The 113798-nt window shown below is 62.4% G+C and carries 107 protein-coding genes and 4 pseudogenes (2 of these 111 running past the window's edge); 50 read left to right on the plus strand and 61 right to left on the minus strand.

The genetic code is table 11. The features are described from left to right. From ATY77_RS07540 to ATY77_RS07580, 9 genes and pseudogenes are all read right to left on the minus strand, one after another. On the minus strand, positions 1-1017 hold the 5' portion of the coding sequence (locus ATY77_RS07540; protein ID WP_088678086.1) for an ABC transporter substrate-binding protein. The gene continues 705 nt to the left of window position 1, outside the view; 1017 of the gene's 1722 nt are visible here — the first part of the coding sequence; the start codon lies at positions 1015-1017; its stop codon lies off the left edge, out of view. 79 nt (positions 1018-1096) lie between these two features. Beyond that, positions 1097-1378, minus strand: a complete 282-nt coding sequence (locus ATY77_RS07545; RefSeq protein ID WP_088678085.1) for a DUF2160 domain-containing protein — start codon at positions 1376-1378, stop codon at positions 1097-1099. 13 nt (positions 1379-1391) lie between these two features. Further along, entirely contained in the window at positions 1392-2213 is an 822-nt protein-coding gene (locus tag ATY77_RS07550) for a carbohydrate ABC transporter permease (RefSeq protein ID WP_010027958.1), read from the minus strand. A 14-nt stretch (positions 2214-2227) separates the two neighbouring features. After that, a complete protein-coding gene (locus tag ATY77_RS07555) occupies positions 2228-3091 on the minus strand; it encodes a sugar ABC transporter permease (RefSeq protein WP_088678084.1) in 864 nt (287 codons plus the stop codon). 3 nt (positions 3092-3094) lie between these two features. Beyond that, positions 3095-4165 carry an ABC transporter ATP-binding protein gene (locus ATY77_RS07560; RefSeq protein WP_088686788.1) on the minus strand — a complete coding sequence of 357 codons (1071 nt, stop codon included), beginning with the start codon at positions 4163-4165 and terminating at the stop codon, positions 3095-3097. A gap of 9 nt (positions 4166-4174) precedes the next feature. Further along, a complete protein-coding gene (locus ATY77_RS07565; RefSeq protein WP_088678082.1) occupies positions 4175-5272 on the minus strand; it encodes an ABC transporter ATP-binding protein in 1098 nt (365 codons plus the stop codon). Between the two features lie 42 nt (positions 5273-5314). Continuing rightward, positions 5315-6829 carry a glycerol-3-phosphate dehydrogenase gene (gene glpD, locus ATY77_RS07570; protein ID WP_088686789.1) on the minus strand — a complete coding sequence of 505 codons (1515 nt, stop codon included), beginning with the start codon at positions 6827-6829 and terminating at the stop codon, positions 5315-5317. A gap of 111 nt (positions 6830-6940) precedes the next feature. Further along, complete coding sequence (locus tag ATY77_RS07575; RefSeq protein WP_088686790.1) at positions 6941-7714, minus strand: DeoR/GlpR family DNA-binding transcription regulator; 774 nt, start codon at positions 7712-7714, stop codon at positions 6941-6943. A gap of 111 nt (positions 7715-7825) precedes the next feature. Beyond that, positions 7826-8437 (minus strand): annotated as a pseudogene (locus ATY77_RS07580) (DMT family transporter); the annotation flags it as partial. Between ATY77_RS07580 and ATY77_RS07585 the strand changes: the two are divergent. After that, positions 8436-9215 (plus strand): annotated as a pseudogene (locus ATY77_RS07585) (LysR substrate-binding domain-containing protein); the annotation flags it as partial. The pseudogenes ATY77_RS07580 and ATY77_RS07585 overlap by 2 nt on opposite strands. 14 nt (positions 9216-9229) lie before the next feature. Here ATY77_RS07585 and ATY77_RS07590 read toward each other — a convergent pair. Beyond that, positions 9230-9697, minus strand: coding sequence for a GNAT family N-acetyltransferase (locus ATY77_RS07590; protein WP_088686791.1), 468 nt, complete (start codon positions 9695-9697; stop codon positions 9230-9232). A gap of 87 nt (positions 9698-9784) precedes the next feature. Further along, complete coding sequence (locus tag ATY77_RS07595; RefSeq protein WP_088686792.1) at positions 9785-10306, minus strand: DUF992 domain-containing protein; 522 nt, start codon at positions 10304-10306, stop codon at positions 9785-9787. Between the two features lie 547 nt (positions 10307-10853). Between ATY77_RS07595 and ATY77_RS07600 the strand changes: the two genes are divergently transcribed. Beyond that, positions 10854-11099 (plus strand): hypothetical protein, encoded by a 246-nt coding sequence (locus ATY77_RS07600; RefSeq protein WP_088678075.1) that lies wholly within the window; start codon positions 10854-10856, stop codon positions 11097-11099. A gap of 17 nt (positions 11100-11116) precedes the next feature. Further along, positions 11117-11467: a hypothetical protein gene (locus tag ATY77_RS07605; protein WP_088686793.1), complete on the plus strand. Its 351-nt coding sequence runs from the start codon at positions 11117-11119 to the stop codon at positions 11465-11467. Positions 11468-11518: 51 nt separating this feature from the next. On the opposite strand, the gene ATY77_RS07610 is transcribed toward ATY77_RS07605, so the two are convergent. The 4 genes and pseudogenes from ATY77_RS07610 to ATY77_RS07620 all read right to left on the minus strand — a co-directional run bounded on the left by ATY77_RS07610 (position 11519) and on the right by ATY77_RS07620 (position 14155). Continuing rightward, positions 11519-11683 carry a DUF1328 domain-containing protein gene (locus tag ATY77_RS07610; protein WP_003571841.1) on the minus strand — a complete coding sequence of 55 codons (165 nt, stop codon included), beginning with the start codon at positions 11681-11683 and terminating at the stop codon, positions 11519-11521. Positions 11684-11783: 100 nt separating this feature from the next. Further along, positions 11784-12372, minus strand: a pseudogene (locus ATY77_RS07615) (hypothetical protein). Positions 12373-12430: 58 nt separating this feature from the next. Beyond that, positions 12431-12505 (minus strand): annotated as a pseudogene (locus ATY77_RS33425) (VOC family protein); the annotation flags it as partial. A 27-nt stretch (positions 12506-12532) separates the two neighbouring features. Further along, complete coding sequence (locus ATY77_RS07620) at positions 12533-14155, minus strand: ABC-F family ATP-binding cassette domain-containing protein (protein WP_088686795.1); 1623 nt, start codon at positions 14153-14155, stop codon at positions 12533-12535. A 139-nt stretch (positions 14156-14294) separates the two neighbouring features. Between ATY77_RS07620 and ATY77_RS07625 the strand changes: the two genes are divergently transcribed. Continuing rightward, the gene (locus ATY77_RS07625) at positions 14295-14624 is read left to right on the plus strand and encodes a DUF6665 family protein (protein ID WP_088686906.1); all 330 of its coding nucleotides are present in this window, start codon (positions 14295-14297) and stop codon (positions 14622-14624) included. Between the two features lie 32 nt (positions 14625-14656). Here the strand turns inward: ATY77_RS07625 and ATY77_RS07630 are convergent, their stop codons facing one another. From ATY77_RS07630 to ATY77_RS07660, 7 genes are all read right to left on the minus strand, one after another. Next, positions 14657-16111 carry a M20 family metallopeptidase gene (locus ATY77_RS07630; RefSeq protein WP_088686907.1) on the minus strand — a complete coding sequence of 485 codons (1455 nt, stop codon included), beginning with the start codon at positions 16109-16111 and terminating at the stop codon, positions 14657-14659. A 138-nt stretch (positions 16112-16249) separates the two neighbouring features. Then, entirely contained in the window at positions 16250-17794 is a 1545-nt protein-coding gene (locus ATY77_RS07635; protein WP_088686796.1) for an ABC transporter substrate-binding protein, read from the minus strand. A 30-nt stretch (positions 17795-17824) separates the two neighbouring features. Beyond that, positions 17825-18688 (minus strand): class A beta-lactamase-related serine hydrolase, encoded by an 864-nt coding sequence (locus ATY77_RS07640; RefSeq protein WP_245314306.1) that lies wholly within the window; start codon positions 18686-18688, stop codon positions 17825-17827. A 1-nt stretch (position 18689) separates the two neighbouring features. Then, on the minus strand, positions 18690-20318 hold the full coding sequence (locus tag ATY77_RS07645) for an ABC transporter ATP-binding protein (RefSeq protein WP_088686797.1): 1629 nt from the start codon (positions 20316-20318) through the stop codon (positions 18690-18692). Continuing rightward, positions 20315-21133 (minus strand): ABC transporter permease, encoded by an 819-nt coding sequence (locus tag ATY77_RS07650; protein ID WP_088686798.1) that lies wholly within the window; start codon positions 21131-21133, stop codon positions 20315-20317. Before ATY77_RS07650 ends, ATY77_RS07645 begins: the two co-directional genes overlap by 4 nt. Beyond that, on the minus strand, positions 21130-22074 hold the full coding sequence (locus ATY77_RS07655; protein ID WP_088678068.1) for an ABC transporter permease: 945 nt from the start codon (positions 22072-22074) through the stop codon (positions 21130-21132). Before ATY77_RS07655 ends, ATY77_RS07650 begins: the two co-directional genes overlap by 4 nt. Before the next feature lie 184 nt (positions 22075-22258). Beyond that, on the minus strand, positions 22259-23161 hold the full coding sequence (locus ATY77_RS07660) for a LysR family transcriptional regulator (RefSeq protein WP_088686799.1): 903 nt from the start codon (positions 23159-23161) through the stop codon (positions 22259-22261). A gap of 216 nt (positions 23162-23377) precedes the next feature. On the opposite strand from ATY77_RS07660, the gene ATY77_RS07665 reads away from it, so the two are divergent. Then, positions 23378-24244: an aldose 1-epimerase family protein gene (locus tag ATY77_RS07665; protein WP_088686800.1), complete on the plus strand. Its 867-nt coding sequence runs from the start codon at positions 23378-23380 to the stop codon at positions 24242-24244. 19 nt (positions 24245-24263) lie between these two features. On the opposite strand, the gene uxuA is transcribed toward ATY77_RS07665, so the two are convergent. Together uxuA and ATY77_RS07675 are read right to left on the minus strand one after the other, a co-directional pair. After that, entirely contained in the window at positions 24264-25451 is a 1188-nt protein-coding gene (uxuA, locus tag ATY77_RS07670) for a mannonate dehydratase (RefSeq protein WP_088686801.1), read from the minus strand. Positions 25452-25494: 43 nt separating this feature from the next. Continuing rightward, positions 25495-26217, minus strand: a complete 723-nt coding sequence (locus ATY77_RS07675; RefSeq protein ID WP_088686802.1) for a GntR family transcriptional regulator — start codon at positions 26215-26217, stop codon at positions 25495-25497. A gap of 155 nt (positions 26218-26372) precedes the next feature. Between ATY77_RS07675 and ATY77_RS07680 the strand changes: the two genes are divergently transcribed. The 3 genes from ATY77_RS07680 to ATY77_RS07690 all read left to right on the plus strand — a co-directional run bounded on the left by ATY77_RS07680 (position 26373) and on the right by ATY77_RS07690 (position 28664). Next, positions 26373-26774 carry a DUF2934 domain-containing protein gene (locus tag ATY77_RS07680; protein ID WP_088686803.1) on the plus strand — a complete coding sequence of 134 codons (402 nt, stop codon included), beginning with the start codon at positions 26373-26375 and terminating at the stop codon, positions 26772-26774. Positions 26775-26808: 34 nt separating this feature from the next. Further along, positions 26809-27060 (plus strand): hypothetical protein, encoded by a 252-nt coding sequence (locus tag ATY77_RS07685; protein WP_088686804.1) that lies wholly within the window; start codon positions 26809-26811, stop codon positions 27058-27060. Positions 27061-27389: 329 nt separating this feature from the next. Next, entirely contained in the window at positions 27390-28664 is a 1275-nt protein-coding gene (locus ATY77_RS07690; protein ID WP_088686805.1) for an O-antigen ligase family protein, read from the plus strand. Between the two features lie 28 nt (positions 28665-28692). Here ATY77_RS07690 and ATY77_RS07695 read toward each other — a convergent pair whose 3' ends face one another. Continuing rightward, on the minus strand, positions 28693-30687 hold the full coding sequence (locus ATY77_RS07695; protein WP_088686806.1) for a nucleoside-diphosphate sugar epimerase/dehydratase: 1995 nt from the start codon (positions 30685-30687) through the stop codon (positions 28693-28695). 121 nt (positions 30688-30808) lie between these two features. After that, the gene (locus ATY77_RS07700) at positions 30809-31375 is read right to left on the minus strand and encodes a sugar transferase (RefSeq protein WP_088686807.1); all 567 of its coding nucleotides are present in this window, start codon (positions 31373-31375) and stop codon (positions 30809-30811) included. A gap of 183 nt (positions 31376-31558) precedes the next feature. Between ATY77_RS07700 and ATY77_RS07705 the strand changes: the two genes are divergently transcribed. Continuing rightward, positions 31559-32062: a GNAT family N-acetyltransferase gene (locus ATY77_RS07705; protein WP_088686808.1), complete on the plus strand. Its 504-nt coding sequence runs from the start codon at positions 31559-31561 to the stop codon at positions 32060-32062. Between the two features lie 117 nt (positions 32063-32179). Here ATY77_RS07705 and repC read toward each other — a convergent pair whose 3' ends face one another. The 4 genes from repC to ATY77_RS07725 form a co-directional block, all read right to left on the minus strand. Continuing rightward, the gene (repC, locus tag ATY77_RS07710; protein WP_088686809.1) at positions 32180-33472 is read right to left on the minus strand and encodes a plasmid replication protein RepC; all 1293 of its coding nucleotides are present in this window, start codon (positions 33470-33472) and stop codon (positions 32180-32182) included. A gap of 149 nt (positions 33473-33621) precedes the next feature. Further along, complete coding sequence (repB, locus tag ATY77_RS07715) at positions 33622-34671, minus strand: plasmid partitioning protein RepB (protein ID WP_088686810.1); 1050 nt, start codon at positions 34669-34671, stop codon at positions 33622-33624. A gap of 42 nt (positions 34672-34713) precedes the next feature. Continuing rightward, entirely contained in the window at positions 34714-35928 is a 1215-nt protein-coding gene (gene repA, locus ATY77_RS07720) for a plasmid partitioning protein RepA (protein WP_088686811.1), read from the minus strand. A gap of 358 nt (positions 35929-36286) precedes the next feature. After that, positions 36287-36745, minus strand: a complete 459-nt coding sequence (locus ATY77_RS07725; protein WP_088686812.1) for a helix-turn-helix domain-containing protein — start codon at positions 36743-36745, stop codon at positions 36287-36289. A gap of 351 nt (positions 36746-37096) precedes the next feature. Here ATY77_RS07725 and ATY77_RS07730 point away from each other — a divergent pair, with 351 nt between their 5' ends. From ATY77_RS07730 to scpA, 6 genes are all read left to right on the plus strand, one after another. Beyond that, positions 37097-38299 (plus strand): MFS transporter, encoded by a 1203-nt coding sequence (locus ATY77_RS07730; RefSeq protein ID WP_088686813.1) that lies wholly within the window; start codon positions 37097-37099, stop codon positions 38297-38299. 219 nt (positions 38300-38518) lie between these two features. Next, positions 38519-39079, plus strand: a complete 561-nt coding sequence (msuE, locus tag ATY77_RS07735; RefSeq protein WP_088686814.1) for an FMN reductase — start codon at positions 38519-38521, stop codon at positions 39077-39079. 244 nt (positions 39080-39323) lie between these two features. Continuing rightward, positions 39324-40163: a MetQ/NlpA family lipoprotein gene (locus tag ATY77_RS07740; protein WP_088686815.1), complete on the plus strand. Its 840-nt coding sequence runs from the start codon at positions 39324-39326 to the stop codon at positions 40161-40163. Between the two features lie 89 nt (positions 40164-40252). After that, positions 40253-41341 carry a methionine ABC transporter ATP-binding protein gene (locus ATY77_RS07745; protein WP_088686816.1) on the plus strand — a complete coding sequence of 363 codons (1089 nt, stop codon included), beginning with the start codon at positions 40253-40255 and terminating at the stop codon, positions 41339-41341. Further along, complete coding sequence (locus tag ATY77_RS07750; protein ID WP_088686817.1) at positions 41322-41975, plus strand: methionine ABC transporter permease; 654 nt, start codon at positions 41322-41324, stop codon at positions 41973-41975. Before ATY77_RS07745 ends, ATY77_RS07750 begins: the two co-directional genes overlap by 20 nt. Positions 41976-42106: 131 nt before the next feature. Further along, positions 42107-44245 carry a methylmalonyl-CoA mutase gene (gene scpA, locus ATY77_RS07755; RefSeq protein ID WP_088686818.1) on the plus strand — a complete coding sequence of 713 codons (2139 nt, stop codon included), beginning with the start codon at positions 42107-42109 and terminating at the stop codon, positions 44243-44245. A 1-nt stretch (position 44246) separates the two neighbouring features. Here scpA and ATY77_RS07760 read toward each other — a convergent pair whose 3' ends face one another. Next, positions 44247-45407 carry a fumarylacetoacetate hydrolase family protein gene (locus tag ATY77_RS07760; RefSeq protein WP_088686819.1) on the minus strand — a complete coding sequence of 387 codons (1161 nt, stop codon included), beginning with the start codon at positions 45405-45407 and terminating at the stop codon, positions 44247-44249. Positions 45408-45763: 356 nt separating this feature from the next. On the opposite strand from ATY77_RS07760, the gene ATY77_RS07765 reads away from it, so the two are divergent. The 3 genes from ATY77_RS07765 to ATY77_RS07775 are packed head-to-tail and all read left to right on the plus strand — an operon-like array spanning position 45764 to position 48296. Beyond that, on the plus strand, positions 45764-46774 hold the full coding sequence (locus ATY77_RS07765) for a Gfo/Idh/MocA family oxidoreductase (RefSeq protein WP_088686820.1): 1011 nt from the start codon (positions 45764-45766) through the stop codon (positions 46772-46774). Between the two features lie 10 nt (positions 46775-46784). Beyond that, complete coding sequence (locus ATY77_RS07770) at positions 46785-47882, plus strand: Gfo/Idh/MocA family oxidoreductase (protein ID WP_088686821.1); 1098 nt, start codon at positions 46785-46787, stop codon at positions 47880-47882. A gap of 18 nt (positions 47883-47900) precedes the next feature. Beyond that, entirely contained in the window at positions 47901-48296 is a 396-nt protein-coding gene (locus ATY77_RS07775; protein ID WP_088686822.1) for a VOC family protein, read from the plus strand. 42 nt (positions 48297-48338) lie between these two features. Here the strand turns inward: ATY77_RS07775 and ATY77_RS07780 are convergent, their stop codons facing one another. Beyond that, complete coding sequence (locus tag ATY77_RS07780; RefSeq protein ID WP_088686823.1) at positions 48339-49259, minus strand: helix-turn-helix domain-containing protein; 921 nt, start codon at positions 49257-49259, stop codon at positions 48339-48341. 86 nt (positions 49260-49345) lie between these two features. On the opposite strand from ATY77_RS07780, the gene ATY77_RS07785 reads away from it, so the two are divergent. From ATY77_RS07785 to ATY77_RS07805, 5 genes are all read left to right on the plus strand, one after another. Next, on the plus strand, positions 49346-50620 hold the full coding sequence (locus tag ATY77_RS07785; RefSeq protein WP_088674759.1) for an extracellular solute-binding protein: 1275 nt from the start codon (positions 49346-49348) through the stop codon (positions 50618-50620). 85 nt (positions 50621-50705) lie between these two features. Then, the gene (locus ATY77_RS07790; RefSeq protein WP_088686824.1) at positions 50706-51566 is read left to right on the plus strand and encodes a sugar ABC transporter permease; all 861 of its coding nucleotides are present in this window, start codon (positions 50706-50708) and stop codon (positions 51564-51566) included. Continuing rightward, complete coding sequence (locus tag ATY77_RS07795) at positions 51563-52399, plus strand: carbohydrate ABC transporter permease (protein WP_088686825.1); 837 nt, start codon at positions 51563-51565, stop codon at positions 52397-52399. Before ATY77_RS07790 ends, ATY77_RS07795 begins: the two co-directional genes overlap by 4 nt. 13 nt (positions 52400-52412) lie before the next feature. Then, entirely contained in the window at positions 52413-53495 is a 1083-nt protein-coding gene (gene ugpC / locus ATY77_RS07800; RefSeq protein ID WP_088686826.1) for a sn-glycerol-3-phosphate ABC transporter ATP-binding protein UgpC, read from the plus strand. A gap of 34 nt (positions 53496-53529) precedes the next feature. Continuing rightward, a complete protein-coding gene (locus tag ATY77_RS07805; protein ID WP_088686827.1) occupies positions 53530-55533 on the plus strand; it encodes an aldo/keto reductase in 2004 nt (667 codons plus the stop codon). Between the two features lie 44 nt (positions 55534-55577). Here ATY77_RS07805 and cydX read toward each other — a convergent pair whose 3' ends face one another. The 7 genes from cydX to ATY77_RS07840 all read right to left on the minus strand — a co-directional run bounded on the left by cydX (position 55578) and on the right by ATY77_RS07840 (position 63423). Further along, positions 55578-55700, minus strand: a complete 123-nt coding sequence (cydX, locus tag ATY77_RS07810) for a cytochrome bd-I oxidase subunit CydX (protein ID WP_040143024.1) — start codon at positions 55698-55700, stop codon at positions 55578-55580. 13 nt (positions 55701-55713) lie between these two features. Then, positions 55714-56868 (minus strand): cytochrome d ubiquinol oxidase subunit II, encoded by a 1155-nt coding sequence (gene cydB, locus ATY77_RS07815; RefSeq protein ID WP_088686828.1) that lies wholly within the window; start codon positions 56866-56868, stop codon positions 55714-55716. A 6-nt stretch (positions 56869-56874) separates the two neighbouring features. After that, positions 56875-58455, minus strand: a complete 1581-nt coding sequence (locus ATY77_RS07820) for a cytochrome ubiquinol oxidase subunit I (RefSeq protein WP_088686829.1) — start codon at positions 58453-58455, stop codon at positions 56875-56877. Between the two features lie 77 nt (positions 58456-58532). Continuing rightward, on the minus strand, positions 58533-60224 hold the full coding sequence (locus ATY77_RS07825) for an ATP-binding cassette domain-containing protein (protein ID WP_088686830.1): 1692 nt from the start codon (positions 60222-60224) through the stop codon (positions 58533-58535). Further along, positions 60221-61951 (minus strand): thiol reductant ABC exporter subunit CydD, encoded by a 1731-nt coding sequence (gene cydD / locus ATY77_RS07830; protein ID WP_088686831.1) that lies wholly within the window; start codon positions 61949-61951, stop codon positions 60221-60223. Before cydD ends, ATY77_RS07825 begins: the two co-directional genes overlap by 4 nt. Positions 61952-61955: 4 nt before the next feature. Beyond that, positions 61956-62534: a GbsR/MarR family transcriptional regulator gene (locus ATY77_RS07835; protein ID WP_088686832.1), complete on the minus strand. Its 579-nt coding sequence runs from the start codon at positions 62532-62534 to the stop codon at positions 61956-61958. A 289-nt stretch (positions 62535-62823) separates the two neighbouring features. Then, on the minus strand, positions 62824-63423 hold the full coding sequence (locus ATY77_RS07840) for a HupE/UreJ family protein (RefSeq protein WP_088686833.1): 600 nt from the start codon (positions 63421-63423) through the stop codon (positions 62824-62826). 299 nt (positions 63424-63722) lie between these two features. Between ATY77_RS07840 and ATY77_RS07845 the strand changes: the two genes are divergently transcribed. Beyond that, positions 63723-64754: a hydroxyacid dehydrogenase gene (locus ATY77_RS07845; protein ID WP_088686834.1), complete on the plus strand. Its 1032-nt coding sequence runs from the start codon at positions 63723-63725 to the stop codon at positions 64752-64754. A gap of 51 nt (positions 64755-64805) precedes the next feature. Here ATY77_RS07845 and ATY77_RS07850 read toward each other — a convergent pair whose 3' ends face one another. The 4 genes from ATY77_RS07850 to ATY77_RS07865 form a co-directional block, all read right to left on the minus strand. Next, complete coding sequence (locus tag ATY77_RS07850; protein ID WP_088686835.1) at positions 64806-65807, minus strand: Tim44 domain-containing protein; 1002 nt, start codon at positions 65805-65807, stop codon at positions 64806-64808. A gap of 81 nt (positions 65808-65888) precedes the next feature. Then, positions 65889-66347, minus strand: a complete 459-nt coding sequence (locus tag ATY77_RS07855) for a YbaK/EbsC family protein (protein WP_088686836.1) — start codon at positions 66345-66347, stop codon at positions 65889-65891. 185 nt (positions 66348-66532) lie between these two features. Then, on the minus strand, positions 66533-67396 hold the full coding sequence (locus ATY77_RS07860; RefSeq protein ID WP_088686837.1) for a class I SAM-dependent methyltransferase: 864 nt from the start codon (positions 67394-67396) through the stop codon (positions 66533-66535). Positions 67397-67421: 25 nt separating this feature from the next. Further along, positions 67422-68078, minus strand: a complete 657-nt coding sequence (locus tag ATY77_RS07865; protein WP_088686909.1) for a TetR/AcrR family transcriptional regulator — start codon at positions 68076-68078, stop codon at positions 67422-67424. 204 nt (positions 68079-68282) lie between these two features. Here ATY77_RS07865 and ATY77_RS07870 point away from each other — a divergent pair, with 204 nt between their 5' ends. From ATY77_RS07870 to ATY77_RS07935, 14 genes are all read left to right on the plus strand, one after another. Further along, a complete protein-coding gene (locus ATY77_RS07870; RefSeq protein WP_088686838.1) occupies positions 68283-69176 on the plus strand; it encodes an NAD(P)/FAD-dependent oxidoreductase in 894 nt (297 codons plus the stop codon). A 330-nt stretch (positions 69177-69506) separates the two neighbouring features. Beyond that, a complete protein-coding gene (locus ATY77_RS07875; protein WP_088686839.1) occupies positions 69507-70508 on the plus strand; it encodes a LacI family DNA-binding transcriptional regulator in 1002 nt (333 codons plus the stop codon). 164 nt (positions 70509-70672) lie between these two features. Then, positions 70673-71707, plus strand: a complete 1035-nt coding sequence (locus tag ATY77_RS07880) for a sterol desaturase family protein (protein WP_088686840.1) — start codon at positions 70673-70675, stop codon at positions 71705-71707. Next, the gene (locus tag ATY77_RS07885; protein ID WP_088686841.1) at positions 71704-72015 is read left to right on the plus strand and encodes a MocE family 2Fe-2S type ferredoxin; all 312 of its coding nucleotides are present in this window, start codon (positions 71704-71706) and stop codon (positions 72013-72015) included. Before ATY77_RS07880 ends, ATY77_RS07885 begins: the two co-directional genes overlap by 4 nt. Positions 72016-72087: 72 nt before the next feature. After that, on the plus strand, positions 72088-73032 hold the full coding sequence (locus ATY77_RS07890; RefSeq protein ID WP_088686842.1) for a substrate-binding domain-containing protein: 945 nt from the start codon (positions 72088-72090) through the stop codon (positions 73030-73032). Positions 73033-73091: 59 nt separating this feature from the next. Continuing rightward, positions 73092-74297, plus strand: a complete 1206-nt coding sequence (locus ATY77_RS07895) for an FAD-dependent oxidoreductase (RefSeq protein ID WP_088686843.1) — start codon at positions 73092-73094, stop codon at positions 74295-74297. Then, positions 74297-75127 carry a xylose isomerase gene (locus ATY77_RS07900; protein WP_088686844.1) on the plus strand — a complete coding sequence of 277 codons (831 nt, stop codon included), beginning with the start codon at positions 74297-74299 and terminating at the stop codon, positions 75125-75127. The genes ATY77_RS07895 and ATY77_RS07900 overlap by 1 nt, the downstream gene beginning before the upstream one ends. Positions 75128-75396: 269 nt before the next feature. Next, entirely contained in the window at positions 75397-76743 is a 1347-nt protein-coding gene (locus ATY77_RS07905) for an extracellular solute-binding protein (RefSeq protein WP_088686845.1), read from the plus strand. A gap of 64 nt (positions 76744-76807) precedes the next feature. Continuing rightward, positions 76808-78109, plus strand: coding sequence for a sugar ABC transporter permease (locus ATY77_RS07910; RefSeq protein WP_088686846.1), 1302 nt, complete (start codon positions 76808-76810; stop codon positions 78107-78109). Between the two features lie 2 nt (positions 78110-78111). Further along, positions 78112-78954: a carbohydrate ABC transporter permease gene (locus ATY77_RS07915; RefSeq protein ID WP_088674784.1), complete on the plus strand. Its 843-nt coding sequence runs from the start codon at positions 78112-78114 to the stop codon at positions 78952-78954. Beyond that, positions 78954-80009, plus strand: a complete 1056-nt coding sequence (locus tag ATY77_RS07920; RefSeq protein ID WP_088686847.1) for an ABC transporter ATP-binding protein — start codon at positions 78954-78956, stop codon at positions 80007-80009. Before ATY77_RS07915 ends, ATY77_RS07920 begins: the two co-directional genes overlap by 1 nt. Next, complete coding sequence (locus ATY77_RS07925) at positions 80009-80788, plus strand: glycerophosphodiester phosphodiesterase (protein ID WP_088686848.1); 780 nt, start codon at positions 80009-80011, stop codon at positions 80786-80788. Before ATY77_RS07920 ends, ATY77_RS07925 begins: the two co-directional genes overlap by 1 nt. After that, positions 80772-81776 (plus strand): LacI family DNA-binding transcriptional regulator, encoded by a 1005-nt coding sequence (locus tag ATY77_RS07930; protein WP_088686849.1) that lies wholly within the window; start codon positions 80772-80774, stop codon positions 81774-81776. Before ATY77_RS07925 ends, ATY77_RS07930 begins: the two co-directional genes overlap by 17 nt. Next, positions 81776-82600: an inositol monophosphatase family protein gene (locus ATY77_RS07935; protein ID WP_088686850.1), complete on the plus strand. Its 825-nt coding sequence runs from the start codon at positions 81776-81778 to the stop codon at positions 82598-82600. The genes ATY77_RS07930 and ATY77_RS07935 overlap by 1 nt, the downstream gene beginning before the upstream one ends. Here ATY77_RS07935 and ATY77_RS07940 read toward each other — a convergent pair. From ATY77_RS07940 to ATY77_RS07985, 10 genes are all read right to left on the minus strand, one after another. Then, positions 82597-83460 carry a glycerophosphodiester phosphodiesterase family protein gene (locus tag ATY77_RS07940; protein WP_088686851.1) on the minus strand — a complete coding sequence of 288 codons (864 nt, stop codon included), beginning with the start codon at positions 83458-83460 and terminating at the stop codon, positions 82597-82599. The genes ATY77_RS07935 and ATY77_RS07940 overlap by 4 nt on opposite strands. A gap of 71 nt (positions 83461-83531) precedes the next feature. After that, positions 83532-84626 carry an aminotransferase class V-fold PLP-dependent enzyme gene (locus ATY77_RS07945; protein ID WP_088686852.1) on the minus strand — a complete coding sequence of 365 codons (1095 nt, stop codon included), beginning with the start codon at positions 84624-84626 and terminating at the stop codon, positions 83532-83534. An 11-nt stretch (positions 84627-84637) separates the two neighbouring features. Beyond that, entirely contained in the window at positions 84638-85420 is a 783-nt protein-coding gene (locus ATY77_RS07950) for a dipeptide/oligopeptide/nickel ABC transporter ATP-binding protein (RefSeq protein WP_088686853.1), read from the minus strand. After that, positions 85417-86205 (minus strand): ABC transporter ATP-binding protein, encoded by a 789-nt coding sequence (locus tag ATY77_RS07955; RefSeq protein ID WP_088686854.1) that lies wholly within the window; start codon positions 86203-86205, stop codon positions 85417-85419. The genes ATY77_RS07950 and ATY77_RS07955 overlap by 4 nt, the downstream gene beginning before the upstream one ends. Further along, complete coding sequence (locus ATY77_RS07960) at positions 86202-87035, minus strand: ABC transporter permease (RefSeq protein WP_088686855.1); 834 nt, start codon at positions 87033-87035, stop codon at positions 86202-86204. The genes ATY77_RS07955 and ATY77_RS07960 overlap by 4 nt, the downstream gene beginning before the upstream one ends. Beyond that, the gene (locus ATY77_RS07965; RefSeq protein ID WP_088686856.1) at positions 87032-88021 is read right to left on the minus strand and encodes an ABC transporter permease; all 990 of its coding nucleotides are present in this window, start codon (positions 88019-88021) and stop codon (positions 87032-87034) included. The genes ATY77_RS07960 and ATY77_RS07965 overlap by 4 nt, the downstream gene beginning before the upstream one ends. A 40-nt stretch (positions 88022-88061) precedes the next feature. Then, complete coding sequence (locus tag ATY77_RS07970; RefSeq protein ID WP_088686857.1) at positions 88062-89672, minus strand: ABC transporter substrate-binding protein; 1611 nt, start codon at positions 89670-89672, stop codon at positions 88062-88064. Positions 89673-89797: 125 nt separating this feature from the next. Then, entirely contained in the window at positions 89798-91195 is a 1398-nt protein-coding gene (locus ATY77_RS07975) for an LLM class flavin-dependent oxidoreductase (RefSeq protein ID WP_088686858.1), read from the minus strand. 18 nt (positions 91196-91213) lie between these two features. Further along, entirely contained in the window at positions 91214-92263 is a 1050-nt protein-coding gene (locus ATY77_RS07980) for an ABC transporter permease (RefSeq protein ID WP_088686859.1), read from the minus strand. Then, on the minus strand, positions 92260-93744 hold the full coding sequence (locus ATY77_RS07985; protein WP_088686910.1) for a sugar ABC transporter ATP-binding protein: 1485 nt from the start codon (positions 93742-93744) through the stop codon (positions 92260-92262). Before ATY77_RS07985 ends, ATY77_RS07980 begins: the two co-directional genes overlap by 4 nt. A gap of 231 nt (positions 93745-93975) precedes the next feature. Between ATY77_RS07985 and ATY77_RS07990 the strand changes: the two genes are divergently transcribed. Beyond that, positions 93976-95022, plus strand: a complete 1047-nt coding sequence (locus ATY77_RS07990; protein WP_088686860.1) for a substrate-binding domain-containing protein — start codon at positions 93976-93978, stop codon at positions 95020-95022. 78 nt (positions 95023-95100) lie between these two features. Next, a complete protein-coding gene (locus ATY77_RS07995) occupies positions 95101-96309 on the plus strand; it encodes an acyl-CoA dehydrogenase family protein (RefSeq protein ID WP_088686861.1) in 1209 nt (402 codons plus the stop codon). 204 nt (positions 96310-96513) lie between these two features. Here the strand turns inward: ATY77_RS07995 and ATY77_RS08000 are convergent, their stop codons facing one another. Next, positions 96514-97731 carry an SfnB family sulfur acquisition oxidoreductase gene (locus ATY77_RS08000; RefSeq protein WP_088686862.1) on the minus strand — a complete coding sequence of 406 codons (1218 nt, stop codon included), beginning with the start codon at positions 97729-97731 and terminating at the stop codon, positions 96514-96516. 270 nt (positions 97732-98001) lie between these two features. On the opposite strand from ATY77_RS08000, the gene ATY77_RS08005 reads away from it, so the two are divergent. After that, positions 98002-99330 carry an LLM class flavin-dependent oxidoreductase gene (locus tag ATY77_RS08005; RefSeq protein ID WP_088686863.1) on the plus strand — a complete coding sequence of 443 codons (1329 nt, stop codon included), beginning with the start codon at positions 98002-98004 and terminating at the stop codon, positions 99328-99330. A 27-nt stretch (positions 99331-99357) separates the two neighbouring features. On the opposite strand, the gene ATY77_RS08010 is transcribed toward ATY77_RS08005, so the two are convergent. The 3 genes from ATY77_RS08010 to ATY77_RS08020 all read right to left on the minus strand — a co-directional run bounded on the left by ATY77_RS08010 (position 99358) and on the right by ATY77_RS08020 (position 101185). Further along, positions 99358-99789 carry a type II toxin-antitoxin system VapC family toxin gene (locus tag ATY77_RS08010; RefSeq protein WP_088686864.1) on the minus strand — a complete coding sequence of 144 codons (432 nt, stop codon included), beginning with the start codon at positions 99787-99789 and terminating at the stop codon, positions 99358-99360. Beyond that, complete coding sequence (locus ATY77_RS08015) at positions 99789-100049, minus strand: type II toxin-antitoxin system Phd/YefM family antitoxin (RefSeq protein WP_088686865.1); 261 nt, start codon at positions 100047-100049, stop codon at positions 99789-99791. The genes ATY77_RS08010 and ATY77_RS08015 overlap by 1 nt, the downstream gene beginning before the upstream one ends. A gap of 92 nt (positions 100050-100141) precedes the next feature. Next, positions 100142-101185 carry a substrate-binding domain-containing protein gene (locus ATY77_RS08020; RefSeq protein WP_088686866.1) on the minus strand — a complete coding sequence of 348 codons (1044 nt, stop codon included), beginning with the start codon at positions 101183-101185 and terminating at the stop codon, positions 100142-100144. Positions 101186-101321: 136 nt separating this feature from the next. On the opposite strand from ATY77_RS08020, the gene ATY77_RS08025 reads away from it, so the two are divergent. The 8 genes from ATY77_RS08025 (at position 101322) to msrA (ending at position 109305) form a co-directional block, all read left to right on the plus strand. After that, entirely contained in the window at positions 101322-102356 is a 1035-nt protein-coding gene (locus ATY77_RS08025) for a Gfo/Idh/MocA family oxidoreductase (protein WP_088686867.1), read from the plus strand. Positions 102357-102367: 11 nt separating this feature from the next. Next, positions 102368-103270, plus strand: a complete 903-nt coding sequence (locus tag ATY77_RS08030) for a sugar phosphate isomerase/epimerase (protein ID WP_088674807.1) — start codon at positions 102368-102370, stop codon at positions 103268-103270. A gap of 61 nt (positions 103271-103331) precedes the next feature. Then, positions 103332-104564 carry a sugar ABC transporter substrate-binding protein gene (locus ATY77_RS08035; RefSeq protein WP_088686868.1) on the plus strand — a complete coding sequence of 411 codons (1233 nt, stop codon included), beginning with the start codon at positions 103332-103334 and terminating at the stop codon, positions 104562-104564. Positions 104565-104919: 355 nt separating this feature from the next. Next, complete coding sequence (locus tag ATY77_RS08040) at positions 104920-105822, plus strand: sugar ABC transporter permease (RefSeq protein ID WP_003595640.1); 903 nt, start codon at positions 104920-104922, stop codon at positions 105820-105822. Beyond that, positions 105819-106649: a carbohydrate ABC transporter permease gene (locus ATY77_RS08045; protein WP_088686869.1), complete on the plus strand. Its 831-nt coding sequence runs from the start codon at positions 105819-105821 to the stop codon at positions 106647-106649. Before ATY77_RS08040 ends, ATY77_RS08045 begins: the two co-directional genes overlap by 4 nt. Continuing rightward, positions 106646-107716, plus strand: a complete 1071-nt coding sequence (locus ATY77_RS08050; RefSeq protein ID WP_088674811.1) for an ABC transporter ATP-binding protein — start codon at positions 106646-106648, stop codon at positions 107714-107716. The genes ATY77_RS08045 and ATY77_RS08050 overlap by 4 nt, the downstream gene beginning before the upstream one ends. Before the next feature lie 110 nt (positions 107717-107826). Continuing rightward, entirely contained in the window at positions 107827-108660 is an 834-nt protein-coding gene (locus tag ATY77_RS08055) for an inositol monophosphatase family protein (protein ID WP_088686911.1), read from the plus strand. 135 nt (positions 108661-108795) lie between these two features. After that, positions 108796-109305, plus strand: coding sequence for a peptide-methionine (S)-S-oxide reductase MsrA (msrA, locus tag ATY77_RS08060; RefSeq protein ID WP_088686870.1), 510 nt, complete (start codon positions 108796-108798; stop codon positions 109303-109305). Between the two features lie 75 nt (positions 109306-109380). On the opposite strand, the gene ATY77_RS08065 is transcribed toward msrA, so the two are convergent. Continuing rightward, entirely contained in the window at positions 109381-110247 is an 867-nt protein-coding gene (locus ATY77_RS08065; protein ID WP_088686871.1) for an alpha/beta hydrolase, read from the minus strand. A 106-nt stretch (positions 110248-110353) separates the two neighbouring features. Here ATY77_RS08065 and ATY77_RS08070 point away from each other — a divergent pair, with 106 nt between their 5' ends. Then, complete coding sequence (locus ATY77_RS08070; RefSeq protein WP_088686872.1) at positions 110354-111133, plus strand: class I SAM-dependent methyltransferase; 780 nt, start codon at positions 110354-110356, stop codon at positions 111131-111133. A 25-nt stretch (positions 111134-111158) separates the two neighbouring features. On the opposite strand, the gene ATY77_RS08075 is transcribed toward ATY77_RS08070, so the two are convergent. The 3 genes in view from ATY77_RS08075 to ATY77_RS08085 are tightly spaced (at most 25 nt apart) and all read right to left on the minus strand, a layout consistent with a single transcriptional unit that may run on beyond the window. Continuing rightward, entirely contained in the window at positions 111159-112448 is a 1290-nt protein-coding gene (locus tag ATY77_RS08075; protein ID WP_088686873.1) for an amidohydrolase family protein, read from the minus strand. Between the two features lie 25 nt (positions 112449-112473). After that, positions 112474-113418 (minus strand): ABC transporter permease, encoded by a 945-nt coding sequence (locus tag ATY77_RS08080; protein ID WP_088686874.1) that lies wholly within the window; start codon positions 113416-113418, stop codon positions 112474-112476. Then, positions 113415-113798 carry the end of an ABC transporter permease gene (locus ATY77_RS08085; protein ID WP_088686875.1) on the minus strand. Its footprint extends 666 nt past the window's final position, so only the last 384 of its 1050 coding nucleotides appear in the window; its start codon lies off the right edge, out of view; it ends in the stop codon at positions 113415-113417. Before ATY77_RS08085 ends, ATY77_RS08080 begins: the two co-directional genes overlap by 4 nt.

Here is a 113798-nt window from a genome sequence, read left to right on the forward strand (position 1 = left end):
TTCACCCTGAGACGGGACCGGGCCGGATTCGGAGAAGGTCATGCCCTGGGCGGCTGCCGGTGCATAGGCCTTCATCCAGTCCAGATATTTCTGGATGGAGTAGACTGCTGCAGGGCCGTTGGTATCGCCGCCGCGCGCGACGCACGAACCGACAGGACGGGAGTTCTCGTCGACCTTGATACCCCATTCGTCGACGGGCTTGCCGTTCGGGATGCCCTTGTCGCCGTTGCCGGCCATCGACAGCCAGGCGTCGGTGAAGCGCCAGCCGAGCGACGGGTCCTTCTTGCCATAGTCCATATGGCCGTAGACCTTTTTGCCGTCGATCTCGCGGCCGGTGAAGAACTCGGCGATGTCCTCATAGGCCGACCAGTTGACCGGCACGCCGAGATCGTAGCCGTACTTCGCCTTGAAGTCCGCCTTGTTCTTCTCGTCGTTGAACCAGTCGTAGCGGAACCAGTAGAGGTTCGCGAACTGCTGGTCGGGCAGCTGGTAGAGCTTGCCGTCAGGCGCCGTGGTGAAGGACTTGCCGATGAAGTCGTCGATGTCGAGGCCGGGATTGGTGACATCCTTGCCTTCGTTGGCCATCCAGTCGGTCAGCGAGCGGGCCTGCTGATAGCGCCAATGGGTGCCGATCAGGTCCGAGTCGTTGATATAGGCGTCATAGATGTTTTCGCCCGACTGCATCTGCGTCTGCAGCTTTTCGACGACGTCGCCTTCGCCGATCAGATCGTGGGTGATCTTGATGCCGGTGATGGCGGTGAAGGCCGGGGCCAGCACCTTGGATTCATATTCGTGTGTCGCGATCGTTTCGGAAACGACCTTGATGTCCATGCCGGCGAAGGGTTTCGCTGCATCGACGAACCACTGCATTTCCTTTTCCTGGTCAGCGCGGGGAAGCGTCGAGAGATCGCCGACTTCCTTGTCGAGGAAGGTCTTCGCCTCGTCCATGCCGGCATAGGCCGATGCGGTCATTGCCAGCAGCAAGCCTGCTGTCGTCGTCAATAAGTGCCGTCGCATAATATCCTCCCAGGGTTTGCGATTGCAGTCACATACTCAGGCGGCCAAGGACCCCCGGCCATCTGTCTTCACTTTGCCGTCACACGTAGCGGAACACGCCAATGGCGTAGACCACGGAGATGGCAAGAGCCCACCACAGGTTGGGCCCAGCGAGCCCAAGCCATGCAAGATGAATGAAAGCGCTGCCCAGCAGCGAAACGAAGAGCCGGTCGCCGCGCGTCGTCTCGAAGCGCAGCACGCCCGTGCGCGGCGAACCGCCCGGCGAAAAATATTCCCAGACGCTCATGGCGACCAGAAGCGCCAGGATCGTCAGGAAGAACAGCGCCGTCGGCAGCGTCCAGGCCATCCAGGAAAAATTCATGACCGTCTCCTCCTCAAACGCGCCCGAGCGCGAAGCCCTTGGCGATGTAGTTGCGGACGAAATAGATGACGAGCGCGCCCGGAATGATGGTGAGCACGCCGGCCGCAGCCAGCACGCCCCAGTCCATGCCGGAGGCCGAAACCGTTCGCGTCATGATCGCCGAGATCGGCTTTGCCGCCGTCGTCGTCAGCGTGCGGGCAAGCAGCAGTTCGACCCAGGAAAACATGAAGCAGAAGAATGCCGCCACGCCGACACCGCTTGCGATCAGCGGAATGAAGATCCTGATGAAGAAACGCGGGAAGGAATAACCGTCGATATAGGCGGTCTCGTCGATCTCCTTCGGCACGCCGGACATGAAACCTTCGAGGATCCAGACGGCGAGCGGCACGTTGAACAGGCAGTGGGCAAGCGCCACGGCGATATGGGTGTCGATCAGGCCGAAGGCCGAATAGAGCTGGAAGAAGGGCAGCGCGAAGACCGCCGGCGGCGCCATGCGGTTGGTCAGCAGCCAGAAGAACAGATGCTTGTCGCCGAGGAAGCGGTAGCGCGAGAAGGCGTAAGCCGCCGGCAGCGCCGCAGCCACCGAAATCACCGTGTTCATCACCACGTAGATGATCGAGTTGATGTAGCCGTTATACCAGGACGGATCGGTGAAGATGACCGTGTAGTTGCGCAGCGTCGGGTTCGTCGGCCAGAGCGAGAAGGCGCCGGTGATCTCGGCGTTCTCCTTGAAGCTCATATTGACGAGCCAGTAGATCGGCAGGATCAGGAAGATGATGTAGATCGTCGGGACGAGCCAGGAGAGGCTGCCTGCAGGTTTGAATTTATTGGTCATGATTGCCCTCCCCCTTAGCTCGCGTCGCTGCTGGTCATCACGGTGTAGAACACCCAGGAGAGCAGCAGGATGATGAGGAAATAGATGATCGACATTGCCGCTGCCGGGCCGAGATCGAACTGGCCGACCGCCATCTTCACAAGGTCGATGGAGAGGAAGGTCGTCGAGTTGCCCGGGCCGCCGCCGGTGACGACGAAGGGCTCGGTATAGATCATGAAACTGTCCATGAAACGCAGCAGCACGGCGATCAGCAGCACCCGCTTCATCTTCGGCAGCTGGATATAGCGGAAGACGGACCAGCGCGAGGCACCGTCGATCTTGGCCGCCTGATAATAGGCATCGGGGATCGAGACGAGACCGGCATAGCAGAGCAGCACGACGAGGCTCGTCCAGTGCCAGACGTCCATGACGATAACGGTGACCCAGGCGTCGATCGGATCGCGGACATAGTTGTAGTCGAGGCCGATCGCTTCGAGGGTGTGGCCGAGCAGGCCGATATCAACGCGCCCGAAAACCTGCCAGATCGTGCCGACGACATTCCACGGGATGAGCAGCGGCAGCGCCATCAGCACCAGGCAGACGGGAACCCCCGGCCCTGATTTCGGCATGTTGAGTGCAATGAAGATCCCGAGCGGAATTTCCAACGCCAGGATGATGAAGGAGAACAGCAGGTTGCGCTGCAGCGCTTCCCAGAAGCGGTCGGAATGCAGCGTCTGGATGAACCAGTCGGTGCCGGCCCAGAAGAATTCGTTGTTACCGAACGTATCCTGGACCGAATAGTTGACGACGGTCATCAGCGGGATGACGGCCGAAAAGGCGACGAGCAGCAGCACCGGTAACACCAGAAACCAGGCTTTGTTGTTCCAAGTCTTCTGCATGGCTCAGGCCTCCCTGCCGACACGCCAGCTGTCGGCGTAGATGCTGATGGCGGACGGATCGAAGGTGACGCGGGCATCCGCGGGGATATCGGCATCTTCGGGCACAACGATCGCGAGCGGCTGGCCGGCGAAACGGGCCCGCACGATCTTCTGCCGGCCGATATCTTCGACCTTGCTGATCGTGACCGGCATACCCTCGCGTCCGAGACGGATGAATTCCGGGCGAATGCCGAGTTCGGTCTTGGAGCTGCCTGCGGTCTTCGGCGCGTAATCGAGCGTCAGCACCTCGTCCCCGACCTTGACGGCGCTGCCGTCAACCTGGGCCGGCATGACGTTCATACCGGGCGAACCGATGAAATAGCCGACGAAGGTGTGGCTCGGCCGCTCGAAGAGCTCGGCCGGCGTGCCGATTTGAACGATCTGGCCGTCATACATGACAACGACCTTCTCGGCGAAAGTCAGCGCCTCGGTCTGGTCGTGGGTGACATAGACCATGGTGAAACCGAACTGCTTGTGCAGCCGTTTCAGCTGCGAGCGCAGCACCCATTTCATGTGGGGATCGATGACGGTCAGCGGCTCGTCGAACAGGATGGCGTTGACGTCGTTGCGCACCAGCCCGCGGCCGAGCGAGATCTTCTGCTTCTGGTCGGCGGTCAGCCCCTGCGCCTTGCGTTTGGCCCAGCCGGCAAGGTCGATCATTTCGAGAATGTCGCGCACGCGCCGGTCGACATCGGCCTCGGCCACGCCGCGGTTGCGCAGGGGAAAGGCCAGATTGTCGTAAACGGTCATCGTGTCGTAGATGACGGGAAACTGGAAGACCTGGGCGATGTTGCGGCTTTGCGTCGAAAGGTTCGTCACATCCTTGCCGTCGAACAGGATGCGGCCATGCGAGGGCTGCAGCAGACCCGAGATGATGTTGAGCAGCGTGGTCTTGCCGCAGCCGGAAGGACCGAGCAGCGCATAGGCGCCGCCGTCGTTCCATTCGTGGTCGACTTCCTTCAGCGAATAATCCTTCTCCGTCTGCGGATTGGCTCCGTAGGCGTGGCGGATATGGTCGAGCGTAATGCGTGCCATTGTGCTCTCCTATGCCTTTGCCGCTGCAGCGGCAGCGTGGCCGACCGTGGCGATGGCGCGGCCATCGGAGCCGAAGGCCAAGAGGTGGCGTGTGTCGAGGAAGGCCTCGATCTCCATGTCGGGATCGATGTCGTGAATGCCGTGCGCCAGCATGACCCAGCGCACGCCGTCATATTCCAGGTGAACGAAGCTCTCCGAACCGGTGATCTCGGAAACCAGCGTGCGCGCCTGCAGGCGGGCGGCGTCACCGGTCTGCGGCTTGAAGCCGAGATGATGCGGGTGAAACGCCACAGTAACCGGCCCGTCCGGCACGGCGGCCAGATGCGGGGGAACCGGAAGTGCTGCTCCGCCCTGACGCGTGAAGACATTGCCCGCTTTGGTGACGTCGAGCGTGTTCAGCGGCGGATCGGCGAAGATGCCGGCGCTGTCGAGATCGACGGGGCGCCGGTAGACGTCGATCGTCGGCCCGAACTGGGTGACCCGACCTTGGTTCAAGGTTGCCGTATTGCCGCCGAGCAGCAGCGCCTCGGACGGTTCGGTGGTCGCATAGACGAAGATCGCACCGGACTGGGCGAAGATCTTCGGGAGTTCCTCACGCAGTTCCTCGCGCAGCTTGTAATCGAGGTTGGCGAGCGGCTCGTCCATCAGCACGAGGCTGGCATTCTTGACGAGCGCGCGCGCAAGTGCCGTGCGCTGCTGCTGGCCGCCGGAGAGATGGAGCGGCGTGCGGTCGAGATAGGGCGTGAGCTTCAGAAGCTCGGCCGCCTTGCGCACGTCGCGGTCGATCGTGGCGGCATCCTTGCCCGAGATGCGCATCGGCGAGGCGATGTTCTCATAGACGGTCAACGCCGGATAATTGATGAACTGCTGATAGACCATGGCGACGTTGCGCTTCTGCACCGGCATGCCGGTAACGTCGGCGCCGTCGAAATGGACGGAGCCGGCGGTCGGACGGTCGAGCCCCGCCATCAGCCGCATCAGCGACGTCTTGCCCGACAGCGTCGGCCCGAGCAGGACGTTCAGCGTGCCGCGCTCGAGGACCAGATCGGTCGGATAGATATGATAGTCCGCCCCCACCATCTTGGCGGCGTTTCGCAGTTCCAGCATTCCGATTCCCCTGCCTCCACGCAGCGGGGACCACACGCCACCTTATCCGGCCATCGCCGGTATGGCAGCCATGTACTCCTCCAGTGACTGAGCCTGCTCCTTCGAAAGGCGCAGACCATCCTTTGTTCTCCTCCACAGCACGTCTTCGGCGTGCCGGGCCCATTCATGTTCGACGAGATATCTGACTTCGGCTTCGTAAAGATCGCCGCCGAACAGCCGCCCGAGATCCTCGATGCCGCTGGCATCGCCGAGCAGCGTCTCGGCCCTGGTGCCATAGCGGCGCACCAGCCGGCGCGCATGCGGATCGGCAAGGAAGGGATAACGGCTTTTCAGCTTGGCGACCTCGGCCTCATAACCCTTGACGGCGAAATTGCCGCCGGGCAGATGGCTCTTTGCCGTCCAGGGAGCGCCCTTGACGCCGATCGCCGCACCGATCTTTTCCAGCGCATGTTCGGAAAGCCGGCGATAGGTGGTGAGCTTGCCGCCGAAGACGTTGAGCAGCGGCGCGGCGGCGCCTTCGCCCTCGAGCTTCAGCACGTAGTCGCGCGTCGCCTCCTGCGCCTTCGAGGCGCCGTCGTCATAAAGCGGCCGCACCGCCGAATAGGTCCAGACGATATCCTCCGGCTTGACCGGCTCCTTGAAATATTCCGATGCCGCATTGCAGAGGTAGACGGTCTCCTCCTCGGAGATCCGGACATCCTTGGGATCGGCGGTGTAATCGCGGTCGGTCGTGCCGATCAGGGTGAAGTCGCCCTCATAGGGAATGGCGAAGATGATGCGGTTGTCGGGATTCTGGAAGAAATAGGCGCGCGGGTCGTCGAACTTCTTCTTGACGACGATATGGCTGCCCTGGACGAGGCGAACGTGGTGAGCCTCGTTCTGACCGAAAGCGGAGCGGATGACGTGATCGACCCAGGGGCCGGCGGCATTGACCAGCATGCGGGCCTGATGGCTGCCGTTGCGGCCGGTGACGGTATCGGTCGTCTCGATATGCCACAGGCCGTTCTCGCGCCTTGCCGAGACCACTTTGGTGCGGGGCATGATCGCGGCACCCTTGTCGGCTGCGTCGCGGGCGTTCAGCACGACCATGCGGGCATCGTCGACCCAGCCGTCGGAATATTCGAATGCTCTCGTAAACAGCGCCTTCAGCGGCTTGCCCGCGGGATCCTTGCGCATGTCCAGCACATCAGTCGCCGGCAGCAGCTTGCGGCCGCCGAGGTGGTCGTAGAGGAAGAGGCCGAGCCGGATCAGCCAGGCCGGGCGGATACCGCCCTTGTGATAAGGCAATACGAAGCGCAGCGGCCAGATGATGTGCGGCGCCATCGCCCAGAGGATCTCGCGCTCCATCAGCGATTCACGCACCAGGCGGAATTCGTAATGCTCGAGATAGCGCAGGCCGCCATGGATCAGCTTGGTGGCGCCGGATGAGGTGCCGGAGGCGAAATCGTTCATCTCCGCCAGCGCGACGGAATAGCCGCGCCCGATGGCATCGCGCGCGATGCCGCAGCCGTTGATGCCGCCGCCAATGACGAAAATGTCGTATATCTCCCGGCCCAATTGCCCCTCCGAGCCTGCTGCTGATTTCGCATCGCACAAAACTTGCGCGATTGCGAAAGTGACATCAGTTAAAACGAAAGAAATACGAATGTCAAACGAATGTTGGCAGATCTATCGCGATCTGCTGCCCGTTTCGATCAGTTTCACATTGTTTTCCAGGCAGAGATTTCGGATCGACGGCACCGGACAGTGGTCGGTGATGAAGGTATGAACCTGGGAAAGCTGACCGATCCGGACTGGCGCGGTGCGTTCGAACTTCGTCGAATCGGCAACGAGAATGACGTGGCGGGCATTGGCGATGATCGCCTGCGCGACCTTCACCTCGCGAAAGTCATAGTCGAGAAGCGCGCCGTCGACATCGATCGCCGAGGCGCCGATCACGGCATAATCGACCTTGAACTGGCGGATGAAATCGACCGCCGCTTCGCCGACGATCCCGCCGTCGGAACCGCGCACGACCCCGCCGGCAATTACCACCTCGATTGCCGGGAAGAGACGCAACCTGTTGGCAACGTTTATATTATTGGTGATCACCATCAGCTCGTGATGATTGGCGAGCGCCTCGCCCACCGCCTCGGTCGTCGTGCCGATATTGATGAAGAGCGAGGCTCCGCTCGGGATCAGCTCGACGGCCGCAACGCCGATTGCCTGCTTCTCCGAAGCGGCGATCTGGCGGCGCGCCTCGTATTTGACGTTCTCGGTTCCGCTCGGAAATGTCGCCCCGCCATGGATGCGCGTCAGCACCTGCGCATCGCAGAGATCGTTCAGATCCTTGCGGATGGTTTGCGGCGTTACCGAGAAGCGGGAGGCAAGCTCCTCGACCAGAACCCTGCCGCTCGATTTCGCGATCGCCACGATTTCAGTTTGTCGGTCGGTCAAGAACATCGGCGCCCCCTTTCGATCTGCTTTCGTTTTTAAAGAAAGCGAAGAGCGGCGCAACGTCTATTTATCGGCGGCGAACTTTCGCCGCCGATTTTGGTGGTAGCGGCGCGGCCGTTACCGTTTCCGCATGAGGTTGACCACGAGCACGCCGAGGATCGCCATGACGCCGCCGATCGCGCCGAGTGCCGTCGGCGTCTCGCCGAGCCAGACGAAGCCGATCAGCGTTGCGACCGGCGGGACGCCATAGAGAAAATTGGAGGCGCGCGCGGCCGTCAGCCGCTTCAATGCGATGGCCCAGGTGAGATAACCGATCGCCGTCGGGAAGATGACGAGATAGGCGACGCCCCAGTTGACCTCCGCCGGCGCGGCGGCCAGCGCACGGATCGTCGCCGGGACGGCGGGAAACAGCGGCACGGAGCCGATCAGCAGGATCCAGGCGGTGACGGCAAGCGCCGGCAGGCGGGCGAGCAACGGTTTCTGCAACACGCTTGCGATCGCCGAGCAGAGCGCTGCGCCGAGGATCAGCACAGCATTGGGATCAAGCTTGAAGCCGCCGTCCGAGGAGACCGCAATCAGCGCGACGCCGCCGAAGGAAACCGCGGTGCCCGCCCAGCCCCAGCGGCCGAAGCGCTCGCCGAGCGCGAATGTGGCAATGAGGGCGGTGAAGACGGGCATGGTATTGATGATGAAGCTGGCCGGTCCCGCCGCCACGGTCTGCTCGCCGGTGGGCGTGCGGCTGTTCGCGCGCGAAGCGCGCGGCGTGCGGCTGACGCCGGAGGGCATGCGTTTTTTCGCCCGCGCCGAGGAAGCGCTTTCCCTGCTCGGCAACACCGGCGAGCGCTGGCTGCCCAGGCCGAACAAGGCGGTGGTGCGCCTTTCGGTGACGCCTTCGGTGGCGTCACTGTGGCTCTTTCCGCGTCTGGCGAAGCTCGAAGGAAACGAGCTGCATGTCGAGCTCACGCTCGAACATCGGCTGGCGGATTTCGGCGAAGGCACGGATCTCGCCATCCGTTGCGGCAAGGGTCCCTGGGCCGGCGTGCGCGCCCTGCCGCTGTGGCGGGAGAAGTCCTTTCCCATTGCCGCCCCCGAACTGGCGAAGCAGCTCGGGCAGCGCTCGGACGCCCTTTCGCTGCTCGACCTGCCGATCATTCACGATTCGAATATAGAAGGCTGGCGCCGCTGGCTCTCGCGTGAGGGTATCGATTATACGCCGCGCGGCCAGGACCGCCGCTTCGAAGACTATAATCTGGTGATGGATGCCTGTGCCCAGGGGCTCGGCATCGCGCTCGCCCGCCCTCCCCTATCGGATGCGATGCTGGCCGCCGGGCGCGTCGTCGCAGTGTCGGAACGCACGCTCGAATCCCACGTGGCCTTCCACCTGATCCGGCCGGATGATGCGCTGCGGAGCCCGGCCATCGAATTTGCCGGCCGCTTTCTGCGCGAGGCCGGCCATGACGAGGAGACGATCGCCGCCTTCACCGCACCCGGCCGGGCGAAAGCCTAGCCGGACGGTGCCTGCTATCCCTCCAGAAGCTTCAGCCGCATTTCCTTGGCTATTTCAAAACCGACAGAGCGGTAAACGGGTTCGCCGGCATCCGAGGCATGGATGACAGCCGTCGTACAGCCGATCGATTTCAGGTAGCCGACAGCCGCTTTGGTCAACGCCAGCGCGATGCCGCGCCTGCGGAAGGCGTCCTCGACATAGACGGACCAGATATAACCAAGCAGCCGCTGCTCCTCCCGGATGACTTCAGGAAAGGGCGATTGGTGCAGCTGGCAGGATACGGAACCGGCGATTTCCCCGTCGATGACGGCCAGGAACGAGGCGAGGCGCCGCTCCGCGCGGCCGCTTCTAAGGAAAAACAAGACTCGCGCCGCGGCATCCGGTCTGTAGTGCTCCGGCGGCGTGCCGTAACTGTCCCAGATCTTCAGATAATGCCCGGCCAGGATCTCGTCCTCATCGGGCGTTGCCATTCGAATATCCATTGGCGATCCGTTTGGGCGTGGAAGGAAATCAATTTCAAGAAGGGGGACGCCCCCGCCGCGTCGCGGCAGGGACGCGTCAAAGTCCTGTCAATTCGCCGGCGTCAGCGTCATCGATGCGCTGCCGGCGGCAACGTTGAGGCCGAGCTGGCCGGTGAGGCTGACCGTCTGCAGATGGATCGAGCCGGACGTGCCGCCGACCAGGAGATTGGCGCCGACACCGGCGCCGACCGTCGCTTCCGCGCTGGCGCCAACATAGAGGCCGGCAAGCGATCCACGATGATAGCCGGCGGTCGGCGCGAAAACGCCCCAGATCAGGCGGCTGCGCGTGGTGAAGCCGAGATCGATGCCGAGCTTTCTGACTTCGCCGGTATAGTGATCGACGAGCTCGTTGCCGACAATCGACTGGAAGACGCAATCGGCTTCCTTGGACGAACCGAGCACATAGCCCGTGCCACCGCTGATATCGCAGGTAAGATAGCCGATCTTCACGCCGTTGCGCAGATCCGGCTCTTCATATGTCCTGGTGACGGGATCGGCGGCACCGGCCACCCCCGCGCCGACAAACGTCAACGATACCGCGGCAAAGGCCGTCGCAAGAGTTTTGTTCATAAGTCTCTCCTTCTCAAATCGTGACGGGAATACCCGGCTGCCGGCACCGGATAACGGACGGGAACCGTAAACGATCCCAGATCGGCGCCGTTTTCGCGTCGCGTGTCAGAGCGCGGGAGGCGCAAGCGACAACCCTACGGTTTAGCGGCATTGGGACATTTCAAAGGCATATGCTACCCGCATGCGCCATTTCACAATCTTGTCAGGAATGGTTGCAGGAAAGGCACATGCTGTTTTCGCCGAGGATGCACCGGGCAGCAGCCGCGTCGACGCTGGGGTGACCGCATAGGTTGCCAGAGCTCATGTATAGCTGTAGTATTCTCTAAATTTCCTGCTGCACAGCAACAAATAAGAAGAATCGAAATACCGATTCCCGGCATGACAACAGAATGTCCGGATGCTTTTCCGGGGTTCTGTTTCTGCTTCAGCAACAATGCCGGCTGAAATTTGAGATGCATATCAGATGATTATTTTGCCGGGGCCGGCTGACGGCACGCCCGCCGATTTCTATTGGAAATGGCGGTGCAGAGTTCATCGGGAGGGAAAAATGCGCAAACACACAACCATCATGCTGGCAGGATGCCTTGCGGTATCCGCCTGTCAGTCCGGGACCACGTCTCAAGCCGTCTCGGACCGGAATTCCGAATTCGGCTGTATTGCCGGCACCGTCGGCGGCGCGATCGTCGGCGGCTTGATCGGCAGCACCATCGGGGCCGGCACCGGCCAGGTGCTCGCCATCGGCGCCGGCATCGGCGGCGGCGGTTTCGTTGGCAACCGCCTGGCTTGCAAATAAATCGTGGGGGTATAGCGATGAAGATCTTGGCTTTGGTAACGGCAGTCGCCCTGTTCCAATCTACCGGCGTGCTCGCCCAACAAGCCGCCTCGATGTATCAGGGGCAGATGGACAAGCTTGACGTCAATTCCAGCAAGACGGTCGATCGTTCCGAATACGAAGCCTTCATGGGCACGGCTTTCGGTAATCTCGACAGGAACAAAGACGGCAGCCTGCAATCCGGCGAGACGGTGCAGATTCTGACCGTCGAGCAATTCACCCTGACGGACGCCAACAAGGACGGCCGCATCAACAAGAGCGAATTTATACAGCGGGTTATGGCGGATTTCGCGACGGCCGATCGCGATCGGGACGGCAACCTCCAGTAAAGAAAAACCCGGCGATGTTTTCGCCGGGTTTTTATACTCGATCCGTCGGCACTATACTCTGCGCATAAAGCGCATGACGAGCGACACGACGAACAGCACCAGGAAAATGAAGAACAGAACCTGGGCAATGGAAGCTGAAGCCCCGGCGATGCCGCCAAATCCAAGGACGCCGGCAATCAAGGCCACAACGAGAAATACCAAAGCGTAGTAAAGCATCGCGATCTCCTCTTACGTTGCTGCTGGCATAACGGAGACTGCCCGCTTTTGGTTCCCTGCCCGCTCACGGACGACTTAGGGAGCGCCGCATCGGCTTTGTTCAGCCGAAATGAAAAACGCCATCAAACATCCGGTCGCCCTCATTCGGCTCCGGAGGTTCTGCTGCTTCGAGATAGGCCTTGAGCGGGCCGGTCAGCACGAACCAGACGCTGGCACCCAGCATGAAGCAGGCTCCCACGGGATCATCGATCCGTGCGACGAAGGGGAGGCAGGCGGCTGCGAACAGGACGATCAACCGGACCGACCACTCCGCCTCGCGTTTGGTGACGGCGCGTGCGCGCAGCGACTTATATTGCCGCGCGCCATAGGCGCTGCTGCCCGCCTTCATCGCCGAAAACAGCTTTCGCGCGGAAGGCAGCGCCAGCATGACCAGCGCGACGACGCTGAGCGCAAAAGCCCTGCCCGTCATAAATTGTCCGCTCGCGATGAGGAGGAAAGAGAGCACGGACAGGTTCCACGTCGGCTCCAGCAGCTCCGGCGGCTGGCGCGTGCGAATGTGCCAAGCCCGCAACAAGCCCGCAGCCCCGTTCAATAACGGCTGATCGACATAACGATTGATCCAGTCCATGCTGCCCCGACCTGATTTGCCCCAAGAAGGGCCTGCAAACACCATGGAATTGGGTCATCATCGTGGCAGCCGCCGCACATCGGCGGAGAGTTGCCCCTCTCTACACGAACTGGCCGCGGCTACTTCAATTCCTGTGCGAGTTCCAAGACATGGCCCGACGGCTCCGCGAAGGCCGCGGTGCGACGTCCCCAAGGATTTCGACATGCCCGGGAAAGAGATCGTCAGCTTCGCAGGCCGGGCGCCTCGTGGCCGGTGCGCGCCACATATTCCGTGTAGCCGCCGCCATATTGGTGGATGCCTTCAGGCGTCAGCTCCAGCACACGGTTGGAGAGCGCGGCGAGGAAATGCCGGTCGTGCGAGACGAAGAGCATGGTGCCCTCATATTGCGAGAGCGCCTTGATCAGCATCTCCTTGGTGTCGAGATCGAGGTGGTTCGTCGGCTCGTCAAGCACAAGCAGGTTCGGCGGATCGAACAGCATCATCGCCATGACCAGACGGGCCTTCTCGCCGCCGGAGAGCACGCGGCAGCGTTTCTCGACATCGTCGCCGGAAAAGCCGAAACATCCGGCAAGCGCCCGCAAAGGCCCCTGCCCTGCCTGCGGAAACCGATCTTCCAGAGATTGGAAGACGGTGCGCTCGCCATCGAGGATATCCATGGCATGCTGGGCGAAATAGCCCATCTTGACGCTGGCGCCGAGAGCGACGCTGCCCTGGTCAGGCGAGGTCGTGCCCGTCACCAGCTTCAACAGCGTCGATTTGCCGGCGCCGTTGATGCCCATGATGCACCAGCGCTCGCGCCGCCGCACCATGAAATCCAGACCCTCGTAGATGCTTCGGCTGCCATATTTCTTATGGACGTTCTTCAGGTTGACCACGTCCTCGCCGGAGCGCGGTGCGGCCTGGAACTCGAAAGCGACCGACTGGCGGCGCTTCGGCGGCTCCACCCGGTCGATCTTCTCCAGCTTCTTCACCCGGCTCTGCACCTGCGAGGCATGCGAAGCGCGCGCCTTGAACCGCTCGATGAACTTGATTTCCTTGGCGAGCATCGCCTGCTGGCGCTCGAACTGGGCCTGCTGCTGCTTCTCGTTCTGCGCCCGCTGCTGCTCGTAGAATTCATAGTTGCCGGAATAGGCCGTCAGTCCGCCGCCGTCGATCTCGATGATCTTGTTGACGATGCGGTTCATGAACTCGCGGTCGTGCGAGGTCATCAAGAGCGCGCCCTCATAGCCCTTCAGAAACTCTTCGAGCCAGATCAGGCTTTCGAGATCGAGATGGTTGCTCGGCTCGTCGAGCAGCATGACGTCTGGCCGCATCAGCAGGATGCGTGCAAGTGCCACGCGCATCTTCCAGCCGCCCGACAGCGCGCCGACGTCGCCGTCCATCATCTCCTGGCTGAAGCTGAGGCCCGCAAGCACTTCACGGGCGCGCCCTTCGAGCGCATAGCCGTCCAGTTCTTCGTAACGCGCCTGCACCTCGCCGTAACGCTCGATGATCTCTTCCATGTCGCCGGCCCTGTCAGGGTCGGCCATGGCGGCTTCGAGCTCCCGCAACTCGGCGGCAACGATGCTGACCGGGCCGGCGCCGTTCATCACCTCGGCGACGGCGCTGTGGCCTGCCATTTCGCCGACATCCTGGTTGAAGTAGCCGATGGTGACGCCCTTTTCGCAGGACACCTGTCCTTCGTCGGGCTGCTCTTCGCCGTTGATCATCCGGAAGATCGTCGTCTTGCCGGCGCCGTTCGGGCCGACGAGGCCGATCTTCTCGCCTTTGTTGAGGGCTGCCGATGCCTCGATGAAGAGGATCCGGTGGCTGAGTTGTTTGCTGATATTCTCGATACGAATCATGATGTGCGCGCAGGACCTGGAAAAGTTACCGCGCCCCTTACCACGCATGGAAACCGCGGGGTAGGCCCGTCCCACCCTCTCGATCTCCGCGGCCGGATTGGATAATGTCGATGCCTGCGCTGAAAAGGAATTCGTGCCCATGAGCGTTCGCCCGCCGCAATCCTTCAGACACCACCAGCAGAATGCCAACGGCTTCAACGTCCTCGAATACGAGCTGATGTCGGAACGCGCCGATGCGCTCGGGCGTCACGGGCTGAAAGTGGAAGCGTCACTTGCCAGCCTGAAATCCTGGTCTGCCGAGCGCCAGAACGCCGAGGAGCGCGAGCAGCTCGTCAATGAAGCCTCCGACGCCGTCTGGGCATTCTTCATCCAGCGCGAGATCTGCGGATTGCGGAACAACCGCGACGCCATTCAGCGCTACGGCATCCCGAACGAGGTGCTCGCGCGATTGGGCGCGATGCGTAAATAGTCCATCGCGGTGTTGCTGCGGTGTATGTCACCTCACCCGCGAGCATGCGCCTTTCCCGGCTTTACCGCCGCCGGTATTGGGCAGACATAGGCTCTTCCCTTCGTCTTGTCGCGCCATTCAGCCTTGGCCCGCGCCAGCAGGTCGGGAGAGGTCAGCAGTGACAAGCCGGTCGCCGCCAGCGTCTTGGCCGCATGCACCATCGCCTTGTGGGCGGCACGGCTTTTCCCCTGCGCCACCACCTGCCAGGTATGCGGATTGGTGCCGATCGCCCAGGCAGGCGTCCAGCATTGCGCTGTCGGCACCACCCAGCTGACATCGCCGACATCCGTCGAGCCGGCGCGGAAATGCGACTGGCCCTCAAAATCGCGAAGGCCGAGATGCAGCGGCGTCGAGCCGTCGATCGCCTGGTTGGAAAAGACGTCGCCTTTGATCTGGTAAAGACGGATGCTGCTTTTGATCGCCTCCTCGGTGAAAGTGTTCTGGATCTTCTGCGCGAAGTCGATATCGGCCTCGTCGAAGGGCACGGGCCCGAGCGTCACCATGTTCTCATGCATCGCGCCCTCGAGCGTCAGATTGGGGAGAAGATTGGTGGAGGCGGTATCGAAGACGACCTCCACTTCCGTCTCGGTCATCATCGCGGCACCGCGTGCCACCTTCTCCACGCGTTCGGCAAGAGCCATCGCCTGCGGCATCTCAGGTGCGCGGATGAGATAGAGGGCTTCAGCCCTCGCCTGGACGACATTTGCCGCCCGGCCGCCGGTGTCGGTGATCGCATAATGCACGCGGCAGTCCGGAGGCATATGCTCGCGGAGGAAATTGACGCCGACATTCATGAGTTCGACCGCATCGAGAGCCGAACGGCCGAGATGGGCGCTGTTGGCGGCGTGCGCGGCCAGCCCCTTGAACTGATAGTAATATTCGAGCACGGCAAGATTGTTGGTCGAACGCACGCCGTTGAAGGGCGCCGGATGCCAGGTCAGCGCCGCATCCACATCGTCGAAGGCGCCGGCGCGCACCATGAAAGTCTTGCCGGAGCCCCCCTCCTCGCCCGGGCAGCCGTAATAACGCACGGTTCCCGGCAGCCCCTTCTCTTGGAGATGCCTGGCAAGCGCGATCGCCGCCAGCAGCGAACCGACGCCGAGCAGATTGTGGCCGCAGCCGTGACCGCTCTCATCCGCGGCAATCGGCCTTGCCTCGGCCACGTCGGCGATCTGGCTCATGCCGGCCAGCGCATCGAATTCGCCGAGAAAGGCGATCACCGGCCGGCCGCTGCCATATTCGCCGATAAAGGCTGTCTCCATCCCGGCGATCCCGCGTCGGACATGGAATCCGTTTTCCTCCAGTGTCGCCGCAAGCAGTTTGCTGGAACGGTATTCATCGAATTTCAGCTCGGCGAAATCCCAGATCTGATCGCTCAGCGCCGTGAATTCGGGCTTCATGCCCTCGATCACGGAGGCAAGGGTCAAGATGGCTTCTCTGTCGGGCATGGCATGTCCTCGATGCATCGCCGCTTCCCGCGGCGTCAAACGATCTGCTGCCGTCGGACCGAAGCCCGGCGGCATTGTCGAATTCCTTGGTTTTTCAGCGTGTCGTCGCAAACCCGCGGCACGCTCTGGGCAACAGGCTCAGTCGTCGAGCGAGACTTCCCAGAGGCGGGCGTTCGACTGCCAGACCGGCTGGCCCTTCAGCTTCTTCGTCGCGCCCCAGACATCGACCATGTCGTAGAGAAAGATGCCGGGCATATCCTCAAGCATCAGCGTATGGAGCTGATCGAAGATCGCCTGCCGCTTCTCCGGATCGATTTCGGCATACGCGGCATTCCGGAGTTCGATCGCCTTCGGATTGTCCCACATCAGCGATGCGTTCTTATCCTTGTCGCCGACATAGAAACTGTAGGCCAGAGCAGGGTCGAGACGCGGCGTCACCGACTGTGAGATGACCTGGTAGTTGCCGGACCGGCGGCGATCGACCTGCGTTGCATAGTCGAGGACCTCGATCTGCACATTGAGGCCCACCTGCTGCATCATGGCCTGCGCCATGACGGCTGCCGGGAAGCTCGGCACATTGCCGCGCTTGTTGGCGATGATGGTGATCGGCTCACCCTTGTAGCCGGCCTCGGCAAGCTCCTTCTTCGCGGCTTCGAGATCGTAGGGAAGGCGCTTCTTCTGCGTCTCGCTGAAATAGACCGAGTCCGTCGGCACCATCGAGCCATTGGCTTCGCCGGTCCCGTTCGAGGCCGCCGCCACGAGTTCGTCGAGGTCGAGCGCCTGCGCCATGGCGCGGCGCACGCCAGGCTTGCCGAGGACCGGATCGCGTGTCTGGATGTAAAACAGGTTCTTACCGTTGTTGCGGGCGATGATCAGCTGAACCTTGTCGCTCGCCTTGAATTCCGGGATCAGATCCGGCGAGATCTCTGCCGTATCGAGCACACCGGATTCGAGACCCGCCTTGACGGTCGAGGCATCGGGAATGACCATGAACTTGATGCCGTCGACCAGCGGCCGCTTGGAGCCGACCGCGCCGTCGGGCTTGCCGTCATTCGCCGGCGAGACGTAGTCGGCGAACTTCGTCAGATGTATATATTCGGCCTTCTTCCACTCATCCCATTTGAAGGGACCGGTGCCGATCGGCGCGACGAAGGTGCCGTCGGCGGCAACGGAGTCTTTCGAGATGATGCCGGTGTAACCGCATTCCGGCCGCGACATCAGACCGAGGAAAACCGCCGAAGGTTTCTCCAGCACCATCTCGACGGTCAAGGCGTCGACGGCCTTGATGCCGGTGACGTGCACGACGCCGCTGCCGTTGAAATCATTGACGCAGGTCCACTTGGTCTTCGGATCCATGTATCGGTTCCAGTTCCAGACGACGTCATCGGCGCTCAGCACCTTGCCATTGTGGAACTTTACGCCATCACGCAGCTTGAACGTATAGGTCAGACCGTCGGCCGACATGTCGACGGTCTTGGCGAGAAGCGGCTTGACCTCGCCATTATTGGCATAACCGACGAGGCCTTCGACGATATGCAGGATGACATTGTCGGTGTTGCCGTCCCGGTTGACGCCGGGATTGCTGCTGCGCAGGTCCGAGCTTTGCGCCACGACAATATCGCGGGCTGCCGCCGTGCCGGCCATCACCAGCAGAATGGTGTTTGCAAGCAGGATTTTTCTCATTGTTCTACCCTCTTTCTGTTTATTGATCGATTATGGTTGGAACTCTTCCCAGCAGGCCCGGGCGAGCCTGCCGATGGTTTCGAGTGCGATCGTGTAACCTGGCGTTCCGTCTTCCATCACCTGAGGAACCTGGTCGGTATAGGCGGCGAGGATGTAGAACGGTGCCCCGTCCCGGAAGACGATGCCGGCATCCATGCGCCCGCGCTTGCCGCGGCCGCCCTTGCTGGCGACGATGGTTTCGAACGGCAGCCGCGACGGGATGCCGTAGCGCAACACCTGGTTTTTCAGCGTCTGCAGCGCGAAGGCGCAGAGCGCCTGCGAGCAGCCGAGCCTCGCTGCCGCATCTTCCGAAGTTTGCGCATCCAGGATGGTCTGCAGCAGCAAGACCTGATCGGCCGCAGTCGTCGTCGTGACCGCACCGAGCGCGTGATCGGGCGACAGCGCCAGCGGCGGGATCAGGAAGCGATGATGCGTGCCGCTCAGACCCAGCGCCTTGCAGTAGCTGTCGACTTCTTCGAGCGTCAGGCGTTCGAACACCATCTTGGTGCAGACATTGTCGCTCAGCACCATCATGCCGGTGATGGCGTCGCGCAGCGAAATGACGATACCGGGGGTCATGTAGCGGAAGATGCCGCTCGCCACTTCCTCGGCAAGACGCTTCTCGTAAACGATCTGCTCGTCGAGATCGAGGCGGCCGTCCTCGACCGCCTTCAATGCCGCCATCATGATCGAGGTCTTGCGCGTGCTTGCCGACGGCGTCTCCTCATCGGCGCCGCGGCCGATCGTTTCGCCGGTCAGAAGATTGCGCGCCATGAAGCGCGTAACGAAGGGCTGCGCATCGCAGATCGCATTCAGCCGCTTGGCGGCCCCGCTTGAATTCGTGCCCGTGTCCAACTCAGTTCTCCAGACGCCATTTCAGTTTCACGCCGCCCTGCTCGTTCTGATCGAGAGCGGGAATTGCCGAAAGGAGACGGCGCGTATAGGCCTCCTTCGGACTGTCGAAGATCGTGTTGCGGTCGCCCTCTTCGATGATCCGGCCGTCCTGCATGACGACCACACGGTCGGCGATCTGTTCGACCACGCCGAGATCATGGCTGATGAAGAGGCAGGAGAAGCCGTAGCGCTTCTGAAGGTTCGAGAAGAGATCGAGCACCTGGGCGCGCACCGTCACGTCGAGCGCGGAAACCGGCTCGTCGGCGATCAGGAATTTCGGCCGCCGGGCGATGGCGCGGGCGATCGCGACGCGCTGACGCTGGCCGCCGGACAGCTCATGCGGATACCGCAAGGTATAATCGGCGCCGAGGCCGACTTCCTCCAGCGTTTCCAACGCGCGTTTTTTCTTAGCCGCGCCGTCGATGCCCGGCACCAGCCGCAGCGCCTCTTCGACGAGGGCTGCGATCGTCATGCGCGGATCGAGCAAGGAATAGGGATCCTGGAACACCATCTGGCAATTCAGCCGATAGTCGCGCCAGTCTGCATCACGCTCGCGGCCCTGGAAGAGGATCTGACCTCCGCTCTGATCGACGAGGCCGGCAATCGTGCGCCCGAGCGTCGTTTTGCCGGAGCCGGAACCGCCGACGAGCGCGACGACCTCGCCCTCGCGGATATCGATGCTGACGCCATGCAGCGCACGTTTCGGCGCCGCTTTCTTCAACAGCGATTTCCGGCCGGCATAATCGACGACGATATCGCGCGCCGACACCATCGGCGCGGTTGTGAGATCGATCGCGCGGGTCTCCCCGCGGAAGGGCAGCGAGGAGAGCAGTTTTTTCGTATAGGGATGGCGCGGCGCCTCGAGCAGTTGCTCGGTGGTTCCCTGTTCGACGATCGCGCCCTTTTCCATGACGACGATCCGGCTGGTATAGCGTGCCACCATCGGCAGATCGTGGCTGATGAGCAGGACAGCGGTGCCTTCGGCCCGCGTCAGCTCGACCAACAGTTCCATGACGTCGCGCTGGATGACGGCGTCGAGTGCCGTCGTCGGCTCGTCGGCGATCAGGAGCGCCGGCTTCAGCAGCATCACCGAAGCCAGCATGATACGTTGGCGCATACCGCCGGAGAATTCGTGCGGATAGGCCGGCAGCGCCCCTTCGGGATCGCGGATGCCGACGCGGGTGAGCATATCGAGAATGCGGCTGCGGCGTTCCTCCGGCGGCATCTTCGTATGGAGGATCAGCCCTTCTTCAAGCTGCCGGCCGATCGTCATCGACGGATTGAGCGAGGTCATCGGCTCCTGAAAGACGACGCCGATTTCGGCGCCGCGCAATTGCCGCAGCGCGCTGTCGCTCATCGCCAGCACGTTGCGCCCCTTGTAGCTGACCGTGCCGCCCGTCACCCTGACGGCCGGTGGCAGGAGCGAGATCAGAGCGCGGGTCGCCAGCGTCTTGCCGGAGCCGCTTTCACCGACGATGCCGAAGATTTCCCCGGCTTCGATATCGAAGCTGACATCCCTGACGACATCGATGCCGCGATGGGCGACCTGGAGCGACAGGCCGCGGACGCTGAGAAGGCTTTCCTTGGTCATTTCAGGCCTCTCATACGCGGATCGAGCTTGTCGCGGAGCGCGTCGCCCAGAAGGTTGATGCCGAGAAGGGTGAGCGCGATGCAGAGACCGGGGAAGAGCCCGAGCCAGACCGCCTGCTCGATGAAGGGCCGGCCGGCGGCCAGCATGTTTCCCCAGGTCGGCGCCGGCGGCGGCACGCCGAGGCCGAGGAAGCTGAGCGCGCTTTCCGAGAGGATCGCCCAGCCGAACATGGAGGTGGAGAGAACCGTGATCGGCGCCAGGCAGTTCGGCAGGATATGACGGGCCATCGTATAGATTTCGCCATTGCCCATCACCTTGGATGCCTCGATGAATTCGCGTTCGCGCAGCGACAGCACGGCGCCGCGCACCACGCGCGCCATCGACGGCGTATAGGCGATGCCGAGCGCGAAGATGATGCCGTATTGGTTGGCGCCGAAGACGGCGAGCAGGCCGAGCGCCAGCAGGATGCCGGGAAAGGCGAGCAGCGCATTGTTGATCGCCATGATGACCGCATCGACCCAGCCGCGCGCATAGCCGCTGATGATGCCGATCATCGTTCCGCAGATTGCAGCGAAGGCAACCGTGAGGAAACCGATCCAGACGCTGGCGCGGGCGCCGACCATCAGGCGGCTCAGCACGTCGCGGCCGAATTCATCGGTGCCGAGCCAATGGGCCGCGTCGGGAGCGGCAAGACGGGCGGTGAAGCTCAGCTTCATCGGGTCATAAGGGGTCCAGAAGAGACCGAGCGCGGCGGTGGCAAGAAGTGCGGCGATCAGCAGGCCGCCGATGAGGCCGTTCAGGTTCAGGTTTTTCATTCGGCCACCACGCGCGGATCGAAGAGCGGATAAAGCAGGTCGACGATCAGGTTGACCAGCACGTAGGAGATCGCGACGAAAAGCAGGCAGCCCTGGATGACCGGATAGTCACGCGCGAAAATGCTGTCGACCATCAGCCGGCCGAGACCCGGAATGGTGAAAACCGTTTCGATGACGGCGATGCCGCCGAGCAGATTGCCGAGAATGAGGCCGATCATCGTCCAGGTCGGGCCGAAGGCATTCTTGAACGCATGCTTCCAGAGCACGGCGCTTTCCGACAGCCCCTTGGCGCGGGCATGGGTGATGTAGTCGAGCCGCAGCACTTCCAGCGTCGAGGCGCGCGCCATCCGGATGAGCACGCCCATCTCATGGATGACGAGCGTCATGATCGGCAGGACGAGATAGATCAGGCCGCCCCAGAAATTGCTGCCGATCGAGACGTAGCCCAGCACCGGCAGCCAGCCGAGCTTCAGGCCGAACAGCAGAAGCAGCAGCAGGCCAAGCCAGAAAGTCGGGATCGACAGCAGCACAGTTGCCGTGCCCACCAACGCGAGATCGGTGATGCTGTTCTGCCGCCAGGCGGCGATGACACCGGCGGGAACGGCAATGAGGCTCGCAAGCGCAACCGCGATCAGGACGATCTCGGCGCTGATCATGAAACGCGCGGCAACCAGCGGCAGGACCGGCTCGTTGTTGACGATCGAACGGCCGAAATCGCCGGTCAGCACGTTTTCGCTCCAGATCAGGAACTGCTGCGGGATCGACTTGTCGAGCCCGAGTTCGGAACGCATGGCGGCGATCTGTTCCGGCTCAGCCATATCGCCGAGCATCAGCGCGGCGGGATCGCCGGGAATGAAACGAATGAGCGCGAAGACGGTGATCGAAACGATCACCACTGTCGGCAGCGCCATGAGAAGGCGGTTGATAATGAATCTGAGCATCAGTTCCCCTGGAACATGGTTGGCGGCGATCCGCCGCTTTCATGCGTTTGTTTTGCGAGAACTATGATGGATTTGAGAAATACCTGCAATATTATGCAGTTTTGTCATACCCTTATGCAGAAGCGGACGAAGCATTCCGGCTCCGCAGCTTGTACGGACGAAGCTTATCCCACTCGTTTTGCTGTTATTTCTGCGACAGGGCGATCTGGCGTTTCAACGCGTCCATCAGCGCTTGCGCGGCAAGCGACGGCGGCTGGCCGGCCGGCTTGGCCAGACCGAACTCCTGCGTCGACTGAGGCACGAAGGGCCGCTGGACGACCGGCAGGTGACGGTAAAGGTTGGCGTAGAAGCTGCTGAGGATGGCGACGCCCAGGCCGTGGGCGGCATAGGCGCAGGCCGAACTGTTGGTGTGCGTCTCGATCTTGACGTTCTGCTTCACCCCTGCCCGCTTGAAGACCTGATCGAGCAGCATGCGCGTCGGCCGCTGGCGCCCGATCAGGATCAGCGGAATATTGCGCAGATCCTTCGGCGTGATCTCCTTCAGCTTCGCAAGAGCGTGATCCCTCTGGATGACGCAGACGCTGACACCGGTGGCGACCGGCTCCATCTCGATGCCCGGTCCCGTTTCGCCTTCATAACGCAGGAAACCGAAATCGATGATGCGCTGCTCCACCAGCCTCGTGATCGCAGTCGTCGTCTCGAAGAATGTTTCGATGCGGACGCCGGGAAAATCCTTTGAGTAGTCGACGAGCATTGCCGGCGCAAAATCCTCCCACATGCTGCTCGGCAGGCCGATCCTGACGACCTCAGGACCGGCCGCACCGGTGCGCAGATCTTCGGCCAAACCGGAGAAGCGGTCGATGCCGAGAAGGATGTTCTCGGCGTCCCGCGCCAGAATCAGCGCTTCCGGCGTCGGGATCAGCCGTCCTTTTTCGCGCGCGAAAAGCGTAAGCGAGAGATCGGTTTCGAGTTGCTGCAGAAGGCGGCTGACGCCGGACTGGCTGAGCCCCATGCTCTTTGCCGAGGCAATCGTCGATCCGGTCGCCAGCAGCGTTCGCAGCACCTCCAATTGTCTGAAGTTCGTCAAACCCGCCGCCTTTCGAAACGATGGTCAATGATATGGTTAATTGTCCGATCGGCGGATGAAAAGCACAAAACCCTCATTCGCTTCCAGACGGCGAGAGCTTGAACAAGCCGGAGAAATATTGACGCCGATCACCGCCCCGCCTTTCCCGAACAGGTAGAAATTTCCGACGCGGAAAGATATGGCTTTGATACCGAACCAGCGTGAAGGGGAATTGCGATGCCAAGCTCAATCCGGATCGGCAATCAGGATCTCACTGTTAACGTCTCCTCGCTCGGCGCCGAGATGCAGGCGCTCACCAGCAGCGACGGACGCTCCTGGCTGTGGACGGGCGACGCGGCCTTTTGGACGGGACGCTCGCCGATCCTGTTTCCGATCGTCGGCAAGGCGCCCGACGACAAGGTCGCGATCGACGGCACGGTCTACCCGATGGCACAGCACGGCTTTGCCCGGCGCAGCGATTTTACCCTTGCAAGCTCCACGGCGACGACATGCCGGCACGAGCTGGCCGCATCTGAAGCCACCCGGGCGGTCTATCCGTTCGATTTTCTCCTCGCCGTCGAACATGCGATCGAGGGCAGCGCCTTGACGGTCACGGCGGAAATTACCAATCGCGACCAGAAACCGATGCCCTTCGGCTTTGGCTTCCATCCGGCTTTCGTCTGGCCGCTGCCTGATGCTTCCGGGCGCGCCCACACGGTCACGCTGGACAATGAGGGTCAGCCGGAGCTCGTGCGGCTGGAGGGCGGCCTCATCGATCCGGCGCCGCTGCCCTCACCCTTCGACAGAGGCAGGCTGGTGCTGGATCACGCCATGTTCGAGAAGGACGCGATGATCTTCCCGAAAGGCGCGGGCGAAGGGCTGTGCTACGGCGCCGAAGGTGGGCCGAGCCTGCGGTTCCGTTTCGACAACCTGCCCAATCTTGCTCTGTGGACCAAGCCGGGCGCGCCCTTCATCTGCGTCGAGCCATGGCATGGAACGGCCGCGGAAGCCGGAGCCTCGAGCGAGCTGTCACGCCGGCCGTATACCAACATATTGTCGCCCGGCGCGACGGCGCGCTTCGGCTTCACGGTCGAGATTTCCTAGCAGCGTCGCGCTCCGACCGTCAGGTCGGCGGGGCGCCGAGCGCATGCATGATGCCACGAAGCTCCGCAAGGCCGCGCATACGGCCGATGGCGGGATAGCCGGGCGTGACCGTCTTGTCGAGATCGTCGAGCATGCGGTGGCCATGGTCCGAGCGGAAGACGATGGTGTCTTCGGAACCGCGGCGGCCGTCTTCGGCAACCAGTTCCCTGAGAACCGCGACCATGTCGACGTCGCCTTCCAGATGCGCGCTTTCATGGAACGTCCGGCCGTCGCCCTCGCGGGTCGTGGCGCGCAGATGGGCGAAGTGGATGCGCGACGCGAAGCGCCGGGAAATTGCCGGCAGGTCGTTGTCGGCCCGCACGCCAAGGCTGCCGGTGCAGTAACACATGCCGTTCGCCGCCGACGGCACTGCATCGAAGAGAGCCGCGTAATCCTCGGCGGTCGAAGCGATGCGGGGAAGGCCGAACAGCGAGCGCGGCGGATCGTCGGGATGCAGCGTCAGCTTGACGCCGCGCGCTTCGGCAGCCGGCGTCACCGCCTCCAGGAATTCGATCAGGTGCTGGCGCAGCCTTGCGGCATCGATGCCGCTATAGGCGACCAGTTTCTCCCGGAAGGCCGGGATGGTCAGGGGTTCGGTGGTCGAACCGGGCAGGGCCGAGGTGATGATGCGGGTGATCTCGGCAATCTCCTCCTCCGACATGGTCTCGAAGACAGCCCGCGCCCGCTCACGGTCTTCCTCGGAATATTGCCGGGCTGCATCCGGCCGTTCCAGAATGAAGAGATCGAAGGCCGCGAAACGTTCGTGATCGAAGCGCATGGCGGTGGCCCCTGTCGGCGTCACGAAATCGAGTTCGGTACGCGTCCAGTCCACGACAGGCATGAAATTATAGCAGACGATCGGAATGCCGCAGGCAGCGACCGCTTCGAGGCTCGCGATCCAAGCCTCGATTTCCGCCTTCGCCTCCCCGCCCTTGCGCTTGACCGCGTCAGGAATCGGGATGCTTTCCACGACCGACCAGACGAGCGGCGAACGGCCGGCAGGCGTCGTCTCGATCAAAGATTGCCGCTCGCGCACCTCCTTCTCTGTCCAGGCCCTGCCGATCGGCACCTGGTGCAGCGACGACACGATGTTGGTCGCGCCCGTCTGGCGGACGTCATCCAGCGTTACCGGCGCTTCCGGCCCGAACCATCTCCAACCCTGCCTCATCCTTCTTCCTTCCTCGCCTTTTCATTTCGTGTTTGGCCTGCCGTCAGCAGAAATAATCGGGGTAACGCGAGCGCAATTCATCGACGTCAGGGATGACGGCGCTCAAATGATGGATCATCGCCTCGCGCGCCGCCGCCGCATCATGTGCGGCGAGCGCATCGCGAATGATGGTGTGTTCGTGCACCACATTGCCCATGCGCCCAAGCGCCGGCAGCGCCAGCCGCCGCGCCCGGTCGATCTGCACTTTGACGGTCTTCAGGAGCCCCCAAATGCCGGGATAACCCGATATCTGCGCGATCGCCTCGTGAAAGGCTTCGTCCTCCTCATGGAAGCTCGTGACATCGTCGGCCGCGGCATGCGCACGCTGACGGGCGATGATAGCATCAAGGCGGGCGATATCGGCGGGGGCGGCAGTCTGAGCCGCCATCTCGACGGTCGTGCCTTCGAGTGCCTTGCGCACGACGACCGCTTCGGGGATCACTGAGACCGGCACGCGCGATACGGCGGTGCCCGATTGCGGAAAGATATCGACCAGTCCGCCTTCGGAAAGCCTCAGCAGGGCCTCGCGCACCGGCGTGCGGCTGACGCCGAATTCTTCCGCGATCCGCTTTTCCTGCAGCAGCATGCCGGGCCGCATCCGGAGCGAGACGATGTCGGCGTGCAGGCGCTCGTAGATGGCGCCAGCCGCGGTAACGCGGCGCAGCCGGCCGCCAAGCTCTTGAGAGGATGGCGGTACGAAGACCTGGGTTTCTGCTGTCTGCCGCATGAGGATACCAGTATGCCGACGCTTTCTGGCATACTAGTATATCAGTTATAATGCCTTGCCAAGGTGTGCTGTGCTCGGCATCGACGTGGCGGAAATGCATTCTTGCAGGGAACTTAGATCAGCCGACCTGGTTGTGTTTTCCCAAGGAGATGTTCATGAAAAACCCAGCACGACGCAAGACGAACGGAAGTGCGACCAACGGCGCCGAGGCGCAAACTTCAGCCGCGACGGATGCGCGCAGACCAAAGACGGCGCGGCGAACCGCGAGCGTCGCCGACGATCGGAGCCGGCCGCAGGCCGCCAGCCGCGAGGACGAGATCCGGAATCGAGCCTATTCCCTGTGGGAAAAGGAAGGCAGGCCGGAGGGAAGACAGGCGCATCACTGGAGCGTGGCTGAACATGAGCTCGATGCGCAGTGGAGCGAAGCCGATAATCCTCCCAAGCTCGAAGCACTGCGCGAGGCCTCGCGCCAGCATGCCGATACGTTCCTCGTGAAGACGGATCTCGAAGACGCTGATCAACGCGAAGCCTCACCCGGCACACGCGAGCAGGACTGAAAAATTCCCCCGAGTAATTGAGGAAGGTCCCGATATGGTCGACAAACAAGATTTGAACGCGGGATTCACCGGCACACCCGTTGAGCAGCCGAAGGGATTGGCCAAGGCTGCCCAATCGGCGGCCAGCGGCGTGAAACGTGAGGTCTATGCAGTCACATCAGGCGCTAGAGACCATCCGCACACAGCAAGCGCATTGCTGCTCAGTATCGGCTTTGTCGCATTCGGTCTCGGCTATCTCCTGGGCCGATCATCAGCGGAAAGCCCGGCACGCTCCTATTGGCGATAGCGGCAGACACCAACCAAGTGCGGTGCAGTCGTTTGAGTGTATCGCCCACCCATCATGCGCTCTAACGGCGTTTTTCCGAACGCGGAATCACGACGTTTGACGTAAAGCCTCGCAGCAAGTTCGCACCTCAAACGTGTTTTCTTGTCGTGTCGGCTTGACCATCGCAGAACATTGCGGCTGATCATCGGGTAAGACGAGGAAGCATCAGGCTTTGCTGTTGCCAGAATACGACAGTGAGGAAAGCAAGGGTTTTGCCTGCCCTCACAGCTTGACAGCGGTGACAACGGTCCTTAGCGAGGCTGGATTAGCGACACCTCAGGATCAGCAAAGTGAATTACTTCAGGCAACTCGTGATTGCGATACTTCATCCCGGAAACGGGTCGGGAAGCACGCTTGATCGAACCAACGGCATTGCGGTCTTTCTCTTTGCAATCCTGCCCGGCCTTTCGCCCAATTTTAACTCGTTCATCCTCCTCGGATCGATGATATCGGGCCTCTATCTTCTGGCGATAGCCCGCTTTCCATTGAATCTGTCCAAATCCGACCGCCTGGTTGCCATTTGCATGACGATCTACCCGGTGGTGATGATCGTCAGCATATTCGTCAATCCGCCGTTTTCCGAAGAACTGGATTGGATCTTCCGTCTCCTGCCTTTCTTTTCGATCTGGCTGATTTTGCCGCGCATGCGCCAATCCCCCGATGGCCGCCTCGTGCCGCTCTTTATCCTGGGCGCTGGCCTCGGCATGATCGTGACCTTTCTTTTCAGCCTGCTTCAGGTCCTGTTCCTGATGCCCAGGGCGGAAGCGGGGACGTCGAACGCCGCCCTTCTCGGCGTTATCGGCGTTCTTTTCGGCAGCGTCGCGCTTCTCAACATCCAATCGCCCAAAAGCATGGAGCAGAAAATCGCAATCCTGGGATATGCCGCAGGCCTAGGCTGCGCGTTGCTTTCCGGAACGCGCTCGGCCTGGCTGGTCATTCCCGTGCATGTCGTGATCTTCCTGTGGTATTTTCCCAAGCACCGCTTTCATGTGAGTTTGCGCAGCGTGGCCATCACCGGCACCGTGCTGTTGCTGGGGCTTCTTGCTCTCGGCAGCGACCAGGTCGTCTATCGCGTCCGCGAACTCCAGAACAATCTTTCGACGCTGGAAAGCGCTCATGGCGATATCACGTCGCTGAGCGCGCGGGTCGCCCTCTACAAAGGCGCACTATCGGCCATCGTCAAGGATCCGTTTACCGGTTATGGCCCGCAAAACAGAATGGCGGCCGTGCTGGCGGAGGTCCCTGAAAGCATCAGGCCGCAGCTTCCCTATTCGCATGTCCATAACGGTTTTCTGACCGCGGGAATTGACGCAGGCATCGTCGGCATCGCCGCACTTTCGCTGCTGCTCCTGACGCCCTTGATCGCTGCCTGGAAAAAGGAGCCCGGGCCAAGCCGCGACCTCGCCATCGCGATCGCACTTCTGTTGATCAGCAGCTACGTTATAACGGGCAGCTTCGGCATCATGTTCAACCAAAAGGCATTGGATCCGATCTTCGCCTATATGGTCGCGCTTATTTGCGCGGATCGCGGCAGCACGCGTTTTGCGCCGGTCGTTCGAAGCTGATTTCCGCCACCTGGGTGTCGGCGGAGCTTCAGGCCGCCGTAATAGTTTCGGCGCCGGTGAAAGCCAGATCCGAAACCTCGCCCGTCGATGAATAGCCGGAAACGAGTTCCGCCAAGGCCACGCGCGCCGCGATCATATCGTTGCGATCCAGCGCCGCGTTGAGCGAGCTCAGCCTCTTTGAAAGCTCCGGCCAGGACAGAAAATCCTCGCGCGCCTTCATGATCCTGGGATGTTCCGTCGTTTCCGGATTGTCGCCGATCAGCAGTTCTTCATAGAGCTTCTCGCCGGGCCTGAGGCCGGTAACGGCAAGCTCGATATCCCCTTCGGGATTATCCTCGTGGCGCACGGTCAGGCCGGAAAGCTCCACCATCTTGCGGGCAAGATCGGCGATGCGGACAGGCTCTCCCATATCGAGCAGGAAAACATCCCCGCCGTCCGCCATCGCGCCCGCCTGGATGACGAGCTGCGAGGCCTCCGAAATGGTCATGAAATAGCGGGTTATATCGGGATGCGTCAGCGTCACCGGGCCGCCTTCCTTGATCTGCTGCCGGAACAGTGGCACGACGGATCCGGAGGAGCCGAGGACGTTTCCAAAACGGACCATGGAGAAATTCGTCCGCGCTCCGCCGGCGGCCGGCTCCGCCGCAAGCGCCTGCAGGACCATCTCCGCCAGCCTTTTGCTCGCGCCCATCACATTTGTCGGACGCACGGCCTTGTCGGTACTGATCAGCACGAAATTCGAGACGCCGCATTTGTTCGCCGCCCGGGCGGTGATCAGCGTCCCCATGACATTGTTCTTGATGCCTTCCACCGCATTATGTTCGACAAGAGGCACATGTTTGTAGGCAGCGGCATGATAGAGCGTCTGCGGCCGCCAGCTCTGGATAATATGTTCCATGCGGTCATGGTCGCGAACGGAACAGAGAATGGGAACGATCTGCAGGCTTGCATATTTGTACAGCTCGGCCAGCTTCAACAATTCGGCATGGATATTGTAGAGCGCAAACTCGTTCTGATCGACGAGGATGAGGCTCGAAGGCGCGTTGCGCAGAATCTGGCGGCATAATTCGCCGCCGATGGAGCCGCCGGCGCCGGTGACCATTACCACCTTGTTGCGCATCGCCTTGTCGAGCAGCTCCTGCCGCGGCGCAACCGCTTCCCTCCCCAGCAGGTCTTCGATCTCCAGCTCACGAATGTCGGAGACGGCGACACGCCCCTGCGCCAGAGCCGTGAGGTCAGGCAATGTCCGGACATTCACCCTGGCTTTGCGGATGCGCTCCAGGATCTCATTGCGGCGCTGCCGCGATGCGGATGGAAGAGCAAGAAGCACGTTGTGCACGCCGAGAGTTCCGGCGAGCTCCGGAAGATCCGACGGGTCATAGATCGGCAAGCCACCCATGACGCCGCCCTTGAGGCGCGGATCGTCATCCAGATAGCCGACGACGTTGAGTTCGGCGCTGTTCGTCAGGGCAGCCGCCAATTGCCGCCCGGCCTTGCCCGCCCCGTAGATCAGCACCTTCGCGAGCATATTCTTGTGAAGGATACGCTGGTAGGCATCTCCGAGCCAATAGCGGATACCCAGCCGTGACAGCCCGATCCCGATCAACAGCAGGAACGGCTGGAGAATGCCGACGGTTCTCGGGACACCGGGCACGCTGAGAGCGGTAAATATTGTCATGAAGGCGAAGCCGTAGATCGCAATCGCCTTTAAAACAGTAATGAACGCAGCCAGATTGGCATAACGGAAGATCGCCCGATACATGCCCATGACGACGAAGATGGGAAGAGCCATGCACAGCGAAACGAAGACCGGCAACCATTGCACACCGGTCAGCACCGTCCATTCGTTGAGACGGAAGCAATAGGCGAGCCAAATCGTCAGCACGCAAAAGGCGGAATCCACCAGCAATGCCAGTGCGCGTTTGGCAGCGCGCGGCATTGCCAGAAGAGGGGCGACGAGCGCCTGCATCGGCACTAAGAACCATCCCGAGCGTGGCGTCTCAGTGGGGGTATTTTCAGGCATTGCTAACCGGCGTCTCGCGATCAAATGGACAACACCTTCTTGTCATTTTCTGCAACGAGCGCAACTGAAATAATCGGAAAGCGCGGCCTTTCGAACCGCTTATCTATCTGAGGTAGGCAAGTTAATGCGTGATTCCCTTTCGGCGGATCACCTTTTCTGCGGTGAGAAACAGGATGCGCATATCGAAGCCGAACGAGCGCCGCTCGAGATATTCAACATCGAATTTCACCTTCTCGGGAATCGGCAATTCGTCTCGTCCGTTGATCTGCGCCCATCCCGTCAGTCCCGGCAGGAGCTTGTCGACGCCGTGGGCCGTCCGCAATTCGATCAGATCATACTGATTATAGAGCGCCGGACGCGGTCCGACGAAACTCATCTTCCCCGCGAGAATGCACCAGAGTTGCGGCAGCTCATCGAGGCTGGATTTGCGAAGAAACGAGCCGATGGGGGTCAGAAACCGGTCCGGATTGTCGAGCAGATGCGTGGCGACCGTCGGCGTGTCGATGCGCATGCTCCTGAATTTCGGCATCAGGAAGATCTGATTGAAACGGCCGACACGCTTTGACCAATAGAGGACCGGTCCCGGCGAGGTAAGGCGAACACAAAGGGCGACGACGAGGCTCGGAACGAGCAGCACCAGCGAAGCAATGACCGCCAGGAAAAAATCCACTGCCCGTTTCAAACGCATGCTCCCCTGCTTCTTCCATTGCCAAGCGGCGCCTTTCCGCCACCCCTGCCCTATCGTCAAAAAGCGTTTTGCCGTCAACTGCAGGATTTCGGGCAAGCACGCCTCATCGACGGTCGAGATGGTCGCTTGTGCTCTTCTGACGCCGTCGCTACGCTCGCGGTCCCAATGCGAGGTAGGAAAGACGTGCATATTCGAAAAGCGGTATCCGCCGACGCGGAGGAGCTGTGCAGCCTCCTGAACGAGATCATTGTGGCGGGTGGAACAACCGCGCTCGAGACGCCTCTTTCGGCTTCGGAGTTCGCGGATTGGTTCATCGACGGCGAATTCCCCCTTGTCTGCCATGTCGCCGAGCAGGATCGGTCGCTTGCAGGCTTCCAGTCGCTCAGCCTTTATGGCGACCCGCCGAAAGGATATGCCGATATCGCGACATTTGCCCGTATCGATCCGAAGATCCCCGGAGTCGGCCGGGCGCTTTTCCCCGCAACTCGGGCAGCAGCCGAGGAGGTCGGTCTCGCCTTCATCAATGCCACCATTCGCGCCGACAACGTCAGCGGTCTCGCCTATTACGCAAAAATGGGCTTCGAGCCCTATGACAGGCTTGTGCAGGTTCCGCTGCTGGATGGAACACCCGTCGACAGGATCAAAAAGCGTTTCAGGCTCGGCGGCACACCCCATAGAGCTGTTTGAGAATTTCTAAACTGCTGATACAAAAGCGGGAAACTGCCAACCAGAAGCGATCTGGCCCTTCATTTCCGTCACACTTCGTTAACCATAATAATTTTCGTCAGGACCGTGGAAGCAAATTCATCCTGTCCTCCCTCTGACCGGCGAATTGCTTCGGGCAAGGGCCATCAACATCGGTCCGATAGCGAACTCCCCTCTTTCGGCGCGGCGCGTCAGGTCACGCAGGTAACCGCCGGCGGAGTTGATGTGCCCTGCCCTTTCGAGAACGCAGGCCATGACGGTGGCGGCATTTTCCGGACCCATGGTCTCACAGGCCTGCTCATAGGCCGACGGGCTGACGCCGAGCATCGAGCGCACGACTACGGCCGCCGCCATCAGGTCGCGCCACGTGCCGACCGAGCCTTGCGGCCCATAGGCTGCGATTTCGGGGCAGGCCTGCAGCACGAGCCCCAGCGGGAAGGATTTCAGCCTGTCGTTGGTAGAGGAGGCCGATTTCGTAGTCGCGGCACGCCCGTCCCGCTCTTCGTTTTTCGGTATTCGTGTTATCGGCTCGGCCCAGCCTGCCGATCGATCATCTGCGGTTGCGCCCTGCTTCGTTTCGAAGCTTGGTTCAAGTTCAATAAAGGGATGTGGGTTTGAATTCTGTATGTGCCGCTCAAAATGTTGGGCATTGCCGCTTTGATTTTGAGCTTTAACCTGCATTTCCAATTGATTGACGATTTCTTCGCGCAGCAATTCCAGCTCGTCGAGAGCTTCAGCCACCTGGCCAGCGGAAGGTAACCGAGGCAAGCGCTCAAGGACGGCGCGAAAATGCAGATGGATCTTGTTCCAATCGCCGGCAGCCCCCTCTTCCAAGGCCATCTCGATGAGCTTGGCGACGTCACGGCGGCAAAGCGTCAGGCGTTCCCGCAGCCGCTGCAACTGCAGCCGTTCGGCCGCCACTTCGGCCGCCAGCCGCTCGATCTCTTCGGAGCGCACGAGCAACGGAGCCAACGAGAAACCGAACGCCTCGCGGATCTCCCCGCCCTGCTCCTTGCGCGCATAGCGCTTGCCGTTCGGGCTGTCTTTGCGGATGAGCAACCCCGCCTCGATGAGCGCCGCGAGATGACGGCGAATGGTCTGTTCCGCCATGCCATGCGCACGCAGCGAGAGCTGCGCATTGGAGGGAAAAACGACGAGCCCGTTTTCCCAAGAGAGCTGGCCCTTGGGATAGAAGCTCAGCAAGGCGTTCAGCACAGCGAGCGCCCGGTCGGTGATCCCAAGCAAAGGCTTCGCCTCACACAGGGCGCGGTAAAGTTTCCACTTGTCGATTGATTGGCCGGGCTCGATCTTTTGAGCAGACGCTTGGCTTGCCAACATGCCAAGCGTCATCGGCCGCCGCCCAAAAGGCGTCGTCACACTTCCGCTTTCCATTCTTTTCGCCTTCTTCAAGGCAAAAGATCACGGCTCACCAAATTCGGTGCCAAAGACTCTTGACTATGATTCGCGGAAATGTGATTCTCTGGGTGTCTAGATCAGAGAGGGCTTCCGCGACGGCAACGTTCGGGGGCCTTTTCTTTTGCTTATTGATCTCCGTTTTTCGTCAAATCCTGTGTCTTCTCGAACGCCTCGTAGAGACGGTCCAGATTGCTGGCGATATAGGCCCCGAAAGCAGACGCCTTCTCGGCCTTCAGCGCGATGGTGAATTGTTTTCCGTCATCCTTGATCTTCGCCTTGACCGCGCCGTCCTGACGCTGCCAGGCGCGAACCGGCTTCGGTGCCGCTATGGATGAGGTTTGCTGCGGTCTTCTGCTGATAAAGGCAACGAGCATGTCAAACCGGGCGTCCGGCTCCGCCGTCTCGAATTCCTGCGACCTGGTGAATTCGATCGCGCGAGCGCTGATATTTTCGGTCTCGAACCTCACCGACAAATCGTGCCAGCGATCGCGGCCGGTTGTCTTGGCCGCGCCGATGGCGGCCAGAACCTCAGCCGGAATCCGCTTGGTGACGGACAGCATCTTGGACACTGTCGTCTTGTCGGCGCTGAGCGCAGACATGATCGTTTCCCGGTCGAAACCGAGCCTGTCGAGCTTGTCGGCGAACATCGTCCTTTCGATGAAGGAAAGATCGGCGCGGGCCGAATTTTCCTGCCCCTGGGCGATGACGTGGTCGCGATCATCGAGCTTCTTGACCACGGCGCGAACGGGCCGGCCGAGCTCCTTGGCGGCCCGGGCGCGGCGATGGCCGAAGGCGATCTGATACCGGCCGTCCTTTTCAGGATGCGGACGCACGAGGATCGGCGAATCCTGGCCGCGCAAGCGGATTGCCTCGACCAGTTCGCGGAACTGCTCGTCGGTATGGGCCAGTCTGTCGGTGACGAAGGAGTCTTCAATCAGGGTGGGATCAAGGTCGATCACCGTCTCACCCGTCGCCAGCTTTTCTTCGATGGCTTTGGCCGCATCGGCCTTGGCAGCCAGCGCGTCGATACTGCGCGTCACGGCGCCGAGAGCGCCGATCCCCTTATAGGTGATCTGCTGTTTCTCGTCCTTGTGAAGCGGCTCGTCCTCACTGTTTACCGCGGTAAACTTCTTGGAATCGTCCATCAGCCCCGAGAGGAGATTCTTACGCGCCATCGGCCCGCTCCCTGTTGCAGTTTACCGCAGTAAACTTCCCGGTCATTTCCGCCCCCAAGCCTTGTGGATGAGATCGGAGATCTCGCCGTTGACGGCGTCCATTGCTTCCATCGCCCGGTCATAGGTCGCGCGGGTAAACTGGCTGCGCTCGACCTCGTAAAGCGTCTGGTTGGTCATCGCGGCATCGGAGATCGCGACGCTGCGCAGCATCGGATTGGTCAGCACATGGTTCTTGAACATCGACCGCATGAAGGCGACCATCTGCGTCTGCGGTCCGTCTTGGGGATCGTAGCGGGTCACGAGATAACGCAGCCAATCAAGGTTCATGTTGCCGCCGGCGCCCTTCAGCGTGTTCAGCACTTCGCCGAGCATCTGCAGAAACTGGCACATCGACATGACATCGAGCATCTGCGGGTGGACGGTGATCAGAACCGCCGTCGCGCCGCAAATGGCGCTCATGGTGAGAAAACCGAGCTGGGGAGGGCAGTCGATGATGACGATATCGTAATCGTCGGCCACCGAGGAAAGCGCCTCATCCAGCCGCGCGAAGAAGACGCGTCCATAGTCACCCGTCTTGCCCTGGGCGAGGACGCGCGGCGTATCATGCTCGAATTCCATCAGTTCGAGATTACCCGGCACCAGATGAAGGTTCGGAAAGTTCGTTGGCCGGATGATCTCTCTCAGCGGCCTCCTCTGATCGTCGTAGCGAATGGCGGCGTAGAGCGTCTCATTTTCGTTGACGTCGAATTCCGGCTGGAAGCCATGGATGGCGGAGAGGGAGGCCTGCGGGTCGAGATCGACGGCGAGGACGCGGTGACCGGTAAGCGCAAGATGCTGGGCAAGATGCGCGGCAGTCGTCGTCTTGCCGCTGCCGCCCTTGAAGTTGACGACGGCCACGACCTGCAGATGTTCGTTGCCCCGGCGATGCCGCAGATAATGTGTTCCCGCACGCGCGTGATGCTCCAGGAAAGCCCGCATCTCCTCCATCTGCTCCGCCGTATAGGAGCGGCGGCCCGAGGGCGTGACCTGGGGAAGGGCGCCCTTGCCTTCCAGCGATAAATTGCGAAGATAGCCGCTGGTGACGCCGAGGAAGCGTGCGACTTCGGCGAGCTGAAATTGCCGCAAGCCCTTCAGCGCGCGCGGCGGAAACATTTCGAGCCGATGCTGCTTGAGCTTGTCGGACAGCTCCTGCGCCTGACCAATGATCAGCTGGTCGACATCAGAAATTGCTTTTTCTATCTGCGGTGCCATATTCATGGAAATCTCGAAAATGCGATTTAAAAGCCCTGCGCACTATGAAAGCGCATTTAGCGCCGATTCTGAACGAGTCGCAAGGCAAATAGGGTTAACAAGACCCTATCGCGAGGTTGTCCAATCTTTTTCAATGGCTTGAACCGGCCGACGGGCCGCAGTCCGGTGGGTAACTTCGCATGTATCTGCCGACTCGCCTAAGCCGCAAGCCGGCATCATAGCCGATCACAATGCGTCGGAATCGAAATATCGAGAATGGTCGCAGCCGTGATTACCGCTGCGGGCCAGCAGCAGCCAAGTGTATCTGCACGACACCAACGCGGGCGAGGGGGCGGCATTACCCGCAATGCCCAGAACTTCTCGGTTATCTCCCGAGCGGATGGACCCCATCCGGCAAAGAGCTCCCGAATGTTGCGCCGCTGCTTTCTGCCTGGGCCATCGCATTTACCAGCGCGATGATCGTTTCGCGGATATTCTGGTCTGCGATCTTCAGGAAGGCGCGGTTGAGCACCAGACCCTCTTTCGTCCTGAGGAATTCAGTCACCGGATCTCCATTCGCCGGCAGCTCCAGCCCCTGCAGCGTCAGCGGTTCGGAATCGCCCTGCTCGAAGAAGAAGCTCGGCGAGGTGTGAAGCACTTCGGCAATCCGCTGCAGGCGGCTCGCGCCGATGCGGTTGATGCCCTTCTCGTATTTCTGAACCTGCTGAAAGGTCACCCCGATCTGATCGGCAAGCCGCTCCTGGCTCATTCCGAGCAATTGCCGGCGCATTCTTATGCGGGCTCCGACATAGCTGTCTATTGCATTGGGTGTCTTGACGTTCATCGCGTGTTTTCAGCCTCGATCGCATTTTCAATCGGCGCAGCTGTAGTATCCCCTGCGCTGCTTTTCCATGGCTGTTTTCACATAGCATATCCGATATGCGATTGATCGCGACGGACTGTGATATGAAAACCGCCATCCGAGACCGAAACTCAGCGAAATCCGATCGGCGGAAGAATAAATCGAACAAAATCCGTACCGATACTGTTAAAACTGGGCTGTGCTTGCCGCCCGGCTTGCGTTAAATCCAGTGAAGCGACCGCCGCTCGAGTGTCTCCCGGCCCCGATCGCCCGAAAATCCGTAAAAAATCGACGCGGCACGGCACCGAACGTGCCTGTGCAGGAGGAATATTCATGGCAACCGTTGCCGAGAGCGCGCCTCGTTTTGAAAAGACAACCATGTCTATCCTGATGGCGGTCAGCTTCTGTCATATGCTGAACGATATCATGCAGTCGCTGCTCGCCTCGCTCTATCCGCTGTTCAAGGCGAATTACGATCTCGATTTCGTTCAGATCGGCCTCCTCACCATGACGTTCCAGGTCACAGCCTCGCTGCTGCAGCCGCTGGTCGGCATCGTTACCGATCGCTGGCCGATGCCCTATTCGCTGCCGGTCGGCATGGCGAGCACGTTTTGCGGTCTCATTCTTCTCGGCAATGCCGGCAGTTTTGCGCTGTTGCTGGTCGCCGCAAGCCTGATCGGCTTCGGCTCGGCGGTCTTCCATCCGGAATCCTCGCGCGTCGCCCGTCTTGCCTCCGGCGGCCGTCACGGCTTTGCGCAGTCCTTTTTCCAGGTCGGCGGCAATGCCGGCCAGGCGATCGGCCCGCTGCTTGCCGCCTTCATCGTGCTGCCGCTCGGCCAGCACAGCGTTTCCTGGTTCTCCGCCATCGCCATGGTCGGCATGATCGTGCTGAGCTGGGTCGGAAACTGGTACATGAGCCACAGGCGCCAGAACGCCAGCAAGCCGGCGGTAAGCAGAACCCTGCCGCTGCCGCAGAACAGGGTCGTCTGGGCGCTGCTGATCCTCGTGCTGCTGACGGCGACGAAGAACGTCTATATGGCGAGCGTGTCGAGCTACTTCACCTTTTACGTCATCGACAAATTCCAACTCAGCGTGCAGCAGGCGCAGCTGATGCTCTTCCTCTTTTTGGGTTCGGTCGCCGTCGGCACTTTCCTCGGCGGGCCGATCGGCGATCGCTTCGGCGCCCGTTTCGTCATCTGGTTCTCGATCCTCGGCGTCATTCCTTTTGCCCTGCTCCTGCCTTATGCCAATCTTTTCTGGACGGGCGTCCTCAGCATCGTGATCGGCCTGATCTTCGCATCGGCCTTCTCGGCGATCGTCGTCTTCGCACAGGAACTGGTGCCCGGGCGCGTCGGGCTGATTGCCGGCGTCTTCTTCGGCTTCGCTTTCGGGGCAGGGGGGCTCGGCGCCGCATTGCTTGGCGATTTCGCCGACACCCACGGCATCGATTTCGTCTACCGGATCTGCTCCTACCTGCCGCTGCTTGGTCTCCTGACCGTCTTCCTGCCGCGCATTCCCAAGCAGAAGCCGGCCTGAGGCGGTCGCCTGGAGAGAAAGACGCGTTCACGCCCGGAATCGCCGATATTCCGGGCGTGATGCTTCCGCGATTTCACCCAGCGGGCTGCGGACGGGACGCACGTATTTTTCCTCTCCTATCGCGAAGAGGGATCGCCATTCCTTTAATCCACTATTTTTATAGATAATATTCGTGCCAACAATGACGTCGGTCCCGCTACGATATTGGAAGGAAATGGCATGTCTGCTCTGAAACTGGTCGGCCTCGCCGGTAGCTTCAACCGCCCCTCGAAGACTTTCGCGCTTGTCGAAAACGTCGCCGGCCTCGCTGCTGAAAGATACGGCTTCGAGAACACCATCTATGACCTGACCGACGTCGGCCCTTCACTCGGCCCGGCGCTGCGCCGTGACGATCTCGACAGCCGCGCCAAAGAGGTCATCGACGACATCGTCAATGCCGATGTTCTGGTCATCGGAGCGCCGACCTACAAGGGCAGCTATCCCGGTCTCTTCAAGCATTTGATCGACCTGATCGACCCGCATGAGCTGCGCGCCAAGCCAATCGTCATCACCGCGACCGGCGGCGGTGACCGGCATGCGCTGATGGTCGAGCACCAGCTGCGGCCGCTCTTCGGCTTCTTCATGTCACACACGCTGCCGACCGCGGTCTATGCTTCCGACCGCGATTTCACCGATTATCGCGTCTCATCCGAGCCGCTTTCCAAGCGCATCGGAGAGGTCATCGGCGAGCTGTCGGCCTTCTTTCCCATCCCAAATCGAGCGCTTATCGCTGCTGAGTGAAGAGTGCCCAAATAGGTTCGAACCGGCGCCCTCGGGGCGCCGTTTCATTTTTTAGAATGTGCTTACGAGCCGTAATAAATCCACAAATTTGATGGAAATTTATCCTGCCGATATCGATGGCGCGGCAAGAGTTTTTCCGGCCTTTCCACTACATCAGACTTTCGTGCTTCGCTCGCGATCCGCGCATTTGCAATGATCAGCCTGCTCGGGGCGTTCGGCCTCATTCAGTCAGACGGGATATACAATGACCAAGAACAAAAACCTTCACGGCTTTCACTTTTCGCGCCGCGCCGCTCTTGCAGCCGTCGCCGTTTCCGCTGCCGCACTTTTCACCTTTGCAGCACCCGCTCCTTCCTTTGCCGAGGACAAGTCGATCAAGGTCGGCATCATGGCCGGCGAGGATGAGGATGTATGGCGGGTGGTCACCAGCGAGGCGGCCAAGAAGGGCCTCAAGATCGAAACCGTCATCTTCAACGATTACACGCAGCCGAACGAAGCGCTGGAGCGCGGCGAAATCGACGCCAACGCCTTCCAGCACCAGCCCTATCTCGACAATCAGGTCAAGCAGCACGGCTATCATATCGCCCCCGTCGGCTATACCGGCGTCTGGCCGATCGGCCTTTACACCAAGAAGTACAAGTCCGTCGCCGAAATCCCGGAGGGCGCCGTGATCGGCGTTCCGAACGACCCTTCGAACGAAGGCCGGGCGCTCCGCGTTCTCCAGAATGAGGGCCTCATCAAGCTCAGCGAAGATGCGGGGATTCTCGCGACGGTCGCCGACGTTACGGAGAACCCGAAGAAGATCGAGATCAAGGAGCTCGATGCCGGCATCGTCGGCCGCTCGATCGATGATCTCGATGCCGGTGTGGTCAATACCGACTGGGCGCTGAAGAGCGGTCTTTCGCCGGCCGAGCGCATTGCACAGGAACCGATCGCCGACAATCCGTACCGCAACTTCATCGCGGTCAAGGAAGAGAACAAGGATGCCGACTGGGTCAAGACGCTGGTGTCTTCCTATCAGAACGACACCGTGAAGGCTGAATTCGACAAGGTTTACAAGGGAACGGGTCTCAGCGCCTATTGATCCGAGATAAGGCCGGGGTTAAGGCCTGCCGAAAGGCGGCCCGGGCGTTTCTTGCCTAGGCCGCCTTCGGTGTTTGTAAGGAAAAGCACATGAATTCGTTTGTTTCCACCACCGAGGTCGAGGCACAGCCGCAAGCTGGCGCGGCCGAAGAAGTGGTGAGACTGACCGACGTCAAGCGTCGGTTCGGAGCGACGGCTGCGCTCGACGGCATTTCGCTGCAGGTGAAGAGAGGCGAAATTCTCGGCATCATCGGCCGCAGCGGCGCCGGCAAATCGACCTTGATCCGCTGCCTGAACGGGCTGGAGCGCGCTGACAGCGGCGAGATCCGCATCGAAGGCCGCGACATCACCGGCCTTCAGGAACAGGAGCTGCAGCCGCTGCGGCGCCGCATCGGCATGATCTTCCAGCATTTCAACCTGCTGTCCGCCAAGACCGTCGAAGACAATGTCGCGCTGCCGCTGAAGATCGAGGGCGTTGCCAAGGCCGAGCGCCTGAAGCGGGCGCATGAGCTGCTCGATCTCGTCGGTCTTGCCGACAAGGCGAGGGCCTATCCGGCGTCGCTGTCGGGCGGCCAGAAGCAGCGCGTCGGCATCGCCCGGGCGCTTGCGGCACGCCCGGCGCTCCTCTTGTCCGACGAGGCGACATCGGCGCTCGATCCCGAGACGACCCGGTCGATCCTGGCGCTGCTGAAGGACATCAACCGTAAGCTCGGACTGACGATCCTGCTGATCACGCATGAGATGGAAGTGGTGCGCGGCATTGCCGATCGCGTCGCGGTCATCGATGCCGGGCGGATCGTCGAGGAAGGGCAGGTCTGGTCGGTCTTCGCCAATCCGGAGCAAGCGATCACCAGGAGCTTGCTCGGCGGCATCCGCCCGCAGCTCCCTACCCATATTGCCGGCCGGCTTTCGGCGACGGGAGGAAGTGAGGCGATCCTCAGCATCGATCTTGCCGGACCTGAAGCCCAAGGCGCTCTTTTTGCCGATCTTTCGGCTGCGCTGCCCCGTTCCTTCCGCCTCGTGCATGGCGGAATCGACCACATTCAGAACCAGCCGGTGGCACGGTTCTTCATTGCCGTTCCCACCCGCGATCCCGCGCTCGCCGGGAAGGTCGAACAATTCCTGACGTCCCGGTCGGCCCGGGTAGAGGTGCTTGGGTATGACACCGATCATGTTTGAACTGCTTCTTCGTTCGCTTTGGGAGACGGTTCTGATGACCGTCGCCTCGGGCGTCATCTCGCTCGTCGCCGGCCTGCCGCTCGGCCTTGCGCTTGTCGTGACGGCGCGCGGTGGCATCGCCGAAAATCTCTGGATCAATCGCGCGCTCGGTGCTGTCGTCAACGGATTCCGCTCCGTGCCTTTCATCATCCTGCTGGTGGCACTGATCCCGCTGACGCGACTGATCGTCGGCACGGCGCTCGGCACTTGGGCGGCCATCGTGCCGCTCGCCATCGCCGCGACACCCTACTATGCGCGCATCGCCGAAGTGTCGCTGCGCGAGGTCGATCGCGGGCTGATCGATGCCGTGCGCGCCATGGGCGGCAATCGCTGGACGATCGTCCGCGAAGTGCTCGTACCCGAAGCGCTGCCCGGCATCGTCGCCGGCTTCACCGTCACGCTGGTGACGCTGATCGGCGCCTCGGCCATGGCAGGCGCGATCGGCGCCGGCGGCCTCGGCGATCTCGCCATCCGCTACGGCTATCAGCGCTTCGAAACCAATGTGATGATCGCGGTCGTGGCCGTCCTCATCGTCCTCGTCTGCGGCATCCAATGGCTCGGCGACCGCTTGGTCGCGAAACTGGATCATAAATAGATCGAGGCCGGAAGGTTGCGACGGACGTGTGGCGGGCCGTGAATGCTTTCCTGCGCGAATTGTCCTAAGGCTGTATCGCATCAAGCGCCTGTGAAATGATAAGGTGCGGATGAAAAAGCCGGAGGAGACGCATGACGAAGAAGACGCTGTCGGATTGGGCGGAACTTGCGCAGAAGGAATTGCGCGCCGCGCCCGAAACGCTGACCTGGCAAACTCCGGAAGGCATTGCCGTCAAGCCGCTCTATACGGCTGGGGATATCGACGGCGCCGAACATCTCGGCTCGCTGCCGGGTTTTGCGCCCTTTACCCGCGGCCCGCGCGCGACCATGTATGCTGGGCGCCCCTGGACGATCCGCCAATATGCCGGCTTCTCGACGGCTGAGGCCTCGAACGCTTTCTACCGCAAGGCGCTGGCCGCCGGCCAGCAGGGCGTCTCCGTCGCCTTCGATCTCGCCACCCATCGCGGCTATGACAGTGATCACCCACGCGTCGAAGGCGATGTCGGCAAGGCGGGTGTGGCGATCGACAGCGTCGAGGACATGAAGATCCTGTTCGACGGCATTCCGCTGGAAAAGATCTCGGTCTCCATGACCATGAACGGCGCGGTCATCCCGATCCTCGCCTCCTTCATCGTCGCAGGTGAAGAACAAGGCGTTTCGCGATCCGACCTATCGGGCACGATCCAGAACGACATCCTCAAGGAGTTCATGGTCCGCAACACCTATATCTATCCGCCCGAACCCTCGATGCGGATCGTTGCCGACATCATAGAATACACGGCAAGGGAGATGCCGAAGTTCAATTCGATCTCCATCTCCGGCTATCACATGCAGGAGGCCGGAGCGACACTGGTGCAGGAACTCGCCTTCACGCTTGCCGACGGCCGCGAATATGTCAGCGCCGCCATCGCCAAAGGCCTCGATATCGACGATTTCGCCGGCAGGCTCTCCTTCTTCTTCGCGATCGGCATGAACTTCTTCATGGAAGCCGCGAAACTGCGCGCCGCCCGGCTGCTCTGGACCCGCATCATGGAGGAGTTCCAGCCGAAGAAGGCATCCTCGCTGATGCTGCGCACCCATTGCCAGACCTCCGGCGTCTCGTTGCAGGAACAGGACCCCTATAACAACATCATCCGCACCGCCTTCGAGGCGATGTCGGCCGTGCTTGGCGGTACGCAGTCGCTGCACACCAATTCCTTCGACGAGGCGATCGCGCTGCCGACGGAATTTTCCGCCCGCATCGCCCGCAATACGCAGTTGATCCTTCAGCACGAAACCGGCGTGACCAAGGTGGTTGATCCTCTCGCCGGCTCCTATTATGTCGAGAGCCTGACGAAGGAACTCGCCGACAAGGCCTGGGCGCTGATCGAGGAGGTCGAGGCCCTCGGCGGCATGACGAAAGCCGTCAACGAGGGCTTGCCTAAACGGCTGATCGAGGAGGCCGCGACCCGCCGCCAGGCGGCGGTCGACAAGGGCGAAGAAGTCATCGTCGGCGTCAACAAATACCGCTTGGAGACCGAGCAGGAAATCGACATCCTGGCGATCGACAATGCCGCCGTGCGCAGCGCGCAGGTCAGGCGGATCGAGAACACCAAGCGGCGTCGCGATGGCGCAAAGGCCGCCGATGCGCTTGCCGCACTTTCCGAAATTGCTCGCAGCGGCAAGGGCAATCTGCTCGCAGCAGCCGTCGAGGCGGCGCGCGCCCGCGCCACCGTCGGCGAAATCTCCGACGCGATGCGGCAGGCCTTCGGCGATCATGCGGCAACGCCCGAGGTGATCAAGGATGTCTATGGCGATGCCTATAGAAGCGAGCCGGAACTTGCCGTGCTCAAGACCCGCATGGCGGAGGTGACCGATGCCATGGGGCATCGGCCGAAGATCATGGTCGCCAAGCTCGGCCAGGATGGCCACGACCGCGGCGCCAAGGTAATCGCCTCGGCCTTCGGCGATATCGGCTTCGATGTGCTTGCCGGACCGCTCTTCCAGACACCTGATGAGGCCGCCCGGATGGCGCTCGGTCAAAAGGTCAACGTCGTCGGCGTTTCATCGCTCGCAGCCGGCCACAAGACGCTGCTGCCGCAGTTGATCGACAGCCTGAAGGCGCAGGGCGGGGGCGAAATTATCGTCGTCTGCGGCGGCGTCATCCCGCGGCAGGATTATGAATTCCTGCATGAGCACGGCGTTGCCGCCGTGTTCGGTCCGGGCACAAACGTTCTGGAGGCCGCGAACTCCGTGCTCGATCTGCTGCAGGGCAGGCGGCGAAACCAGTAAGTTAAAGCAGCCCGCGCTTTGCGAGATTCCCCATCAACGCCGATATGCCGAATGTCCAGGGCGGGCATTCGGTGGAGAGGCGCACGGTGTTGACGAGTGCACCGAGACCTGCCGAGGAAATCTCGACGACATCGCCGATCTTGTGGGTGAAGCCCTGCTTCGGCGCTTCGCGATCCTGTGTCGGCGCAAACAATGTGCCGAGAAAGAGCATGAAACCGTCAGGATATTGATGATGGCGGCCGAGCGTCTGCTTGACGAGGTCGGTCGGATCGCGGCTGATCTGCGACATCGAGCTCTTGCCGTTGAGCACAAAACCGTCCTCGCCTGTGACCTTCAGGTCAAGCTCGGCCCTGCGCACGTCATCCAGGCCGTAACCGGCGTCGAACAGGCGGATGAAGGGGCCGATCGAGCAGGAGGCGTTGTTGTCCTTGGCCTTGCCGAGCAGGAGCGCCGAGCGGCCCTCGACGTCGCGCAGGTTGACGTCGTTGCCGAGCGTCACGCCCTTAATCTCACCGCGGCTGTTGACCGCCAGCACGATTTCCGGCTCGGGATTGTTCCAGGTGGAGATCGGATGCAGGCCGACATCAGCGCCCCAACCGACCGAGGAGAGCACCGGCGCCTTGGTGAAGACCTCGGCATCCGGGCCGATGCCGACTTCGAGATATTGCGACCACATGCCCTCATCGATCAGGGCCTGCTTGACCTTGGCCGCCTCGGGCGAGCCGGCCTTGAGATTGGCGAGGCTGCCGCCGATCAGCGCGCGGACGCGTTCGCGGATCGAGGCGGCGCGATCGGGATTCCCGGCTGCCTTCTCCTCGATGACGCGCTCGATCATCGATTGGGCGAAGGTGACGCCACAGGCCTTGACCGCCTGCAGGTCGGCGGGCGCAAGCAGATAGGGGCGTGCGGTATCCGGCGCTCCTTTGCTGTTGGCGGCGACCTCCTCCAGCAAGCCGATCGCCTTGCCGTTTGCGGCGCGGACGAAGCCTGCGGCATCCTGCTTTTCGAGCAAGTTGCTCAGCGTCGGTGCCTCGCGCGAGGTAATGTCGATCAGCACCCCCTCACGAAGCGTCACGATGCTCGGGCCGGCAGCCTCAGGGCTCCAGACGCGGCCGACAAACAGACCACCCGAAGCGGCGGCATCGAGAAGGGGATGAGACATGGTGATCCTCCGTCACAGGCAAGCGGGGAGCGCTCTTTGAAAATTTTCGAAGTCATTGCCGCCCTCCAGCCCGGCGGCGGCCGAAATCGATCACATTCATGGAGATCGGGCAAGATACGCCGGGGAAAAAGACTTTCGCCCGATCGGATCGAAACGCGGATCTCCAATCGTACGTGCGGCAAAATAACTATTTAGATACAAAATAATCGTTATTTTTCACATGCTTAATCTGGCGCCTGGGCGATTTCACCGCTGTTCTCGCCTTGACAGGAGCCAGCTTTCGTTATCTGTTTTGGCCGAAATAGAGGATGCCGGCTTGGCCGGTGCCAGGAAAATCCCGGGAGGATATTGCAGCGATGTTGAGATTTGCCGTCGTCGGAATCGACCATGGGCATACGTTCGATCATGTGAAGGGATTGCTCGCCGCCGGCGGCGAGTTCGTCGGCTATTGCCCGCAGACCTCCGTGCCGGCACTGCGGGAGGCCTTTGAAAAGACCTATCCCGACGCGCCGCAGATCGACCGGGAGAAGCTGTTCGACGATCCGTCGATCGATATCATCTGCATTTCGGCCATCCCGCGCGATCGCGCCGGCCTTGCCATCCGCGCAATGAAAGCCGGCAAGGATGTGATGACCGACAAGCCTGGTGTTACGACCTTCGCCCAGCTCGAAGAGGTCAAGCGCACCGTCGCCGAAACCGGCAAGATCTTTTCCATCTGCTTTTCCGAGCGCCATTGCGTGCGCTCCGCGGTCAAGGCCGGCAAGCTGGTCAGGGAAGGCGCGATCGGCAAGGTGATCCAGACGCTCGGCGTCGGTCCGCACCGGCTGCAATTGCCGACCCGGCCGGACTGGTTTTTCGATCCGGAATATTTCGGCGGCATCATCGTCGATATCGCCTCCCATCAGGTCGATCAGTTCCTGTTCTATACCGGCTCGACCGCAGGCGAAGTCATCGCCAGCTCGATCGGCAATTTTGGCATGCCCGACAAACCCGCCTTCCAGGATTTCGGCGAAGTGCTGCTGCGCTCGGACAGGGCGGCAGGTTACGTCCGCGTCGACTGGTTCACGCCGGAGGCGCTGTCGACCTGGGGTGACGGACGCCTGACCATCCTCGGCACCGAGGGCTATATCGAGCTGCGCAAATATATCGATATCGCCGGCCGGCCGGGTAAGGATCACCTCTTCCTCGTCAACGGCAAGGAGATGACCCACATCGATTGCAGCGACGAAAAGCTCGATTATTTCGATGCTTTCACCGCCGACGTCGGCAATCGCACGCAGACGGCGATGACGCAGGATCACGTTTTCGAAGTCTGCCGCCTTTCGCTCGAAGCCCAGACGAAAGCCGCGCGCATCGGCGCTCGCTGAGGAGGATATCATGACGAGAAAATTACGCGTCGGCGTCATCGGCGCAGGCATCGCCGCGCGGCATCTAACCGGCTTCGGCTGGAACAAGGATCTCTTCGAAGTTCCGGTGCTCTGCTCGCTCGACGAGGATCGCGGCAAGGCGCTCTGCGAGGAATTCGCCATCGGCGAATATACGCAGGATGCGGAATCGCTGTTTGCCCGTGACGACCTTGATATCATCGACATTTCGACGCCGCCGAGCTCGCATTTCGAGCTTTGCCGCAAGGGCATCGAATCCGGCAAGCACGTGATCTGCGAAAAGCCGCTCTTCGGTTCGATCGCCGAGGTCGACGAGATGGAGCGCATCCTCGCCCGCTTCCCCGGCAGGAAGCTGATGCCGATCTTCCAGTATCGCTACGGCTCCGGCCTGCAGAAGCTGAAGCTGCTGATCGAGCAAGGCCTTGCCGGCAAGCCGTTCCTGACGACGATCGAGACGCATTGGTGGCGCGGCCCGGATTATTATGCCGTGCCGTGGCGCGGCAAATGGGCGACCGAGCTCGGCGGCGGTCTTCTCGGCCACGCCATCCACGCCCATGACATGCTGAACTATGTGCATGGCCCCTGCGCCGAGGTGTTCTCCTATGGCGCCACCCTGGTCAATCCGATCCAGGTCGAGGATACGGCGGCCCTTTCGGTGAAGATGCAGAACGGCTCGCTGGCAACGCTGTCGATGACGCTCGGCTCGCGCAAGGAGATCTCGCGGCTGCGTTTTTGCTTCAACGACCTCGTCGCCGAAAGTATCATCGAACCTTATACGATGGGCCGTGATCCGTGGACGTTCGTCGCCGGGACAGAGGAACATCAGGTGCGGATCGATGAGGCGCTCGCTGGCTACGTGCCCACCGAGGATGGCTACACCCGCCAGTTCGAACTCTTCCACAAGGCAATCGTCGAGGATACCGACCCGCCGGTGACGCTGCAGGATGCCCGCAATTCGCTGGAACTGGTGACGGCCGCTTATTTCTCGCAGCGCACCGGGCAGCCGACGCCGATGCCGATCGCCGCAGATCATCCGCTCTACCGCTCCTGGCTTCCGGAGGAGGAACGGCGCGCGGCCGCGAACGTCTGAGCAGGGGAGGGCACTTCCATGCCGAAATCCTTTGAGCATGTCGGCATGACCGTCAGCGATATGAACCGCACCGTCGATTTCTACTGCGGCCTGCTCGGCCTGCGCCTCAATCTGCGCAGGAAGATGGCCGACGGCTCCGAGGTCGCCTTTCTCGATGCCGGTGGCGGCATGCTGGAGATTTTCGCGCCGGCCGGCGGCGCGGCAAGGGCGGTGGATGTGCCTGATGGTATGGCCGGTCTGCGCCATCTGACGTTCCTGTTCGAAAGCGTCGATGAGACCTTCGCCCGGCTGGAGAAGGCCGGCGTCGAGATCAAGGAACGGCCGCGCCTCGCGATCAATGCCGAGGTGCTCCACAAGGTTGCCTTCCTGCGCGACCCAGACGGCATCCAGATCGAGCTCGCCGAGAAAAAGTAAGCCGATGCTTGCCATCCGCCGGCAAGCTCTTCTGGCTCACATCTAGTTCCGGAAGGCGTCGGCGGAGATCGTCGTCACCAGCCTGATATCGCGGCGGAAATCGGATGGCGACATGCCGGCGATGTGGCGGAAGGATTTGTTGAAGGCGCTGATCGAGCCGAAGCCGCTGTCCATCGCGACCTGCAGCACATTGGCGCCTTCGCTCATCAGCATCGCCTGGGCGCGCGACAGCCTGAGCAGCGTCACATATTTGCTGAGCGTCATGCCGGTCGACCGTTTGAACAGGTTCATCGCATATTTCGGATGCAGGTCGGCGGCGCGGGCAATATCGACCGAATCGATGTCCTGCAGGAAATTGGCGGCGATGAAATCGCACATGCGCGCGACGCTGCGCGAGGAGTTCGGATGCGGCTGGTCGCCTTCCAGGCTGACTGTCGCCTTCGATGTCGTCATCGAATAGGGTTCGAGTGCGATGCGCTCGATGCGCAGCAGTAATTCATCGACGGCGTGCTGGGCCTTGGCGGAATCGCCGGACTTGGCATAACGGAACCAGCGGGCGAAATTCTCGTTGTCGGCGGCATCGGTTGCCGAGGTCAGCAGCGTCTCGCCCTTCATCAGCCGGCTGGAAATGCTGATCGGCAGACGCAGCCGGAAGAAATAGATGAGCGGCAGATGCGCGCCGGCATAGAGCGAATCATCCGAGGATTCGTCCATCTGATGCGGCTGACCGCCCCAGAAGAGGCACATTTCGCCAGCGTTCAACCGGAATTCGTGGTCGCTCATCCGATAGTGAACTGTGCCGCGCATGACGTAGTTGACCTCGACCTGCGCATGCCAGTGCGGCATGGCCATGACGAGCGGATGGGCATGGAACATCTGCAGCGCGGTCGGTGAGCCTTCGATGCTGCTCGCGCCGGGCCGATAGATTGCACTCGTGCCGATCTTACTTTCCGCCAAATCCATATTCCCTTTTTAGGAGACAGCCGCTCCCTTGCGGATAGTCTAACCGCGTTCGTGAAAGATCGGCAATTGAAAAGGGAGGATTTTCAATGCGCTTCAAACTTCTTGCTGCGACCGCAGCTGTCGCACTGCTCGCTTCCGGCTCCGCCTTCGCGCAGTCGGCCAACCTGACCATCTGGAGCTGGAATGTCGCCGCGTCGGCATTGAAATCCACGCTGCCCGGCTTCAACAAGCAGTTTCCCGATATCAAGATCACCGTGGAGGACCTTGGAAACAGCCAGGTGTTCGACAAGACGCTTGCGGCCTGCGCTGCCGGCGGCGACGGCTTGCCCGACATCGTCAGCATCGAGAATTTCGAAGCTGAAATCTTCTGGAGCCGTTTCCCAGACTGCTTCGCCAATCTGAAGGAGCTTGGCTATACGCCCGAGATCCAGGCGAAATTCCCCGACTTCAAACGCACCGAGCTTGAAGTCGGCGACGTCGCTTACGCCATGCCGTGGGATTCCGGCCCGGTCGCCGTCTTCTATCGCCGCGACCTCTACGAAAAGGCCGGCGTCGATCCGAGCACGATCAGCACTTGGGACGATTTCATCGCTGCCGGCAAGAAGATCTCCGCCGCCAATCCCGGTGTCGTCATGGCGCAGGCCGATTTCAACGGCGACAGCGAATGGTTCCGCATGATCGCCAACGAGCAGGGCTGCGGCTATTTCTCGACCGACGGCCAGAACATCACCATCAACCAGCCGGCCTGCGTCGCCTCGCTGCAAAAGGTGAAGGAGATGAAGGACGCCGGCACGCTGACATCGGCCAACTGGGACGAAAAGATTCAGGCCAATACCGCCGGCAAGGCAGCAAGCCAGCTCTATGGCGGCTGGTATGAAGGCACCGTTCGCTCGACCTCGCCCGATCTCAAGGGCAAGTGGGGCGTCTACAAAATGCCGAGCCTGACCGCCGACGGTCCGCATGCGGCCAATCTCGGCGGTTCGTCGCTCGCCATCTCCGCGACCTCCGCAAATAAGGAAGCAGCCTGGAAATTCGTCAACTACGCCCTCGGTACCAATGAGGGCCAGGTTACCATGCTGAAGGAATTCGGCCTGGTTCCGTCGCTGCTTTCGGCCGAGAAGGATCCCTTCGTCAATGAGCCGCAGCCCTATTGGGGCGGCCAGAAGGTCTGGGCCGATATCCTGGCGACGCTGCCGAAGATCGTGCCGAGCCGCGGCACCGCCTTCCAGAGCGATGCCGAAGCCATCTTCAAGGCGACGCAGACGAAGTTCTTCGCTGGCGGCTACCCCGATGCGAAGGCGGCGCTCGACGACGCCGCCAACCAGATCGCCTCGGCGACCGGTCTTCCGATCGCACAATGAATGACGATGCCGGGCGCTTGATGCGCCCGGCTTTCCCGGCTTGCAACGCGGCCAGTCATTCGTTCGTTCGAGAGGAGGAGGCTCGATGCCGTTCAGAACCCGGAGCGCCTATGCGTTCCTCGCCCCCTATCTGCTTGTTTTCGCCACCTTCTGGGTCTGGCCGATCATCGATTCGTTCCTGATTTCCTTTCAGAACACCCGCATCAACCCGTGGAAATTCAGTTTTCAAGCCAATTGGGGCCGGCTCTTCTACGACCCGGCCTTCTATAACGCGCTTTACAACACGCTGATCATCCTGCTGATCCAGGTGCCCGTGATGATCGCGCTGGCGACGGTCATGGCCGTCATGCTCAATTCGCCGCTTCTGAAAGCGCGCCCGCTTTTCCGCTTCGCCTTCTTCGCGCCCGTCGTCGTCGGTGAAGTCGCCTATGCCGCGGTGTTCCGGCTGATGTTCAGCCTCGATTTCGGCATCATCAACAAGCTGATCTCCGCCGTCGGCTTGAGCCCGGTTTCCTGGTTCGACAATGCGAATGCCGCCATGGCGCTGATCATCCTCGCCGTCACGTGGCGTTGGGCCGGCTACAACGCCATCATCATCCTCGCCGGGCTGCAATCGATTCCCGAGGATGTCTATGAGGCGGCGACGCTCGACCGCGTGAGCAAGGTGCAGCAATTCTTCCACATCACGCTGCCGCTGTTGAAACCGATTATTCTCTTCTGCGTCGTGCTTTCGGTGATCGGAACCATGCAGCTCTTCACCGAGCCCTTCCTCATCACCAATCGCGGCGGCCCGGGCGGCGGCACCGAGACCCTCGGCCTCTTCCTCTACCGCCAGGGCTTCACCTCGCTGAACTTCGGCTATGCCTCGGCGATCGCCTATACGATGGCGGCCCTTGCCGTGGTCATCTCACTTCTCAATCTCTGGGTCGGGAGAGATCCGAAATGAAATCCAGGTCGCAATCCCTCCTCCTGCGCCAGATCGCGCTGCACGCCGTGCTGGCGCCGCTCGCGGTGATCTGGCTGTTTCCGCTCTGGATGATGTTCGTGTTCTCGACCATGCCCGACAACGGCATCTTCAGCCCGAAGATCGTCCTCTGGCCATCGACCAACTTCATCGAGAATTTCAAGAACCTGCAGGCCGACACCGATTTCATCGGCGCGATGGTGATCTCCGTCGGCGTCGCGATCATCTACACTTTCCTCTCGGTGCTGTTGACTTCGATGGCGGGCTGGGCACTGGCACGTTACCGTTTCGTCGGCCGCACCGTCGTCATCGCCATCATCATCGGCACGATCACGCTTCCCTTCTCCGTGGTCGTCATCCCGCAATTCATCATGGTGGCGCGCGAGTTCAAGCTGGCAAACACCTGGGTGGCGCTGATCGTGCCACCGCTGTTCAATTCGCTCGGCGTGCTGTTCATGCGGCAATCCTTCTCGATGATGCCGGGCGAGCTTTTCGACGCGGCACGGGTCGAAGGCGTCAAGGAATGGCAGATCTTCCTGCGCATCGCCCTGCCGCTCGCAAGCCCCACCATGGCGGCGCTCGCGATCATTCTCTTCCTCGCCTCATGGAACAACTACCTCTGGCCGCTGCTCATCAATTCCAAACCGGGGATGATGACGGCGCCGGTGGCATTGGGAACGCTGATCGGCCTGACCAAGGTTTCCTGGGGCGGCATCATGGCAGGGGCAGTGCTGCTGACGGCACCGATCCTCGTCGTGTTCGTCGCTCTGCAGCGTTATTTCATCGCCGGCATCGCGGCCGGCGCAATCAAGTAATCGGGGAGGCCGCATGGCGGAGCTTTCACTCAGCAATATCGTCAAGCGCTTCGGCGGCTTCGAGATCATTCACGGCGCCAATCTGGAGGTGAAGGACGGCGAATTCGTCGTCTTCGTCGGCCCCTCGGGCTGCGGCAAGTCCACGCTCTTGCGGATGATCGCGGGCCTCGAGGATATTACAGCAGGCGAGCTTCGGATCGGCGGCAGGGTCGTCAACGACGTCGAGCCGGCCGACCGCGGCATCGCCATGGTCTTCCAGTCCTATGCGCTCTATCCGCACCTGACCGTCGAGGAAAACCTGAGCTTCGGCCTGCGCATGAACGGCAATCCGAAGGCGGATACCGAGCGGCGCGTACGCCATGTCGCCGACATCCTGCAGATCACCGAGCTGATGAAGCGGCGGCCGAAGCAGCTTTCTGGCGGCCAGCGCCAGCGCGTCGCGATCGGCCGCGCCATCGTCCGCGAACCGGAGGTCTTCCTGTTCGACGAGCCTTTGTCCAACCTCGACGCCGAACTCCGTGTACAGATGCGCGTCGAAATCTCGAGGCTGCACAAGCAGCTCGGCACGACGATGATCTACGTCACCCATGACCAGACCGAAGCGATGACACTGGCCGACAAGATCGTCGTGCTGCGGGCCGGCAATATCGAGCAGATCGGCGCGCCGCTCGATCTCTACGACGATCCCGCCAACCAGTTCGTCGCCGGCTTCGTCGGCTCGCCGAAGATGAATTTCCTGAAGGCCGTCGTGGTCGAGACGCAGCCGGGCAGGGCGGTGATCGCGCTTGAAAGCGATGCCAATACGCGCCTGTCGCTTCCCGTCGCCGATCCCGTCCAAGCAGGCGCCAAGGTGACGCTCGGCATCCGCCCCGAGCATTTCGTCGATGCCGGCATGGGCGATGCCGATCTCACAGTCGCCATCGATGTTGCCGAACACCTCGGCAATACCAGCTACATCTATGCCGCCATCGGCGGCGAGCAGCTGATCATCGAGCGGCCGGAATCGCGCACCGCCGGCAACCGCGAGACCCTGACCGTCGGCCTTCCCGCCAGCCGCACATTCCTTTTCGACGGCGCCGGCAAACGGCTTCGCTGAACCCATCCCAGGCAGAAAGACGAAAGAGGATTCCATGACTTCCGATCAACCTACCCGCTGGGGCATCATCGGCCCCGGCACCATCGCCCGCACCTTTGCAGACGGCGTCGCCCATTCGCGCACCGGCAAACTGGTGGCGATCGCCACCCGCAATCCTTCCAAGCCTGGACTTGCCGAAAACTTCCCCGGCGCCCGCATCGTCAATGGCTACGAGGCGCTGCTTACCGACCCCGAAGTGGACGCGGTCTATATCTCCGTGCCCCATACCGGCCATGCCGAATGGGCGATCAAGGCCGCGCGCGCCGGCAAGCATATCCTTGTGGAAAAGCCGATTGCACTTTCGGCCTATGATGCCGAGGCCGTATACTACGAAGCCAAGAAGGCCGGCGTCTTTGCCGGCGAAGCCTTCATGTACCGCGTGCATCCGCAGACGGAAAAGCTGGTCGAACTCGTCAAGAGCGGCGTCATCGGCACGCTCCGCATTATCCGCTCGAGCTTCGGCTTCAACATGGGCAGCTACCGGCCGGAGCACCGGCTTTTCGCCAATGACACGGCAGGCGGCGGTATTCTCGATGTCGGCGGCTACCCGGTCTCGATGGCGCGGCTGATCGCCGGCGCGGCGGAAGGCAAAGCCTTCCTCGAACCGGAGAAGGTTTCGGGCGTCGCCCATCTCGGAGAGAGCGGCGTCGACGAATGGGCTTCCGCGGTGCTGAAGTTCCCGAACGAGATCATCGCCGAAGTTTCCTGCTCGATCATGGCCCAGCAGGACAACGTGCTGCGCATTATCGGTTCCGAAGGCCGGATCGAGGTGGCGGACTTCTGGTTCGCCTCCGGCCACAAGGGCGGCGTCGGTAAGATCGAGATCTTCAAGGGCGGCAAACAGGAGACCGTCGAGATCAAGGAAGATCGCTGGCTCTATTCCTTCGAGGCGGATGCGGCGGGCGATGCCATCCGCGCCGGCAAGACGGAGTTCAGCACTCCCGGCATGAGCTGGGCGGATTCGATCGGGAACCTGCGGGTGCTCGACCAATGGCGCGCCTCGGTCGGTCTCGAATACGGCGTCGAGAAGGCGGTAAAGCGCACGGCCAACATTGCCGGCGGCACGGTCACGCACGGCAGCAGCATTCCGAAGCGCCAGATTCCAGGCATCTCCAAGCCGGCCTCGGTCGTGACACTCGGCTTCGAGTTCTTCCCGAACTTTGCGTCGGCCTCGCTGACGCTCGACGCCTTCTACGAGGCCGGCGGCAACGCCTTCGACACGGCCTATGTCTATGGGGCCGGCAAGACAGAGACGATCTTCGGCGACTGGCATACGAGCCGCAAGGTGCCGCGCGAGGAGATCGTGCTGATCGGCAAGGGCGCGCATTCGCCGCTCTGCTATCCCGACATGATCGCCAAGCAGCTCGATCAGTCGCTCGCCCGCCTGAAGACCGACTATGTCGACATCTATTTCATGCATCGCGACAATACCGACGTGCCCGTCGGAGAATTCGTCGATGCCATGGATGCCGAGGTCAAGCGCGGCCGCATCCGCGGCATCTTCGGCGGTTCGAACTGGACACGCGCACGTTTCGACGAGGCGATCGCCTATGCCGAAAAATCAGGCAAGGCCGCACCTGCGGCACTCTCCAACAACTTCTCGCTCGCCGAGATGCTGGATCCGATCTGGGCCGGCTGCGTCGCCGCCTCCGACGACGACTGGAAGAAATGGCTGAACGAGAAGCAGATCCCGAACTTCGCCTGGTCCAGCCAGGGCCGCGGCTTCTTTACCGACCGGGCCGGCCGCGACAAGAAGGACGACGAGGAGATCGTGCGCGTCTGGTATTCCGAACGCAATTTCGGACGCCGCGACCGCGCCATCGAGCTTGCCAACAAGCTCGGCCGCAATCCGATCCACATCGCGCTTGCCTATGTCATCGCCCAACCCTTCCCGGTCATTCCGCTGATCGGACCGCGAACCGTCGCCGAGCTGGAAGACAGCCTCTCGGCACTCGACATCCGGCTGACGCCCGATCAGGTGAAGTGGCTGGAAGGCTGATAAAAGAAGAAAGGGCGCGGCTCGAAACCGCGCCCTTTCCATATTTACTTCAGCGTTTCGGACGCCTTCTTCTTGGCGGCGTCGTCCATCAGCTCATACCACATGGCGTTGAGGACGGCGAAGGCGGCTGCCAGCGGCAGGCCAAGGATCCATGCGAAATACCACATCGTTTCGTCTCCCTCAGTAGGCGTGGCTATTCTTGTCGGTGACCGACTTCTCGTCCACCTTGCCCCACAAAACCTTGTAGACCCAGGCCGTGTAGGCGACGATGATCGGCAGGAAGATCACCGTCACGACAAGCATGATGAACAGCGTCAAATGGCTGGAGGATGCATCCCAGACCGTCAGGCTCGACCGCGGATCGAGCGAGGAGGGCAGGATGAACGGGAACATCGCCAGACCGACCGTGGAGATGATGCCCAGTATCGCCACCTTGCTGAAGATGAGCGTCGTCACCTCGCGCCTTGCCCGCATGGCGAGAAAGGCCAGTGCCGCGCCGGCAAAGCCGAGGACGGGCGCCACGATCATCCAGGGATGGGCGCTGTAATTGGTAAGCCATGCGCCGTTCTCGATCGCCACGCTCTTCAGCAGCGGGTTGGACGGCCCGATCGAGCTGATATCGCTGGTGATGCGATAGCCGCCGACGCCGATCCACAGGAAGAGGCCGCCGAGGGCAAAGAGCACGATGGCGGCAAGGGCGGCGATACTGCCATAGCTTCTCGCTCGCTCCGCCACCGGCCCGCTCGCCTTCAGGACCAGCCAGGCCGCACCATGCATCGTCAGCATGGCGACGGACAACAGGCCGCAGAGCAGGGCATAAGGGTTGAGCAAAGCGAAGAACGAGCCTTCGTAGAAGATCCGCATATCGTCGGCAAAGCGGAAGGGCACGCCCTGCAGCACGTTGCCGACAGCAACGCCGAAGATCAGCGCCGGCACGAAGCCGCCGATGAAAAGTGCCCAGTCCCAGCCGTTTCGCCAACGGACGCTTTCCCGTTTCGACCGGTATTTGAAGCCGACCGGGCGCAGGATGAGCGCGAAGAGGATCGCAAACATGGCGAGATAGAAGCCCGAGAAGGAAACCGCATAGAGCGGCGGCCAGGCGGCGAAGATGGCGCCGCCGCCGAGGATCAGCCAGACCTGGTTGCCCTCCCAGGTGGCTCCGATCGTGTTGATCGCCACGCGCCGCTCCGCATCAGTCTTGGCGACAAAGGGCAGAAGCATGCCGACGCCGAGATCGAAGCCGCCTGTCGTTGCAAAAGCGATCAATATCACGCCGAGCAGCAGCCACCAGATGAGGCGCAGGGTTTCATAGTCGATGAGTTCGTGAAGGATCATGGCAGGTCACTCCGCGGCTGGGACGAGAGTTTCGGATATCAGGACGGCTTCCGGCTCGTCGTCCGGTTCCGGTCCCTGCCTGATCGCCTTGATCATCAGGCTCATCTCGATGACGATCAGCACCGTGTAGAGTGCTGCAAAACCGATGATCGTCAAAAGCACGGTGCCGGCGCCGAGGCTGGAGACGGCGGCAGCCGTCGGCAGCACGCCTTCGATCACCCAGGGCTGGCGGCCGAATTCCGCGACGACCCAGCCAAGCTCGATGGCGACCCAGGGAAGCGGGATCGCCAATACGGCAATCCGCAGAAGCAGCGGATACTTGTCGAGATGGCGGCGCGCCGACAGCCAGAAGAAGGTCGCGGTCAGCAGGATGAAGAAGATGCCGAGACCGACCATGATGCGGAAGGACCAGAAGAGTGTCGGCACATGCGGGATGGTATCGCGCGCCGCCTGCGCGATCTGCGCGTCGGTCGCCTGGCGCGGATCGTCGACGTAGCGCTTCAGAAGAAGCGCGTAGCCGAGATCATGGCCGAGATCTTCGAAGGAGCTGCGCACTTCCTGGGCGACCTGGTCCTGCGCGGGCGCCGCACGGATCTGCATCAGCGCGTCATAGGCCTTGATGCCGTCGCGGATGCGGACCTCGGCCTGCTGTTCGAGCTTGTCGATGCCGGGGATCTCGGTCGTCAGCGACCGCGTGCCGATCAGACCCATCACCCAGGGGATATGCACGGCAAAATGCGTCTCGCGCGCTTCCTGATCGGGGAAGCCGAAGGCGGTGAAGGCGGCGGGCGCCGGCTCCGTCTTCCACATGCCCTCGATCGCGGCAAGCTTCATCTTCTGGTTTTCGGTGGCGAGATAACCGCTCTCGTCGCCGAGCACGACGACCGAGAGCGCCGAGGCCAGGCCGAAGGAGGCGGCGACCGTCATCGAGCGCTTGGCAAGCTCGATATGTCTCCCCTTCAGCACGTACCAGGCGGAGACGCCGAGCACGAAGATCGAGGCGCAGACATAACCAGCCGATACTGTATGGACGAATTTCGCCTGGGCGACCGGATTGAAGACGACGTCGAAGAAGCTGGTGATCTCCATGCGCATCGTCTGCGGATTGAGCGCCGATCCCACCGGGTTCTGCATCCAGCCATTGGCGATGAGTATCCAGAGCGCAGAGAAGTTCGAGCCCAGCGCCACCGCCCAGGTGGCGACGAGATGGCCGACCTTCGACAGCTTGTCCCAGCCGAAGAAGAACAGGCCGACGAAGGTCGCCTCCAGGAAGAAGGCCATCAGGCCTTCTATCGCCAGCGGGGCGCCGAAGATGTCGCCGACATAATAGCTGTAATAGCTCCAGTTCATGCCGAACTGGAATTCCATGACGATGCCTGTGGCGACGCCGAGCACGAAATTGATGCCGAACAGCGTGCCCCAGAACTTCGTCATCTGCCGCCAGATCTGGCGGCCGGTCATGACATAGACGGTTTCCATGATCGCCAGGAGCACGGACAAGCCGAGCGTCAGCGGTACGAACAGGAAGTGGTAAAGGGCGGTCAGCGCGAATTGGAAGCGCGATAGCGCAACGATATCTAGTTCCATTGTCTTTCTCCCACGGTCCCACGGGGTACGGAGCGTTCCTCAACGCCGGATGGCGGTTGAGGGCATGCGGGTCTCGCTCAGTCCGGCCGAAGCCGGTCGAGCGCCTTTTCGAACGCCGCCTCTCCACGGCGCGAAACTTCAGAAACGCGGCCGCCTTCGATGACGGCGATGCGGTCTGCGATCGCGGCCTCGCGGCGGATATGGGTCGCGATAACAAGCGAACGGCCCGCTGCCATCCCCGACAGGCGCCGGAGCACATCGCGGGCGGTGGCACCGTCGAGGCCTTCGGTCGGCTCGTCGAGCAGCCAGAGCGGCGTGTCGCGCAGGAAGAGCCTGGCCAGCGCCAGCCGGCGCGACTGGCCGCCGGAAAGGCCGAGTCCGCCTTCGCCAAGCCGCGTATTCATGCCCTGCGGCATGGCATCGATATCGGCAAGCAGGCCTGCGGCTGCCAGCGCATCACGGAGACGGGATTCGCTCGCATCAGGGTTCGCCAGGATGAGATTGCCGCGCAGGCTATCCTCGAAGAGTTCCGTCCGCTGCGTCAGCAGGGTCGCCGTCACCGCGGCGACGCTGCCCGACGCTGCAGGCAATTCACCGGAAAGCAGAGCAAGCAGGCTGGATTTGCCGGCGCCGCTCGCCCCGATGACGGCCAGCCGTTCGCCCTGCTTGAGCACGAGGTCGATGTGCTGAAGAGCGGGCACGGCCGAGCGTTCATGGTAGGCGGCCACACCAGCCAGCGAAAAGGCATATCCCGGCATCGGCGGCGCCAATGGTTCAGCTGCCGTCGCGACGGCAAGCCGCGGCGAGATGCGCTTCGCCGCCAGCAGCGTCCGGCCGATTTCCAGGGCGCCACGGCGCAGCGCCGCGAAGGGTTCGACGGCCGCGAAGGCGACGAGAAGGCCAAGGGCCGCGACAGGTGCAGTGATCGCCTTCGTTTCCGCCAAAGCGGCGACGGCGAGCAGTGACGCCGTCAGCAGCAGAGTGGAGCCGAGACCGAAGCCGAATGTCAGGCCGGTTTCGACGCGGTTCAGCCGGTCGTCGGCACGGGCGGTATAATTATCGGCGGCCATGATCGCGCTTGTCTGACCATCGAGCCGACCGGCCATCAGCAGGTCGGTCTGGCCGGCGACGAGGTCGATCGTCCGCGACCGCAGCGCCTCGATGCCATGGGCGCGCCTGCGGGCATGTTTGCGCGCCGCACGGCCGGCGATCAAAGGCAGGCCGAGGCCGGCGCCCGCGAGAAAGAGGCCGAAGCACAGACCGAACACCGGATGCATCAGGCCGAGCGCCACGCTTGCGGCCAATGCCGCACCGACCGCCACGACAGCCGGCACGAGAGTACGAAGATAGAGAGAGTCGAGCGCATCGATGTCTGCCGTCAGCCGGAACAGCAGCCTTGCAGGGCGATGCAGCAGAGCGCGGGCAGCGCCCGGTTCGGCAACGCCGCGAAACAGCCTTTCGCGGAGGGCGGCAAGCACGCCGAGCGTGGCGTCATGGGTCGCAAGCCTTTCACCGTAACGCGCCGCGGTGCGGACGATGGCAAGCAGGCGGATGCCGGCCGCCGGCGCAAAGACGTCGAAGGTCATGGCGACCGCCGCCGAAAGACCGGCGAGCGCGGTGGCGGTGATGAACCAGCCGGACAGGCCGAGCAGCGCGATGCCCGCCGTCACCGTCGCAGCCGACAGCATCGCGCCAAACAGCAGCGCGCGCCGGCGCTCGGCAAGGAAGAGGCGCAGGATCGGCTTGAGGTCTGCAACAAATGTGCTCATTCGGCTGCCTCCCGGATGATGAGATCGGCGTCGATGCGCATGCTGCGATGCATGCGGGCAGCCAGCAGCGGATCGTGAGTCGCAACGATCAAAGTCCGCCCGTGCGCAAGCGAAAGCAGGCTCTCCGTCACTTCGGCGGCGGTCGCGGCGTCGAGATGCGCGGTCGGTTCGTCGGCCAGGATGATCTTGAGATGCGGATTGCAGGCCGCCCGCGCGATCGCAAGCCGCAGCGCCTCGCCGCCGGAAAGTCCGATCCCGGCTTCGCCGAGCGGCTGGCTGCCATAGGCATCGGCCACCTTTCCAAGTCTCGCGGCATCAAGCGCATTCGTCACGTCGCCGCGTGCGATGCCGAGCCTACCGAGCGAAATATTGCCGGTGATGGTGCCGGCGAAGATATGCGGTTTCTGGCCGATCCAGGCCATGCCGCCGCGCAGAGCAGCCGCCGTCTCATCCCCAAGCTCGACACCGCCAATGACGATGCGGCCGCCGGTGCAGGGCGCCAGCCCTGCCATCAACGAAAGAACCGTCGACTTGCCGGAACCGCTGGCGCCGAGCAGCGCCAGATGTTCGCCGGCGCCGATATCGAGATTGAAACCGTAGAAGATCAGCGGCGCGTCGGTGCCATATCGAAAGGCGAGATTTTCAAGCCGGATGGCGGGCGCCTCGTCGCTTGCAGAGGCCTTCGCTTCGCCCGATCCCTGAATGGACAAGCTGCCGACGGCAAGGGAGTCCAGCGCTTTCAGCGCCGCTTCGCCCGCCGCCCGGTCGTGCCAGACGGTCGAGAGTTCGCGCAGCGGCTCGAAGAAAGCAGGCGCAAGCAGCAGGATGAACAGGCCCTCTGCCAGATCGAGCCGGCCTGACCAGGTGCCGAAGCGAATCTCGCCGAGCAGACTGAACCCGACATAAACGGCGATCATCGCCACACCAAGTGCTGCGAAGAGTTCGAGCACGGCCGAAGAGAGAAAGGCGATCCTGAGCACCGCCATGGTGCGCTTGCGCAGCGACTCTGCTTCATCCCGCAGCTTGAGCGCAGTTGCATCGACTGCATCGAGCGCCCGGATCGTTGCCAGTCCACGCAGGCGATCGAGCAGAAAGCCATTAAGGCCGCCGGTCGCGACAAGCTGTCTATCGCTGGCCGCCTGGGCACGCCAACCGATCAGCGCCATGAAAACAGGGATCAGCGGCGCGGCGAACAACAGAACCAGCGCGGCGATCCAGGAAACCGGCAGGATGAAGGCCAGGATGACCAGCGGCACGAGGCTCGCCTTCATGCGCGCCGGCTGGAAACGGGCGAGATAGGGAACGATGAGTTCGGCCTGCTCGCCGATTACGCTTGCGGCTTTGCCGGATGCCGGCCGGCCGCGATCGACCGGCGACGACATGGAAAGGGCCGAGACGGCGATCCGGCGTCTGCGGCTGAGTTCGGCGCGCGCGGCTTGGAAGGCGAGGCGGCCGCCAGCCGCATCGAGACAGCTTCTAACCAATCCGAGGAGGAGGATGCCGAAAGCCGGCCAGAGAACGTCATGCAATCCGCCGCCATCGGCGATGCGGCCGACGGAGACGGCCAGCAACCCCGCCTGCGGGATCCAGATGGCGGCGGCCAGCGCCTGCAGCATCGCCGCCCTGCGCAGCCGGCCCTTCGCCGCGCTGCCGCCGGGCGAGACGGCATCGTCATCCCGTGGCCGGACTTCCGGTTGGTTTGTCGCGTCGAAGAAAGCGGTGCCCATGGCGCTAACTCTTGTTCGCAGGATTCGGCCGGCGGCTGCGGCCGAGCGAGATGACCCGGTCCTTGGCCTCCAGAAGCTTTGTCACTTTCGCGCCAAGCGAGAGTAGCGTTGCGAGCCTTTCTGTTTCAAGTTGTTTTACATCCTCGTACCAATGCGTCAGCTGTTCGATCAGCGTGTGCATCTCGCCCATGCGCTCCTGCGCATAGCGCTCGGCTTCGCTGGCGGGGCGCTGCATCAGGATTTCGCGCAGAACCGACAGTGTCGGATCGACCTCGCGCTTCTTTCGTTCCTCGGCGAGCGTCCGCAATATCTGCCAGACATCATCCGGCGTGGTGAAGAAATCGCGACGGTCATCCGGCTTGTGCTTGAGCAGGACGAGGTTCCAGGCCTGCAATTCGCGCAGGCTCATCGACACGTTGGAGCGCGAGATGCCGAGGGAATCGGCGATCTCTTCCGCGCAGAGCGGTGCAGGGGAGACGAACAGCAGCGCATAGATCTGGCCGACCGTGCGGTTGATCCCCCAGCGGGAACCCATTTCGCCGAAATGAAGAACGAAGGATTGGACAAGAGGCGGAAGGTTCATGGGCATTTCCGTTGCATCTGTGGTTTCAGAAATTTCTGAAATGACTATACAGACTTTCGGACCCGGCCGACAATCTGCAAGGCGGGCCTGCGTCAATTTGGATGTCCGTCGGTTCGTTGATCGTGCACCATATATAGCCTGAGCCGGCACCGATGGATTTGACTTAAGTCAAGTCCGCAGCAATTTGCGAGATGACGCAAAACGCCCGGCAATGCTTTACCGGGCGTTTGGTGACTGCGATATCAGGTGCGGCCGGCCCGCTGCGGGGGCGGCTGGAATGGCGTCAGGCTCAGATCAGGCCGGACAGGATGCCGACGCCGGCAAGGGCAGCAATGCTGCCGGCCGTGCGCGTCACCAGGGCACCTTGGCGTTCGCCGGCGCGCCCGACGGCATAGCCAAGGGCGAGGCCGGCAGCGTGCAGCAGTGCGGTCGCGGCCATGAAACCCGCGGCATAGGCGGCGCCGGCGGCATTTTCCGGCATCTCGGCGCCATGCGCATGACCGTGGAAGATGGCGAAGAGACCGATGAGACCAGCCGCTGCGGCGAGCGGCGCCTTGACGTTGAGCGCCACGATGGCGCCGAGGATGACGACCGAAAGCGCAATGCCGGTCTCAACGAAGGGAATATTGATGCCGGCCACGCCGAGAGCGCCGCCGAGCGCCATCACCAGGACGAAGGTCGTCGGCACCAGCCAGGTGGCGCGACCACCAAGCTGAAAGGCAAAAACCCCGACCATCACCATTGCGAGCATATGATCGAGGCCGGACATCGGATGAGCAAAACCATGGCTGAAGCCGGCAGCTTCGCCGATGGCCGGATGGGCCGAGGCGACGGCCGGAAGCGCTGCGGCAGCCAAAGCAACAAGGACGCTCTTGAGTGCTGATTTCATTGCTCGATTCCCTCGTGAAATTGCAAATTCCTGCGGCCGCCGAACATGGGCGTGGTTCACAGTCGCGTGCATCACGCTAGATCAAGGAATTTGCATCGTCAACGAAAAACCTGCCAAATGCCAACCAATTCAATTGCTTATCCGATAGGCAAATGCCGCTTTCGGTTGCTTTCGTTTGGCGCCGGACTGTGCAGGACCGGAGCGTTTCGCCGCCAACTCGCTCATATTCCGCTTCGCCAACTGGAAAGGGCCTCGCCCAGCAGCTATCAATCGTCGAACTGAGACAGAGGAGGACGCCCATGAGCAATACCGAACGGCCCCTGGCGATCAGTGCGCCCGAACCGCGCACGCTCGATCTGATCTTCACCGACAAGGCGCGCGCCGAACTGCATGCGAAATACGAAATCGTCGAAGCCGACCCGGAAAATATCGCCGGCCTCGGCGACGGGATCCTCGGCAGGGCGCGCTATATCATCGGCCAGCCGCCGCTTTCGGCCGAAACGCTCGCCAGAATGCCGGCCCTGCGCTCGATCCTCAACGTCGAAAGCAATCTCCTGAACAACATGCCCTATGACGTGCTGTTCCAGCGCGGCGTTCATGTCGTGACGACGGGCCAGGTCTTCGCCGAGCCGGTCGCCGAAATCGGTCTTGGCTTCGCCCTGGCCTTGGCGCGCGGTATCGTCGATGCGGACGTCGCCTTTCGCGAGGGTAGCGAACTCTGGGGCGGAGAGGGCAATGCGAGCGCGCGGCTCGTCGCCGGTTCCGAGATCGGCATAATCGGCTTCGGCGATCTCGGCAGGGCGCTGCGCCGCGTGCTCTCCGGCTTCAGGGCGCGCATCAGAGTGTTCGATCCCTGGCTGCCGCGATCGATTCTCGAGGAAAACGGCGTCGAGCCGGCAAGCCTCGAGGATGTGCTGACGAAGAGCGATTTCGTCTTCGTCGTCGCAGCCGTCACCAGCGAAAACAAGGGATTCCTCGGCGCGGAGGCCTTCGCCAGCATGCGCAAGGGCGCGGCCTTCATCCTTCTCAGCCGCGCCGATGTCGTCGATTTCGATGCGCTGATGGCCGCCGTCTCGTCGGGCCACATCGTCGCGGCGAGCGACGTCTACCCTGAGGAGCCGCTGCCGGCCGGCCATCCGGTGCGCAGCCTCAAAGGCTTCATCCGCTCGGCGCACCGCGCCGGCGCGCTCGACAGCGCCTTCAAGAAGATGGGCGACATGGTGCTTGAGGACATGGACCTGATGGATCGCGGCCTGCCGCCGATGCGCTGCAAACGCGCCGAACGCGAGACCGTTTCGCGCATGCGCTCCAAACCGGTCGCGGTCAACTGAAAAGCCGCCCAAGCTGACCGGCAGCTTGGGCGGCACAACAGAGGTGTTATTTTAAGCGGCGCGCTGGCCGGTGCCCTGGATAGCGGCGAGCTTCCAGTCCGCGCCGGACTTGCGCACGAAGGTCCAGATTTCAGTGCTTTCGCTCGGACGGCGGTCGTCGCCGGAAACGACACGGCCGCTGTCACGTTCGACCATGGCATCGATCGAGGAGTAACGCATGGCGAGCGTCGCATATTCCTGGCCATCCTCGCGCCAGGCCTCGGCGATATCGCCCTGCAGCAGCTTGACGTCGGAGACGCGGTTGCGCACGCCATTAGTGGCGTTCTCGCCGAGTTCCTCGGCAAGGTAGGACATCGCTTCCGGCGTCGTCAGCCGGCGCAGCGTGCCGTAGTCTTCGGCGCCGTAGGCGGTCTGTACGTTCGTCAGCAATTCCTCGAACTGGTCGAGATCGGCCTGCGCCAGCCCGATCTCGTCGCTCGGCCGATTGCCGCGCGGCTGACCGTCAATACCGGCGCCCGAGCCGATCGCCGGGATCTGGAAAGACGAATTGTTCGCCGGCGCCATGTTGAAGGACTGGCCGTAAGACCGGCTCTGGCCGCCGGCGCCATAGGAAGGCTGGCGGCGATTGGCGAAGTAACGCATGGCTAGCATGATGGCGCCGCCGATCAGGGCGATCTGCAGCAGCATGCCGAGGAAGCCGAAGCCGCCGCCGAAACCGTGGCCAAGCAGCATGCCGAGCAGGCCGCCGGCGATCAGGCCGCCGATCATCGAGCGGCCGAAGCCGTTGAACAAACCGGGCCGCTGGGCGCCGAGCGGCTGCTGGGCCGTAGCCGGCGCAGTTGTGCGCGGCGTCATCGACCGTTCGATCGGCGCGGCAGTGGTCGGCGCTGTCTGGGTGACGGGCGGGGCCTGGAAGGTCCGCGTGCCGCGGCTGCCGAAACCGGAGCCGCCGGCACGGCGCGCCTCGGCATCCCCGAGCGAAGCAAAAACGGTAGCGCTCGTCAGTACGGCAATCGCCGCAAACTTGGCAAAACGCGAAACGGCACCCGGCATTCTGATCTCCTGTCATGCTCACCACGGCAATCGAGAGCTAATATAGGTAGTCTTTCCCGGGTTTGAAGTTCTTTTGCCGCTTTACTGGCAGACATCGACCCAGCGCGCGCCGGTCAGCTCCGCCAACCGGCCGGTGGCGATGCGCACGGCCGAATTGGTCGAGCCGGCCGCAGGCACGACTTCGTCGAAGCGCTTCAACGAGACGTCGCAGTAAATCGGCAGCGGCGAGGGCAGGCCGAACGGGCAGACGCCGCCGACGGGATGGCTCGTCACCGCCACGACTTCCTCGGCATCGAGCATGCGCCCCTTGGCCCCGAACGTATCCTTGAACTTGCGATTGTCGAGCCGCGCCGTGCCGCCGGCGACGACCAGCATCGCCTGTTCACCGACGCGCAGGCAGATCGTCTTGGCGATCTGGGCGGGCTCGACGCCGTGGGCTTCGGCAGCAAGCGCCACCGTCGAGGAACTCTCGGCGGTCTCGATGATTTCGATATCGGGTGCATGGGCGCCGAGAAAGGCGCGAACGGATTCAAGGCTCATGGGACAGGATACTTCGAAAAAGAACCGCGTCTAACGCCGCGCGATGATGCGGCCATGGAAAATTCACGCATTGCTACCTAACCGGATATTCCAGAAACTTCAATCAGGCGGCTGTCCATCGAATGGTTCGCGGACACCGCACACTGGGGCTCTGTGGGCATTACTGCTCCCCCTGCTAATCCCTGTCAGCTTGCCGGACTGCGCGCCGTGACGATCCACGCAGCGCCGTCGATCATCACCGACCGCTCGCCGGGGCGGTCCGCGAAGGCGGCACGAACGGCGGCCGAGGCGCGGGCGCGGATGTCGTCTGGCTGATCAGCGAGCGCGCGCGACAGCGGGCCGACCTCGAGTGTCATCTCCACCGCGTCGTCGATCGCCGCGTCCCGCGTCCCGCCCTCGCCGAACGGGATGGAAGCATTGAAGGGCGCGATAGCGATATCGGTGAAGCCAGCCGCCGTTAGGATACGCGCCACCCGTCCCTGGTCGCCGAACGAGAACGGGCCGGGCGCTTCGGGATTGGGCGGCGCCGTCGGCGGGAGGATGCCCTTGATCGCGCCCATCGGCAAGCGCACCCAATCGTTCTCGGCCATGCCGCGCCAGCAGACGAAAGCGACCCGCCCGCTTGGCTTGAGCGCACGGCGCATATGAGCGAATGCACCTGTCGGATCATCAAAGAACATCACTCCGAAGCGCGAGAACAGGATGTCGAACGCGCCCTCGGGCAACTCGGCGCTGCTGGCGTCTGCCACCTGAAACAGGATCGGCGTGTCCTGCGGCGCTAAAGCGCGCGCTCTGCCGATCAGCGGTTCGGATATGTCCACGCCCAGCACTTGGCCCCCCGCGCCGACGCGGGCGGCCAGATCCAGACTAGACGCCCCCGCGCCGCAGCCGACGTCCAGTACGCGTTCGCCCGTAACGGGCGCGGCGGCTTCGATCGCGGCCTGGCCGAAAACCGCCATCATGGCATCGAGCCGGGCCTGGTAAGCGACCCAGCGCTCCCCGCTTTGGCCATTCCAGTCGGCTACCTGATAAACATTTTTCTCTGCCATGCCATATCCTTGTTCTGATCCGTTCTTAACCAGGTGATCCGCCCGCGTCGTCGCTGCCACCGTGCGCGGCGATGAACATGGCGACGGCCGATCGGCAATAGGATTCGATTTCTGTGTCATCCTCTGCTCGCGCCTCATCGAAGCGTGCAGTAATGAGGAGATCGGATCCTTTGAAGAGGGCGCCAAACAAGCGGGCGGACTGGAGAGGATCGGGTACGTTCAGAACCGCCTTCGCGTGCAACTGACGCAACAGGGCCTCGATCTGGGCGATGACATGGGCGGGGCCGGCTTCGTAATAGAGCTTGCTTAACGACTTTTGATTCGTCTTGTCGGCCATGACCATGGCTTCGACACTGCGGACGTCCGGGCTCAACAGTGTGCGAAGGAGGGATGATCCCACCGCCATGAGCTGATCTTCGGCCGAACCGTCGATGTCTTCAAAAAGGGCCTGTGGTGCAAACTGATGGCAGCGGGCGGCGATGGCCGCGCTGAACAGCGCCTCCTTGTTCTCGAAGTGCCGATAGATGCTGAGCTTGGATATCTTCGCTCGCTGGGTGACCTTGTCCAATGTCGTCGCTTGAAAACCCAACTCCACAAAGAGTTCGTATGCTGCGTCGACTATCGTTTGGCCAAGCGCCTCGTTGGCTGGCCGGCCGCGCCGGCCTCGACTATTTTCGGTCACGACCATTAAGATCCTTGACAGTATCGTTATTCATGCTTTACGATACCACACAGTATCGGAAATTTGCAAGCCGAAGAACGGATTTTATACTGTCCCCCAGATCGAACTTCTCTAAGCCGCTTGGCCATATCGATGTGTATCGGTGGACGAGACGCGCCAAGGCTCAACCAATCACACTTCCTCAACAGCACGGAGCTTATCACCATGGATGACGTCATTATCATCGGCGGCAGCTTTGCCGGTCTTGCCGCCGCGCTGCAGCTCGGCCGCGCCCGCCGCAAGGTCACCGTTCTCGATACCGGCCTGCCGCGCAACCGCTTCGCCGGCCACTCGCATGGCCTGCTCGGCCACGATCACAAGCCGCCGCTGGACATCCTGGCTGGGGCGCGGCAGCAGCTGGCGCGCTATCCCACGATCAAGCTGGTCAGTGCCCGGGCCGACAGTGTCTCCGGCGCCATCGACGATTTCAACGTCCTCACTGGCGATGGCGAAAGCTTCGGGGCGCGCCGCGTGATCCTGAGCTACGGCATTGCGGACCAGATGCCTGATGTTCCGGGCTTTGCCGAAAGCTGGGGTACGTCGATCGTGCCGTGCCCCTATTGCGACGGCTTCGAAGTCGCCGGCCAGCATTGGGGCCTCGTCTGGTCCGGTCCGCAGTCGCACAATCAGGCCAGGCTTTTCCACGATTGGACCGACAGGTTGACGCTGTTCGCCGATGGTCACGACATTGCACCCGATATCCGGGCCGATCTGGCTCGCCGCAGCATCCCTGTCGTCGAGGGCCAGATCACCGGGATCGCCCGTCACGGAGGCCATAGCGCCACCGTCAAACTCGATCTCGGCCCCGATGTCGCGGTCGACATCTTGTTCGCGCATCCGCGCAACAAGCCGTCCGCCAGCCTGCATGAATCACTGGGCCTCGCCACAGTCGATACGCCTAGCGGCATCGCCCTCAAGGTCGATGAGCGCCGCGAGACCAGCATGCCGGGTGTCTACGCCGCCGGCGACCTCGCCAACCCCGGAATGCCCTCGGTCACTACGGCATCATGGCAAGGCGCGATGGCGGGTATCTTCGCCCAGCAGTCGATGCTGGTTTGAGAGCAGAGAATCTCTTCCCCGGTGCCGCGGGCTGCGATCCCCTTCCTCCATGCGCAGTCGCGCACCACTCTGTTCGAGCCGCCCGACGTTTATGAAGGAGCCCTGGCGCGTTACGCGCTCTCTGTCGAGATGTCGCTTTCGCCAAGGCGCATCGTCGGTCGGGTAATCTCCTCGTCATCAACGCCATCATTCTTTGACCGACCCCTCGAACGTTTCAGGCCGATCCGCGCGAACCGCTTCAATCCAGAGAACTTCAGATTCCCTTAGCGGGTATTATTGCAGAAATGCCCTCGGAGCCCCAATCTGCCGGAGTCCTTTGAGGATCGCAAAGTGAGCAAGCCGAACTATCAGGACATCGCCCGCCAGGCGGGCGTCGGAACAGCAACCGTCGAGCGGGTCCTGAACGGGCGCGGCGGCGTGCGCCCCGAACTTGTGGAGAAGGTGATCATTGCCGCGCGCGCGCTGGATTACCCCCGCAAGCTTCCGGACACCCATCGCGGCCTGCTGCGCATAGAGGTGTTGATGGTGCGTCCTGAAACGACCTTCTACCGGCGACTTTCCGCGGCCTTCGAGAGGATCGCGGCAACCCTCGACCCGCTGGTCATCGTGCATCGCAGCTTCACCGAGGAGATGAAACCGGAGGAAATCGCGCGCCGCATTCTGTCGGCCGGCCAGCGGCGCGCCGGCCTGATCCTGGCGGTTCCGAGCAATCCGGTGATCGGCGCGGCCGTCGAGAAGGTCAGCGCCCAGGGCTTGCCGGTGGTCCACGTCGTCACCCGCGCCTCGGAACGGACAGGCGAATTCGTCGGTATCGACAATTATGCCGCCGGCCGCACGGCAGCGCTGTTCATCAGCCGAATGGCGCGCCGGACCGGTCCCGTCTTTGCAATCTGTCATCCGATCTATCAGGTGCACCGCGACCGTATCCGCGGCTTTTCGGACTATTTTCTCGAGCACCCTGGCGCCACCAGCTTCCAGTGCCTGGGGTTCGGCCTCGACGAAGAGCATCTCGGCGCTGAACTCCTGTCCTCGGCATTGCGGATGTATCCGGACCTTGCCGGCCTCTACAATGCCGGCGGCGGCAATTCCGCGCTAATCAGCGTGCTGCGGCGGCAGGCGCGCGAGCGCGGCATCTTCTTCGTCGGCCACGAGCTCACCGACTATACCCGCAGCGCCTTGCAGGACGGTATCATGGATGTGGTGCTGGACCAGGCGCCCGAGGCACAGGCCAGGCGATCGCTCGATCTGATGCTGCGCCGGATCGGCTTGACGGAGATCGAACCGGATCGGGCGCCCATCCGCTTCATCACAATCACCAAGGAAAGCGCTTGATCTAATTTGATCAAGAATGGCTTCGTCGCCGCGAAGGTCTCCTGCTACTTTCAAGACAGGAGGAGAGCAGGCGTCGACAGCGACATCCCGGCGCGAAAAGCGCGCTCCTCCAATCAGGATACATATGCGGGCGGGAGGTTCCCATCCGCCCGGAGGAGAGAGCAATGGACGATCTGAAATTCGGCACGCGCAACAAGCGCGGCGACTGGGCGCCGAACCAGCCGGCCGAAACCGCGCCGCTGTTTGCGTTTCCGCCGCGGCTGGTGGCGATCCTGAAATGGCTGCCGCATTACCTCTTTCCCTGGAATGCGATTTTCGCCGCCTCCGCCGTCGCTTATTGGGCTTGGGTCATCCCGCCGATGGAAACGATGCAAACACTCGGCATCGGCTGGATCGCCTGGCTTTATGTGGTCAACGCGATCTGCGTCTTGCTCTTCTACGGCGCCTTCGAGGTGCATCTCTATGTGCTGAAGCGGCAGGAAAACCGCTTCAAGTACAATGGAAAATTTCCGTCCGAGCAGAAGAACAAAGCCTTCTGGTTCGAGCGCCAGAACGTCGACAACATGCTGCGCACCTTCCTATCGGGCGTGACGATCTGGACGGCGATCGAGGCTGCCATGCTGTGGGCCTACGCCAACGGTTACGCGCCTTGGCTGAGCTTTACGGAGCGCCCCTGGACGCTTGCCCTCGTTGCGCTCGTCGTGCCGATCATTCACGAGTTCCACTTCTTCTGCATCCACAGGCTCATTCATACGCCTTTCCTCTACAAGTGGGTGCATTCGGTCCACCATAACTCGGTCAATCCCTCGCCCTGGTCATCGCTGTCGATGCATCCAATCGAGCACCTGCTCTATCTCGGCACGGCTTTCTATCACCTCATCCTGCCGTCCAATCCGATCCTCATGCTCTACCAGCTGCATTATGCCGGCTTCGGCGCCATTCCCGGCCATGTGGGCTTCGACAAGGTCGAAATCGGCGGGGACAAGCTCGTCGACAGCCATGCCTATGCGCATTACCTGCACCACAAATATTTCGAGGTGAATTACGGCGATGCGCTGATCCCGCTCGATAAGTGGTTCGGCACCTGGCACGACGGCTCGCCCGAAGGCGAAGCCCTGATGCAGGAGCGCTATCGTCGGCGGAAGGAGAAACTCGCGGCCCGCAAAGCCCGTATGGAAATCACCGGAGCGGCCGAATGAGCTGGATCACTGCTTGCAAGCTCGACGACATCGAGCAGGAAGGCGCCATCCGCTTCGATCATGGCAGCCGCACCTACGCCATCTATCGCGGCCCCGACGACAGCGTCTATTGCACGGCCGGCCTCTGCACGCACGAGGCGATCCATCTGGCAGACGGGCTGGTCATGGATTTCGAGGTGGAATGTCCCAAACATTCCGGCGCTTTCGACTATCGCACCGGCGAGGCGCTGAGGCTTCCCGCCTGCGAGAACCTGAAAATCTATCCGGCCGAAGTGGTCGACGGGGAGGTTCGCGTGGCTCTGGTTTGAGCCCGCAACATCGGCAGGCCTGAGCGGTCTCCGGAACGGTTGGGGCGGCCCGGCGCCCATTGGGAGGAAAACATGAAATCCATCTGTGTGGCGGCCGTCCTGGCCGCCCTGACGACGACTGCTGCCTCGGCCGAGACGATCGGCGTGTCCATGCAGAGTTTCGACAACAACTTCCAGACGCTGCTGCGCGAGGGACTTCAGGCACAGGCCTCCTCGCTGAACGGCGTCAGCCTTCAGATCGAGGATGCGCAGACCGACGTTTCCAGACAGCGCAGCCAGGTGGACAATTTCATCGCCTCAGGAGTGGATGCGATCATCATGACGCTCGCCGATACATCGGCCGCCACCGGCATCAGCGAGGCGGCCCGGAAGGCGGGAATCCCGCTCGTCTACCTCAATCTCGAGCCGGAAAACATCGCTCATCTGCCGGAAAAGCAGGCCTATGTCGGATCGAAGGAGACCGACTCTGGAAAACTCGGCGCCGAAGCCGCCTGCGAGCTGCTGAAGAAAAACGGCAAGGCGAACGACGCGCAGGCTTACATATTGATGGGCGATCTGGCGCATCAGGCCTCGCGCGACCGCACCTCGTCGGTCAAGGCAACGCTGGCGGCCGGCGATTGCAAGGGCGTCACCATCGCCGACGAACAAACCGCCGCCTGGACGCGCACCAATGCAATGGACCTGACCACGAACTGGATCACGGCCGGCCGGCCGATCGACCTCATCTTCGCCAATAATGACGAGATGGCGCTTGGCGCCATTCAGGCGCTCAAGGCCTCCGGCGTATCGATGGACGATGTCATCGTCGTCGGCATCGACGCGACGCAGGATGCGCTGGCCGCGATGGCGGCGGGCGATCTTGACGTGACGGTCTTCCAGAACGCCAAACAACAGGCGGCAAGTGCGGTTGACGCAGCCGTCGCCTTGGCGAAAGGCAACAGCGTCGACAAGGAGGTCTGGGTGCCTTTCGAACTGGTCACGCCCAAGAACATGGTCGAATACGCGAAAAAGAACTGATCCTCCCCGGCCGGCGTCTCCTCCTCACGAGCGCCGGCCGCTCTTTTATGGAGACCTGCATGAACGGCATTGTCATCATCGGTGCGGGCGAGTGCGGCACACGCGCGGCATTCGCGCTTCGCGAGGCGGGATATTCCGGATCGGTCACGCTTGTTGGAGCCGAGCCCCACCTGCCTTACGAGCGGCCGCCGCTGTCGAAGCCGATGGGCGAGACGGCGCAGATGAAACTGATCTGCACGCTCGATAGCCTGGCAGCCGCCGGCATCGACTATGCCAAGGGCGTGTCGGCCCTGAAGCTCGATGCCGATGCAGGCACCGTCACCTTGAGCGACGGGGGCCTATTGCCCTATGAAAAATTGCTTCTTGCGACAGGCGCGCGCCCGAGGCGGCTTGCCTGCCCCGGCGCGGAGCGCGTGCTCGACTTCCGCACTCACACCGACGCCGAAGCGATATTCGCCAATGTCGGCTCGGGCGCAAGCGTCGCGATCATCGGCGGCGGCTTGATCGGCATGGAGCTTGCTGCGGTCTTTCGCGGCAAAGGCATCGCGGTCAGCGTCATCGAAGCGGCGCCAAAGCCGCTCGGACGTGCCGTTCCCTCGCGCTTCGCCGAAAAGCTGCATGCCAGGCATGCCGCCGAAGGCGTCGAATTCTATCTGGAGCGGGGTATTGCCGAAATCACCGGAGATGGCGTCGTGCTGGCCGGCGGCGATGTGGTGCAAGGCGATCTCGTCATCGGTGCGATCGGCGTTATTCCGGAGACCGCTCTGGCACTGGATGCGGGACTGGCGACGGGCAACGGAATTCTGGCCGACGCCTGCCTTCGAACCAGCAGGCCGAATATTTTCGCGGCGGGCGATTGCGCGGCGATCGCCCAACCCGGGGGAGGGCACATTCGTTTCGAAAGCTGGCGAAACGCAAGAGCCCAGGCCGAGATCGCCGCACGCAATATGACCGGCGCTCAGGATGCATTTGCCGCAATCCCCTGGTTCTGGTCCGATCAATACGATCTTGGTCTTCAGGTGGCAGGACTGCCGCATCCGGCGCACCGAAGCGTGGTCCGTACGCTGCCGGAGGGAGAGCTCGAATTTTACCTCGACGGAGACCGGCTCGTGGCTGCGGCGGCTCTCGGCCTTGGCAACGGTCTCGCCAAGGAGATCAAGCTGGCGGAGATGCTCGTCGCGGCCGGCGTCGATCTTGATCCGGCGGCTCTCGCCGATCCCCGCGTGAACCTCAAGGCGCTCCTGAAGAGCGCCAGGGCGGCGTGATGCAAAAGCTGCTGATCTTCCAGTCGCTCTGGGCAATGGAGCGCAGGGATACGGACGGTTACGAGCGCAGCCTCGACGAAAACATCGCGATGATCGCGAAGGCCGGCTTCGACGGCATCAGCGCACACTATACCGACCGCCGCGACGTCGAACGCCTGAACGATGCGATCCGAGGCACCGGCTTGAAGATCGAAGGAACCTGCTTTCCCCGCAGCGTCGAGGATCTACGTCTGCCGCTGGAACTTGCCGGAGAATTTCCGGTCAGCCACATCAACCTGCAACCCGATGTCCGCCCGCGCCGTGTCGCGGATTGCCTGCCGCTGCTGGACGGCTGGGTGCAGCTTGCCGAAGAGGCCGGCATTCCTGTCTTCATCGAAACCCATCGCGACAGGATGACGTCGGATCTGTTCTTCACGCTCGACCTGCTCGACCGGCGCCCCGACCTGCCGCTGCTTGCCGACCTCTCGCATTTCCTCGTCGCGCGCGAGTTTGACTATCCGGTCGATGCGGAAAATCACGCCATGATCCATCGCATCCTGCGCAACGCGCGGGCTTTTCACGGCAGGGTCGCGTCGCGCGAACAGGTTCAGATCGAGATCTCGTTTCCGCACCATCGCCCGTGGGTCGACCTGTTTCTGCAATGGTGGAGCTACGGCATGCGGGAATGGCGCAATCGCGCCGGCGCCGACGATGCGCTGGTTTTTACCTGCGAATTGGGGCCAAAGCCCTATGCGATCACCGGCGCCGACGGCAACGATACCACCGATCGATGGACGGAGGCGTTGCTGCTTCGCCAGATGCTCCGCGCGCTCTGGGCGGAGATCGGATAGGCCGCCGGCCGGCCTCCATTCAGGCTGATTTCATCTCTTCGGCAAGGATTTCCACGCGCAACCGATCCGGTGCTTCCGCCGGGAGTTGACCGCGTCTCCAACATCGTCATAATAATTTTGCACACGTGCTCAATTTTGTCATTCGGCCGTTACGTTCAGCCCATAGAGCGGGACTTGTCACGTTTTCGTGGGTCTTTCGGAGCGGTCGTCAACACCAGTGATGACCCGTCAAAGAGGCCTCACACTGCTCTTCTGGGGAGATGAAGAAAATGACCATTTTGCCGACACTGAAGTCCCTCACCGTTGCGGCCGCCATCCTGGCTTCGACTTCCGCATTTGCACTCGCCAAGGACGTTACCATCAGCGTCTGGGCCGGCGGCACCGGCCCGAACGACGTCTATCGCCTCGACGCCATCGAGATCGCAGCCCAGCAGCTGCAGCGCCAAGCCGCGCTCAAGGGTGAAGACCTGAAGATCACCATCGAGAAGAAGGCCTATTCCGGCTGGGACGATTTCAAACAGGCGCTGACGCTTGCCGCGGAAGCCAAGACCGCCCCGAACATCGTCGCCAGCGGTCATGAAGACATCGCGCCCTGGTCGCAGGCCGGCCTCATCGTTCCGATCGAGGATCACGTCGATCTCGACGCCTGGCCGCTCAACGGCATCTACGAGAACCTGATGCAGATCGCCTCCTACAACGGCGCCGTCTACGGCATTCCGCAGGATGCCGAATCCCGCCCGATGTTCTTCTGGAAGCCATACATGAAGGCGATCGGCTATATCGACGCCGATCTCGATGCGCTGCCGCAGAACGTTCAGGATGGCAAGTACACCATGAAGAACGTGCTCGAAGACGCCAAGAAGATGCAGGACAAGGGCCTCGTCCAGCCCGGCTACGGCTTCTATCCGCGCCCCAGCAACGGCCCGGACTATTGGCAGTTCTACACCAGCTTCGGCGGCACGATGGAAGAAAACGGCAAGCTCGTCTTCGATAAGGCGGCCATGACCCGCACCTATCAATTCATCGCCGATGCCGTTAAGTCGGGTGTCACCAAGAAGAACCATATCGGCATGCCGGGTGATCAATGGTGGAAGGAAGTCGCCACCGGCAAGGCCGGCATCTGGGACGCAGGCACCTGGCATTACGCCCGTCTCGTCAACCAGGAAGGCCTCAAGGACTTCTTCGACAACATCGTCTTCACGCTGATCCCGGCCGGCGAGGGCGGCAAGCCCAACACGCTGACGCATCCGCTCGTCTACATGGTAACCGCAGGACACAGCGAAGAAGATACGCAGATCGCCGCCCAGCTGATCACGATCGCCTCCGAGCCGCGCATCAACGCGCTGCATGCGATCAAATCCGCCCATCTCGGCATTTCCGAAGCCGAAGCCGAAGTGGATTTCTACGCGGACGACCGCTGGGCTCGCGAAGCCACCGAACGCCTGCTGCCGCATGCCAATGCAATGCCGAACAACTCCGATTTCGGCACCTACTGGAACATCATGTGGAAGAACCTTCAGGCGTCCTGGACCGGCGACAAGACCGTCGACGCCGCCATCGGCGATGCCGAGAGCGAGCTGAAAAACACGCTCGGCGACAAGATCGTCATTCGCTAAAACAGAAGCATCCTTCCGGGCGGCGGCGACCCCGCCGCCCGATCGGTCCCGCGAGGAGGCTTCCATGAAATCGTCCAGAAGGCTCGGACTGGTGATGATCGCGCCCGCCGCGGTCATGATCGTCCTCTTCTTCCTCCTGCCGGTCGTTCTGACGGCGGTCTTCTCGATGACCAATATGACGACCGCGACCGGTATTTCCGGCGGCGTCTACCAGATCGCGCCGAATTCCCTGATCACATTGAAATCGGCCATGCCGGACATCGCCGCCGAGATGGCCGAACCGCGCTACGCGATCGACGAGGCGGGCCTCAAGGCGGTGGAGGGTCTCGGCTTTGCGCCGGGTATCGCCGCGGAGCTGCGCGCCAAACATGCCGGCGAGGTCTTCCCGACGCGCCGCGAAGCCGAGCGCATGATCAAGGACCTCGCCGACCGGCCTTCGACGCGCGAGGTCAAGCAGATTTCCGAACAATTCAACCGCTCCGTCGTCAACACCCGCTTCGACAGCAAGGAACAGCTGTTTTCGGCGCTGGACACCCTCGGTCTCCAGCTGACGCCGGAACAGAAGGAAAAGGTGGCCGAGGCCACCTATACCGGCTGGACCTGGACATCAGGCAATTTCTCGCGCATCGCCCACTCGCCCGACATGGCGCGGGTGCTCTTCAACACTGCGCTCTACGTCGCGCTGGTGCTGACGCTCTTCAATGTCGGTTATGCGCTGGTGCTGGCGGTCTTGACACATTACATGCCGCCGGCGCCCGCCTCGATCTTCCGCGGCATCTGGCTCCTGCCGCGCATCACCCCCGTCGTCATCTATGTGATGCTGTGGAAATGGCTCGCTTGGGATACCGGCTTCATCTCCGTGCTGATGGGCAAGTTCGGCTATCCCCCGAAGAACTACCTTCTCGACACCGCTTATAATGCCTGGTTCTTCGTCGTGCTGATCAACGGCTTCATCGGTGCCTCGATGGGCATGCTGGTCTTCTCCTCAGCGATGAAGGCCATTCCGAAGAGCCAGTTCCACGCGAGCGAGGTCGACGGCGCTTCGCGCTGGCAGCAGATCCGCTACATCATCCTGCCGCAGATGCGCTGGCCGATCCTCTTCGTCACCTGCTATCAGACGCTGTCGCTGCTCGCCTCCTTCAACGAAATCCTGCTCGCCACCAATGGCGGGCCGGGTAACGCGACCGAGGTCTGGGCGCTCGCCGCCTATCACACGGCGCTCAGAAATTATGCCGGCAATCTCGAATACGGGCTGGGCGCGGCCATGGCGCTGGTGCTCGTCGTCATCGGCGTGGTGCTGTCGCTCCTCTATCTCCGCGTCTTCAACTACGGCACGCTTGTCGCCAAGCCCCTGATCGAGGATTGACCATGGCCGGACGATCGCAGCCCTCGGCAAATTACAGCAGCTGGCCTGTCATGGCGGCGCTCACCATCGTCAGCCTGCCGCTGCTCCTGATGTATGTCTATCTCTTCCTCGACACCGTGACGGTGAAGGAGGCGGGTGCGCTGCTGCCCTCCGGCGTGACGCTCGATCACTGGCGCTTCCTGTGGCAGACGAACCCAGGCAAGGCGAACATCTGGCAAGTGACGGTCAATACGCTGCTGTTTTCGGCCTGCACCACCAGCCTGGTGCTCATCGTCTCGTCGATGGCCGGTTACGTGCTGTCGCGGCTGAACGTGCCGGCGCGCGGCTTCTTCCTCGCCGGCGTCATGGTGCTGCATGCCTTCCCGTCGGTGACGCTGATCATCGCCATCTTCATCGTGCTGCAGATGATCGGGCTCTACAATTCGCTGATCGGCGTCATCCTGGTGAAGGCCGCGATCGACCTGCCGCTCGGCATCTGGTTGATGAAGGGCTTTTACGACACCGTGCCCTGGGAGATCGAAATGGCCGGCGTCGTCGACGGCGCGTCGCGTTTTCGCGTCTGGCGCAGCCTCGTGCTGCCGCAGGTCAAGCCCGGCATCATGGCGCTCGGCCTGTTTTCCTTCCTCGCCGGTTGGGGCGAGTTCATCCTGCCGCAGGTGCTGGCGCCGGGAAATGACGTGCAGGTGCTATCGGTCTATCTCGCCGGCTTCCTCGCCGACGACAACAATTACGATTTCAACATGTTCAAGGCGGTCGGCCTCTTCTACCTCATTCCGGTGCTGATCGCTTACGCGCTCTTCAACAAATATCTCATGAACATCTACGGCGGCGGGAGCAAAGGCTGATGCGCATCCTCCTCGACAATTTCTCGAAGAGCTTCGGCTCCACCAAGGTTATCGAGAACATGCGGCTCGAAGTCGGCAACGGCGAAATGCTGGCGCTGCTCGGCCCTTCCGGCTGCGGCAAATCGACGACGCTGTTCGCGGTCTGCGGCATTCACCGTCCCACAGGCGGACGCATCCTCTTCGGCGACCGCGACGTCACCGATCTGCCGAGCCAGGCCCGCAATGTCGGCGTCGTCTTCCAGTCCTATGCGCTCTACCCGCATATGACGGTTGCTGAAAACATCGGATTTCCGCTGAAGGTGAAGGGCGTGCCCGCCGCCGAGATCCGCAAGGAGGTCGACAAGATCGCGGCCCTCGTCCAGATCGGCAATCTGATGAGCCGCCGGCCGGCCGAGCTTTCGGGCGGCCAGCAGCAACGCGTGGCGCTGGCCCGCGCACTCATCCGCAAACCCGACGTGCTGTTGCTCGACGAGCCGCTTGCCAATCTCGACGCCAAGCTGCGCCTCGAAATGCGCTCGGAAATCCGCCGCCTGCAGCGCGAGACCGGCATCACCGCCATTCTCGTCACCCATGACCAGGTGGAAGCGATGAGCATGTGCGACCGCATCGCCATCATGAAGGAAGGCGAGATCGTCCAGATCGCCACGCCGGCCGAGATGTACAACGACCCGAAAACCGCTTTCGTCGCCGGCTTCCTCGGCAACCCGCCGATCACCTTCCTGCGCGGCGTCCTGGATAAGGGCGCTTTCGCAATCCCGGAAAGCGAGATCCGCGTGCCGCTGCCCGCCGCCGTCGGTGCCGCCGAGGGCACAAAGCTGATGCTCGGCGTCCGGCCGGAGCATTTTACGCCGGCGGGCGATACGCCCGTCTCCGGCAAGGTCACTTTCGCCGAAACGCAAGGGCGCGAAAATCTCTACGATGTGGCTCTTGCCGGCGGTCCGCTGCTGCGCTCGATCCAGCCGGTGCGCAACGATATCCACGTCGGCGACGACGTTCGCTGGGCGATCGACAGCCGCAGCGTGCTCGTCTTCGACGAACAGGGCGGGAGGCTCTGATGACCCGCGATTTCTCGGCCTTCTTCGCGCGTTACGGCTGGCCGGCGGCCAAGGGCCGGCTTCCCTTCTGCATTGGTCATCGCGGCGCCAGCGGCCATGAGCCCGAGAACACGATCGCCGCCTTCCGCCGCGCCGCCGAACTTGGCGCCGAGATGTGGGAGCTCGATACGCAGCTGACCAAGGATGGCGTGGTCGTCGTCTCGCATGACGACCATCTCGAGCGCGTCTTCGGCATCGACCGCCGCATTTCCGAAATGACGGCGACCGAACTCGCCGCTCTCGACGGCGTCGACGTCCCGAGTTTTGCGGAAGTCGCCGCCCTCGGCCGCAAGACCGGAACCGGTCTCTATGTCGAACTCAAGGCGCCGGGAACCGGCCTGCTCTGCTGGCGCCATCTTGCCGAGATGAACCAGCGTTTCGCCTGCCTCGGCTCCTTCGATACGGCGCAGGTGCGCGAACTCAGCGATGCGGGCTGCGACTTCCCGCTTTCGGTGCTGATCCGTGTCGGTCACGATCCGCATCTCCTCGGCGACGAGGCCGGCGCCGATATTCTGCATCTCTGCTGGGAGAGGGCAGGGGAGCGGCCGCAGGACCTCGTCACCGACGCGCTGATGCGCAGCGCCTTCGAGGCGGGCCGCGAGATCGTGCTCTGGCACGAGGAGCGGCCAGCCGTTCTCGACGACATCATGAAGCTTCCGGTTCTCGGCATCTGCACCGATCTGCCCGATCTGATGCGGCCGCTGGCAGAGGGGGAAAAAGCCGTTGCCAGACAGGGATAAGGGACCGCGCAAGATAACCTCCTTCGACGTGGCACGTGTGGCCGGCGTCTCGCGCGCCGCCGTCTCGCGCGCCTTCACGCCGGATGCCAGCGTCTCGCCGAAGACACGCGAAAAGGTCTACCAGGCGGCTAAGGAACTTGGCTACCGGGTGAATTATCTCGCCCGAAGCCTCACCAATAAGCGCTCCGATCTCGTCGGCCTCGTCGCCGCCGGCCTCGACAATCCGTTCCGCACCCTGCAGATCGAACATCTGTCGAAGATGCTGCTCGCCCGCAATTTCCGCCCCATCCTGCTGCCGACCTCACAGGAAGCGGACACATCGACCGTCATCGGCCAGTTGCTGCATTATGCCGTTTCCGGCGTCATCGTCACCTCGGATGCCCCGCCGACCGAGATCTGCGAGCAGTGCGCCGCCGAGGGCGTGCCGATCGTGCTGATCAATAAGGGCGACGACATTCCCTTCGTCGACCGCATCATTTCCGACGACCGCATGGCCGGGCATCTCGCCGCGAACCACTTGATCGACAGCGGCGTGCGAAAGCCTGCCGTGATGGCCGCCCCCGCCGTCTCCTATACGGCGCGGCGGCGCAGCGAAGCCTTCATTGCGCGCTGCAGGCAACTCGGCGTCGAGGCGCAGTTTCTGCAGGTCAGGATCAACGATTATCAGAGCGGTTATGCCGCGGCAGGCGAACTTGTGGCATCCGGCATCGACGGGCTGTTCTGCGCCAATGACTATATGGCCTGCGGCGTGATCGACCGGATTATGCAGGGTCGCGGCCGCGATGATACGCCGCCGATCCGCATCATCGGCCATGACGATATTCCGCAGGCGAGCTGGAGCGCCTATGAACTCACGACCATCCGCCAACCTTGCGATATCCAGGCCGAGCAGACCGTCGATCTGCTGATGAGCCGGATCGCAGAACCTGATCTGACGGCACGCGTCGAGTTCACGCCGGTGACATTGATAAAAAGAAGGACTGCCTGATGAATTCCGCATTGGATGCCGCCGCCATCCGCGCACGGGCGGAGGTCGCGATCGCCGTCGCTCTCGAAGTTGGACGGGAAACGGCGTGGTTTCGGCGCGACTCCAATCCCGGCACGCTTGCCGTCGAAAACAAGGGATTGCAGGATTTCGTCACTGTCGCCGACCGAAGGGCCGAGCAGGTGATCCGCGATGGGCTTCTCTCGCGTTTCCCCGATGATACGTTCATGGGCGAGGAGAGCGGCGGGCGATCGGGCGAAGCCGGCACCTGGGTCGTCGATCCGATCGACGGCACGACCAATTATATCAGGGGCTTTCGCCACTGGGGCGTCTCGATCGCCTTCGTCGTCGGCGACAAGGTCGAGATCGGCGTGGTCTATGACGCCGCCGAGGACAAGGTCTTCCACGCGGTGCGCGGCAGCGGCGCCTTCAAGGAAGGGCTTCGGGTGCATGCGGCTGCAACCGCCGATCCGGCCAACGCTCTGGTCATTCTCGGCCATTCCCGCAAGACGAGCTTCGACGATTATCTCGCGCTCTCCAGGCAGCTCCACGAGCGCGGTATGGATTATCGCCGCATGGGCGCGGCCGCCATCGACCTCGTCCGCGTCGCCGAAGGCGCTGCCGATCTCTATTACGAACGCCATCTCAATGCATGGGACATGCTCGCCGGCGCGCTGATCGCCGAAGAGGCAGGCGCCATGGTGGCGATGCCGCCGGTCGAAAAACTGCTTGCGCAAGGCGGACCGGTGATCGCCCATTCGCCGGGGCTCGCCGGCGAATTCGCCTTCATCCTCGATATTGAAGGGCTGGCGCCCGTTTCCGGTTAACTCGCCACACGCAGGCGCCAGGCGCGTTCGGTCGCCGGCGCCTCGTCGGTGGTGATCTGATCCGGCTTGAGCGCCATCAGCGCCGAGAAATTCTGCCATTCCTCTTCGCTGAAGCCAGCCTCCGGATTCTTCAGCGTAAAGGTCCATGCATCGACCCGCTTGCCATGGTCCTGGCAGAGCGCGATCATATCCAGCCCCTCCTTGGCGGCATTGAGGATCAGCGGCCAATGGAGATAGATCGTGTCCGGCTCGGTCGGGCCGCTGAGATCGGCGCGCAGTTCCACCTCGACGGCCTTCCAGCCGCCGGCTTTCCCGATCTCGTAAAGCTTGTCGGTCGGATCGATACCGCGCAACAGATGCGGAAGCTTTTCCTTGACCGCGACGATGAGATCGAGACTGCCGCCGCTGACGATCACCGAGGCGGCGATATCCCGGAAATGCTCGGCAAGATGCTCGATGCCCTTCGCGCCAATCGTCTCATAATCGTCCTTCATGTCGAATTGCAGCAGTGCGGCCGGATGCGTCGATTGCATCATGGCGGCGAGATCCTCGCTGAGGATCAGCGGCCGGCCGCCTTCCTGCATTCTGATATCACGGAGATGACCGATGCTGCTGCCGGCAATCGGTCCACGGCCTGTCGTTTCGCCTTCGAGCTCCTCGTCGTGCAGCACGACGAAGCCGCCGTCGGCGCGCACGCGCAGATCGAGCTCCATCGAGGCGCCCGCCGCAAAACCCTCCGCCATCACCTCGGCGGAAAACAGCGGATCGGCGAACCGCTTGCGCAACCGGTGCCATTTCAGACGGGTTCGATGCCCCGCATGTACAATCTCCAGGCCCTGCGCATCCAGCAATGTCGTCATCTGCTTCCGGTCTCCGCGATGCCACTGTCCTGCCTTGCCGAGCCGCGATTATCAATGCCCGAATGCAGCTTTCATCGGCTGTAGGCTGCGGATATCGCCTCCGAGGCGGCGGCGATATCCGCTGGATGGCCGGCCTGTCTGAGCGCCGCGCCATAGGCCACGACATTCGCGAGCACGGTTTGAAATACGGCCCGCGGACCTGTGTGATTCAGTCGCAGGAGACGGGCCGGCGCGGTCCCGACACTTTCGGTCAGCTCGACGCCCAGCCGCGCCGCAGCGGCAATCAGGGCCGCAGGCTCCAGCGCCTCCGGCACCGGCACCGCCGTCACCAGGTTCGAAGCCTTTGCCGGCGGCACCCAGGCCGCAGCGCCGAGCGCGGCGAGACCCGCTCGTGTCGCCGATGCCGCCAGTGCATGGCGGGCGATGACGCTTTCGATACCTTCAGCCTCGACACGGCCAAGCGCTGTCTCCAGAGCGAAGAATTCCAGCGGCGCCGGCGTGCCCGGCAGGCCCTGCCTGCCGCCGTCGATCCATGTCTTCAGATCGGCCAGGGACAGGATCGAATTGCGCGGCGCGCCGTCCCTCAAGATCAATTCCCAGGCGCGGCGGCTGACGGAGAGCGCCGATACACCGGCCGGACCGCCGAGCGCCTTCTGCGGACCGATCACCGCGATGTCGATGCCGAGGTTATCGACCTCGAGCCGATGGCCGCCGACCGAGGCGACCGCATCGACGACGGTGACGATGCCGCGGGCGCGGGCAAGCGCCAGTATCTCGGGCAGGGGGTTGAGAATGCCACTCGCCGATTCCGCATGGACCAGAGCAAGCACGTCGATATGAGGACCGGCATCGAGTGCCCTGGCGACCACCTCGATCTCGATCGGCAGGCCCGGTCCGGCGGCGATATCATGAACCGTCGCGCCGCCTCGCCGCAGCCATTGCCCGAACCAGCCGCCATAGGGGCTGGTGATGATGTTGAGGGCCGAAAGACCAGGACGGGCGAGGCTGACGGCCGCCGCCTCCAGCGCCACCACGGCCTCGGCCTGCACGAGCAATATGTCGTTGCGGCTCTGCAATAGATTGCCGATCCTGTCGGCGAGGACGGCGAAGCGTTCCGCGGGATAGGAGGGAACGCCGTGCAGGGGATTCCAACCGAGATCGAACATGGACGCCTCCTTCAGGACGGATCGGTGACGAGACGCGGGACGGCCGCCACGAGCGCGCGGCCGGCCGCCGATTGCGGCGCGGCGACGACTGCCGCCGCCGGACCGGTCTCGACGATCCGCCCGCCATCCATGACGGCGATGCGGTGGGAGACGGCGCGGACCACGGCAAGATCGTGCGAAATGAAGAGACAGGCAATGCCCTGCTCCTTTTGCAGGCCGACAAGAAGTTCGAGGATCCTGCCGCGCAGGGTAACGTCGAGCGCCGAGACCGCCTCATCCAGCACCAGGAGCGACGGCCGTGTCGCGATCGCGCGGGCAATCGCCACACGCTGGCGCTGGCCGCCGGAGAGCGCGCGGACCGGGCGGCCGGCATAGTCGGCAGGCAAGCCTACTCGTTCGAGGAGCATCGCTATCTCGCCGGCTCGCCGCTGCCTCGGAACCGCGCCGTGGATACGCAGCGGATCGTCGAGAACCGCACCGACAGTCGCCAGCGGATTGAAAGCCGCGAGCGGATCCTGGAACACCATCTGCATGCGCGCCCGTTTGCGGCGCAGGGACGCACCATTCAGCGCAAGCCAATCCTCTCCCTCGAAGCGGATCGAACCTGCGTCTACCGGGAGAAGGCGCATGAGGATGCGCGACAGCGTCGATTTTCCGCTGCCGGAGGCGCCGACGAGGCCGAGCGTTTCTCCGGCTGCGATCGTCAGCGAGACCTTGTCGAGAGCGGTGACCTTGCGCCCGGAGGACGAAAAGCCTTTCGAGACATTTTCCATGGAAAGCAGCATGGGGTTCATGGCGGCCCCCCTGCAATCAGCGGCGGCGTCGTCAGGTCGCGATGGCTGGCGATCAGGGCGGCGGTATAGTCGCTCGCCGGTGATGACAGCACCGAACGGACAGCCCCCGTCTCGACCAGCCGCGCATTGTGGAAGACGGCGATGCGGTCGACGAAACCGGATGCGAGCGCGATGTCGTGGGTGATGAAGAGCAGCGTCATACCGTCTTCACGCACCAGTCCGTCGAGTAGGCGGACGATCTCCGCCTGGACCACGACGTCGAGCGCGCTCGTCGCCTCGTCGGCGATCAGCAGCGCGGGCTTTGCCGCGATTGCAGCCGCGATCGCCACGCGCTGGCGCTGGCCGCCGGAAAGCTGATGCGGAAAGGCTCGCATCGCCTTGTCGGGCTGCGGCATCCGCACCCGCTGAAGCAGTTCCTCGGCCCTGCTATAAGCCTGTTTCCAGCCGAGGCTGAGATGGCGCCTGGCGCCTTCGGCGATCTGCTCGCCGAGCGTCAGGACCGGATTGAGGCTGACGCCCGGATCCTGAAGGACAAAACCGAAATCGCGGCCGGGGCGAGGCAGGTGACCAAGTGCGGGCCAGAACATCTCGCCGCCAACCTTCGCCCCCTCGGGCAGCAGACCGGCAAGCGCGCGGGCAAGCGTGCTCTTGCCGGAACCGCTTTCGCCGACGATCGCCAGTCTCTCGCCGGTCTTGATATCAAGATCGATGCGATCGAGCGCGGCAGCACGGTTTCTTCCGTAGGTGACCGAAAGCCGTCTGAGGCTGCAGAAAATACCATTCATGCCGCCCTCCCGCCGTTATCGCCGAGCGCCTTGCCGAGACCCTCGCTGAAGAGATGGACGCCAAGCACGGTCACGGCAAGTGCTGCGCCCGGGATGACCGAGAGATAGGCGGCCGAGCGCAGCACGCTGCGGCCCTCGGCGATCATCGAACCCCAGGTGGCGATATTGGGATTGCCGAGGCCGAGAAAGGAAAGGGCCGCCTCGGTGAGGATCGCGCCGGCGACGATGGTAGCGGAGAGCGCCAGCACCGGCGGCAGCGCGTTCGGCAGGATCTCGCGGACGGCGATCTCGACGGGATGCATGCCGATCACCCTCGCCGAGGCGACGTAATCCTGTTCGCGGATTGCCAGCACCTGCGCCCGCATCAGCCGTGCCGGATCGGCCCAGGCGCCAAGCGCGATGGCAAGCACGACGACCGATGTCGAGACCCCGATGGTGCTGACGAAGGCGAGCGCAAGCAGGAAGGCCGGCACGATCTGGAAGGCATCGACCGCGCGCATCAGCGCCTCGTCGACGATCCCGCCGGCAAAACCGGCGGCCATGCCGACGCAGACGCCGAGGATCATGGCCGAAAAGGCTGCCGCGAGGCCGACCGCAAGCGAGGTGCGCGCGCCATAGAGCAGGCCGGCGAGCACGTCGCGGCCGAGGCGGTCCGTGCCGAGCGGGAAAGCCGGATCGGTGAAGGGCGCGAGCAGCGCCCGGCCGGCGATCCTCAGCGGATCACCCGGCGAAATGATGGGAGCGGAGAGCCCGGCCAAAAGCAGGATGAGAAGGATCACAAGCCCGACCGCGCCTTCCGGCGTGCCGAGGAGGCGCTTGAGACTGGTCATGCGCCGCCCTCCGAAGCGCCGATGCGCGGATCGAGCGCGGCATAGACGAGATCGACGAGGAAATTGACCGAGATGACGAGAACCGCGCTGGTGACGACGATGCCCATCAACAGCGGAGCGTCGCGGCCGCTGACCGCCTCCTGCGCCAGCCGCCCGAACCCAGGAATGGCAAAGACGCTTTCGATCACCACGCTGCCGCCAAGCATGGCCGCCGATTGCAGCCCAAGCATGGTGACGAGCGGCAGCAGCGCATTGCGTGCGACATGGCGCAACACGACGCGGCTGCGCGACAGGCCCTTGGCGCGGGCAAAAAGCACGAAATCGAGCTTCCATGCCTCCGCCATGCTGCTTCGCATCACCCGCAGGAACAAGGCGAGGTAGATAAGGCCAAGTGCGCCGACCGGCAGGACCAGATGATTTGATATGTCGAGGGCGCGGTCAAAGCCCGTTTTGCCGGAGGCGATGGTCTCTATGCCGGCGATCGGAAACCAGCGCAGCTTCACCGAAAAGGCTATGCTAAGGACAAGGCCAAGCCAGAAGCTTGGAATGGCGTAGACGATCAGCGAACCCATCGACAGCAGCCGGTCCCGCAAGCTGCCCGGCCGGGCGCCGGCAAGGATGCCGAGCGCCGAGCCGAGACCGAAGGAAAGCGCGGTCGCGCTGCCCATCAAGAGTAGCGTATTGGGCAGGCGTTCGGCGATCAGTTCCCCGACCGGCCGGCCGAAGGCCACCGACCAGCCGAGATCGAAGCGCGCCAATGAGGAAAGATAGACCCAAAGGCGGGCGAGCATGGACTGGTCGAGGCCGTAACTCTCGCGCAGCGACTGCCTGAGTGCCGCATCGCCGCCGCCGATCGAGCCGAGATAGGCGTCGACGGCGTCGCCCGAGGCGGATTCGAGCAGGAAAAAGGTGAAGACCACCACGATCAGCAGCACCGGAATGCTGCTGATTGCCCTGCGCCTCAGGAGGATGAGTGCACGTTTCACGCCGGACAGGGCCTCTGGAAGAGATTTGCCGCCGATCCTATCATGACTGAAGCGCGGTATCGCCCCAGTTCGAGACGGCCCAGCGCGGATTGTTCGAGACGTTGAGCACGGTGTCGCGCGCCACGGTGATGAAACCCCATTCCGCAACGTTGATCAGCGGCAGGTCGGCGACGACGAGCTGCTGGAACTTGCGATAGAGATCGGTACGCGCCGCCGTGTCGACGGTCTCCGAAGCCTGCAGGATAATCTTGTCGAGCTCCGGATTGACGTAGCCGCCCTGGTTGGAAAAGGGCACGCCAGCAGGCGTGCCTGACTGGACGAGAATGGTGGTGGAGATCGCCGGATCGCCGCGGAAGACCGGCGGGCCGACGGCGAGATCGAAATCGTGGTCGGTATAGACAGCCTTCTGATGCGCAGCCGCATCGGCATTGACGATCTCCGCATCGATGCCGATCACGGCGAGCGCCTGGCGAAGATAATCGCCGAACTGCCGGGTCTCGTTGAAATAGGGCGCGGGGCGAAGCTTCAGCTTGAAGCGGTTGCCGTCCGGCCCTTGTTTATACCCGGCCCTGTCGAGAATATCGTTGGCGGCGGCGGGGTTGAAATCATAGGTCGCGACATCCGAGGTATAGAACTCCGGCGCATTCTTCGGCACCGGCCCGGTCGAGGCGACTGCGTAGCCGAGGAAGATCGTGTCGACCACGAATTTCTTGTCGATGGCCTGCGCGATCGCCTGGCGGACCCTGAGATCGGCCAATTCCTTGCGGCGGTGGTTGATCTCGACGACGAGCTGGTAGGTCAGGGCCTCGTAGCCCTTGGAGATCACCTTGATGCCTTCGACCTTGGAAATGCGGTCGAGATCGGCGAGCGGCACCGCCGAGAAAGCGGCAAGCTGAATTTCGCCGGCTTCGATCGCCGCACCCGCCGATCCGCGGTCGGGCAGCACGCGATAGATGATCTCGTCGAGTTTCGGCTGGTCCTTGTCCCAGTAATTCTCGTTGCGCGCCAGCCGGTAATATTCGCCGGGCTTGTATTCGGCGAAGGTGAACGGACCGGTGCCGACGAGCTTGGTATTACCAGGATTGGCGGCGATATCGGAACCTTCGAAGATGTGCTTGGCGACGACGCTGGTGACGACCGGCAGGGCATTGCGGATCAGCTGGAACGGCGTCGGCTTGGAGAAGCGGAAGATGGCGGTGTAATCGTCAGGCGTATCGACCGCTTCGAGATTGGCGAAGACCAGCCGGCCGAGATTTTGCAGCGGCTTCCAGATGTTGAGCGCGGAGAAGGCGACATCGACCGAAGTGAACGGCTTGCCGTCGTGCCAGGTAACGCCGTCGCGCAGCTTGAAGGTAACGGATAGGCCGTCGGCCGAGCCCTCCCAGGAGGTGGCAAGGCGCGGCGCAAGCCCGTCCTTGCCGTCGAATGAGGCTTCGGCCAGCGGCTCGATCACCTTGCTGGCGATGAAGAAGACGCCGTTCGAAGCGACGATGGCAGGGTTGAGGTTCTTCGGCTCGGAATCGGCCGCAACGATCAGCCGGCCACCGCCAGGTGCTGCCTGCGCCAGCGCCTGGCGGGCGAGAGCCGTCGAGGCAAGCAGCAGCGCGGTGCCCTTCATCAGCGTGCGCCGCGAGATAGCTGATATGGTCATGACCCCTCCTGATCGATCAAAATCCAAGGCGCCCATATTCAGGGCGAAACGCCAATAGTCATAGAGGTTAAATTCGAAATGGCCGGGCTCTGCGAGACATTTTTTGTCACCCAGCCATTATTCGTTTAGCCGCTGGCAGCGATGCGTGCGGGTTCGCTGAAAAGATTGCGGTAGGCCGCACCCGGATGCGGCGCGACGAGCCGCGGTCCCACTCCCCCGAGCTTTTCCCGCAGCGTTCCGTTGGCATATTCCTTCTTGTAGACGCCGCGCTTTTGCAGCTCCGGCACGAGCAGATCGACCGCATCCTCGAAGCTCTCGGGCGTCACGGCATAGGCGAGGTTGAAGCCGTCGACATCGGTATCCTCGATCCATTCCTGCATCAGATCGGCGACCGTTTGCGGCGAGCCGACGAAAACAGGGCCGAAACCGCCGACACCGACCCAGTCGGCCATCTCCCGCACCGTCCATTCCTTCGTGGGATCAATCGTCGTGAAGGTCTCGACGGCCGATTGCACCGCATTGGTATGCCGGTGGCGCAAAACCTCGTCCGGACCGAATTGACCAAAATCGATGCCGGTCCAGCCGGAGATCAGGGTCAGCGCGCCCTCGAAGGACGCATATTTGCGATATTCGTTGAACTTGCGCTGCGCCTCGGCATCGGTCTCGCCGAGGATCACGGTCTGCAGGTTGAAGGCGAGAATTTCGCGCGGGTTGCGGCCGATGCGCTCGGCCGCCTCGCGGACATTGGCGACATAGCGTTTCAGCACCGGTTTCGACGGCGAGGCGACGAAGATGCATTCGGCATGGGCGCCGGCGAAATCCTTGCCGCGGCTGGAAGCGCCGGCTTGGTAGAGCACCGGCGTGCGCTGCGGCGAGGGTTCGCTCAGGTGAATGCCGGGCACGGTGAAGTGTTTGCCGGAATGACGGATCGCATGGACCTTGTTGGGATGGGTGAAGATACCGGCTTCCCGGTCGCGAACGACGGCGTCATCCTCCCAGCTGCCTTCCCAAAGCTTGTAGCAGACTTCGAGATACTCCTCGGCGAGGTCGTAGCGATCGTCATGCCTGGTCTGCGCGGGCTGGCCGATATTCAGCGCGCCGCTGTTGAGATAGGAGGTGACGATGTTCCAGCCGACGCGCCCCTTTGTGAGATGGTCGAGCGTCGAGATGCGGCGCGCGAAAGTGTAGGGGTGCTCGAAGGAGAGCGATGCCGTCAGACCGAAACCGAGATGCTCGGTCTCGTAAGCCATGGTCGGAATGAGCTGCAGCGGATCGTTGACCGGCACCTGCGCCGAATGGCGTAGCGCCGCATCGACATTGCCGTTCAGCACGTCATAGACGCCGAGCACGTCTGCGATGAACAGCCCGTCGAACTTGCCGCGCTCCAGCGTCTTGGCCAGATGCACCCAGTAGTCGAGATCCTTGTAGGTCCAGGATTTGTCGCGCGGATGGCGCCAGAGCCCCGGCGACTGGTGTCCGACGCAATTCATGTCGAAGGCGTTCAGCCTGATTTCACGGGTCATGTCTTTCTTCCTTGGAATTTAAGGATTGCTGCGGCCGAGGCCGTAGGTCAGCGCTAAGGCCCCGACGAGCACGGCGCCCTTGACGAAATCCTGGGTGTAGTAGGGGGCGTTCAGCATCGTGAGGCCGTTCAAGAGCACGCCGACGAAGACGGCGCCGGCGATGGTGCCGAGCACATTCGGACGCCGCAGGTTGAGAACGGCAAAACCGATCAGCGCAGCAGCGACCGAATCCATCAGCAGCGAGCCGCCGGAGGAGATATCGCCGCGCCCGACGCGGGCAGCGATGACGATGCCGCCAAGCGAGGCCAGCGTGCCCGACAGCACATAGGCAAGCGTCTTCAGCCTGACGGTCGAGGCACCGGCGAGCCGGGTGGCGACCTCGTTGCCGCCGGTCGCAAACAGCAGCCGGCCGATGCGGGTGCGTTCCGTAAGGATGAAGAGGAGAACGGCGACCGTCGCCATCAGCACCACGGAAACAGGCAGGGTGCCGAAGATGCTGTAGCGGCCGATCAGCAGGAAGGCCGGATCATAGGCACCGGTCGCCTTCGAGCCATCGGGCAAGGTGAGGCCCGCAGAAATCGACCGACCGGCAGTGGGGATCAATTGCAGCCCGGACAATAGAAACATCATCGCCAGTGTCGCCAAGAGATCGGGCACCCTCAGGCGCACGATGAGGAAGGCGTTGACCAGGCCAACCAGGGCGCCGAAGGCCAGCACCAGCGGCACCGTCGTATAGGCGTCGAAACCCCAGACGATCATCGCGTAGCTCGCCGCCATGACGCTTGAGGCGGCGACTGCGCCGATCGACAGGTCGAAGCCGCCGACGGCAAGCGTGACGGTAACGCCGGCGCCGAGAATGGCGACGACGGAGACCGCCTGCAGGATGCTCATCAGATTGGCGATGGTGATGAAGGCTGGCTCGGCGACGGTGAAGCCGACGATCAGCAGCGCAAGCAGGATGAACACTGCACCCGCCCGCAGGAACGCGCCAAGAGCGGCGAGGCGGTTTCGGCCGGTCCGTGGCAAGGCGCCTGGCTGCGACAGGGTTTCTTCGTCAATCGTCGTCATGCGGATATTCCGTGGATTTCAGGATGAGCGGCTGCTCCGCCGCCTGCGGGTCTCAACACGTGGCGGTCGATGACGAGGATGCGGTCGGCCACTTCATAAGCCTCCTCCGGATCGGAGGTCGCGATCAGCGTCGCCCGGTCTGTGCGGGCGCGGATAGCCTGAATGATGTCGCGGCGCGCTCCGACATCGACGCCCTGGAAGGGCTCGTCGAGCAGCAGGAGCCGGCTCGGCTCCGCCTCCCAACGGGCGATCACCGCCTTCTGCTGGTTGCCGCCGGAGAGCGACCAGACAGAGGCGAGGGGGCCTGTGGTCTTGATGCCAAGGCGGGTGATCGCCTGCTCAGCCTCGCGCCGTTCGCGGCCGCCGGCAAGAAAACCATGCGGATACCATTGGGAAAGATGCGGCAGGCTGATCGTCGCCGCCAGCGAATGGCCGGGCCATGCCGGCGGCATCAGCGAGGAGCGGTGTCTGTCTTCGGCAGCCATGGCGACACCTGCGGCAATCGCCTCGGCCGGGCTTCTCGGTCGGTACGGCCGGCCGTCGAGAAACATCGCGCCGCGCTGAAGCGCCGTCACGCCGAAGATCGCCTGAAGCAGCCGGCTCTTGCCGGCGCCGAGCACGCCGGTCACCGCCACCACCTCGCCCTCATGCAGCGACAGGTCGAAGGTCGCGCCTGCCTGAAGCAGGCTGACATCGCGCATCTCGAAAATGGCCGGGCCGGCCGCGAGCCGCGCATCCGGCCGCGCCGCGTCGAGTCTCCGGCCGATCATCGTCTCGATGGCGCTCGAAAAATCGATCGGCCGCGAGAAGGTGCCGACGACACGGCCGCCGCGCATGACGAGCGCACGATCGGCAATCGCTTCGAGATCGGCGGTGCGATGCGAGATATAGAGGATCGCCAGACCACGTTTGCGAAGCCGCAACAGGATGTCGAAGAGGCGGCGGCTCTCTTCTCCGGAAAGGCTCGCCGTCGGCTCGTCGAGAATGAGGAGATCGGCGCGGTTGGCAAGGGCGCGCGCGATCGCCACCAGCTGCCAGTCGGCACTGGCGAGTTCGCCGAAATCGCGGTCGAGCGGCAGGGTGAAACCGGCGGCATCGAGCATTGCCTGCGCGGCGCGGCGAATGCCGGCGCGGGAGACGAAGAAGGGCGTGCTGCGATCCGCGAAGCGATTGAGAAGCAGCGCATCGGCAACGGTCAGTCCGGCCGCGCCGACGAGATCCGTCGACTGATGCACGGTGACGACGCCGGCTCTTGCCGCTTCGGCCGGGCTGCGCGGCGCGAAGGGACGGCCATCGAGATTGATTGCGCCGCCATCGGCCGAAAGCACGCCGGACAGGATCTTCACCAGCGTCGATTTGCCGGCGCCGTTCGCGCCCATCAGCGCCACGATCTCGCCGCGCTCGATCGACAGATGAGCGCCGGCAAGCGCCTGCGTCGAGCCGAAGCTGCGGGTCATATTGTTAACGTGAAGGAGCGGCATCGCAAGGTCCGGGACTGCATTTGTCTCGCAAGTGTGCCTCGTCCGGGCGATCGAATTCCAGGCACGCATTTCCCTGGAGAACTGCGCCAGGGAAACAAAGAATCTCCCGCAGCCCGCAAAATCGGATCATTTAATCTACTAAAACCATAGATATTATATCTAATAAATCGACGCGTCGCGAGGGCTGAGACCTGTCAGACGACGCCTCCGATTGTCAGAAGGAACGCGACGATGAAATCCCTCGCACGGCTCGCACTGTCCGCCGCCGTCATTCCGTTCATTTTCATTCAGGGTGCACAGGCCGACGGCCTTTCCGGCGCTCCGGCTCCCTTCGACAAGGGTGGGGTCAAGGTGGCGCTGATCAGCTACATCTCGGCCGGTGATTTCTTTCAGGCCTATCAGGCGGGCGCCGAGGCCCAGGCCAAGGCTCTGGATATCGACCTGCGCGTTTTCCCCGGACGTCAGGATGCCGCCGAACAGCGCGAGCAGATTCTGCAGGCGATCAATCTCGGCGTCTCCGGCATCGTCATCGATCACGGCCTGCCGGAATCACTCGGCGACGTCGTGCAGCAGGCGCTCGACAACGGCATCAAGGTCGTGGCCTTCGACGTCAACCTGAACAACCCGAAGATTCCGCAGGTCGAGCAGAGCGATCACGAGCTGGCGTCGCTCGCCCTCGAGCAGGCGGTCAAGGATAACGGCAAGGACTTCAAGGCGGGCTACGTCTATGTCGCCGGCTTTGCACCGCTCGACCGCCGCAACGAAGTCTGGGAAAAGTTCAAGTCCGACAACAAGGGCGTGGTCGAAAAGGCCCGCTTCGGCAATGTCAGCGACACGACGGCGACCTCGACCGCCGACCAAGCGAAGGCCGCGCTCACCGCCAATCCCGATATATCCGTCGTTTTCGCCCCCTATGACGAATTCGCCCGCGGCGTGAAACTCGCCGCCAGCGACCTCGGCATATCGAACAAACTCAAGATCTATTCCGCCGACGTTTCGACGGCCGATATCCAGGAGATCACCGAGGAAGGCAGCCCATGGGTCGCCACCGTCGCGACCAATCCTGCGGTCGTCGGCGCCGTCTCGATCCGCGCCGCCGCCCTCGAAATCGCCGGCCAGACGGTTCCCCGCCAAATCACCGTGAAGCCGACGCTTCTGACGCAGGAGAGCCTGCGTGCCGCCGGCGTCAAGACGATCGAGGATCTGGCGCAGAAGATCCCGGCCTTCAGCACAAGCGATGCGGCGACCGCCAGCTGGATTCCGGACAAGCTGTTCTGAGACTGCGCACGTCGATCCTTCCGGCGGAGCCTAGGCTTCCGCCGGATCATCTTGTTTAAAGAATTGGAGTTCCGCCCCATGAGCCAATCCAATGTCGTCTTCGCGACCAGCCGCAACCCGACGCGGGAAGAGCTTTTCGCCCGCGCCGAGGAGATCTCGGCCGACCTGTCGCGGCGCGCCGCCGAACTCGACCGCGAAGGCCGCCCGCCGCTTGCCGAGATCGTCAAGCTGAAGAATGCCGGCCTGCTCAACGCGCTGCATCCCACCGAGATCGGTGGCGGCGGTCTCGACTGGGTCGACGGACTGAAGCTGGTGCGCATCCTCGCCCGGGGCGAGAGCTCGATCGGCCAGCTGCTCGGCTACCACTATGTCAACAGCCAATATGTTTACTGGGCGCTCGAAGGCGCACGCGCTCACGCCTTGGGCAGTGAAACGGTCGCCAGGAACCTTTACTGGGGTGCGGCGGTCAATCCTCGCGACCCCGGGCTGGTGCTGACCCGCCGCGGCAACGGCTATGTCTTGAACGGGCGCAAATCCTTCTCCACGGCGGCGCGGGTTTCCGACTACATCAATGCCAATGCGGCCCTCGACGACAAGATTGCCGGTTTTGCCGTGCCGACCAACCGGCCGGGCTACGTCGCCAATGACGACTGGGACAATATCGGCCAGCGGCTCTCCGACAGCGGCAGCGTCGAGTTCCACGACTTTCCCGTCTACGAGGAGGATCTCGTTGGCGCACCCGCCGCTCCCGATGCGGCCGCACCGGTGCTGTCGACCTTCAACACGCCTTTCATTCAGCTGGTCTTCGTCAACTTCTATCTCGGCACGGCAGAAGGCGCGCTCAGGGCGGCGGTGGATTATGTCCGCACCACCACCCGGCCGTGGATCACCTCTGGCGTCGAGCGGGCCGCCGACGATCCCTACATCCTCGAACGCGTCGGCGAATTCACCGCCGCGCTGAAGGCTTCGGCGGCTCTGGCCGATAGCGCCGCCGCCGCCGTGCAGGCGGGTCTTGCCCGGGGCCGAAACGTGACGGCGCGCGAGCGCGGCGAGGCGGCAGCGGAGGCCTATACCGCCAAGGTGCACGCCACCCATGTCTCACTCGACATCACCTCGCGTGTCTTCGAGCTAACAGGAGCGCGCTCGACGGCCGACAAATACCGGTTCGACCGGTTCTGGCGTAACGTCCGCACCCATACGCTGCACGATCCAGTCTTCTACAAGGCGAAGGAAGTCGGCGAGTTCGTGCTGAACGACAGGATCCCCGAGGTAAGCCTCTACAGCTGAGGCGCGCGCCGCCTTCTTGATGACAAACCCGCTCTCTACCCTACGTCATCCTCGGCCTTGTGCCGAGGATCTGCTGCCCCATCGACCGGAGGCAGATGCTCGGGACAGGCCCGAGCATGACGAAAGAGGAGTTAGCCGACTCGTTGGCAGCCTGACCACCGCCATCGCCAGAGGTAGTGGTTTTTCTTTGCAGCGATAAAAATTTCAGAGCGCGCCGTTCTTCGGCGGCGTCACGCCATTCAGATGGTAATTGCCGACGACGTGATATTTCCAGCGCACTGGATCATGCAGCGTATGGGTGCGGGCATTGCGCCAATGGCGGTCGAGATTGAGACCTGTTTGTACCGACGACGTCCCGGCAAGCTCGAAGAGCGTATTCGAAGCCTCGAGCGCGACTTCTGTCGTCAGCACCTTGGCGGCGGCAACGGCAAGCGTCGCCTCGACCACCTTCTGCTCGGTCGTCTCGACCTGTGCGGCATCGACCTTGTGGCCGGCGCGTTCGACAAGGGCGGTCGCGGCTTCGAGCCGGATGGCGATCTGGCCGACCTTGGCAATCGTCAGCGGGTCGTCGGAGGCGCGGTCGAGGCCGCTATCCATCCAGGGGCGCGATTTCGTCCTGACGAAATCAAGCGTTTCGGCAAAGGCCGCGCGCGCGATGCCAAGATCGATGCCGGCATGGATGATCTGCCCGACGGAGCCGATCGTCGTCGGCCGCTCGAAGCCCCTGTGATGGAAGACGACGGAATCGGCGCTGACATAGACATTGTCGAGAACAGTCGTGCCGCTGCCGGTGGTGCGCTGGCCGAAACCGTCCCAGTCATCGACGATCTCGACACCTTCGGTGCCCTTCGGCACGAAGGCCATGGTCAGCCGCTCCTCCGGATCGAGGGCGAAGACAGTAATCCAGTCGGCGAAGAGCACGCCTGTGGAATAGAACTTGCGGCCGTTGATCCGGTAGCCCGGGCCGTCGCGGGTGATGCGCGTGTTGTAATGGCCTACTGTCTTGGTGCCGCGCTCGGAAAGCGCATTGCCGAACCGGTCGCCGGCGAGCACGCGGCCGAAGAAATAACGTTGCTGCTCTTCGCTGCCATCGGTTCTCAAGGCTTCGAGGATATAGAAATGGTTCTGCGGAATCTGACCGATCGAACCGTCCGCCTCGGAAAGGATCGCCGTGATTTCGGCAAGCACGGCGTTGGAAACGTCGAGCCCGCCGAATTGCGCGGGCACGGTGATCGCCAGCAGACCCGATTGGGCGAGAAGATCAAGTTCGCCGAAAGGCAAGATCCGGTCGGCATCACGTTCGGCGGCGCCCGCGGCAAATCGCGCGGCCAGTCTTCGGGCGGCCGCGATCGCTTCCTCGTCGCTGCCGATGCGAGCCGCCACCGGCCGGATTTGATCTGTTTGCCTCAGCACGCTGTTCATCGATGCCTCCAATTCTGTCGATGCTATCGGTGAAAGAAATCGCGCGCCGAGATAAGAGTACAAATTCTATAGATGCGATGGAAAATAAAAAGTGTTTGCTTATCGGCCTCAAGCGGCCGCGTTTAAGGTTTCGGCCCAACGGCCACGCTGGGGGGACGGCAGGTATTCCTCGTTGAAAATGCCGCATGCGCCTCAATTTGATTTCGAGGAACTCCTACCTAATCGATGTCAGGGGCAGGCGGCCGCCTTGCTCGATCCATGAGGAAAATCATGACCCGTTCACGGCAATTGCGCCTCGGCGCCTTCATGCGTCCCGTCAGCCTGCATACCGGCGCTTGGCGCTATCCTGGTTCCTATCCCGACGCCAACTTCAATTTCGCCCATCTGAAGTCTTTCGCGCAGGCGCTGGAACGGGCGAAATTCGACGCCTTCTTCATGGCCGACCACCTCGCCGTGCTCAACATGCCGGTCGAGGCGCTCAGGCGCAGCCACACGGTAACCTCCTTCGAGCCCTTCACATTGTTGTCGGCGCTGGCCGCTGTAACGGAGCGTATCGGCCTCGTTGCCACCGCTTCCACCACATTCGACGAGCCCTATCATATCGCCCGGCGTTTCGCCTCGCTCGATCACATCAGCGGCGGCCGCGCCGGCTGGAACATCGTCACCACGTCCAACCCCGACGCCGCGCTGAATTTCGGCCTCGACGAACATGTAGAGCATGGCGAGCGTTATCACCGCGCCCGGGAATTCTACGATGTCGTGACCGGCCTGTGGGACAGCTTCGCCGACGATGCCTTCATCCGCGACCGGGAAAGCGGCCTGTTCTTCGATCCTGACAAGATGCATGTGCTCGGCCACAAGGGGGAGGAGCTCAGCGTCCGCGGGCCGCTCAATATTGCCCGCCCGCCGCAGGGCTGGCCGGTCATCGTCCAGGCCGGCCAATCCGATCCCGGCCGCCAGTTGGCCGCCGAGACCGCCGAAATGGTCTTCTGTTCGCCGCGCGATCTTGCCGCCGGCAAGGCGCTTTATGCCGATATCAAGGGCCGCATGGAAGCGATCGGCCGCCACCGCGACCATCTGAAAATCCTGCCTGCCGCCTTCGTCATCGTCGGCGATAGCATCGAGGAGGCCCGCGCCAAACGTGCCGCGCTCGATAGCCTGGTGCATTACGACAGCGCCATCGCCTCGCTTTCGATCGCACTCGGTCATGATGCTTCAGGTTTCGATCCCGACGCCCCCCTGCCGGCCGATATTCCCGATACCAATGCCAGCAAGACAGGCCGCGCCCAGGTGCTGAAGCTTGCCGCCGAGGAGAACCTGACCGTGCGCCAGCTGGCGCAGCGCTACGGCGGCTATGCCGGCCTCGCCTTCGTCGGCACGCCGGCCAGCATTGCCGACGAGATGGAACGCTGGTTGGAGGAGGAAGGCTCGGACGGTTTCAATATCGTCTTCCCCTATCTGCCGCAGGGTCTTCTTGACGTCACCGAGCGACTGGTTCCGGAGCTTCAGCGCCGCGGCCTGTTCCGCAGCGAATATCAAGGCACGACGCTGCGCGAGCATCTTGATTTGCCGCGGCCGGAGAACCGGTTTTTCGCCTAAGGTAAATGAGGCATCGCTGCCCGTCGCTCAGCTCCGCGCGCCGGCCGGGCGCCAGGGATCGACGCATTCGACCCCGAAGGGGATGAAATGCGCGACATTGCGCGTCACGAGTTTCAGCTCGTGTTCCAGTGCAGTGGCAGCGATCATCCCGTCAGCGGAGGGGCGCTTGTCCGAGGTTGGCAGCAGGCCGGCCCGGCTGGCTGTCGCTGTATCAAACGGCAGGATGCGGTTGGCGAATTCGACAAGCACGATTTCATCCATCCAGCGGCGCAGATCCTCGGCAAAGTTGGGATCTCTTGTCTGCTCACGTTGGATGCCGAATTGGATTTCCATGATCGTTACCGCCGAAAGATACGCGTCGGCAACAGAAAATTCCTTCATGAACCCCTGGAATTCCAGCGCCTGTCGCTCGACCCTCCGCGCGGCCGAGACAACATTCGTATCGAGCAGGAATGCCATCAGAACTCGACCGTTCTGTTATCGAAGTCCAGTCGCTCGGGCTCGAATTCCCTTTCGTCAGCCTGCGGATCGCGCAGTGCGGCAAAGAGAGTCTTCGGCGCCTTCCAGTTCTCTTGGAATTCCGCATAGCTGACAAGCACATAGGCCGCCTCTCCGTGATCGGTGATCACGAGCGGACGCTCGCTCGCCTCCTTCTTCGCCTTACTCGGATTCTGGTTGAAGGCGGCGCTGGTCATGAAGGACATTTTCATCGAAATCATCCATACTACATTTACTCAGAAATATACTACATTCAATTCACTTTACAAGGTCGCGAGGACAGAGCCTGCTCGGGCAAACAGGAAAACAGTCCTCAGACCATCGCCTCAATCTCAAAGGCATCGCTTTCCCCCTGCACCAGTTCCAGCGGCCAGATGATGTTGCGGCCGCAATCCGGGTAGAGCTCGCGATAAGCCGGCATGTTGGCGAGAAGCATTTCGCCGAGCGCTATGCCGAGATCGTAGAGCGACATGCGGAAACAGCTGAGCGAGGGCTGCAGGAAGCGTGCGCGCGGCGCATCGCGGAAGCCGATCACCGCGAGGTCGCGGCCGGGCACGATGCCCGATTCCATCATGCGACGGTAAAGGCCGATCGCCATCAGCTCGTAGATCAGGACCACCGCCGTTGGCCGGTCCTCAAGCAGCAGCAGTTCATGCGCCGCCTGATAGCCGCCCTGTTCGCTCGACTTGACGCGGATGACGAGCGACGGATTGAAGGGGATGCCATGCTTTTCGAGCGCACGGCGATAGCTTTCGACAAAGACATAGCCGAGGTTGACCTCGCTTGAGGGCGCGGTGATCGCAATTCGGCGGTGGCCGCGCGCGGCCAGCCGTTCGACGGCGCGTTCGGCGACGCCTTCGAAATCGAGGTCGATCCAGGGGAAATTGCCGGCCGAAAGACTGCGGCCGACGGCAGCGAAGGGGATCCTTGCCCGCGAGAGTAGATCGATACGGCGATCGATGCGCTGCGTGTTCGAGATGATCATCGCATCGACGACACGCCGCGCCACCATGCGCTTCAGATATTCGCACGGGTCCTCGTCGCTCGGGCAGGGCAGCATGAGCAGATCGAGCTTGTGGCGGGCAAAGACATGCTGCAGGCCGCTGGTGACGCCGAGGAAGAAGTTGTCGGCATTTTCCACCGCTTCCTGACTCGATTCGATCATCAGGCCGATGACCTTCGTCTCTCCCTGCCGGAGGCTCCGCCCCGACTGGTTGGCGACATAACCAAGCTCCTCGGCCGCCGCCAGCACGCGCCGGCGAGTTTCCTCGTTCACATCGGGCTTACCGTTCAGCGCCCGGGAAACCGTGCCGATCGAAATATCAAGGTGCTCAGCGAGCTGACGAATCCCTCTCATTGACGACGGTTTTCCCTTGGTCCGCATTTTCGCGATTGGCCTCTATTGACAGTTCAAAATGTTTTCGCCTACAGTCGTAAACGTTTACGGGGTGCGTGTCACGAGGAGAGTTGGCGCCATTCCATCGGAGGAAATCGTGAAATTCAGTGCCATTCTGTGCGGGTGCGGAGCTATGTCCAAAGGTTGGTTGCGCGCCATCGCGTCCAACCCTGAGCTCGCCGATTCCATCGCCATCGTCGGCCTTGTCGACCTGAACCGGGAGACGGCGGAAAAGCTCGCCGCCGAGTTCGGTCTGGACGGCGCCGTCATCGGCTCTGAGCTTTCCGAAGTCATCGCTGCGACGAAGGCCGATCTCGTCTTCGATATCGTCATTCCGGCCGCCCGGTACGACGTCGTTTCGACGGCGCTGAGAGCAGGGTGCCATGTGCTCAGCGAAAAGCCGATGGCGGCCTCGCTCGCCGAAGGTGCCGCGCTGATCGATCTCGCCGCGGAAACCGGCCGCATCCACGCCGTCATTCAGAACCGCCGCTTCATATCGGGTGTCCGGCGCCTGCGCCGTTTCGTTGACAGCGGCGCGATCGGCGAACTGACCGGCATTCACTGCGACTTCTTCCTCGCGCCGCATTTCGGTGGCTTCCGCGAGGAAATGGACAATGTGCTTCTTCTCGACATGGCGATCCATACTTTCGACGCGGCCCGCTTCGTCGCGGACAGGAAGCCGCTCGCCGTCTATTGCGTCGAGCGCAATCCGAAAGGTTCCTGGTATCGGCACGGCGCTTCGGCAAACGCCATCTTCGAATTTTCCGACGATATCGTCTTCACCTATCGCGGCTCCTGGTGCGCCGAAGGCGAGCGCACGAGCTGGGAAAGCCAGTGGCGTCTCGTCGGCTCGAAGGGAATGCTGACCTGGGACGGTGAGGAGAATTTCAAGGCTGCCATCGCCGGCGAAGAGCCCGGCCTTCTCCGTGGCTCTGCTTCCGTAAACGTTCCCGGTCCCGAACATGACGAGGAAACCCACGGCCACGCCAGCGTCATCGCCGATTTCATTGCGGCGATCCGCGGCGGCAGGCAGCCCGAAACCGTCAATTCCGACAATATCAGAAGCCTTGCCATGGTCTTCGGCGCGATCGAAAGCGCAAAGACCGGCCGGCGCATTGAAATTTCAGCATAGGATGAAGTGACGTGAGCAATCCCGCAAAATCAATTCGCATCGGCACCATGGTCAGCGGCAACAAGGGCGATGCCGCCCAGCGCATCGGCCAGATTGCCGACCTCGGCTTCGAAAGCTTCGAGCCCTTCTTCTGGCAGACGACAAAGGGACAGGACCTTGCCGAACTCGGCAAGCGCTGCCTCGATGCGATCGGCGACCGCGACATCACCATCTCGACGCTCGGCATGTTCGGCAATCCGCTTGAGGAGACGGCGATCGACCTCGAGACCCTGCAGGGCTGGAGAGACTGCATCGACAATGCCCATCATTTCGGCGCGACCTGCGTCGCCGGTTTCACCGGTCGCGTCCGCGGCAAGCCGCTGACCGACAGCCTTGCGCGCTACAAGCAGATCTGGAGCGAACTCGCCAAGCGCGCCGCCGACAAAGGCATCAGGATCGCCTTCGAAAATTGCGCCATGGACGGCAACTGGGCAAGCGGCGACTGGAACATCGCCCATAATCCCGACGCCTGGGAGCTGATCTTCAACGAGACGCCGGATGATCATATCGGGTTGGAATGGGAGCCGTGCCATCAGATGGTCTATCTGATCGATCCCATGCCGCAGATCCGCAAATGGGCGCACAAGATCTTCCATGTCCACGGCAAGGACGCGACCATCCGCTGGGAAGTCATCAAGGAGCACGGCATCTTCGGCAAGGAGAAGTTCGTCTTCATGCGCACGCCGGGCTTTGGCGATAGCAACTGGACCGACATCATTTCCGAGCTGCGCCTCGCCGGCTGGTCAGGCTCGATCGACATCGAAGGCTGGCACGACCCGGTCTATCGCGACGAACTGGAAATGACCGGTCAAGTCTACGCGTTGAACCACCTCAAGCATGCCCGGGGCGGCGAATTCGTCGTCGATCCGGTCTGATGATATCGTGGCCGGCAAGGAGGAATTGCCGGAACGGGGATAACCACAAAGGAGGAGAACCATGGCTATCCGCAAATATGCAATTCTCGGCGCTCTGGCGCTTGCAGGCGTTTCGCTTTTCGGCCTCTCGGCCAAGGCCGAGGACGTCACCCTGACGCTTTGGTCGCTTGATAAGGATATCCAGCCGGCGCCGAACCTCGTCAAGGAATTCAATGCCCAGAACAACGGCATCAAGATCGAATACCGGCTGATCCAGTTCGATGACGTCGTCACCGAGGCGATGCGCGCCTATGCCACCGGCCAGGCGCCCGACATCATCGCCGTCGACAATCCGGAGCATGCGCTGTTCTCGTCGCGCGGCGCCTTCCTCGACCTCACCGACATGATCTCGAAGTCGACCGTCATTAAACCGGAGAATTATTTCCCCGGGCCGCTGAAGTCGGTCGAATGGGACGGCAAATATTACGGCGTGCCGAAGGCGACCAACACGATCGCGCTCTACTACAACAAGGATATGTTCAAGGCGAAGGGTCTAGACCCGAACAAGCCGCCGCAGACCTGGGACGAACTGGTCGAGGATGCGCGCAAGCTCACCGACCCCGCCAAGAACGTCTATGGTCTCGCTTTCTCGGCCAAGGCCAACGAGGAGGGCACCTTCCAGTTTCTTCCCTGGGCCCAGATGGGCGGCGGCAGCTATGAGCACATCAACGCCGATGGCGCGGTGAAAGCGCTGGAGGTCTGGAAGACGATCATCGACGAGAAGCTCGCTTCTCCCGACACTCTGACGCGCGGCCAGTGGGATTCCACAGGCACCTTCAATTCCGGCAATGCGGCAATGGCGATCTCGGGTCCATGGGAGCTCGATCGCATGACGCAGGAAGCGAAATTCGACTGGGGCGTCACCCTGCTTCCGGTTCCAAAGGAAGGTGCCGAGCGCTCGTCCGCCATGGGTGACTTCAACTGGGCGATCTTCGCCACCAGCAAACACCCGGCCGAAGCCTTCAAGGCGCTTGAATATTTCGCCTCGCAGGACGACAAGATGTTCAAGAATTTCGGCCAGCTCCCGGCCCGTTCCGACATCTCGATCCCTGAGACAGGCCAGCCGCTGAAGGACGCCGCCCTCAAGGTCTTCCTCGAACAGCTGAAATACGCCAAGCCGCGCGGCCCCCACCCGCAATGGCCGAAGATCTCCAAGGCGATCCAGGATGCCATCCAGGCGGCGCTGACCGGCCAGATGAGCCCGAAGGACGCGCTCGACCAAGCCGCGGATAAGATCAAGGCTGTGCTTGGGTGAGGCGCGGTTCGGCGCAGCCGAAGCAATCGATCCAGTGAATCGATTGCAGCGACGAACGCCCGAAGCGGAAGCGCAGGGCTGGGGGTGCCTCTTGCTCCCCCTTCTCCCCAGCGGGGAGAAGATGCCCAACGGGCAGATGAGGGGGGTGAGGAGCGAAGCGACGAGCGTTCTGAACGCAAGTGAAGAACAGCAAACGCCGAGCCTGCCGCCCCCTCATCCGGCTGCCGCCACCTTCTCCCCGCTGGGGAGAAGGGGACTACCCACCGATGGCGAAGGCCATTAACCATTTCCTCCCGGCAGGGGCCGTCTCCCGCATCATGCGCCAGGCGGCCCCGATCGGAGCATCGGAGGACGCATGAAGAGGATCCTGATGAGCGTCAGGGACGGCCGCGGTTTCGATATCGTGCTCGTCGCTTTCCCGCTCGGCTTTCTGTTCCTGATGGCGGGGCTGCCGCTCATCTACAATGTGGTGATGAGCTTCCAGGAGGTTGACATGTTCAGCCTCGGCACTTTCTCGCGCCCCTTTGTCGGCTTCAAGAATTACACCGACCTCTTCGCGCAGCCGGAAACGCTGCCGATTCTCTATAACACCGTCATCTTCGTAACCGGCTCCATCGCCGGCCAGTTCCTGATCGGCTTCGGCCTGGCGCTGTTCTTCTGGGTCAATTTTCCCGGAGCCTCATGGATGCGCGGGCTGTTTCTCGTCTCCTGGGTGATGCCCGGCCTCGTCGTCGGCGCCATCTGGAACTGGATTCTCTCGGGCGATTTCGGCGTGCTGAATTTCATCCTCAGGGAAAGCGGCATCATCTCCGGAAATATCTTCTGGCGCTCGGATCCGCATTACTCGCTTTATGCCGTGATCATCGCCAATATCTGGCTCGGCACCTCGTTCAACATGATCCTGCTGTCCGTCGGGCTTGCCGGCATTCCCGCCGATCTCTACGAAGCGGCCGAACTCGATGGCGCTAATGTCTGGCAGCGCTTCTGGACGATTACACTGCCGATGATGCGCTCGACCATCGGCGCCATCATCGCGCTCGGCCTGATCTTCACCCTGCAGCAGTTCGATCTCTTCGCCGCGATCACCTCGGGCGGGCCGAACAATTCCTCCAACGTCACACAATATTGGGCCTGGGACCTTTCCTTCCGGCAATACGACTTCGCCAAGGGCGCGACGATCTCCGTCATCATGATCGTCTTCGTCATGTTCGCGTCCGTCGTCTACGTCCGCTCCACACGTCATGAGGTGCGCGGATGAGCATGACCACGAACCGCGACCGGCTGATGCTGGCAATATCGATCGTCATGGCGGCGATCTATCTCTTCCCGCTCTACTGGATGTACATCACGGCGCTGAAAAGCGGCTCGGAGATGTTCGCAACGCCGCCGAGCTTCTGGCCGGCAGCCCCCCAATGGGGCACCTACACCTATGTCTGGGAAAGCCGCGACATGGGCCGCTATCTCTGGAATTCGCTGATCATCGCGCTCGGCGCCATGACGCTGATCACCGTGCTCGGCGTCGGCTGTGCTTACGTGCTCGCCAGATACCGCAACGTCTGGGTCGATGTAGGCCTGTTCCTGATCCTGATGCTGCAGGTCCTACCGGCATCGCTGATGATCACGCCGATCTTCGTCGGCTTCTCGCAGATCGGTTTGCTCAACTACCCGCGCCTTGCCGTCGTCATCGCAATTGCGGCAAAGAGCATGCCCTTCTTCGTCGTCCTGGTGAGGGCCACCTTCATGAGCGTTCCTCAGGAACTGGAGGAAGCAGCCCTCGTCGACGGCAATTCGCGCGTCGGCGCCTTCTTCAACATCGTGCTGCCGCTCGCCCGCAACGGCATCCTCGTCAGCGCCATCCTGATCTTCATGCAGGCCTTCGGCGAATTCGTCTATTCGAAGTCGATGATCCAGGCGGCCGAGCTTCAGCCGGCAAGCGTTGGTCTCAACTCCTTCATGGGGCCGAACACCAACGAGTGGAACAACATCATGGCCTACGCCACGATGTATGTGACGCCGATCCTTGCCATCTTCGTTCTCTTGCAGCGCCGCATCGTATCCGGCCTCACCTCTGGAGCCCTCAAATGACCACACAGATCGAGCTCAGAGGCGTCAACAAATATTACGGCGCCTTCCACGCCCTGAAAAACATCGATCTATCGATCGCCAAGGGCACCTTCGTCGCACTCGTGGGTCCTTCGGGCTGCGGCAAGTCCACGCTGCTGCGCTCGCTTGCCGGTCTCGAAAGCATCTCGACCGGTGATCTCAAGATCGCGGGCGAACTGATGAACGGCGTGCCGCCGCGCAAGCGCGACGTCGCCATGGTCTTCCAATCCTATGCGCTCTATCCGCACATGACGGTCGAGGAGAACCTGACCTACAGCCTGCGCATCCGCGGCGTCGCCAAGGCGGAAGCCAAGAAAGCGGCCGAGGACGTGGCGGCGACGACAGGCCTTTCGCATCTTTTAAAGCGTTATCCGCGCGAGCTTTCCGGCGGCCAGCGCCAGCGCGTCGCCATGAGCCGCGCCATTATCCGCCATCCCAAGGCCTTCCTGTTCGACGAGCCGCTCTCGAACCTCGACGCAGCACTGCGCGTCCACATGCGCAAGGAAATCCGGGCGCTGCACGACCGGCTGAACGCAACCTTCGTTTATGTCACCCACGACCAGGTGGAAGCGATGACGATGGCCGACCATGTGGTGGTGATGCGCGACGGCATCATCGAGCAGCAGGGCGCGCCGCTTGATCTCTACGACCGGCCGGCGAACCGGTTCGTGGCAGGCTTCATCGGTTCGCCAGCGATGAATTTCATTCCGGCGATCGTCGCGGAAGACGGCAAGGGTCTGGTCTTGGATTTCGGCGCGGTGAAGCAGAAGCTTGCGCTGGCACGCGCCGTCGAACCCGGGCGCAAACTCGTCGCGGGCATCCGGCCGGAACATATCGAGGTCGTCGCTCCCGGGCAGGGCAGCTTCGACGTCCCGATTGCCTTCGTCGAATCGACCGGCTCTTCGACCTTCATCGTCGCAGCCACCGAACCGGAACTGACAATCGTTGAGACGCGCCGCGACAGGGTTAAGGCGGGAGACATGATTGGACTCTCGGTCGATCCGGCCCAGATCCATCTCTTCGATGCGTCGACGGACCGATTGATATAACAACTGGTGGACAGGGGCGGTGGTCAGCTTCATAACCATCATCGGCCTCTGCGAAGGGATTGCTTCCGCACGAGTCATTTCCGTCACATCTGCAGCATCCGGATCTTCTCATGGCATCCTCCCCGATATCAGCGCGTCTTTCGCCGGCCGCGTCGCCCCGCCTCATCGTTCTGGCCGAAACCGTCTTGAAAGCGGGCGAAACCGCCCGCGCCTCGCTTCGGCGGCGGACGTCGGCGGAAATGCTGGCCAAGGCGCCGCGCGATTACCAGACCGAGATCGATGTCGCCGTTGAGCGGATCATCGTCGATGAGATGCTCAAGGCCTTTCCCGACTATGCCATCCAGGGTGAGGAGGCGGTCGGCAACCGAACGGCTGGACCGGAGACGCCGATCATCTACATCGACCCGATCGACGGCACCACGAACTATGCGTGGGGCGTTCCGCATTTCGGCATAACGATCTCGATCGCCGAAGGCGGCAGAATGGTCGCGGGTGTCGTCTATGACGCCATGCAGGATGAACTGTTCAGCGCCGAACTCGGCGGCGGCGCCTATCTTAATGGCGAGCGCATCCGCTGCGCCGATGTCGACGACATCGAGAACGTGCTGATCGGCGCCGGTCTGCCGATTCCCGGCCAGGTCAAGGCCGTTGCGGAAGAGACCTATTTCGACGCGATCAAACGCCTGATGGCCAACACGGCGGGCGTCCGCCGCCTCGGCTCGGCGGCTTTGTCGATCGCCTATGTCGCGTGCGGCCGGCTGGACGGTTTCTTTGAGGACGGGCTCTCGATCCATGATTTCGGCGCATCGGCGCTGATGGTCGAAGAGGCAGGCGGCATCGTCAGCCGTTTTTCCGGCGCGGAAGTCGACGGGAAAGGCGATATCCTCGCCGCCAGCCAGGCGCTGCATCCCTGGCTCAAGGAAGGCTTTCAAAGCAAAGCCTGATTGTTTTCAACCGGCAGCGACATAGCTCTCAGCGTCATCTTCAATTGGCGGTGATAGCAAGACTGCGCTCATGGCGCCTCTTATGGAAATCGGCGGCGCGAGACACTATCTTTGGTCAAACAAAGGAGACACCCAATGACCGAAGAACGTGCAGTGCTCGCCGGCGGCTGCTTCTGGGGCATGCAGGACCTCATCCGCCGCTATAAGGGCGTGATTTCGACCCGCGTCGGCTATACCGGCGGTGATGTGCCGAACGCCACCTACCGCAACCACGGAACCCATGCCGAGGCGATCGAGATCATCTTCGATCCGGCCCGGATCAGCTATCGGGACATCCTCGAATTCTTCTTCCAGATCCACGATCCGAGCACGCGCAACCGCCAGGGCAACGACGTCGGCACGAGCTATCGTTCGGCGATCTTCTACACGAGCCCAGAGCAGGAGCGTGTCGCCCGCGATACGATCGCCGATGTCGACGCATCGGGCCTCTGGCCCGGCAAGGTGGTCACCGAAGTCGTGCCTGTCAGCGATTTCTGGGAGGCCGAACCCGAGCACCAGGATTATCTGGAGCGGATACCGAACGGCTACACCTGCCATTTCGTCCGGCCCGGCTGGAAGCTCCCGGCCCGTCAGAAGATTGCCTGACGCTGTTCATGCATGGCCGGCATACGGATGCCGGCCATGCATCGCGCCAGCGTTTGCTTGGCGCTGACTTGACCTTCAGGACAGTGTATGGCCGGCAATTACGCGCACCACCTCATCGATGTCCCGATCGTGAATTTCGTGTCCTCCGCCGGCAATCCGGTGCAGCTTTGCATTCGGAACGACACGCTTGAAGGCCTCTGCATGCTCGATTGGGAATAGCGGATCCAACGTGCCATGGATCACGAGAACCGGCGCCTCTATGTGGGACGCATGCAGCGTGACGCCCTTATCGTCGCTCAACAGCATGAAATGGTTCGTCGCACTGACAAAAGACGGTGCGCGGTTCATGTCGCGCGCGATCAGGGCGCTCACCGCCTCGGCGTCGTGCGGATGCCCGATGCCGGCAAGCATGGCTGAATCGCGGCGCAGGAAGTCGGCGATGGCTTCCAGGTCGGACCAGTCGATGCTTTCGGCGGCGGCGGAGTGTGCCTTGTAAGCTGCGGTGGAGGAGGGCAGGCCGTCAACTCCGACCGGCGAAGAGCTGATCAGGGTGAGTGTCCGCACCCGCCGGGGAAGGCGCAACGCGGCTTCCTGCGCCACGAAACCGCCCATCGACATGCCGACGAGATGCGCGGTCTCGATGCCATAGGCGTCGAGAATGGCGATGGCGTCATCGGAGAGATCGCTGAACGAATAGCCGGGTTTGCCTGGCGGATAATGCGTGGAAAGGCCGGTGTCGCGCTGGTCGTAGCGGATGACGTAGCGCCCTTGGGCGGCGAGCGCCTCGCAGAACCGTTCCGGCCACCACAACATCGAGGACATCACGCCCATGATCAGCAGCACGGGCGGGTTGGCCGGATCGCCGAATGCCTGAGTCTGGAGCTGTACTCCGTTGAATTCGACAATCCTGTCGGCGACGGGAGACGAGCTTATTGCTTCCATGGCGTCACATTTCCGATTGCATATTGAAACTGGTTTAGCCTTGCACAACTGATCCTGATATGCAATCTGTTTTTGGCGGACGCCAAGTCAGAGGAGGATGAGTGTCATGGCATGGGATCGCGCTGATTTTTATGATGCGGAATTGGCGCGGCACAATCGGCACCTTCGGGATGTTGCCGATGTCGGCGCGGCCGACCGGGTGCTCGACATCGGCTGCGGTGCGGGGAAGACGACGCGCGAGGCCGCCCTTGCCGCGAGGCAGGGGGAAGCGGTCGGCGTCGATACGTCCGCGGAGATGCTCGCCGTCGCAAGGCAGCGGAGCGCTGGGGAAGGTTTGCGGAATCTGACATTCGAACAGGGCGACGCGCAATTCCACCCATTCCCGACGGCAAGTTTCGACCTCTGCGTCAGCCGGTTCGGCGTGATGTTTTTTGCCGATCCGGCAGAGGCCTTTGCCAATATCGGCCGGGCGATACGTCCCGGCGGGCGGCTGGTTTGGATGGTGTGGCAAAGTCCGGAGCGCAACGAGTGGTCCCGCGCCATCCGGCAGGCCCTGGCGGCCCCAATTGTGGTTTCCAAGGGAAGGCCCGATCCGTTTTCGCTCGGCGATCCCAGTGTCGCTACCGCGCTTCTCAGCGCGGCAGGCTTTACCTCGATCGACTTTATCGACGTCCGGGAGCCGGTCTTCTATGGACCGGACGTCGATGCCGCGTGCAATGCGCTTGCCGGCCTCTATCTTGTGACGGACGCGCTTGCGCGCGCAAACGAACAGCCCGACAGGCCACTGCAGCGGCTGCGCGACCTACTGCAGGCGCATATGACCCCGGAGGGTGTGCTGTTCGACTCGCAGGCGTGGATCATCACCGCTCGTCGGGCGACGGAATAGTAATACGCGTCGTCGCCGCCACCTCTCAATAGCGCGGTATGTAGTCCAGGCCGCCGTCGATCCGTGCCGGACGCCCCTCCAGGAAGAGCTCGCCGATGCGCGGCGCCGAGCGGGCGACAACCTTGCCGCGGCGGATCACCGCCAGCCGGTTCGGCTTCAGCCGCAGCGCTTCCAGCGTATCGCTTGCCTGGAGGATGACGAGGTCGGCATTGCATCCCTTCTCCAGGCCATAGGCGGCAAGCCCCATCGTCTTCGCCGAATTGACGGTCAGCGCGTCGAAGATCCTTTTCTTGTCGTCGATACCAGCCATCTGCGCGACATGGATCGCCATATGGCCGACCTCCAGCATGTCGCCCGATCCCATCGAATACCAGGGGTCCATGACGCAATCGTGCCCGAAGGAGACATTCAGCCCGGCATCCATCAACTCGCGCACCCGGGTCATGCCGCGGCGCTTCGGATAGGTATCGTGCCGGCCTTGCAGCATAATGTTGATCAGCGGATTGGGGATCACGTTGATCTCTGCCTCCGCCATCAGCGGGATGAGCTTGGAAACATAATAATTGTCCATCGAATGCATCGAGGTCAGATGCGAGCCGGCGACACGTCCCTGCAGGCCGAAGCGGATGGTTTGCGCGGCCAGCGTCTCGATATGGCGCGAGAGCGGATCGTCGGTTTCGTCGCAATGCATGTCGACCGGCAGGCCGCGATCGGCGGCGATGCGGCAGAGCGCCTCGACCGAAGCCGTACCGTCGTCCATGGTCCGTTCGAAGTGGGGAATGCCGCCGACGATATCGACGCCCATGTCGAGCGCCCGGTTGAGCGCGTCGATCGCCCCCGGCGAGCGGTAATAACCGTCCTGGGGAAAGGCGACCAGTTGCAAATCGATATAGGGCGCGACCCTTTCGCGGACTTCGATCATCGCCTCGACGGTCACCAGTCTGGGATCGCTCGTATCGACATGGCTGCGGATAAAAAGCAGGCCTTGCGTCACCGCGAGATCGCAATAGCTCAGCGCGCGATCGACCAATTCTTCCCGCGTCACGATGGGGCGCAGCTCCCCCCAGAGCGCGATGCCCTCGAGCAGCGTGCCGGAGACGTTCATGCGCGGCAGCCCGAGCGACAGGGTGGCGTCCATATGGAAATGCGGATCGACGAAGGGCGGGCTCACCAGCCTGCCGGTTGCGTCGATTTCCTCTGCCGCCTGCGCCTGCAGATTGCGCTCGACAGCAACGATCCTGCCGCCCTCGATACCGATATCGATGCCGGTTCGGCCATCGGGGAGATTTGCGTTTCTGACGATTAGATCGAACATCGGAACCTCGCTGGAAAGGACGGCTTCACCGCTCGCCGCGGCGATAGGGCTGCATCAGCGCCTGCGGGACGCGGGCGCGGCGGGCCATGACGGCTAGCGCGGCAATGGAAAGGATATAGGGCGTCATCAGGAAGAGCTGATAGGGCACAAGCCCGGTCAGCGCGGTTTGCAGCCGAAGCTGAAAGGCATCGAAGAAGGCGAAGAGCAGGGCGCCGAAGAGTGCCCGGCCTGGCCGCCATGAGGCGAACACGACAAGCGCGATGCAGATCCAGCCGCGCCCCTGCACCATGGTCGGGAAGAAGCTGTTGAACGCCGACAAGGTCAGGAAGGCGCCGCCCATTCCCATCAGCGCGCTGCCGATAATGACCGCACCGTATCGCACCTTCATCGGATTGACGCCCTGGGCCTCCGCCGCATGCGGATTTTCGCCGGTCATGCGGATTGCGAGCCCGACGGGAGTTCGGAAGATGATGTAGGCCATCAGCAGGGCGATAAGGATCGCAAGATAGGTCGGCACGGTCTGCGTAAAGAAGGCCGGGCCGATGAACGGCAGCGTCGAGAGACCGGGGATGGCGATCGGCTGAAACGGCACGATGGTCGGCGGCGTATTGGCGAGCGGCACGATCAGCCGGAAGACATAATAGCTGAAACTGGAAGCAAAGAGCGTGACGCCAAGGCCGGAGACGTGCTGGGACAGGCCGAGCGTCACGGTCAGTGACGCATGCAGCAGGCCGAAGATGCCGCCGGCGACCGCGGCGATCAGCAGGCCGGTCCAGAGATCGGCGCCGTGATAGACGGAAAGCCAGCCGATCATCGCGCCGAAGGTCATGATGCCTTCGATGCCGAGATTGAGCACGCCGGCCCGTTCGCAGAGCAGCGCACCGAGCGTACCGAAAATCAGCGGCGTGGCGATCCGCAGGATTGCCGCCCAGAGCCCGGCGGAGGCGATGATATCGAACAATTGCGTCATCGCCGGATCCTGTATTGCGTGAAGAACAAGGCGATCAGCATCGTCAGCAGTGACAGCGCCACCGTGACGTCGGCAATATAGGTCGGGATGCCGAGACCCCGGCTCATGCCATCGGCGCCGACGAACATGGTGGCCGTGAAAATGGCGGCGAAGACCACGCCCAGCGGATTGAGATTGGCGAGCATCGCGACGACGATGCCCGCATAGCCGAAGCCGGGCGACAGGTCCGTCGTCACATAACCCTTGACGCCCATCACCTCGATCGCGCCGGCAAGCCCCGCAAGCCCGCCCGAGACACAGGCGACCTTGACCAGCGTCCTGCCGAGCGGCACGCCTGCGAAGACCGCGCCGGCGGGATTGAGGCCGGCGGCGCGCGACTG

The organism is Rhizobium sp. R634 (genome assembly GCF_002211305.1).
Taxonomy (GTDB): domain Bacteria; phylum Pseudomonadota; class Alphaproteobacteria; order Rhizobiales; family Rhizobiaceae; genus Rhizobium.

Coding starts and splice junctions, on each gene's coding strand:
- ATY77_RS08005 (WP_088686863.1), top strand. CDS start 98,002: ATGACCCGTTCACGGCAATTGCGCCTCGGCGCCTTCATGCGTCCCGTC.
- ATY77_RS07785 (WP_088674759.1), top strand. CDS start 49,346: ATGCGCTTCAAACTTCTTGCTGCGACCGCAGCTGTCGCACTGCTCGCT.
- ATY77_RS07790 (WP_088686824.1), top strand. CDS start 50,706: ATGCCGTTCAGAACCCGGAGCGCCTATGCGTTCCTCGCCCCCTATCTG.
- ATY77_RS08015 (WP_088686865.1), bottom strand. CDS start 100,049: ATGATTTCGATGAAAATGTCCTTCATGACCAGCGCCGCCTTCAACCAG.
- ATY77_RS07835 (WP_088686832.1), bottom strand. CDS start 62,534: ATGAACCTTCCGCCTCTTGTCCAATCCTTCGTTCTTCATTTCGGCGAA.
- ATY77_RS07950 (WP_088686853.1), bottom strand. CDS start 85,420: ATGAACCCCATGCTGCTTTCCATGGAAAATGTCTCGAAAGGCTTTTCG.
- ATY77_RS07565 (WP_088678082.1), bottom strand. CDS start 5,272: ATGCTGGAACTGCGAAACGCCGCCAAGATGGTGGGGGCGGACTATCAT.
- ATY77_RS07765 (WP_088686820.1), top strand. CDS start 45,764: ATGTTGAGATTTGCCGTCGTCGGAATCGACCATGGGCATACGTTCGAT.
- ATY77_RS07995 (WP_088686861.1), top strand. CDS start 95,101: ATGAGCCAATCCAATGTCGTCTTCGCGACCAGCCGCAACCCGACGCGG.
- ATY77_RS07820 (WP_088686829.1), bottom strand. CDS start 58,455: ATGGAACTAGATATCGTTGCGCTATCGCGCTTCCAATTCGCGCTGACC.
- ATY77_RS07840 (WP_088686833.1), bottom strand. CDS start 63,423: ATGAAATCAGCACTCAAGAGCGTCCTTGTTGCTTTGGCTGCCGCAGCG.
- scpA (WP_088686818.1), top strand. CDS start 42,107: ATGACGAAGAAGACGCTGTCGGATTGGGCGGAACTTGCGCAGAAGGAA.
- ATY77_RS08010 (WP_088686864.1), bottom strand. CDS start 99,789: ATGGCATTCCTGCTCGATACGAATGTTGTCTCGGCCGCGCGGAGGGTC.
- ATY77_RS07665 (WP_088686800.1), top strand. CDS start 23,378: ATGCCAAGCTCAATCCGGATCGGCAATCAGGATCTCACTGTTAACGTC.
- ATY77_RS07895 (WP_088686843.1), top strand. CDS start 73,092: ATGAACGGCATTGTCATCATCGGTGCGGGCGAGTGCGGCACACGCGCG.
- ATY77_RS07905 (WP_088686845.1), top strand. CDS start 75,397: ATGACCATTTTGCCGACACTGAAGTCCCTCACCGTTGCGGCCGCCATC.
- repB (WP_088686810.1), bottom strand. CDS start 34,671: ATGGCGCGTAAGAATCTCCTCTCGGGGCTGATGGACGATTCCAAGAAG.
- ATY77_RS07850 (WP_088686835.1), bottom strand. CDS start 65,807: ATGCCGGGTGCCGTTTCGCGTTTTGCCAAGTTTGCGGCGATTGCCGTA.
- ATY77_RS07780 (WP_088686823.1), bottom strand. CDS start 49,259: ATGGATTTGGCGGAAAGTAAGATCGGCACGAGTGCAATCTATCGGCCC.
- ATY77_RS07740 (WP_088686815.1), top strand. CDS start 39,324: ATGACCAAGAACAAAAACCTTCACGGCTTTCACTTTTCGCGCCGCGCC.
- ugpC (WP_088686826.1), top strand. CDS start 52,413: ATGGCGGAGCTTTCACTCAGCAATATCGTCAAGCGCTTCGGCGGCTTC.
- ATY77_RS08035 (WP_088686868.1), top strand. CDS start 103,332: ATGGCTATCCGCAAATATGCAATTCTCGGCGCTCTGGCGCTTGCAGGC.
- ATY77_RS07985 (WP_088686910.1), bottom strand. CDS start 93,744: ATGCCGCTCCTTCACGTTAACAATATGACCCGCAGCTTCGGCTCGACG.
- ATY77_RS07590 (WP_088686791.1), bottom strand. CDS start 9,697: ATGGATATTCGAATGGCAACGCCCGATGAGGACGAGATCCTGGCCGGG.
- ATY77_RS07900 (WP_088686844.1), top strand. CDS start 74,297: ATGCAAAAGCTGCTGATCTTCCAGTCGCTCTGGGCAATGGAGCGCAGG.
- ATY77_RS07760 (WP_088686819.1), bottom strand. CDS start 45,407: ATGTCTCATCCCCTTCTCGATGCCGCCGCTTCGGGTGGTCTGTTTGTC.
- ATY77_RS07925 (WP_088686848.1), top strand. CDS start 80,009: ATGACCCGCGATTTCTCGGCCTTCTTCGCGCGTTACGGCTGGCCGGCG.
- ATY77_RS08070 (WP_088686872.1), top strand. CDS start 110,354: ATGGCATGGGATCGCGCTGATTTTTATGATGCGGAATTGGCGCGGCAC.
- ATY77_RS08055 (WP_088686911.1), top strand. CDS start 107,827: ATGGCATCCTCCCCGATATCAGCGCGTCTTTCGCCGGCCGCGTCGCCC.
- ATY77_RS08045 (WP_088686869.1), top strand. CDS start 105,819: ATGAGCATGACCACGAACCGCGACCGGCTGATGCTGGCAATATCGATC.
- ATY77_RS07945 (WP_088686852.1), bottom strand. CDS start 84,626: ATGTTCGATCTCGGTTGGAATCCCCTGCACGGCGTTCCCTCCTATCCC.
- ATY77_RS07650 (WP_088686798.1), bottom strand. CDS start 21,133: ATGAAAAACCTGAACCTGAACGGCCTCATCGGCGGCCTGCTGATCGCC.
- ATY77_RS07605 (WP_088686793.1), top strand. CDS start 11,117: ATGAAGATCTTGGCTTTGGTAACGGCAGTCGCCCTGTTCCAATCTACC.
- ATY77_RS07695 (WP_088686806.1), bottom strand. CDS start 30,687: ATGCCTGAAAATACCCCCACTGAGACGCCACGCTCGGGATGGTTCTTA.
- ATY77_RS08040 (WP_003595640.1), top strand. CDS start 104,920: ATGAAGAGGATCCTGATGAGCGTCAGGGACGGCCGCGGTTTCGATATC.
- ATY77_RS08050 (WP_088674811.1), top strand. CDS start 106,646: ATGACCACACAGATCGAGCTCAGAGGCGTCAACAAATATTACGGCGCC.
- ATY77_RS07545 (WP_088678085.1), bottom strand. CDS start 1,378: ATGAATTTTTCCTGGATGGCCTGGACGCTGCCGACGGCGCTGTTCTTC.
- cydX (WP_040143024.1), bottom strand. CDS start 55,700: ATGTGGTATTTCGCATGGATCCTTGGCCTGCCGCTGGCAGCCGCCTTC.
- repA (WP_088686811.1), bottom strand. CDS start 35,928: ATGAATATGGCACCGCAGATAGAAAAAGCAATTTCTGATGTCGACCAG.
- ATY77_RS07685 (WP_088686804.1), top strand. CDS start 26,809: ATGGTCGACAAACAAGATTTGAACGCGGGATTCACCGGCACACCCGTT.
- ATY77_RS07770 (WP_088686821.1), top strand. CDS start 46,785: ATGACGAGAAAATTACGCGTCGGCGTCATCGGCGCAGGCATCGCCGCG.
- ATY77_RS07620 (WP_088686795.1), bottom strand. CDS start 14,155: ATGATTCGTATCGAGAATATCAGCAAACAACTCAGCCACCGGATCCTC.
- ATY77_RS07730 (WP_088686813.1), top strand. CDS start 37,097: ATGGCAACCGTTGCCGAGAGCGCGCCTCGTTTTGAAAAGACAACCATG.
- ATY77_RS07745 (WP_088686816.1), top strand. CDS start 40,253: ATGAATTCGTTTGTTTCCACCACCGAGGTCGAGGCACAGCCGCAAGCT.
- ATY77_RS07970 (WP_088686857.1), bottom strand. CDS start 89,672: ATGACCATATCAGCTATCTCGCGGCGCACGCTGATGAAGGGCACCGCG.
- ATY77_RS07990 (WP_088686860.1), top strand. CDS start 93,976: ATGAAATCCCTCGCACGGCTCGCACTGTCCGCCGCCGTCATTCCGTTC.
- ATY77_RS07960 (WP_088686855.1), bottom strand. CDS start 87,035: ATGACCAGTCTCAAGCGCCTCCTCGGCACGCCGGAAGGCGCGGTCGGG.
- ATY77_RS07805 (WP_088686827.1), top strand. CDS start 53,530: ATGACTTCCGATCAACCTACCCGCTGGGGCATCATCGGCCCCGGCACC.
- ATY77_RS07910 (WP_088686846.1), top strand. CDS start 76,808: ATGAAATCGTCCAGAAGGCTCGGACTGGTGATGATCGCGCCCGCCGCG.
- ATY77_RS08065 (WP_088686871.1), bottom strand. CDS start 110,247: ATGGAAGCAATAAGCTCGTCTCCCGTCGCCGACAGGATTGTCGAATTC.
- ATY77_RS07575 (WP_088686790.1), bottom strand. CDS start 7,714: ATGTTCTTGACCGACCGACAAACTGAAATCGTGGCGATCGCGAAATCG.
- ATY77_RS07625 (WP_088686906.1), top strand. CDS start 14,295: ATGAGCGTTCGCCCGCCGCAATCCTTCAGACACCACCAGCAGAATGCC.
- ATY77_RS07825 (WP_088686830.1), bottom strand. CDS start 60,224: ATGAGCACATTTGTTGCAGACCTCAAGCCGATCCTGCGCCTCTTCCTT.
- ATY77_RS07635 (WP_088686796.1), bottom strand. CDS start 17,794: ATGAGAAAAATCCTGCTTGCAAACACCATTCTGCTGGTGATGGCCGGC.
- ATY77_RS08000 (WP_088686862.1), bottom strand. CDS start 97,731: ATGAACAGCGTGCTGAGGCAAACAGATCAAATCCGGCCGGTGGCGGCT.
- ATY77_RS07885 (WP_088686841.1), top strand. CDS start 71,704: ATGAGCTGGATCACTGCTTGCAAGCTCGACGACATCGAGCAGGAAGGC.
- ATY77_RS07680 (WP_088686803.1), top strand. CDS start 26,373: ATGAAAAACCCAGCACGACGCAAGACGAACGGAAGTGCGACCAACGGC.
- ATY77_RS07975 (WP_088686858.1), bottom strand. CDS start 91,195: ATGACCCGTGAAATCAGGCTGAACGCCTTCGACATGAATTGCGTCGGA.
- ATY77_RS07890 (WP_088686842.1), top strand. CDS start 72,088: ATGAAATCCATCTGTGTGGCGGCCGTCCTGGCCGCCCTGACGACGACT.
- ATY77_RS07725 (WP_088686812.1), bottom strand. CDS start 36,745: ATGAACGTCAAGACACCCAATGCAATAGACAGCTATGTCGGAGCCCGC.
- ATY77_RS07560 (WP_088686788.1), bottom strand. CDS start 4,165: ATGGCACGCATTACGCTCGACCATATCCGCCACGCCTACGGAGCCAAT.
- ATY77_RS07630 (WP_088686907.1), bottom strand. CDS start 16,111: ATGCCCGACAGAGAAGCCATCTTGACCCTTGCCTCCGTGATCGAGGGC.
- msrA (WP_088686870.1), top strand. CDS start 108,796: ATGACCGAAGAACGTGCAGTGCTCGCCGGCGGCTGCTTCTGGGGCATG.
- ATY77_RS08075 (WP_088686873.1), bottom strand. CDS start 112,448: ATGTTCGATCTAATCGTCAGAAACGCAAATCTCCCCGATGGCCGAACC.
- ATY77_RS07980 (WP_088686859.1), bottom strand. CDS start 92,263: ATGACGACGATTGACGAAGAAACCCTGTCGCAGCCAGGCGCCTTGCCA.
- msuE (WP_088686814.1), top strand. CDS start 38,519: ATGTCTGCTCTGAAACTGGTCGGCCTCGCCGGTAGCTTCAACCGCCCC.
- ATY77_RS07750 (WP_088686817.1), top strand. CDS start 41,322: ATGACACCGATCATGTTTGAACTGCTTCTTCGTTCGCTTTGGGAGACG.
- ATY77_RS07860 (WP_088686837.1), bottom strand. CDS start 67,396: ATGGCAGAGAAAAATGTTTATCAGGTAGCCGACTGGAATGGCCAAAGC.
- ATY77_RS07595 (WP_088686792.1), bottom strand. CDS start 10,306: ATGAACAAAACTCTTGCGACGGCCTTTGCCGCGGTATCGTTGACGTTT.
- ATY77_RS07845 (WP_088686834.1), top strand. CDS start 63,723: ATGAGCAATACCGAACGGCCCCTGGCGATCAGTGCGCCCGAACCGCGC.
- ATY77_RS07795 (WP_088686825.1), top strand. CDS start 51,563: ATGAAATCCAGGTCGCAATCCCTCCTCCTGCGCCAGATCGCGCTGCAC.
- ATY77_RS07610 (WP_003571841.1), bottom strand. CDS start 11,683: ATGCTTTACTACGCTTTGGTATTTCTCGTTGTGGCCTTGATTGCCGGC.
- ATY77_RS07550 (WP_010027958.1), bottom strand. CDS start 2,213: ATGACCAATAAATTCAAACCTGCAGGCAGCCTCTCCTGGCTCGTCCCG.
- ATY77_RS07555 (WP_088678084.1), bottom strand. CDS start 3,091: ATGCAGAAGACTTGGAACAACAAAGCCTGGTTTCTGGTGTTACCGGTG.
- ATY77_RS07935 (WP_088686850.1), top strand. CDS start 81,776: ATGAATTCCGCATTGGATGCCGCCGCCATCCGCGCACGGGCGGAGGTC.
- ATY77_RS07700 (WP_088686807.1), bottom strand. CDS start 31,375: ATGCGTTTGAAACGGGCAGTGGATTTTTTCCTGGCGGTCATTGCTTCG.
- ATY77_RS07775 (WP_088686822.1), top strand. CDS start 47,901: ATGCCGAAATCCTTTGAGCATGTCGGCATGACCGTCAGCGATATGAAC.
- ATY77_RS07870 (WP_088686838.1), top strand. CDS start 68,283: ATGGATGACGTCATTATCATCGGCGGCAGCTTTGCCGGTCTTGCCGCC.
- ATY77_RS07915 (WP_088674784.1), top strand. CDS start 78,112: ATGGCCGGACGATCGCAGCCCTCGGCAAATTACAGCAGCTGGCCTGTC.
- ATY77_RS07645 (WP_088686797.1), bottom strand. CDS start 20,318: ATGACCAAGGAAAGCCTTCTCAGCGTCCGCGGCCTGTCGCTCCAGGTC.
- uxuA (WP_088686801.1), bottom strand. CDS start 25,451: ATGAGGCAGGGTTGGAGATGGTTCGGGCCGGAAGCGCCGGTAACGCTG.
- ATY77_RS07920 (WP_088686847.1), top strand. CDS start 78,954: ATGCGCATCCTCCTCGACAATTTCTCGAAGAGCTTCGGCTCCACCAAG.
- ATY77_RS07955 (WP_088686854.1), bottom strand. CDS start 86,205: ATGAATGGTATTTTCTGCAGCCTCAGACGGCTTTCGGTCACCTACGGA.
- ATY77_RS08020 (WP_088686866.1), bottom strand. CDS start 101,185: ATGAGAGGGATTCGTCAGCTCGCTGAGCACCTTGATATTTCGATCGGC.
- cydB (WP_088686828.1), bottom strand. CDS start 56,868: ATGATCCTTCACGAACTCATCGACTATGAAACCCTGCGCCTCATCTGG.
- cydD (WP_088686831.1), bottom strand. CDS start 61,951: ATGGGCACCGCTTTCTTCGACGCGACAAACCAACCGGAAGTCCGGCCA.
- ATY77_RS07880 (WP_088686840.1), top strand. CDS start 70,673: ATGGACGATCTGAAATTCGGCACGCGCAACAAGCGCGGCGACTGGGCG.
- ATY77_RS07655 (WP_088678068.1), bottom strand. CDS start 22,074: ATGCTCAGATTCATTATCAACCGCCTTCTCATGGCGCTGCCGACAGTG.
- ATY77_RS08080 (WP_088686874.1), bottom strand. CDS start 113,418: ATGACGCAATTGTTCGATATCATCGCCTCCGCCGGGCTCTGGGCGGCA.
- repC (WP_088686809.1), bottom strand. CDS start 33,472: ATGGAAAGCGGAAGTGTGACGACGCCTTTTGGGCGGCGGCCGATGACG.
- ATY77_RS07940 (WP_088686851.1), bottom strand. CDS start 83,460: ATGACGACATTGCTGGATGCGCAGGGCCTGGAGATTGTACATGCGGGG.
- ATY77_RS07675 (WP_088686802.1), bottom strand. CDS start 26,217: ATGCGGCAGACAGCAGAAACCCAGGTCTTCGTACCGCCATCCTCTCAA.
- ATY77_RS07600 (WP_088678075.1), top strand. CDS start 10,854: ATGCGCAAACACACAACCATCATGCTGGCAGGATGCCTTGCGGTATCC.
- ATY77_RS07855 (WP_088686836.1), bottom strand. CDS start 66,347: ATGAGCCTTGAATCCGTTCGCGCCTTTCTCGGCGCCCATGCACCCGAT.